At 62.9% G+C, this 115,343-nt stretch carries 95 protein-coding genes (2 of these 95 running past the window's edge); 54 read left to right on the top strand and 41 right to left on the bottom strand.

Annotation, left to right across the window (positions count from 1 at the left end; all coding sequences use genetic code 11):
- From AC6IZO_RS08655 to AC6IZO_RS08640, 4 genes are all read right to left on the bottom strand, one after another.
- Positions 1 to 463, bottom strand: the 5' portion of a protein-coding gene (locus AC6IZO_RS08655) for an anti-sigma factor (protein WP_497804384.1). Its footprint begins 53 nt before the window's first position; only the first 463 of its 516 coding nucleotides appear in the window; the start codon lies at positions 461 to 463; the stop codon falls past the left edge of the window.
- Between the two features lie 11 nt (positions 464 to 474).
- Positions 475 to 1,131, bottom strand: a complete 657-nt coding sequence (locus AC6IZO_RS08650) for an RNA polymerase sigma factor (RefSeq protein ID WP_497804383.1) — start codon at positions 1,129 to 1,131, stop codon at positions 475 to 477.
- Between the two features lie 410 nt (positions 1,132 to 1,541).
- Positions 1,542 to 2,348 (bottom strand): tetratricopeptide repeat protein, encoded by an 807-nt coding sequence (locus tag AC6IZO_RS08645; RefSeq protein ID WP_497804382.1) that lies wholly within the window; start codon positions 2,346 to 2,348, stop codon positions 1,542 to 1,544.
- Between the two features lie 153 nt (positions 2,349 to 2,501).
- Complete coding sequence (locus AC6IZO_RS08640) at positions 2,502 to 3,368, bottom strand: hypothetical protein (protein ID WP_497804381.1); 867 nt, start codon at positions 3,366 to 3,368, stop codon at positions 2,502 to 2,504.
- Between the two features lie 435 nt (positions 3,369 to 3,803).
- On the opposite strand from AC6IZO_RS08640, the gene AC6IZO_RS08635 reads away from it, so the two are divergent.
- Both AC6IZO_RS08635 and AC6IZO_RS08630 read left to right on the top strand, forming a co-directional pair.
- Positions 3,804 to 5,969 carry a hypothetical protein gene (locus AC6IZO_RS08635; RefSeq protein ID WP_497804380.1) on the top strand — a complete coding sequence of 722 codons (2,166 nt, stop codon included), beginning with the start codon at positions 3,804 to 3,806 and terminating at the stop codon, positions 5,967 to 5,969.
- 182 nt (positions 5,970 to 6,151) lie between these two features.
- Positions 6,152 to 7,564 (top strand): trypsin-like peptidase domain-containing protein, encoded by a 1,413-nt coding sequence (locus AC6IZO_RS08630; protein WP_497804379.1) that lies wholly within the window; start codon positions 6,152 to 6,154, stop codon positions 7,562 to 7,564.
- 69 nt (positions 7,565 to 7,633) lie between these two features.
- Here AC6IZO_RS08630 and rpsT read toward each other — a convergent pair whose 3' ends face one another.
- Positions 7,634 to 7,903 (bottom strand): 30S ribosomal protein S20, encoded by a 270-nt coding sequence (rpsT, locus tag AC6IZO_RS08625; RefSeq protein ID WP_497804378.1) that lies wholly within the window; start codon positions 7,901 to 7,903, stop codon positions 7,634 to 7,636.
- A gap of 301 nt (positions 7,904 to 8,204) precedes the next feature.
- Between rpsT and AC6IZO_RS08620 the strand changes: the two genes are divergently transcribed.
- The 5 genes from AC6IZO_RS08620 to AC6IZO_RS08600 all read left to right on the top strand — a co-directional run bounded on the left by AC6IZO_RS08620 (position 8,205) and on the right by AC6IZO_RS08600 (position 13,314).
- Complete coding sequence (locus tag AC6IZO_RS08620; RefSeq protein WP_497804377.1) at positions 8,205 to 9,239, top strand: PhoH family protein; 1,035 nt, start codon at positions 8,205 to 8,207, stop codon at positions 9,237 to 9,239.
- A gap of 88 nt (positions 9,240 to 9,327) precedes the next feature.
- Positions 9,328 to 9,876, top strand: a complete 549-nt coding sequence (ybeY, locus tag AC6IZO_RS08615) for an rRNA maturation RNase YbeY (RefSeq protein WP_497804376.1) — start codon at positions 9,328 to 9,330, stop codon at positions 9,874 to 9,876.
- A complete protein-coding gene (locus AC6IZO_RS08610) occupies positions 9,873 to 11,168 on the top strand; it encodes a hemolysin family protein (protein WP_497804375.1) in 1,296 nt (431 codons plus the stop codon). Before ybeY ends, AC6IZO_RS08610 begins: the two co-directional genes overlap by 4 nt.
- A 52-nt stretch (positions 11,169 to 11,220) precedes the next feature.
- Positions 11,221 to 12,174 (top strand): GTPase Era, encoded by a 954-nt coding sequence (gene era, locus AC6IZO_RS08605; protein WP_497804374.1) that lies wholly within the window; start codon positions 11,221 to 11,223, stop codon positions 12,172 to 12,174.
- 18 nt (positions 12,175 to 12,192) lie between these two features.
- A complete protein-coding gene (locus AC6IZO_RS08600) occupies positions 12,193 to 13,314 on the top strand; it encodes an acyltransferase family protein (protein ID WP_497804373.1) in 1,122 nt (373 codons plus the stop codon).
- 77 nt (positions 13,315 to 13,391) lie between these two features.
- Here the strand turns inward: AC6IZO_RS08600 and AC6IZO_RS08595 are convergent, their stop codons facing one another.
- The 6 genes from AC6IZO_RS08595 to AC6IZO_RS08570 all read right to left on the bottom strand — a co-directional run bounded on the left by AC6IZO_RS08595 (position 13,392) and on the right by AC6IZO_RS08570 (position 22,959).
- Entirely contained in the window at positions 13,392 to 15,248 is a 1,857-nt protein-coding gene (locus tag AC6IZO_RS08595) for a TonB-dependent receptor plug domain-containing protein (protein WP_497804372.1), read from the bottom strand.
- A gap of 39 nt (positions 15,249 to 15,287) precedes the next feature.
- Positions 15,288 to 16,640 (bottom strand): sigma-54-dependent transcriptional regulator, encoded by a 1,353-nt coding sequence (locus tag AC6IZO_RS08590; protein WP_497804371.1) that lies wholly within the window; start codon positions 16,638 to 16,640, stop codon positions 15,288 to 15,290.
- 126 nt (positions 16,641 to 16,766) lie between these two features.
- Positions 16,767 to 18,989, bottom strand: coding sequence for a sensor histidine kinase (locus AC6IZO_RS08585; protein ID WP_497804370.1), 2,223 nt, complete (start codon positions 18,987 to 18,989; stop codon positions 16,767 to 16,769).
- A gap of 48 nt (positions 18,990 to 19,037) precedes the next feature.
- Entirely contained in the window at positions 19,038 to 20,447 is a 1,410-nt protein-coding gene (locus AC6IZO_RS08580; RefSeq protein ID WP_497804369.1) for a CCA tRNA nucleotidyltransferase, read from the bottom strand.
- Positions 20,448 to 20,505: 58 nt separating this feature from the next.
- A complete protein-coding gene (locus AC6IZO_RS08575) occupies positions 20,506 to 22,380 on the bottom strand; it encodes an ABC transporter ATP-binding protein (RefSeq protein ID WP_497804368.1) in 1,875 nt (624 codons plus the stop codon).
- A 135-nt stretch (positions 22,381 to 22,515) separates the two neighbouring features.
- Positions 22,516 to 22,959, bottom strand: coding sequence for a DUF2141 domain-containing protein (locus AC6IZO_RS08570; protein WP_497804367.1), 444 nt, complete (start codon positions 22,957 to 22,959; stop codon positions 22,516 to 22,518).
- A 171-nt stretch (positions 22,960 to 23,130) separates the two neighbouring features.
- Between AC6IZO_RS08570 and AC6IZO_RS08565 the strand changes: the two genes are divergently transcribed.
- Positions 23,131 to 23,466: a c-type cytochrome gene (locus tag AC6IZO_RS08565; protein WP_497804366.1), complete on the top strand. Its 336-nt coding sequence runs from the start codon at positions 23,131 to 23,133 to the stop codon at positions 23,464 to 23,466.
- 125 nt (positions 23,467 to 23,591) lie between these two features.
- On the opposite strand, the gene AC6IZO_RS08560 is transcribed toward AC6IZO_RS08565, so the two are convergent.
- Positions 23,592 to 24,143, bottom strand: coding sequence for a DUF2141 domain-containing protein (locus AC6IZO_RS08560; protein ID WP_497804365.1), 552 nt, complete (start codon positions 24,141 to 24,143; stop codon positions 23,592 to 23,594).
- A 317-nt stretch (positions 24,144 to 24,460) separates the two neighbouring features.
- Here AC6IZO_RS08560 and AC6IZO_RS08555 point away from each other — a divergent pair, with 317 nt between their 5' ends.
- Complete coding sequence (locus AC6IZO_RS08555; RefSeq protein WP_497804364.1) at positions 24,461 to 25,228, top strand: hypothetical protein; 768 nt, start codon at positions 24,461 to 24,463, stop codon at positions 25,226 to 25,228.
- Positions 25,229 to 25,336: 108 nt separating this feature from the next.
- Positions 25,337 to 25,897, top strand: a complete 561-nt coding sequence (locus AC6IZO_RS08550) for a thioredoxin fold domain-containing protein (RefSeq protein ID WP_497804363.1) — start codon at positions 25,337 to 25,339, stop codon at positions 25,895 to 25,897.
- Between the two features lie 85 nt (positions 25,898 to 25,982).
- On the opposite strand, the gene AC6IZO_RS08545 is transcribed toward AC6IZO_RS08550, so the two are convergent.
- Entirely contained in the window at positions 25,983 to 27,623 is a 1,641-nt protein-coding gene (locus AC6IZO_RS08545) for an adenosine deaminase family protein (protein ID WP_497804362.1), read from the bottom strand.
- 271 nt (positions 27,624 to 27,894) lie between these two features.
- On the opposite strand from AC6IZO_RS08545, the gene hpt reads away from it, so the two are divergent.
- From hpt to map, 9 genes are all read left to right on the top strand, one after another.
- Positions 27,895 to 28,410 (top strand): hypoxanthine phosphoribosyltransferase, encoded by a 516-nt coding sequence (hpt, locus tag AC6IZO_RS08540; protein WP_497804360.1) that lies wholly within the window; start codon positions 27,895 to 27,897, stop codon positions 28,408 to 28,410.
- Between the two features lie 91 nt (positions 28,411 to 28,501).
- Positions 28,502 to 29,221, top strand: a complete 720-nt coding sequence (deoC, locus tag AC6IZO_RS08535; protein ID WP_497804359.1) for a deoxyribose-phosphate aldolase — start codon at positions 28,502 to 28,504, stop codon at positions 29,219 to 29,221.
- A gap of 6 nt (positions 29,222 to 29,227) precedes the next feature.
- A complete protein-coding gene (locus tag AC6IZO_RS08530) occupies positions 29,228 to 29,857 on the top strand; it encodes a class I SAM-dependent methyltransferase (protein ID WP_497804358.1) in 630 nt (209 codons plus the stop codon).
- 143 nt (positions 29,858 to 30,000) lie between these two features.
- Positions 30,001 to 31,344 carry a thymidine phosphorylase gene (locus tag AC6IZO_RS08525; RefSeq protein WP_497804357.1) on the top strand — a complete coding sequence of 448 codons (1,344 nt, stop codon included), beginning with the start codon at positions 30,001 to 30,003 and terminating at the stop codon, positions 31,342 to 31,344.
- Between the two features lie 9 nt (positions 31,345 to 31,353).
- Positions 31,354 to 32,559: a NupC/NupG family nucleoside CNT transporter gene (locus AC6IZO_RS08520; RefSeq protein WP_497804356.1), complete on the top strand. Its 1,206-nt coding sequence runs from the start codon at positions 31,354 to 31,356 to the stop codon at positions 32,557 to 32,559.
- On the top strand, positions 32,556 to 33,437 hold the full coding sequence (locus AC6IZO_RS08515) for a purine-nucleoside phosphorylase (protein ID WP_497804355.1): 882 nt from the start codon (positions 32,556 to 32,558) through the stop codon (positions 33,435 to 33,437). The genes AC6IZO_RS08520 and AC6IZO_RS08515 overlap by 4 nt, the downstream gene beginning before the upstream one ends.
- Positions 33,438 to 33,453: 16 nt before the next feature.
- Positions 33,454 to 34,068 carry a uridine kinase gene (gene udk / locus AC6IZO_RS08510; protein WP_497804354.1) on the top strand — a complete coding sequence of 205 codons (615 nt, stop codon included), beginning with the start codon at positions 33,454 to 33,456 and terminating at the stop codon, positions 34,066 to 34,068.
- Between the two features lie 139 nt (positions 34,069 to 34,207).
- Positions 34,208 to 36,985 carry a bifunctional YncE family protein/alkaline phosphatase family protein gene (locus AC6IZO_RS08505; RefSeq protein WP_497804353.1) on the top strand — a complete coding sequence of 926 codons (2,778 nt, stop codon included), beginning with the start codon at positions 34,208 to 34,210 and terminating at the stop codon, positions 36,983 to 36,985.
- Entirely contained in the window at positions 36,985 to 37,725 is a 741-nt protein-coding gene (gene map / locus AC6IZO_RS08500) for a type I methionyl aminopeptidase (RefSeq protein WP_497804352.1), read from the top strand. Before AC6IZO_RS08505 ends, map begins: the two co-directional genes overlap by 1 nt.
- Positions 37,726 to 37,857: 132 nt before the next feature.
- Here the strand turns inward: map and AC6IZO_RS08495 are convergent, their stop codons facing one another.
- A complete protein-coding gene (locus AC6IZO_RS08495) occupies positions 37,858 to 41,100 on the bottom strand; it encodes a TonB-dependent receptor (RefSeq protein ID WP_497804351.1) in 3,243 nt (1,080 codons plus the stop codon).
- 248 nt (positions 41,101 to 41,348) lie between these two features.
- Between AC6IZO_RS08495 and mutL the strand changes: the two genes are divergently transcribed.
- The 3 genes from mutL (at position 41,349) to cmk (ending at position 45,189) form a co-directional block, all read left to right on the top strand.
- Positions 41,349 to 43,331 carry a DNA mismatch repair endonuclease MutL gene (mutL, locus tag AC6IZO_RS08490; protein ID WP_497804350.1) on the top strand — a complete coding sequence of 661 codons (1,983 nt, stop codon included), beginning with the start codon at positions 41,349 to 41,351 and terminating at the stop codon, positions 43,329 to 43,331.
- 182 nt (positions 43,332 to 43,513) lie between these two features.
- Positions 43,514 to 44,500, top strand: coding sequence for a DNA glycosylase AlkZ-like family protein (locus AC6IZO_RS08485; RefSeq protein WP_497804349.1), 987 nt, complete (start codon positions 43,514 to 43,516; stop codon positions 44,498 to 44,500).
- Positions 44,497 to 45,189 carry a (d)CMP kinase gene (gene cmk / locus AC6IZO_RS08480; RefSeq protein WP_497804348.1) on the top strand — a complete coding sequence of 231 codons (693 nt, stop codon included), beginning with the start codon at positions 44,497 to 44,499 and terminating at the stop codon, positions 45,187 to 45,189. Before AC6IZO_RS08485 ends, cmk begins: the two co-directional genes overlap by 4 nt.
- Before the next feature lie 126 nt (positions 45,190 to 45,315).
- On the opposite strand, the gene AC6IZO_RS08475 is transcribed toward cmk, so the two are convergent.
- Positions 45,316 to 45,855 (bottom strand): hypothetical protein, encoded by a 540-nt coding sequence (locus tag AC6IZO_RS08475; protein ID WP_497804347.1) that lies wholly within the window; start codon positions 45,853 to 45,855, stop codon positions 45,316 to 45,318.
- A 109-nt stretch (positions 45,856 to 45,964) separates the two neighbouring features.
- Between AC6IZO_RS08475 and AC6IZO_RS08470 the strand changes: the two genes are divergently transcribed.
- The 6 genes from AC6IZO_RS08470 (at position 45,965) to AC6IZO_RS08445 (ending at position 51,965) form a co-directional block, all read left to right on the top strand.
- Complete coding sequence (locus AC6IZO_RS08470; RefSeq protein WP_497804346.1) at positions 45,965 to 47,407, top strand: hypothetical protein; 1,443 nt, start codon at positions 45,965 to 45,967, stop codon at positions 47,405 to 47,407.
- 319 nt (positions 47,408 to 47,726) lie between these two features.
- On the top strand, positions 47,727 to 48,326 hold the full coding sequence (locus tag AC6IZO_RS08465; protein WP_497804345.1) for a sigma-70 family RNA polymerase sigma factor: 600 nt from the start codon (positions 47,727 to 47,729) through the stop codon (positions 48,324 to 48,326).
- The gene (locus AC6IZO_RS08460; RefSeq protein ID WP_497804344.1) at positions 48,326 to 49,069 is read left to right on the top strand and encodes a zf-HC2 domain-containing protein; all 744 of its coding nucleotides are present in this window, start codon (positions 48,326 to 48,328) and stop codon (positions 49,067 to 49,069) included. The genes AC6IZO_RS08465 and AC6IZO_RS08460 overlap by 1 nt, the downstream gene beginning before the upstream one ends.
- Positions 49,066 to 50,061, top strand: coding sequence for a LiaI-LiaF-like domain-containing protein (locus AC6IZO_RS08455; RefSeq protein WP_497804343.1), 996 nt, complete (start codon positions 49,066 to 49,068; stop codon positions 50,059 to 50,061). The genes AC6IZO_RS08460 and AC6IZO_RS08455 overlap by 4 nt, the downstream gene beginning before the upstream one ends.
- A 70-nt stretch (positions 50,062 to 50,131) precedes the next feature.
- Entirely contained in the window at positions 50,132 to 50,434 is a 303-nt protein-coding gene (locus AC6IZO_RS08450; protein WP_497804342.1) for a LiaI-LiaF-like domain-containing protein, read from the top strand.
- Positions 50,427 to 51,965 (top strand): DUF4097 family beta strand repeat-containing protein, encoded by a 1,539-nt coding sequence (locus AC6IZO_RS08445; protein WP_497804341.1) that lies wholly within the window; start codon positions 50,427 to 50,429, stop codon positions 51,963 to 51,965. Before AC6IZO_RS08450 ends, AC6IZO_RS08445 begins: the two co-directional genes overlap by 8 nt.
- A 197-nt stretch (positions 51,966 to 52,162) precedes the next feature.
- On the opposite strand, the gene glgC is transcribed toward AC6IZO_RS08445, so the two are convergent.
- Complete coding sequence (gene glgC / locus AC6IZO_RS08440; protein WP_497804340.1) at positions 52,163 to 53,413, bottom strand: glucose-1-phosphate adenylyltransferase; 1,251 nt, start codon at positions 53,411 to 53,413, stop codon at positions 52,163 to 52,165.
- A 275-nt stretch (positions 53,414 to 53,688) separates the two neighbouring features.
- Between glgC and AC6IZO_RS08435 the strand changes: the two genes are divergently transcribed.
- The 3 genes from AC6IZO_RS08435 to AC6IZO_RS08425 all read left to right on the top strand — a co-directional run bounded on the left by AC6IZO_RS08435 (position 53,689) and on the right by AC6IZO_RS08425 (position 56,453).
- Positions 53,689 to 54,147, top strand: a complete 459-nt coding sequence (locus tag AC6IZO_RS08435; RefSeq protein WP_497804339.1) for a hypothetical protein — start codon at positions 53,689 to 53,691, stop codon at positions 54,145 to 54,147.
- A gap of 72 nt (positions 54,148 to 54,219) precedes the next feature.
- On the top strand, positions 54,220 to 55,833 hold the full coding sequence (locus tag AC6IZO_RS08430; RefSeq protein WP_497804338.1) for an acyl-CoA mutase large subunit family protein: 1,614 nt from the start codon (positions 54,220 to 54,222) through the stop codon (positions 55,831 to 55,833).
- Between the two features lie 323 nt (positions 55,834 to 56,156).
- Complete coding sequence (locus AC6IZO_RS08425; protein ID WP_497804337.1) at positions 56,157 to 56,453, top strand: hypothetical protein; 297 nt, start codon at positions 56,157 to 56,159, stop codon at positions 56,451 to 56,453.
- Positions 56,454 to 56,478: 25 nt separating this feature from the next.
- Here AC6IZO_RS08425 and AC6IZO_RS08420 read toward each other — a convergent pair whose 3' ends face one another.
- A complete protein-coding gene (locus tag AC6IZO_RS08420) occupies positions 56,479 to 56,985 on the bottom strand; it encodes a hypothetical protein (protein WP_497804336.1) in 507 nt (168 codons plus the stop codon).
- Positions 56,986 to 57,630: 645 nt separating this feature from the next.
- Between AC6IZO_RS08420 and AC6IZO_RS08415 the strand changes: the two genes are divergently transcribed.
- On the top strand, positions 57,631 to 60,990 hold the full coding sequence (locus AC6IZO_RS08415) for a TonB-dependent receptor (RefSeq protein ID WP_497804335.1): 3,360 nt from the start codon (positions 57,631 to 57,633) through the stop codon (positions 60,988 to 60,990).
- 262 nt (positions 60,991 to 61,252) lie between these two features.
- Here the strand turns inward: AC6IZO_RS08415 and aroF are convergent, their stop codons facing one another.
- The gene (gene aroF / locus AC6IZO_RS08410; protein WP_497804334.1) at positions 61,253 to 62,257 is read right to left on the bottom strand and encodes a 3-deoxy-7-phosphoheptulonate synthase; all 1,005 of its coding nucleotides are present in this window, start codon (positions 62,255 to 62,257) and stop codon (positions 61,253 to 61,255) included.
- A gap of 360 nt (positions 62,258 to 62,617) precedes the next feature.
- Here aroF and AC6IZO_RS08405 point away from each other — a divergent pair, with 360 nt between their 5' ends.
- Positions 62,618 to 63,748, top strand: a complete 1,131-nt coding sequence (locus AC6IZO_RS08405; protein ID WP_497809904.1) for an aldose epimerase family protein — start codon at positions 62,618 to 62,620, stop codon at positions 63,746 to 63,748.
- Positions 63,749 to 63,874: 126 nt separating this feature from the next.
- On the opposite strand, the gene mtnA is transcribed toward AC6IZO_RS08405, so the two are convergent.
- Positions 63,875 to 64,921 carry an S-methyl-5-thioribose-1-phosphate isomerase gene (gene mtnA, locus AC6IZO_RS08400; protein ID WP_497809902.1) on the bottom strand — a complete coding sequence of 349 codons (1,047 nt, stop codon included), beginning with the start codon at positions 64,919 to 64,921 and terminating at the stop codon, positions 63,875 to 63,877.
- Between the two features lie 190 nt (positions 64,922 to 65,111).
- Here mtnA and AC6IZO_RS08395 point away from each other — a divergent pair, with 190 nt between their 5' ends.
- The gene (locus AC6IZO_RS08395) at positions 65,112 to 65,249 is read left to right on the top strand and encodes a hypothetical protein (protein ID WP_497809900.1); all 138 of its coding nucleotides are present in this window, start codon (positions 65,112 to 65,114) and stop codon (positions 65,247 to 65,249) included.
- 71 nt (positions 65,250 to 65,320) lie between these two features.
- Here the strand turns inward: AC6IZO_RS08395 and AC6IZO_RS08390 are convergent, their stop codons facing one another.
- The gene (locus tag AC6IZO_RS08390) at positions 65,321 to 65,704 is read right to left on the bottom strand and encodes a VOC family protein (RefSeq protein WP_497809898.1); all 384 of its coding nucleotides are present in this window, start codon (positions 65,702 to 65,704) and stop codon (positions 65,321 to 65,323) included.
- Between the two features lie 36 nt (positions 65,705 to 65,740).
- Positions 65,741 to 66,319 (bottom strand): orotate phosphoribosyltransferase, encoded by a 579-nt coding sequence (gene pyrE / locus AC6IZO_RS08385; RefSeq protein WP_497809896.1) that lies wholly within the window; start codon positions 66,317 to 66,319, stop codon positions 65,741 to 65,743.
- Positions 66,320 to 66,491: 172 nt separating this feature from the next.
- Between pyrE and AC6IZO_RS08380 the strand changes: the two genes are divergently transcribed.
- Complete coding sequence (locus tag AC6IZO_RS08380; protein WP_497809895.1) at positions 66,492 to 67,928, top strand: S8 family peptidase; 1,437 nt, start codon at positions 66,492 to 66,494, stop codon at positions 67,926 to 67,928.
- A gap of 76 nt (positions 67,929 to 68,004) precedes the next feature.
- On the opposite strand, the gene AC6IZO_RS08375 is transcribed toward AC6IZO_RS08380, so the two are convergent.
- Entirely contained in the window at positions 68,005 to 68,799 is a 795-nt protein-coding gene (locus AC6IZO_RS08375) for a CPBP family intramembrane glutamic endopeptidase (RefSeq protein WP_497809893.1), read from the bottom strand.
- A gap of 74 nt (positions 68,800 to 68,873) precedes the next feature.
- Positions 68,874 to 69,380 carry a hypothetical protein gene (locus tag AC6IZO_RS08370; protein WP_497809891.1) on the bottom strand — a complete coding sequence of 169 codons (507 nt, stop codon included), beginning with the start codon at positions 69,378 to 69,380 and terminating at the stop codon, positions 68,874 to 68,876.
- Between the two features lie 157 nt (positions 69,381 to 69,537).
- Between AC6IZO_RS08370 and AC6IZO_RS08365 the strand changes: the two genes are divergently transcribed.
- Positions 69,538 to 69,849: a hypothetical protein gene (locus AC6IZO_RS08365; RefSeq protein WP_497809889.1), complete on the top strand. Its 312-nt coding sequence runs from the start codon at positions 69,538 to 69,540 to the stop codon at positions 69,847 to 69,849.
- A 145-nt stretch (positions 69,850 to 69,994) separates the two neighbouring features.
- Here AC6IZO_RS08365 and AC6IZO_RS08360 read toward each other — a convergent pair whose 3' ends face one another.
- A complete protein-coding gene (locus tag AC6IZO_RS08360; protein WP_497809887.1) occupies positions 69,995 to 70,363 on the bottom strand; it encodes a NifB/NifX family molybdenum-iron cluster-binding protein in 369 nt (122 codons plus the stop codon).
- A gap of 99 nt (positions 70,364 to 70,462) precedes the next feature.
- Between AC6IZO_RS08360 and AC6IZO_RS08355 the strand changes: the two genes are divergently transcribed.
- A complete protein-coding gene (locus AC6IZO_RS08355) occupies positions 70,463 to 70,867 on the top strand; it encodes a PadR family transcriptional regulator (protein WP_497809885.1) in 405 nt (134 codons plus the stop codon).
- 6 nt (positions 70,868 to 70,873) lie between these two features.
- Here AC6IZO_RS08355 and AC6IZO_RS08350 read toward each other — a convergent pair whose 3' ends face one another.
- Positions 70,874 to 71,815, bottom strand: coding sequence for a LysR family transcriptional regulator (locus AC6IZO_RS08350; protein WP_497809883.1), 942 nt, complete (start codon positions 71,813 to 71,815; stop codon positions 70,874 to 70,876).
- Positions 71,816 to 71,929: 114 nt separating this feature from the next.
- Here AC6IZO_RS08350 and AC6IZO_RS08345 point away from each other — a divergent pair, with 114 nt between their 5' ends.
- From AC6IZO_RS08345 to AC6IZO_RS08305, 9 genes are all read left to right on the top strand, one after another.
- Entirely contained in the window at positions 71,930 to 73,147 is a 1,218-nt protein-coding gene (locus tag AC6IZO_RS08345) for a 2-isopropylmalate synthase (protein ID WP_497809881.1), read from the top strand.
- A gap of 3 nt (positions 73,148 to 73,150) precedes the next feature.
- Positions 73,151 to 74,251, top strand: a complete 1,101-nt coding sequence (gene leuB / locus AC6IZO_RS08340; RefSeq protein WP_497809879.1) for a 3-isopropylmalate dehydrogenase — start codon at positions 73,151 to 73,153, stop codon at positions 74,249 to 74,251.
- A gap of 75 nt (positions 74,252 to 74,326) precedes the next feature.
- Positions 74,327 to 75,739: a 3-isopropylmalate dehydratase large subunit gene (gene leuC, locus AC6IZO_RS08335; protein ID WP_497809877.1), complete on the top strand. Its 1,413-nt coding sequence runs from the start codon at positions 74,327 to 74,329 to the stop codon at positions 75,737 to 75,739.
- A gap of 2 nt (positions 75,740 to 75,741) precedes the next feature.
- Positions 75,742 to 76,329, top strand: coding sequence for a 3-isopropylmalate dehydratase small subunit (gene leuD, locus AC6IZO_RS08330; protein ID WP_497809875.1), 588 nt, complete (start codon positions 75,742 to 75,744; stop codon positions 76,327 to 76,329).
- Positions 76,330 to 76,628: 299 nt separating this feature from the next.
- The gene (locus AC6IZO_RS08325) at positions 76,629 to 78,386 is read left to right on the top strand and encodes a homoserine dehydrogenase (RefSeq protein WP_497809873.1); all 1,758 of its coding nucleotides are present in this window, start codon (positions 76,629 to 76,631) and stop codon (positions 78,384 to 78,386) included.
- A 292-nt stretch (positions 78,387 to 78,678) separates the two neighbouring features.
- A complete protein-coding gene (locus AC6IZO_RS08320; RefSeq protein WP_497809871.1) occupies positions 78,679 to 78,885 on the top strand; it encodes a hypothetical protein in 207 nt (68 codons plus the stop codon).
- A 37-nt stretch (positions 78,886 to 78,922) separates the two neighbouring features.
- Positions 78,923 to 79,765, top strand: coding sequence for a hypothetical protein (locus tag AC6IZO_RS08315; protein ID WP_497809869.1), 843 nt, complete (start codon positions 78,923 to 78,925; stop codon positions 79,763 to 79,765).
- 51 nt (positions 79,766 to 79,816) lie between these two features.
- Positions 79,817 to 81,679 (top strand): cobalt transporter CbiM, encoded by a 1,863-nt coding sequence (gene cbiM, locus AC6IZO_RS08310; RefSeq protein ID WP_497809867.1) that lies wholly within the window; start codon positions 79,817 to 79,819, stop codon positions 81,677 to 81,679.
- Positions 81,676 to 82,497 (top strand): energy-coupling factor ABC transporter ATP-binding protein, encoded by an 822-nt coding sequence (locus AC6IZO_RS08305; protein WP_497809865.1) that lies wholly within the window; start codon positions 81,676 to 81,678, stop codon positions 82,495 to 82,497. The genes cbiM and AC6IZO_RS08305 overlap by 4 nt, the downstream gene beginning before the upstream one ends.
- A gap of 87 nt (positions 82,498 to 82,584) precedes the next feature.
- Here AC6IZO_RS08305 and AC6IZO_RS08300 read toward each other — a convergent pair whose 3' ends face one another.
- The 15 genes from AC6IZO_RS08300 to AC6IZO_RS08230 all read right to left on the bottom strand — a co-directional run bounded on the left by AC6IZO_RS08300 (position 82,585) and on the right by AC6IZO_RS08230 (position 101,732).
- Positions 82,585 to 84,135: a DUF8740 domain-containing protein gene (locus AC6IZO_RS08300; protein ID WP_497809863.1), complete on the bottom strand. Its 1,551-nt coding sequence runs from the start codon at positions 84,133 to 84,135 to the stop codon at positions 82,585 to 82,587.
- Positions 84,136 to 84,262: 127 nt separating this feature from the next.
- Positions 84,263 to 85,618 (bottom strand): exopolysaccharide biosynthesis polyprenyl glycosylphosphotransferase, encoded by a 1,356-nt coding sequence (locus AC6IZO_RS08295; RefSeq protein ID WP_497809861.1) that lies wholly within the window; start codon positions 85,616 to 85,618, stop codon positions 84,263 to 84,265.
- 12 nt (positions 85,619 to 85,630) lie between these two features.
- Positions 85,631 to 87,247, bottom strand: a complete 1,617-nt coding sequence (murJ, locus tag AC6IZO_RS08290; RefSeq protein WP_497809859.1) for a murein biosynthesis integral membrane protein MurJ — start codon at positions 87,245 to 87,247, stop codon at positions 85,631 to 85,633.
- A complete protein-coding gene (locus tag AC6IZO_RS08285) occupies positions 87,240 to 88,130 on the bottom strand; it encodes a glycosyltransferase family 2 protein (RefSeq protein WP_497809857.1) in 891 nt (296 codons plus the stop codon). Before AC6IZO_RS08285 ends, murJ begins: the two co-directional genes overlap by 8 nt.
- Positions 88,105 to 89,340: a glycosyltransferase gene (locus AC6IZO_RS08280; protein WP_497809855.1), complete on the bottom strand. Its 1,236-nt coding sequence runs from the start codon at positions 89,338 to 89,340 to the stop codon at positions 88,105 to 88,107. The genes AC6IZO_RS08285 and AC6IZO_RS08280 overlap by 26 nt, the downstream gene beginning before the upstream one ends.
- Positions 89,328 to 91,115 (bottom strand): hypothetical protein, encoded by a 1,788-nt coding sequence (locus tag AC6IZO_RS08275; RefSeq protein WP_497809853.1) that lies wholly within the window; start codon positions 91,113 to 91,115, stop codon positions 89,328 to 89,330. The genes AC6IZO_RS08280 and AC6IZO_RS08275 overlap by 13 nt, the downstream gene beginning before the upstream one ends.
- On the bottom strand, positions 91,112 to 92,491 hold the full coding sequence (locus AC6IZO_RS08270; protein WP_497809851.1) for an O-antigen ligase family protein: 1,380 nt from the start codon (positions 92,489 to 92,491) through the stop codon (positions 91,112 to 91,114). Before AC6IZO_RS08270 ends, AC6IZO_RS08275 begins: the two co-directional genes overlap by 4 nt.
- Positions 92,492 to 92,494: 3 nt before the next feature.
- Positions 92,495 to 93,730 (bottom strand): DegT/DnrJ/EryC1/StrS family aminotransferase, encoded by a 1,236-nt coding sequence (locus tag AC6IZO_RS08265; RefSeq protein WP_497809849.1) that lies wholly within the window; start codon positions 93,728 to 93,730, stop codon positions 92,495 to 92,497.
- Entirely contained in the window at positions 93,727 to 94,527 is an 801-nt protein-coding gene (locus tag AC6IZO_RS08260; RefSeq protein ID WP_497809847.1) for a cytidylyltransferase domain-containing protein, read from the bottom strand. Before AC6IZO_RS08260 ends, AC6IZO_RS08265 begins: the two co-directional genes overlap by 4 nt.
- Positions 94,521 to 95,342: an SDR family oxidoreductase gene (locus AC6IZO_RS08255; RefSeq protein WP_497809845.1), complete on the bottom strand. Its 822-nt coding sequence runs from the start codon at positions 95,340 to 95,342 to the stop codon at positions 94,521 to 94,523. The genes AC6IZO_RS08260 and AC6IZO_RS08255 overlap by 7 nt, the downstream gene beginning before the upstream one ends.
- Positions 95,339 to 96,064, bottom strand: coding sequence for an N-acetylneuraminate synthase family protein (locus tag AC6IZO_RS08250; RefSeq protein ID WP_497809843.1), 726 nt, complete (start codon positions 96,062 to 96,064; stop codon positions 95,339 to 95,341). Before AC6IZO_RS08250 ends, AC6IZO_RS08255 begins: the two co-directional genes overlap by 4 nt.
- 79 nt (positions 96,065 to 96,143) lie before the next feature.
- On the bottom strand, positions 96,144 to 96,833 hold the full coding sequence (locus tag AC6IZO_RS08245; RefSeq protein ID WP_497809841.1) for a glycosyltransferase family 2 protein: 690 nt from the start codon (positions 96,831 to 96,833) through the stop codon (positions 96,144 to 96,146).
- A 59-nt stretch (positions 96,834 to 96,892) separates the two neighbouring features.
- On the bottom strand, positions 96,893 to 98,161 hold the full coding sequence (locus tag AC6IZO_RS08240) for a GumC family protein (RefSeq protein ID WP_497809839.1): 1,269 nt from the start codon (positions 98,159 to 98,161) through the stop codon (positions 96,893 to 96,895).
- A 9-nt stretch (positions 98,162 to 98,170) separates the two neighbouring features.
- Entirely contained in the window at positions 98,171 to 101,038 is a 2,868-nt protein-coding gene (locus AC6IZO_RS08235; protein ID WP_497809837.1) for an SLBB domain-containing protein, read from the bottom strand.
- Between the two features lie 61 nt (positions 101,039 to 101,099).
- Positions 101,100 to 101,732, bottom strand: coding sequence for a TetR/AcrR family transcriptional regulator (locus AC6IZO_RS08230; protein ID WP_497809835.1), 633 nt, complete (start codon positions 101,730 to 101,732; stop codon positions 101,100 to 101,102).
- Between the two features lie 518 nt (positions 101,733 to 102,250).
- Between AC6IZO_RS08230 and AC6IZO_RS08225 the strand changes: the two genes are divergently transcribed.
- The 7 genes from AC6IZO_RS08225 (at position 102,251) to AC6IZO_RS08195 (ending at position 112,302) form a co-directional block, all read left to right on the top strand.
- Positions 102,251 to 104,047, top strand: coding sequence for an ABC-F family ATP-binding cassette domain-containing protein (locus tag AC6IZO_RS08225; RefSeq protein ID WP_497809833.1), 1,797 nt, complete (start codon positions 102,251 to 102,253; stop codon positions 104,045 to 104,047).
- A 325-nt stretch (positions 104,048 to 104,372) separates the two neighbouring features.
- Positions 104,373 to 104,876: a nitroreductase family protein gene (locus AC6IZO_RS08220; RefSeq protein ID WP_497809831.1), complete on the top strand. Its 504-nt coding sequence runs from the start codon at positions 104,373 to 104,375 to the stop codon at positions 104,874 to 104,876.
- Between the two features lie 172 nt (positions 104,877 to 105,048).
- Positions 105,049 to 106,830 carry a type IV-A pilus assembly ATPase PilB gene (gene pilB, locus AC6IZO_RS08215; RefSeq protein ID WP_497809829.1) on the top strand — a complete coding sequence of 594 codons (1,782 nt, stop codon included), beginning with the start codon at positions 105,049 to 105,051 and terminating at the stop codon, positions 106,828 to 106,830.
- A 31-nt stretch (positions 106,831 to 106,861) separates the two neighbouring features.
- Positions 106,862 to 107,959 carry a type IV pilus twitching motility protein PilT gene (locus AC6IZO_RS08210; protein WP_497809827.1) on the top strand — a complete coding sequence of 366 codons (1,098 nt, stop codon included), beginning with the start codon at positions 106,862 to 106,864 and terminating at the stop codon, positions 107,957 to 107,959.
- Positions 107,960 to 107,986: 27 nt separating this feature from the next.
- Positions 107,987 to 109,198, top strand: a complete 1,212-nt coding sequence (locus tag AC6IZO_RS08205) for a type II secretion system F family protein (protein ID WP_497809825.1) — start codon at positions 107,987 to 107,989, stop codon at positions 109,196 to 109,198.
- A gap of 4 nt (positions 109,199 to 109,202) precedes the next feature.
- The gene (locus AC6IZO_RS08200; RefSeq protein ID WP_497809823.1) at positions 109,203 to 110,888 is read left to right on the top strand and encodes a two-component system sensor histidine kinase NtrB; all 1,686 of its coding nucleotides are present in this window, start codon (positions 109,203 to 109,205) and stop codon (positions 110,886 to 110,888) included.
- 31 nt (positions 110,889 to 110,919) lie between these two features.
- Positions 110,920 to 112,302 (top strand): sigma-54-dependent transcriptional regulator, encoded by a 1,383-nt coding sequence (locus AC6IZO_RS08195; protein ID WP_497809821.1) that lies wholly within the window; start codon positions 110,920 to 110,922, stop codon positions 112,300 to 112,302.
- 371 nt (positions 112,303 to 112,673) lie between these two features.
- Here AC6IZO_RS08195 and pyrG read toward each other — a convergent pair whose 3' ends face one another.
- A complete protein-coding gene (gene pyrG / locus AC6IZO_RS08190; protein ID WP_497809819.1) occupies positions 112,674 to 114,341 on the bottom strand; it encodes a CTP synthase in 1,668 nt (555 codons plus the stop codon).
- A gap of 325 nt (positions 114,342 to 114,666) precedes the next feature.
- Between pyrG and AC6IZO_RS08185 the strand changes: the two genes are divergently transcribed.
- Positions 114,667 to 115,343, top strand: partial view of a hypothetical protein gene (locus tag AC6IZO_RS08185; RefSeq protein WP_497809817.1) — the 5' portion only. The gene runs 184 nt beyond the window's last position; only the first 677 of its 861 coding nucleotides appear in the window; it begins with the start codon at positions 114,667 to 114,669; the stop codon falls past the right edge of the window.

Raw genomic sequence — 115,343 nt, 5'->3', positions numbered from 1 at the left:
GATCGAATGCCTGCAGCACTTCCTGGTGCCTGTCGAGGAACTGGAGGTCGCCCACGGGGGTGCCGTGCGGGGCCTTCACGGTGTCCTGCGCAACGGGCTGTACCGACTTGTTGTGCGCCGGGTAGTACTGCACGCCCACGCCAATGCCAATGCCTGCCACCAGCAGCACCGTGGCGGTTGCTCCCACCATCGGGCGCTTCAGCCAGTGCAGCCAGCCCCAGCGTGCGGCCTTGGCTTCCGCCAGTGCGCGCTCCTCGCGCAGCCGCGCCTGCAGGCGGGTATCAAAGTAGGGCGAAGGCTCGGGAGCCTTCCACTCGTCGAGCAGGGCCATGGTTTCCTGCAGGCCGGCAAAGGTGTCGGCGCAGGCGTCGCAGTGGGCCAGGTGCTCGTTCAGCTCGGGCGTCAGCGCAGTCACGCCGCTGGCAACGTCCGGCAGTGTCTCGCGAATCTCCGTGCAATTCATGGTTGTTACCCCTACACAAATGCTTTCAGTTTTTCGCGCAATGTTTCATAGGCGCGGAAAAGCAGCGACTTGGTGGCCGACTCGCTCAGGTGCAGCACTTCAGAAATCTGCTTGTAATCCAGGTTCTGATATTTGTGCATCAACACCGCCATGCGTTGTCTCTCGGGCAGGCTCTCCACCTGCCGGCGAATGGCGGCCAGCCGTTCGCGGCGCAGCAGTTGCTGCTCCACGTTGGGCGTGTCATCGGCCACATCCATGGTCAGCCCTGTTTCTTCGTCCGTCTCGTCCAGGCTGGCCTTCACTTCGGGACGGTCGTACTTGGAATCTCGTGCGTGGTTGACCGCAAGGTTGGTGGCAATGCGGTACATCCACGTAGTGAACTTGGCGTCAGCCGAGTAGCTCTCCCGCGAGCGGTAGATGCGCAGGAAGACTTCCTGCGCCAGCTCCTCGGCAATCGCCGAGTTGTGCGTCATGCGGTACATGAAGCTGATCAGCGGGCGGCGGAACTTCTCAATCAGGAAGTTGAAGGCGTTCTCGTCACCGGTCTTGACCTGCAGCATGACCTCGGCATCGCTCAACCCGGCCAGTACCGCCGGATCGCTCAACCGCATGCTTGCAGCCCGGTGCTTCGCCGCTCCCAGCCCGCCGCTGATGGCAACCGTACTCATATCGGAAGAAACCCCTTCCGACTCGGAAAGTTGCGACTCCTCGGCGCCAGTCTCAGCAAACTCTTCGGGAGAGTCCGGATCGGGGCGGCGCGACGGCTCAGGAGAGGGAAGTGGCACGAAATCACTCGCTTATGAGAACAGGAACATTATGCCCTATGCGCCTCGCTTGTGCCGAGAGAACTCAGCTTTGAATGGTCTAATTTGCTAATAATAAATAACTTATGCCGCCTGATTGACCGATAGCCATCCTGTCCGGCAGGCGGCGGATATCAGGGAAGCGGAGGAGCCGGGCAGAATTCGTCCGAAGGAGGAGCTTGTCCTTGGGGCAAAGCGATATCAGAGGTTCCGGCAGCGGCGCCACTCACCCGGAACACGCAGGGCGATGGGCCGCTGCGTGTGCGTGCTCTGCGCTACTTCCGGCTGGCTTTGAACTTCCATAAATCCATCTGGTCCCGTGCGGCCGCGGCGTCCGGTGAGTCGGGCATCAGTTCCAGGTAGTTCTGCATGTGCTCGGCGGCATCGGCAAAGTAGCCGAGTTGCCCGGCGATGACGGCTGCGTTGTACCAGCCGAGCGCCCAGTCCGGCTCCTGCTCCACCGCCATTTCGTAGTAATTCAGCGCGTCGGCTGGCTTGTTGTTCCGAATAGCGTCTTCGGCGGCCAGGCGATGCAGGCGCACAAGCTCCGGCAGTGGCGGCTTCGGATTTGCCGCCCGCCATGCAGCCGCCTTCTGATGGAAGTCGATTTCACTGTCGCTGACGGCGGATTCGCGAAGGTTGTTCAAAGCCTCGACGATCGTGCGAATCACGGGAACCACGGTCGCCTCATTCTCTCTCGAGACGAAGCCAAAGACGATGGGGTACTTTGTGCCACTGGGAAAATGCACGGTGTGTCCGGAAGGATCCTTGACTGTGCACCACATCGTGCGCGCGTCACATCGTTCCAAGGTGAGTGCAGGCATGGACCGAAAAATGAGACTGGAATGTTTCTCGTGCCCCTTCTTGCCAGTCTCGATCTCGACTGATTCGCGTGTAACCTTGAACCCTTCCGCGTTGGTTTGGTCGCCATAGACCGACCAAAGGTTGCGGGCGGCAAGAATGGTGCGCCGTGCGTGCCAGAAGCTCATGGTGCGGGGAGCGGCGGGCTGCGCACTCAGGAATGGCGCCAAGGCGACGAACAGAAAGGCAAAAATAGGAAATCTGCGGTTCCAGCGGTGCATTATTAGGCTCCTTGGGAGCATGTTCTTCCGCAGTCTCAATATGTTTCTGCGGCCTTGATCTTTCACGGCTCAAACTGGCTGCGTGCGGTCCGCCGGCATCTCAACGGGGCGTACGTTTAGCGCCCATTTTCTCGGCCTCTACCGTTACTTTCGCTACTTCCGCGGCGCTTTGTACTTCCATACCGACATCTGCTCACGGGCTGACTCGGCATCCGGCGCATCGGGTATAAGCGCCAGATAGTTCTGCATGTGCTCGGCGGCGTCGGCGTAGTAGCCGAGCTGCCCGGCGATGACGGCTGCGTTGAACCACCCCTGCGCCCAGGTCGGGTCGATCTCGAGTCCAAGCTCAAAATAATTAAGCGCATCTTCCGGCTTGCCGATGCGGATGGCGTCCTCGGCCAGCGTACGACGCAGCTTCACCTCGGGGGAAATGGCGGGCTTGGGATTGAGCGCCCGCCAAGCCGCAGCCTGCTGCAGAAAACTGGCTGGATCGTAAAGCACATGCTTGCCGTGCAGGCCGTTGAGTGCGGCGGCAAACTGGCCTGCGGCCTTCATGCATGCGTCCTTGTTGTCCGCAGCCGAGCAGGGCGGACGCTTCCACATGGTGGGCGTATCGCCGAAGTAGAGCAGGTATTTTTTGTCTTTGTCGTCGCGTAGCAGGAAGGGGAGTTCACGCGGGCTGGCCACGCGGCAGGCGAAATCGAAGCAGAAACCGGTGTTGGCGGTTGAAACGTCTTTGAGTGCGATATGGAAACTGGTTGGCTCGCCCTTGTGTACACCTGTCAGGCGCAGCTCGGTGTCCGTGATGACGATGCTTTCGGTATCCACCATGTAGAGGCGATGGGTGTTGGCCCAGACCACGGCTGCATACTTGGCGGCGGCCTGCATCAGGGAGTGAGCGCGCCACCGGCTGAGTTCCTGCGGTTGCCCGGAGGCCTGCGCGAAGGCGCTGACGGTGCTGATGAACAGACATACGGCAAGGCAAACGGCGCGGGAAAAGAGAACAGAGCGCTTCATCATAGCTTCGGAGTGTCGATTCTTTCGCCGCACGGCGTGGCCACGCGCGTTGAGAGCGTTTGGGTGCGGGGCAAAGCAGGAATGCAGAACAGCCACAGCCAGGAGGTGCTTAAAGCCTTTCATAAGGCCCCCATTGTTCGTTCGTACGGCTGAATTCTCGGATGACGGTGTCGGCTTGCACACAGAGGAATCACCCCGAGCAGAACATCTCAAGACGTCTGTCCGGGTTGGGAGGCATGGCCGAAGGGCTTCATGCTCCCGCCGCCTTGCCCCAGCGGGGTGGCGCTACGATGGACTGCTGCAAGCAGGCGACATTTTGTGCCACCGAGGTGGCAGTGTCAAGGTTACCAACGGTGTCCATGCATGGGGTTCCTGCATAGCAAACAGAGGCTTGCCTGCTACACTTTCCGGGTCGTTGCCTTACGGGAGGAGATCCCCATGAGTCAGCACGCAAGCCCTCGCTCGTGCTTCTGCCGCGCCTTCCGCGCAGATCTTTTTCGTGCCATAGCTCTCTTTGGATTCATTGCGAGCCTGCTGCTGAACACGGCCGTTGCGCAGTTGCCGCAGGTGCCTGACGTCGGTAAGCCGCTCATCGACTGCTACGCCACTATCAAGATGTATCCGCAGTATCACTGCACCTGCGCCAGTGAACACTCCGACCCAGTGTGCTCGGATGGCAGCGCTGCGAAAAAGGCCAGTTCCAGCTTTCCTGTGATGACCACCAAGCAGATGGTACAGATGCAGGTGGCCAGCACGGTGATGAATGCGTTCGTCAACATGCTGTTCAGCAATGATTCGCAGGCCAACGCGCAGAAGCAGAAGATGATGGCCGAGTTGCAGCAGCGCCAGGCGGAGGCCGCACAGCAGAAGAAGATTGAGGAAGCGATCAAGCTGGCGCAGATCTGCCAACGTCTGCAGGGCACGCTGAAGCTTAGTGGAACTCCACAATTGAAGTTGAAGATGGATAGCGGCGGGCTGGGCGCTCCCGGCAGTGGCGGGCTGCAACTCAAGATGGGCGAGGACCACGTTCAGGCGCAGGCGCAAACGCAGCCGCAGAACTGCGATGGCAAGTACCTGAATGGCATTTCGTTTTACGCTCTGACGCCCGAAGCCCTGGCCAAGATTGGGCAGCCGCCATGCGCCCACGCAGGCGGCGGACAGGGGAGCAACGATTACGCACTCGCTTCGCCGAGTGCCGCAACGCCCTCCGGCGGCAGCGCTCCACCGTCATCCGTGGGCGGGCTGAAATTGAAGCTGGGCGACCAGGCCACAGCAGCGCCGTCGGCGCCCACGCAGAGCGCCGACGCGGCGGCGATGGATCCTCTCAAGATGACTCCGCAGCAGTTGGCGGACCTGGCGCAGAACCTTTCGCCGGAGCAGCAGCAACAGTTGGCGAATGCTCTGCAGGCGCACCCGACCGGCGGCGCTCACATTTCACCGACCACGACGATTTCAGCGGCACCGCCCTCCACCACCACCGAGGCGCTGGCCGCACAACAGCAGGCGGCGCAAAAAGCGGCTGCCGCAGGTACCTCGGCTCAGCCCACGCAGGCTCCCGGCAACAGCTCCGCAATGGGGCAATTGCAGCAGGTGGCCGCATCCTCGAAGGCCGCAGCCAAGGCTGATACGCCGGAGGGCATGGCGGCGGGTGCGCGCGAGGGCTTTGACACCGCTGCGGGTGGTGCCGTGTCCGGCGCCAGCATCGGCTCCGGCACCAAGCCTGCGACCTCGGCGGGCGTCAACAGTGCGGCCGCCAAACCTGCGGCGGGCAGCAACTCGCCCAGTTCGTCGGGAACGTATTCTTCATTCTTTGGCAGCGGCAACGGCAATCCGAAGGTGGATATGTCGGTGCTGGCGCCTCCGCCGCCAATGCCAGCCGCAAAGCCCTCTCCCGCGACTTCGGCCAGCGCGCAACCGGCGGCCCAACAGTGCATTCAGCCCACGCAGCACAAGCTGCCCACGCGAGACCAGTTGCTGACCGAGTTGTCCGAGCGCCGCACCGAGCTGGAGAACCTGCGACGCTCCATCACGCGGCTGAACCGCAGCATCCAGATGGATCAGAGGCAGTTTGCAGACTGGCAGGCGGAAGCCGAGGCCGGGTACGACCGCGTGGTGAATCGAGTTCTCAGCCTGCCCACCAAGCTCGCCATGGATACCTTCATGGAGATCAACGAAGATCGCTTCAAGCGCGCCGAGAAGATGAAGGTATTGACGGAGAAAGGGCTGAAGCAGAAGCGGATGCTCCAGCGCGCCACTGAACTGCGGAGCTTTGATGATTTCCAGAAATGGATTCTGGAAGACAAGAGCAACCCGGAAATGTATGACGAGGCCGTCCGGCAACTGATCTCAGACGTGCCGTTCCTCTCGACGGAAGCAAAGTCCTACGCCAACTGCGCCGAGGACGTGATCGACAATGCCTACGACTACGTGGACCTGATGAGCACCTGGCAGAACCTGAATCAACTGGATCGCAACTCCGACCGCTTCCTGGTTGCAGTGAAGGCCAACGGCGAGCGCATGCGCCAGGTCGTCACCCGCATCCAGCAGATTGAAACGCAGTTGAAGGGCGTGCCGCAGAACGTCTCTCTGCCTTATTGCCAATAGGTCTGCGACAATGAAATACATGGCCCCGGTGAGCCTGCCGGGGCCTTTCCGTTTTCGCCTTCGGGTGACAAAGCCGGACGCGGCTTGTCTATACAAGTAAGAAGATTTGAACCGAAGCGGCTGCGCTGGGCAGTCCAACAAAGCATACGGGCACGGCATTCCACGGCCCGCAGGAGATTCCATTGGCAAGTTCGATATGGCAGGCACCCCGGGCACTGGCCCTGAGCCTCATTCTGGCGGCGTTCACCGCTACCTCCGTGGGCGCGCAAACGCCACAGACTGACAAGAACAGCGGCGAGTTGAAGGCCCTCAGCGGCTCCCTGCAGGAACTGGTTCACAAGGTTGGCAACTCCGTGGTGCAGATCAATTGCACCAGTTTTGCCGTCACCAGCAGCAACAATGGCGCGGCCGGCACCATCTCGCGCGAGCGGTCGATGGGCAGTGGCGTGCTGCTTTCGCCCGACGGCTACATCATGACCAACGCGCACGTGGTCTCCAATGCACGCCGCATCCGCGTGCGTTTGAGCGGAGCGCAGGACGCCAGCGTGCCGCGCCGTCAGCTGGAGGCCCGCGTGGTCGGCGTGGATTCGATGACAGATCTGGCGCTGATCAAGGTGGAAGGCCAGAACCTGCCGTACGCCGCGCTGGCTGATTCCGGCAGCCTGCAGCAGGGGCAGGTTGTGCTTGCCATCGGCAACCCGCTGGGTCTGGAAAATTCGGTGAGCTTGGGCGTGGTCAGCGCCACGGCCCGGCAGATCACCCCGGACGATCCGCGCGTGTTTGTGCAGACCGATGCGGCCATCAATCCCGGCAACTCGGGCGGCCCGCTCATTGACGTCAACGGTCGCGTTGTCGGCATCAATACGTTCATCATGTCGCAGTCGGGCGGCAGCGAGGGCATTGGTTTCGCTATTCCCTCGGGCGCGGTGGCCAACGTTTACCGGCAATTGAAGGCCGAAGGGCACGTTCATCGCGGACAGGTCGGCGTCTACCTGCGCACGATTACGCCGGAGTTGCGCGAGGGATTGAGCCTGCCGCAGCAGAATGGCGTTCTGCTGGAGGATGTGGTCCCAGGCGGTCCGGCCGAAGCGGGAGGCCTGAAGGTGGGTGACGTGCTGCTCAACATGGGCGGACGCACGGTGAATTCCGTGCAGCAGTTTGCCGTGGCGCTCTATGACTTCCAGATCGGCCAGAAGATCCCGGTGGAGGTGCTGCGCGCCGGCAAGAAGCTGAACCTGCAGATTGTGCTGGGCGAAGCCGAGAGTGATCCGCAGCGCTTTGCCGACATGGTTACCGACCAGAACCTGGTTCCCCGGCTCGGAATTCTGGGGTTGACGCTGACGCCTCAGTTGGCGCAGGAACTGGCGCCGCTGCGCGCCACGACCGGAGTGGTGGTGGCAGGCCGCACGGCTTTTGCGCCTTACTCGGGCGACGGCCCGCAACCCGGCGACGTCATACACGCCGTGGGCACGCAGTGGATCACCACGCTGGATGAGCTGCGCGCGGCGCTCGACAAGGTGAAAGAGGATGATTCGCTGGTGCTGCAGGTGGAGCGCAAGGGGATTCTTCAGTACCTTGTGCTGGAGCAGGACTGAGGCACGTTCTGCGAACGCAGAAAAGGCAGGCTGCGCGCCTGCCTTCTTCTTTGGAAATGGGTTTCTGGCTTACTTCGCCGAGACGGCCTTGACGCGGGCCGACAGGCGGCTCTTGTAGCGCGAAGCCGTGTTCTTGTGGATAACGCCCTTCTTGGCGCTCTTGTCGAGCACCGAGACGCATTCCTTGTAGCTGGTCTCAGCCGCGGCGGCATCACCGGTTTCGATGGCCGTCTTGAGGCCGCGCAGCGCGGTGCGCATGCGGGACTTGTTGGCGCGGTTCACCGCGGTCTTGGTTTCCGTCTGACGGGTGCGCTTGAGCGCCGAAAAATGATTCGCCATAAATCTCTTGTTGTCCTCTGGAGTTTCCTTCAGCTTGCCGCCGAAACTCCTATTCTACGGGAACTTGCCGGGATGTGCAACGGGCGGAAGCAAAACCGCGGATTGGGCCGTTCGGTTATTGACTCCGGGCGCGCGTCGGGCTACTCTCAGCCGCAATGGGTCTACTCCCAAGCCGGTGTACTGCTGGAGCCTTCCAGGCCCGTTCTGCTGTGCTCAAAACCACAACTGGCTCGCATCGCACCCGCCCCGCAGAGGGCGGCCATCAGGGCGCATGGGCGTCCGGGAGAAGAAGCGGACTTCGATGAAGAAGAACATCGAAATTGCTCCGAACATTGAAACCCTGTTTGGCACGCGGGATGAGAACCTCTACGTGCTGGAAAGCGGCCTGAACGTCACTATTGACCTGCGCGCCGACGCCGTCTGCATTGAGGGCACCCCGGCCGATGTGGCGCGTGCCGAGCAGATCTTCACCGATTACACCTATCTGCAGAAGACGGGGCACACCTTCCAGAGCGGCGAGTTGAACTCCATGCTGCGCGTGGTGATCAATGACCCGGAGTCGACGCTGCGCAAGCTGGCCGACGCCGGACGCCAGCGCACCATGGGCAACAAGCGCCACGTGCAGCCCAAGAGCCCGAACCAGCGGCTCTATCTCGACGCCATTGAGCAGAACGACATGATCTTCGGCATCGGGCCGGCGGGCACGGGCAAGACCTACCTGGCGGTCGCCATGGCCGTCTCCTTTCTGGTGGCCAAGAAGGTCAGCCGCATCATTCTTGCGCGCCCGGCGGTGGAAGCCGGCGAGCGGCTTGGCTTCCTGCCCGGCACGTTGCAGGAGAAAGTCGATCCCTACCTGCGTCCGCTCTATGACGCGCTCTATGACATGCTCGACCCGGAAAAGGTCGACCGCTACCTTGAGAAGAACGTGATCGAAATTGCGCCCATCGCCTTCATGCGCGGACGCACGCTGAATGATTCGTTCGTGATTCTGGACGAGGCGCAGAACACCACCAGCGAGCAGATGAAGATGTTCGTTACCCGCCTGGGCTTCAACTCCAAGGCGGTCATTACCGGCGACATCACGCAGATCGACCTGCCCAATGCCAGCCGTAGCGGCCTCATCGAGGCCATGTCCGTGCTGCGCAACGTGGAGGGCATCGCCTTCCAGCAATTCGATGAGCGCGACGTGGTGCGCCATCAACTGGTGCAGCGCATTGTGCGCGCCTATGAGGATTACCGCGTCAAGCAGGACCAGCAGCTGTCATTGCAGCTTGAAGTGGGCAGGCAGCCCAGGGATGGAGCGCCGGAAGCGGCGTCTGAAACTTCCGCGCAATAAACGCGAACTATAATATGCGGGAGGGCGCAGGCCTTCCCGCATTTGTATTTTGCGGGGAACCGCGCCAAAACAGGGTGGGACGGACACATTGATACTGGCACGCACGCAACTGGATTCGGGAACAAAGCGCACGCTGGGCGGTTTTGCCGCTCGCGCGCAAAAGGCCGCGCAACTCAAGGGCGAAGTCTCCGTGCTGCTCACGGACAACCGTGAGATTCAGCAGCTCAACCGCGACTTCCGCCACAAGAACAAGCCGACCGACGTGCTCTCGTTTCCCTCCGACGCGCCGGGCATGGCGGGTGACATCGCGATTTCGCTCGATATCGCCAATGAAAACGGCGAGCGGCTGGGCCACGGACTGCTGGTTGAATTGAAGGTGCTGGTGCTGCACGGCATGCTGCATCTGGCTGGGTACGACCACGAATCCGACAAGGGCGAGATGGCCGCGCTGGAGCAGACGCTGCGCGCAAAGCTTGGGTTGGAGCATGGACTGATTGAGCGTGCCAATGGGAAGAGCGCGGCACGCGCTACGGCCCGCAAGAGCGCGAAGAAGGCCGTCAAGCCGAGTGTGAAGAAGGTGTCCCAAAAGTCTGCGGCACGCTCGCGCAAAGCTCCCGCACGGGAGAGGCGCCGATGAGCAGCATCCTGATCGGCATTGTGCTGCTGGCGCTGACGGCGCTGCTGGCGCTGGTTTCCTACACCGCCCGGCTCTACAACGAGTCCGGCAAGTTTCTCTCGCGCGAATTTCAGGAAAACATCGAGATTTTTGAGCAGCAGATTGAGCCGCGCATCGGCGTCGGACGCGGACGCGCCGTGATTGCCATGGCGGTGCTGGAGCAGTTGACGATCTCAGCCATCACGTTTTTGCTGGCCTATTCGGTCTTTTCCGACCCGGCCTGGGGCTGGGAGCAACTGCTGGAGTCGGTGCTGCTGGTTGTCATCGTGGTGCTGGTCTTCCACCGGCTGATTCCGTTCCTGCTGTTTTCGCGCACCCGTGGCTTCTGGTTCGTGCCGTTCGCGTTGCCGTTGCGCGTGCTCATCTACCTGATGCTGCCGCTGACGCTGGTGCTCGGCTTCGTGCAGTCAATCGTCTCGCTGACGCGCGAAAAGAACGCAGGCGAAACGCCGGAGCATCCTTCGGAGGCCGTGGATGCGCTCATCGAGGCCGGGCAGGACGAGGGTATTCTGGAAGAGAGCGACCGCGATCTGATTCAGTCGGTGGTGGAGTTCGGCGATAAAACCGTGCGCGAGGTGATGACGCCGCGTCCGCGCGTCTTCGCCGTCGAGGCCTCAACCACCGTGGAACAAGTCACGCGCCAGCTCGCGGAGCACCAGTATTCGCGGCTGCCCGTCTACCAGGGGCAGTTCGATAACGTTGTGGGCATGCTGCACGTGCGCGACCTGCTGCAGGTGGCGGACACCGATGCCGCGCAGCGCAAGGTGAGCGAGCTGATGAAGCCGAAGGTTCTGTTTGTGCCCGAAACCAAGCGGGCCAATGAGCTATTGGCCGAGATGCAGCGGGCGAATCTGCGCCTGGCCATGGTCAGCGACGAGTACGGCGGCGTGGCCGGTCTGGTGACCGTCGAGGACCTTGTGGAAGAGATTGTGGGCGAACTTCGCGACGAGCGCGAAGCCTCCACGGAGATTGTCCGCGAAGGCGACCATTGCTGCGTGGTGCCGGGCGCGCTCGATGTCGACCATCTGCGCGAGTTGTTTGACGTGCACTTGAGCGATGAGTGGGAGGCCACCACGATCGGCGGCCTGGTCACGGAAATCGCCGGGCACATTCCCGAGGCGGGTGACGTGGTGGAGCAGGACGGCCTGCGCTTTGAGGTGCTGCAGGCCAGCACACGCCGCGTCGAGCGGGTTCGCATCAGCCAGCCGCCCAAGCCGGAAGAGGCTTCGCCCGAGACGGGCGAGGCAGGTTAGAATCAACATTGCACCCGGCACGCCGGGTCGTCGCTTGCGACGCAAGGATTTCATGCGCTCAGGATTTGTCTCCATCATCGGCCGGCCCAACGCCGGCAAGTCAACGCTGCTGAACGCCCTGGTGGGCGAAAAGCTCGCCATTGTCACGCACAAGCCGCAGACCACGCGCAACCGCATCACCGGCATCGTCAACATAAAGCGCACCAGCAAGCGCCCGGCGGCGCAGATTGTCTTCATCGACACGCCTGGCGTGCACAAGCCCGAGGATTCGCTGCACAAGCGCATGATGCAGGAAGTGCAGGACGCGCTCGCGGGCTGCGACCTGCTGCTGCTCATCGCCGACATCACGCAGAAGTTCGGCGCCGCCGACGAGATGGTGCTGGAATTGGTGAAGAAGCAGAGCAAGACGCGCGCCATGCTGCTGCTGAACAAAGTTGATTTGGTGGACAAGGCGCAGTTGCTGCCGCTCATCGAGCAGTGGGCCAAGCTCTACAGCTTTGCCGAAATCATCCCGATTTCCGCTGCGAAAGAGATAAATCTGGAAGACTTGCTGACGGCCGTGGCCAACGCGCTGCCTGAAGGCCCGCGCTATTTCCCCGAAGACCAGATCACCGACCAGCCCGAGCGCTTCATCGTCGCGGAACTGATCCGCGAGCAGGTCCTTGAACTGACCAGCCAGGAAGTTCCGTACGCGTCGAGCGTGATTGTCGAGCGCTTTGAGGAAGGCAAGAAGCTGACGAAGATCGCGGCGGCCATCTACGTGGAGCGCGACGGACAGAAGGCGATCATCATCGGCAAGGGCGGCACCGTGCTGAAGAAGGTTGGCACGCGCGCGCGTCTGGAGATGGAGCGCATCCTCGGCACCAAGGTCTTCCTCGAGTTGTTCGTGAAGGTGAAGGCCAACTGGCGCGACTCCTCGGCCTTTGTGGATGAGACGCTCGACTGGCGCAAGCAGCTTGAGTCGCTCTCCGCGCGCGCTCCGCACAAGAACCAAGAGGAAGAGTAGGGCAGGCGGACGCCGCGCATGAGCCAGACACCGGCGCGTCCGCCCATTCCCGCGTTGACTTCGCTGCGCTTTGCCGCCGCCCTCTGGGTGGGGCTGCTGCACATGGTTTCCATGCGCGTGTTTGTGGGGCCACAGTGGTTTCAGCGGCTGGCCGTCGAGGGCTACCTCGGCGTCAACTTCTTCTTTGTGCTTTCCGGCTTCGTCATGGTCTACGCGCACATGGGGAAGCCCATGAGCGTGCGCAGCTTCTGGCAGGCAAGGTTCGCCCGCATCTACCCGGCCTATGCGTTTACGCTGCTGCTGACCGCGCCGTGGTTTTTCTACCGCTGCCTGTTCGCGCCTTCCAAGCTGCCGCTGGAATGGGTGTGGCCCGCCAAACACCTGGTGATTTCTTCGCTGAGCGCGCCGCTCCTGTTGCAGACGTGGGTGCCGCAGAACTCGCTGACGTGGCACATGCCGGCCTGGACGCTTTCGGTCGAAGCCTTTTTCTACTTCCTCTTTCCATTTCTGCTGCCTTGGTTTGCCACGCTGAGTTCGCGGCGGGCGCTGGCGGTGCTGTTTGCATTCTGCGCGGTGGGTGCCGGAATTTCCTCGTTGTTCTACTTCGGACAGCTCGGAGCGGTGGATGCCACGGGTGGCTCGAATGTGTGGAGCGCCGTCTTTGCCTGCCATCCGCTCTCGCGCATCTGGGAATTCCTGATCGGCATGGCTGCTGCCGTGGCCTTCCTGCATACGGAAGGGAAGCGCTGGCTGGCGTGGCCGCTGGTGGCGACTGGCGTCGCAGGCGGGGCGGCCTACGTCGTACACGGCTCGCGCGCGTTCGCCATCCCGGTGCACGCGGCCATGATTGCGCCGCTGTTTGCGGCCATAATTGTAGGAATGGCCATGCGGCCTGCGGGGCTGGCGTGGCTCGACCGTCCAATGTTTGTGCTTTGGGGAGACGCCAGCTACAGCTTCTACCTGCTGCACACGCTGGTGATTGCCGCGGCGGCCTTGCTGTATCAGCGCGCCGATGGCGGCCTGCGCTTTCAGAATCCGCTGGGCTTTATCGCGCTCGTGGCGGCCGCACTCGCGGTTTCCATCGCGACCTTCCGCTGGATTGAAACCCCGCTGCGGCGTCGTCTGCGGCCCAGCCGCTAACGCACTGTTCGCCAAAAGGAAAGCCCCGCGTAAGCTCAATCGGCTTGCGCGGGGCTTTTGTCTATTCAGGATATCCGCTACTTCTTCCTCGTCAGCACAATCTCCACGCCGGCGATCACAGCTCTGCCCGGCATGGGCACCGCCGGAGGTCCAGCGATCTCTACGTAGCGAGTGTTTGTGAGGTTCGTGAGCTGCACGTAGGGGTGCACGCCGCGGAATTCGCGGGTGAGCGAGAGGTCGAGCAGCGGGTAAGCGTCGCGCTGGTAGCGCTGAATTGTTTGCAGGCGCGCCCGCGTGGTCAGTCTTCCCGGCAGTTCGCCCAGCCAGCTTACAGACGCGGCGTGTACCGGATAGTTGAAGACGTACTGCGATTGCAGGCCGTCGAGCGCCTCCTGCGCGCCGGTGAGCACGCTGTAGGCAACGTCGAAGCGATGGCGGCGCGTGGCCGCAATGCGCGTGGCGGCCTCAAAGCCGGTGAAGTTCACGCGCGTCAGGTTCGCCGCCTGCCACACGGTGCCGCCCGTAGGCAGCATGTAGTCGATGCCGTCGCGCACGCGGCGATGAAAGACCGTGAGTTCGGCGCTCACGTGCTGGCTGAGGGTGAGCTGCACGCCGCCCTCATAGCTCCACGCGCGCTCGGGCTTCAGGTTGGCATCACCCAGCGTGGTGGGCGAGTGGTAGTAGAGGTCGGTGTACGTGGGCAGGCGGAAGGCGTGGCTGACGGAGCCTTTGAACTTCACGCGGCTGGAGAGCCAGTAGCCGCCGGAGATGGTGGGGCTGAAGTCGCGCTGGCCGCCGGTAAAGAACTCTTCGCGAGCGCCCACGGCAAACGAGAAGCGGTGCAGCGCGCGCACGTCAAGGTTGGCGTAGAAGGCGCCGCGGTCGCGCTGGTGGTTGCCGAGGTTCGTGCTGTTGATGGAGTCGTGAAAGCCCTCGGTGCCGTAGAAGACGCGCACGTTCTTCGCCACGGAATCCTGGCGGCGCAGCGCGGCCTCAAAGCTCTCGGTCAGATGCTTGTTCTCGTAGACCGCAGGGTTCGTGCGCAGGAGGATGAAGTCGTCCGTGTGGCGGCGGTAGGCGAACAGGGCGCTGGTCTTCGCGCCGAGCGCCTGCTGCACCGAGGCCAGCCAGCTCCGCGTGCGCTCCCACGAGTTGTAATTGCCATAGAAGAGCGCCGCGCCGAACGGGCGGTCGCTGGTGGCCAGCAGAATGTCTGTCAATCCCAGAGCGCTCTTCACCGTGCTCTGGCTGCTGAAGGCGAGGCTGCGGTAATCGCGGTCGGCGATGAAGCCGGTTGAAAGCTCGCGCGCGAAGGATGCCTGCTCGGTGAAGCGGCGCGAGGCAATGGCCAGCGATGCGTCCTGCGCGTTGGTGCCAAAGCTGCCGCCGGAAGCGCCGAAGCGAAGTTCACTACGCGTGGGCGCCTTGGTGATGAAGTTGACGGCGCCGCCAACGGCGTCCGAGCCATAAAGTGTGGAGCCGGAGCCGTGGAGCACCTCCACGCGCTCCACATTTTCCAGCGACACCGGCAGGTCGAGATTGTGGTGACCGGTCTGCACGTCATTCACGCGCACGCCGTTCACCAGCACCAGCGTCTGGCCGAAGGTGGAGCCGCGCAGCGAGAGGTCTCCCTGAATGCCGGGCGCGCGCTGTCGCAGATCGACCGAAGGATCGGATTTCAGCACGTCGTCAAGATTGCGGTAGAGCACCGGTGACTGGTTCACCTCGATCGACTGCACGTTGCGGTCAACTTCTTCGAGCGGCAGAGGATCATAGGTGCCGGTGACGACAATCTTCTCTTCGACGCGCGGCTTCTCGTCAGCGGCTTTTTGAGCCGGCTGTGATGATTGCGTTTCAGGCGCAGCCGACGGCGTGTTCTGCTGCGCCAGCGCAAGGGTAGAGAGCAGTAGGACAGGTATGAGTACGAATCGCATAAATCGGATACGGCAACGGCGCGTGAGCCCTTGCGGCGGTTACTCCTTTACGACAATTCCAAGGGCCTTCATCTTGCGGTAGAGGTGGCTGCGCTCCAGGCCGAGCACTTCGGCGGTGCGGCTCACGTTGCCGTGGTTCTCGTCGAGCTTCTTCAGAATGTAGTCGCGCTCATAAGCGGCGCGCGCCTGGCTCAGCGTGGAAAACTCGCCGAGAGCGCGGCGCGTGCCTTCGCGGTAGAGCAGCGGCGGCAGGTGCTTGCGCTCCAGCTTGTGAACCGTGGGGTTCATGATGACGATGCGCTCAATGACGTTGCGCAACTCGCGCACGTTGCCCGGCCAGGAGTAGCGCATGAGCACGTCCATGGCCTCGTCGGCCATCTCGCGCGTGCGGCGGCTGTACTGCGCGCTGAACTCGGCGAGGAAGTGGTTGGCCAGCAGTGGAATGTCCTCGCGGCGCTCGCGCAGCGGCGGCACAAAGAACGGCACCACGTTCAGGCGGTAGAAGAGGTCCTCGCGGAAGTTGCCGTGCGTGATCTCGTCTTCCAGGTCCTTGTTGGTGGCGGCGATGACGCGCGCGTCCACCGTGATCGGCTCATCCAGCCCGACGGGCGAGAAGCGGCCTTCATCGAGTGTGCGTAGCACCTTCGACTGCGTCTTCAGGCTCATGTCGCCCACTTCGTCAAGGAACAGCGTGCCGCCGTCAGCCTTCTGGAACTTGCCTTCCTTCTCTGTGGTTGCGCCGGGGAACGCTCCGCGCGTGTGTCCGAACAGTTCGCTCTCGATGAGGTCTTCGGGGATGGCCGCGCAGTTGACTTCGACGAACATGGCGTCCTTGCGGAGGCTCTGCGCGTGGATGGCGTGTGCCACCAGTTCCTTGCCGGTGCCGCTTTCGCCGTAGATGAGCACGCGGCCGTTGGTCGGCGCCATCAGGCCGATCTGCTGACGAAGCGCCTTCATCGGCACGCTGTCGCCCACGATTTCGGCGCGCGGCGCGCTCTGGCGCTTCAGTTCAAGGTTCTCCGAGCGGAGGCGGCGAGCTTCAGCCGCATTCTTCAAAACAATGAGCGTCTTGTCGGCCGAAAGCGGCTTTTCGAGGAAGTCATAGGCGCCGAGCTTGGTGGCGCGCACGGCGCTCTCAATGTTGCCGTGGCCGCTGATCATGACCACTTCCGGGCGGTCTTCGAGCGAGCGAATGCGCTCCAGCGCGTCGAGTCCGTCCATGCCCGGCAGCCAGATATCGAGCAGCACCACGTCAAAGTGCTCGTGCGCGAGCGCCTCCAGACAGGCTTCGGCGCTGTCGCTCACGGAGACCTTATAGCCTTCGTCTTCGAGGATTCCGCTCAGCGTCTGGCGGATGTTCAGTTCGTCATCAACCACGAGTACGTGGGTCATCTTCGGCTGCTCCCGGTCAACCACTGATTGTACCTTGCGCGGTGGCGCGTGGAGCGTGCAGCCGCCGCGCCAAGTGAACGGTCCGTTTCATACATGGGAGGACTGCTGCGTAAACAGTGCGTCTTCTCAGCCGTCACGCCGCGTGGCGCCATCCATTACCACAGGCAGTTCGAAGATGAAGCGCGTGCCGACCGGGCGGTTTTCCTCCACGCGGATGGTGCCGCCGTGCTCTTCGATAATGCGGTTGACGATTGCCAGCCCGAGTCCGGTGCCACGGCTCTTGGTAGTGAAGTACGGCGTGAAGAGCAGTTCCTTCATCTCCGGCGTCACGCCATGTCCGGTATCGGCAATCACCACTTCCACGGCATCGCGCGTCTCCAGCAATGTGCTGGAGATGCTGATCTCGCGCATGATCGAGTCGCGCGTGGCCTCGGCGGCGTTGTCCACCAGATTGGCCACTACGCGTTTGATGGCTTCCGGATCGGCCATCACAGGCGGCAGATCGGAGGCCAAATCACGCGTCACCTTGATATCGGAGAGCCGGCCTTCGAACATGGCCAGCGCGTTGTCGATGATGGCGTTCAGGTCGCTGGGCTGGGGCGAAGACTGGGGAAAGCGCGCGAGGGCGGAGAATTCATCCACCAGCGCGCGCACGGTCTCGGCCGATCCTGCAATGGTCTCCGCGCATTGCTCAATCACCCCGCGTGAAGTTTCGTCGGGAATGCCGCGCTGGATGTGGCGCTTGATGCGTTCAGCGCCGAGCGTGATCGGCGTCAGTGGGTTCTTGATTTCGTGAGCGACGCGGCGCGCCACCTCGCGCCAGGCCATCTGCGTCTGCGCCCGCAGCAGGTCGGAGAGGTCTTCAAAGACGACGACGTAGCCCATGCGGTCGGCGGTGCGCGTGCCGGGCGCGTCCATGCTGGCCACGGTTACGCCCACGTTCAGCTTGGTGTTGCCAATGGCCAGCTCCATCTGGTTGCTGACGGTGCCCATGCGGTCAGCCCGGCGGGTCATACGCGTGAGGTCCGAAGTGATCTCGGGCGGCACCAGGTCGGAAAGCTGTTGTAGGCTGGCGGTTCCGGGCAGCGTGGGCAGGTGGAACATCCGCACCAGCGCGGGGTTCACCGTGCGCACGCCGAGCGCGGCGTCGAGCGAGAGCACGCCGGTTGGAATGCTCTCCAGAATCGTTTCCATCGTGCGGCGGCGCTGTTCGAGCTGTGCGTTGGCGTCTTCCAACTGGCGCTGGCTCTGTTCGAGGTCGCCGCGGCTGTTTTGCAACTCGGCGGCCATCTTGTTGAAGGAGACAACCAGTTCGCCAAGCTCGTCATTGGCGGTCACATCCACCCGGTAGTTGAGGCGGCCCTGCGTGATTTCGTGCGTGCCCTGCGCCAGCGCCGAGACCGGCCGCGTCACCAGCTTGGAGAGCGCCAGCGCCGACCAAGTGGAGCCAAACAGCACGGCCAGCGTCACCAGCAGCAGCATCTGCATGTAAGTCTGGCGAATGAGCTTCCGCTCGCGTCGTAATTGAGCGTACTTCTGCTCGCTGCTGTCGAGCAGCCGCAGGGTGTCCGAGTACTTTACCGGCAGCGGCAGCGCCACAAGTACTGCGCCCTGTTCTCCCGCCTTGGCCGAGCCCATGATGTACTCGCGCCCGTTGAGGTTGAAGCTGTGCGTCTTGGCGTGGTTCAGCGAAGAGAGCGGCAGCTTTCCGCGCAGCGTGGCCCAGTCTTCCGGCAGACGGTAGCTGGCCTCCATCTGTCCGCCGAAAAGCGCGACGACGAATCCATCCTGCAAGGTCTGCTGGCGGCGGCGTATCTCAGCCATAAGCGGCGTGAAGTCGCCAGAGTTGAATGCCTTCTGCCCTTCCGTGGAGCTGGCGATGGCGGCAGCCTCCGCCGATGCATTTTGCCCGGCGTAGTCCTCCAGCAGGTGTGTGACTTCCGTCGTGTGCTCGCGTACCTCCTCCAGCGGACGCGAGAACCATTTCTCAATGGAGCGGTTCATCAGCCCGTAGGAAAGCACGAACAGCGCCAGCACCGGTGCGAAAGACAGCAGAAGAGCGCCCAGCACCATCTTGGTGCGGAACTTGGAGCCGAGGATGCCGGACTGCCGCTCCAGGTAGAGCTTGAGCAGCGTGCGGAGCAGGACGAATGTCAGTACGACAAGCCCGAGGAAGATGAGCGCGGAGAGCGCGGCAAAAATCAGCGTCTCGCTGGCGGTGTCCGGCCGGAGGAATTTGAGGTTGAAGGCGGCCTGCGAAAAGATGATGGCGACCAGCACCAGCACGCCGGTTCCGGCGAGGATGCTGCGGTTCCTGCGTGAGCGTTGAATGCGGTCGTTGTCTGCCATCGCTTCAGTCTTTTCGTCGGCGGCACGGAGGCTGTGCGCGCCGCGTGCCTATTGTATCCGCTGCGGGGCGGCTTCGGCGGAATCGGGCGGCGGACCGAACTGCGCGGCCACCAGCGCCAGCGCCTGCTCGAGCGAAGCCACGCGGCCCTCAAGCTGCGCGTCCTCCACGGCTTCCAGCATCTGCTTGAATTGCGGGCCGGGCGCATAGCCTGCCGCGATGAGGTCGTGTCCGTTGATGAGCGGCGCGGGCCGCACCTGCTCCGGCGGCATCTCCGCCAGGCGTTGGCGCGTGTAGTCGTAGTAATCGAGGCAGCCGTTGCTGCTCAGGGCGTCAATGCGGTGCAGTTCCAGGTGCTCGTCAAACGCGGGCTGGCGCACAAAGCGTTTGAATGTCGATTCGCGCATCTCGCGCACGGCGGGAAACTTCATGTGGTTCGCCACCAGCGCTGCAATCAGCTCGGTCTCGGCGTTGCTGAAGCGAAGCCGCATGCAAAGTTCTTCGGCCATGCGCACGCCGACCTCCACGTGCCCGTCAAAGCGTATGCGGTCGGGTGCGCGGCGGAAGGTGGCGGGCTTGCCTACGTCATGCAGCAGCACGCCCCAGGCGAGCGTGCGGCTCACCCCGGCGGGCAGCTTCTCCAGCATCAGCAGCGTGTGTGTAAAGACGTCACCCTCCGGGTGAAACTGCGGCGGCTGTTCCACGTCCTTCATGCGCGCAATTTCCGGCAGCACGTGTTCGAGCAGGTGGCTTGCGTCGAGCAGTTCGAAGGCGGTGCGCGCGTGGCCTTCGGTGAGCATGCGGGTCAGCTCGTCGCGCACGCGCTCGCAGCTCACCTGCGTGATCTTCGGAGCCAGTTGCTGCATGGCCGCCATCGTCGCGTCGTCAATGTGGAAGCCGAAGCGTGCGGCAAAGCGCACGGCGCGCAGCAGGCGCAGCTTGTCTTCGGTAAAGCGGCGTTCCGGCTCGCCAATGGTGCGGATGATCCCAGCGGCCAGGTCCTCGCGCCCGCCCACAAAATCGAGCACGCGATCCTCGGCGAGCGGGTCCATCATCATGCCGTTGATGGTGAAATCGCGCCGCTTCACATCCTCTTCGGGCGAGTCCGAGTAGCGGACCGCGTCGGGATGGCGTCCGTCGCTGTAGGCGCCGTCGTTGCGGAAGGTGGCGACCTCGACGTAATTCGGGTGTGAGCCGGGCGCAGGAGGCTCCGGCGCGGGCTCTCCCTCAGCGCCCAGCGCACGGAAGGGAACCAGCACCACGCCGAACTGCGCGCCCACGGCCCAGGTCTCGGCAAACAGGCGCATCACCTGTGGCGGGCGCGCGCTGGTGGCCACGTCGTAGTCGGAGGCCTTGCGCCCCAGCAGTGTGTCGCGGACGCAGCCGCCCACCAGGTAAGCCTGGTGGCCCTGCGCGCGCAGGGCACGAATCACGCGAATGGCTGCCTCACGGGACGTCATGCGGATACTTTACTCCGGGGGCATGTTCAAAGCGTCAATCTGTGAAGTTGGGCGTTGGCTACAAGTCCTGGCCATTCTTCGGAGTTGCGGGCGCGGCCTCGTTGCTTTCGTCCTCGGGAACGCTGTCGCCTTCTCCGGGTGCGAGGAACAGGTTTTGCTCCAGCCCATGCTGCCGCGTGTACAGGTCGTAGTAGCGTCCCTGCGCGGCGTAGAGCTGCTCGTGCGTGCCGCGCTCCAGGATGCGGCCGTCTTCGACGACCAAGATCTGGTCGGCGCGGCGGATGGTGGAGAGCCGGTGGGCGATGACAAACGTAGTGCGGTCCTTCATCAGGAAGCTGAGGCCGTGCTGAATCATCGCCTCGGATTCGGAGTCGAGGCTCGAGGTTGCTTCGTCGAGGATGAGAATACGCGGTTCGGCTAGGATGGCGCGTGCAATGGAAACGCGCTGGCGCTGTCCGCCGCTCAGTCGCACGCCACGCTCGCCGATGATGGTGTCGTACTTCTCGGGGAAGCGTTCGGCAAACTCGTCGACGCGTGCCAGCGCGCAGGCGTGCAGGAACTGCTCCTCGGTAGCGCCAGGGCGGGAGAACATCACGTTCTCGCGGATGGAGCCGTCGAAGAGGAATGAATCCTGCAACACCACACCAAGCTGCGTGCGGAAGCTGTCAAGCCGCACGTGCGCCAGGTCGTGTCCATCCACGAGCACGCGGCCCGTGGTCGGTTTGTGGAAGGCCGAGAGCAGCCCGATGATGGTGCTCTTGCCCGAGCCGGAAGGCCCGACCAGCGCGGTCACCGTGCCTGGAGGAGCCGTGAAGCTGACGTCGTGCAGCACCGGCTTCTCCTGCTCGTAGGCAAAGTTCACATGCTCGAACTCGACCTCTCCGTGAATGGTGGGCAGCGTCTCCGAACGCTCCGGGTCCTGATCCTCCCGCTTTTCGCGCAGCACTTCGGCGGTGCGCTCCAGTCCGGCAACGGCTTCGGTGATCTGCGTGCCCACGCCGACAACCTGCACCAGCGGCGCCACAAGGTAAACCATCAGGAAGGTGTAGCTGAGGTAGCCGCCGAGCGTGAGCTGTCCGGCAAGAATCTGACGCGAACCCACCAGCATGACGAACGCGCCGATGACGCCGATGATCATGGCCGACGACAGGCTCATCAGCGAGGTCGCCGTCAGCGAGCGGTAGACGTTATCCAGCAGCCGTCCCACGCCCTTGCTGAAGACCTCGTGCTCGCGGTCCTCCGCGTGGTAGCCCTTCACCACGCGCACGCCGCCGAGCGATTCGGTCAGCCGGCCGGTGACCTCCGCGTTGATCTTCGAGCGTTCGCGGAAGATGGGCCGGATGGTGCGGAAGGCCTTCTGCAGCACAAAGCCGCAGACCAGCACAAAGGCGAAGGCAACGCCGGTCATCTGTGGGCTGATCTGCAGCATGCGTCCGAGAGCGAGCACGGCGGTGAAGATGCCGCCGACAAAATCGATGAGGCCGGTGCCGACCAGATTGCGAACGCCTTCCACGTCGGTCATGATGCGCGAAACCAGCATGCCGGTTTTGTTCGTGTCGTAGTAATTGACGGGCAGGCGGCCCACGTGTTCCTGCACCCGCATGCGCAGCTCGGCAATCAGCTTCTGCGCGGCCTTGCTGAGCGTCTGCGTCAGCGCGAACGAGGTGAGGCCCTGTATGACGGTGGCCAGCAGCACCACGCCCACCAGCGGATAGAGCAGCTGCATCTGGCGCGGCGTGATGACGTTGTCGATGAGGAACTTGGTGGAGAGGGGCAGCACCAGACCGCTGACGCGGTTGATGACCATCAGCCCGAAGCCCAGGGCGAGCAGCCCCCGGCGCGGACTCAGCAGTTGCCAGATCTCAGGAAGCGCGCGGAAGTATTCGGGCTTGCGTCCGTCGGCGTAGGGTGCCGGCGAGTGCCTTACATGCATTCCTGCGGGACTATGGCGCAAGCTGTGTGTCTCCGGTGGTGCAGTGGTTATCAACCCGTGCGCCGCGGAAAGCGGCAAACGGCGGAAGCCCCACTCCCGCCGTCCCACATGGGTTCGCGCAATAGTGTACCGCGCTTACTGCATCTGGACGTGAATCTCCATGTCATGGCTGAGCTGGAACTGTGCCTTGCCGAAGCCGGGAGCCTTCACGGTGGCGTGCGGGTTGTTCGACATGCCCCACTGTTCGGTCGGCTTGCCAATCCAGTTCTTGTCGACCTTGTGGTTCAGGTTCACGTCGTGGCCCACAGAGAGGGCATAGTTGCCAGCGGCCAGTCCGGGGATGACGATCTTGACGGTGCCCGGATGCGCCGGGGTCACAACGTCTTTGAGCGCGGCAAAGCGGTCTTCCGGCCAGCCTTTGTCATTGTTGAAGACCAGCACGCCGACGTTACCGCCGTCCTTGTTCACGCCTTCCACAACTACGGTCAGGGTGATGCCCTCCGTGGCCTTGGGGCCTTCCGCCACGGCCGCCATGCAGCATGCGGCCAGCAAAGTGATACACGCGATCCAGTTGCGCAACGTGCGCCTCCTTCAATCTTGAGCAGTTGATGGTGTTGTGCGCCGCGTTGCCAGCCATGCAGACACGAAGGGAACTGGCAGACGAGGCTCTTCGCCGGACACCCCACTGGCGCACCGGGCAAATGTCGTACATACTCATAGTATTCGTGACCAAATGCAAGGGGTGATTTCATGAAACCTGGGGTGAAGTGGGCGGTAGGTGTAGTGTGCGCCGTGCTGAGCGTCTTCGCAGGGGTGCATGGATGGCAGGTAAGCAGCGGCGAGAAGGCGTTCTATCGCCTGGGCTGCTCCAATTGCCACCTGGCCGGAGGCGGGCCGAACCTGAGCCACGCCGCCAGCAAGTACAGCCGCGCGGAGATGGTCGAGTTCATACACGATCCGGAGCTGGTCTACAAAAAGCGCGGCAAAAAGCCGCTCAACTACGGCTACGTTGGCATGCACAAGGTGCAGGCCACGGACATGGAGATCAGCAATATCTCCACCTATATTCGTTCCATGTCGTACTAGCCCGGCACAAAGACAGTTTGCAAAGTGCAACGCCCCGGAGATTTCCGGGGCGTTCGTGTCTTAGCGCGCTGTCTGCAGAAGTTCGTTGAAACCTTTCGCAACCTCGCGGAACCTTCAGCAACTCTTCACTTCAGAATGATGTGAATCTCGCGATCCGACCCCAGATGAAACTTCGCCTGCTGGAAGGTCGGAGCCGAGAGCAGCACGCGCGGATTGTTCGACATCCCCCACTGCTCTTTCGGGATGCCCTTCCAGTCGCGGTCGAGCTTCTGATTGTTGTTCTCATCGTGGATGATGAGCACGCCATAGTCGGCCTCGGGCAGGTTGGGGATCTGTATGACGGTGCGTCCGGCGATGGCCTGCGTGGTGCCGCCGCGCAGTGCGAGTTTCAATGTGTCCGGCCAGCCGTTGGGTGAGTTGAACACCAGGTAGCCGATGTTGCCGACGTTGTTGCGCACTCCCTCCACCACGATGGTCAGGTGGTAGGTGCGGGCGGCCGTCAGGTTGCTGTCCTGGGCAGGGCCGTCAGCGGCACGCAGGCGCGGCGTGGTCAGCCCGCTGAACAGCAGCAGGAAGAGAGCGATCAGGCAACGGCGAAGATTCGGAACGCAAAGATCCGATTTGCGGCGGCCTCTGGAACAGGCGGGGCTTGCCGCCAGCAGGGAATAAGAAATCATGGCTTTCACACTATTGTTACACAAGCAGGAGAGGTGTCGCGAAAGGCGCATTTTTACTGAATGAACATTCATTCATAAATGAATCTTCATTCAGTCTGAACGATGCTTCAGAAATTTTAAAAAATGTGAAACTTGTTTGCCTGCAACGCATCCACATGCACTATCCTTAGGCGACCTCCCGGCGATGGCGGGCAAAAATGTGGGGCCGGTGCTTGCACGTTCCAGTCCTTGGGGAGATGGGAAAAACCTGTCTCGCCGCCAGTATGTCGCGCTTGAGTCGCCCGGATACAACACAACTTTTTTGAACGGAGCCCCTGATGCAGATGCGCCGCATCTCGATTTGTATCGTGCTGCTGTGCCTTTCGCTTGCTGCTGTTGCGCAGAGCAAGACTCAACCCTCGAACGACAAAGACTACGTTGGCCGCTACGACTTCTACAGCGGTTTCAGTTACCTGGCCACGCCCAAGATGAACCTTGTTCAGCGCGGCTGGGATGGCGAATTCGGTTACAACGTGAACCGCTGGCTGGTGATGGGCGTCGACTACAGCATCCAGACCGGCCACACGGCGCTGACTACTGCGGAGTTGACTCCGTCATTGCAGAGCGCGCTCAACGCCGATCTGGTGACTGCCATTACGGACCACATCGTGCCTGCTCCGCCCACGGGCTATGAGCTGCGCGTGCCGCTGAATGCCACCACGCAGACCTTCAGTCTTGGCCCGCAGGTGAACATTCGCGCCAAGAAGCTTGGCCGCGTCAGCCTGTTCGTGCGCCCGGCGCTGGGTGCCATCCACGAGACGGCCAAGGCCAAGCCGGTGCCGGCAACCACCGACCCCTACCAGACGCTGGTGGTGAGGGACCTCGAGGGGCGCGGCCTGCTGACCTCCGACGGCAGCAAGCATGACACCACCTACTTCTACGGCTTCGGTGGCGGCTTCAACGTGAAGGCCACCAAGCACACTGCCATCCGCTTCTCCTTCGACTTCGTGCATGTGTTCCTGTACGACGGCTTCCTGAAGGATTCGCGCAACAGCATGCGCTTCACCATCGGCCCGGCGTTCAGCTTCGGCAAGAACGTGAAGTAAGCGTTTCACACAGTCGTCAAGAGGGAGGCCGCCCGCAAAGAGCGGCCTTTTTCTTTTGTTCCAAGTCTTCATGCTTCGTGAGGAAGCTTGGAGTGAACGAACCGCTGCATGAAAGCTGCGGTTACAATGGCCGCCATGCGAATCCGCGCGTTTCTTGCACTCACAGTGTTGTTGCTTTCCTGTTCGGGCTTGTTCGGGCAATCGGGCGAAACAGCCGAAGTCATTGTTCGCCGTGCAGAGAACACCGCTGCCACACAGCACAAACAGGTGCTGCTCGTCTTTCACGCCACGTGGTGTTCCAAGTGCAAAATGCTGGATCGCTACCTGGCCCTGCCGGCAGTGCAGCCGATCATCGCGCGCTATTTTGTGGTCGAGCACTTGAACGCGATGGAAGAGGCCGGGCGATACCCGGAGCGCAACACGCCGGGTGCCAACGAGATGCTGGCAAAACTCGGCGGTACTGAGGGCGTGCCGTTCTTCCTGTTTCTCTCGGGCGATGGCAAGGTGATCGCGAACTCCATCGCACCCGGTTACGGCAGCACAGGCTTTCCGGAAGCTCCGCAGGAGATTGACTGGTTTATGAAGATGGTGGCCAAGGCCGCGCCTGCAATGCCAGCCACGGAAGCCCGCACTCTGGAACAGAAGCTCCGCCACTTCTACGATCGATAGGACAAACGGCCCACAAATAACTTGAGGCTGCCCCGAGTGAGGCAGCCTCTGTTGCTTTCGCGCTGATTTTCGTGTGCGGCGTTGGCTAGTCGCGCTTCGGTTCCTCGCGCAGGTGGCCTTCAAACTCCACGAAGGCCTTCTCCAGCTTCCACTGCTCGTGCGCCTTTTCGCTGGTGGCGAGGAAGGCCTTGCAGTTGGCGCTGGGTGTGCCTGCCGGGTTGCAGTCGTGTCCTAACGTGTATTTGTGCGCGTCACTGAACAGGCTGCCGCCGGGCAGGAAGGAATATTCGAGCGAATTGCGTGCCATGCGCTTCAGCGCCGGATAGTCGAGTTGCTGGTCGCGCACGGCGCGCATGTATTCCCGCGTCATCTCCGAACGCGAAACGCCCTCGTCGTCTGTGGCCAGCGCCACCGGCACGCCTGCCTTCAGGTAGGCGGCCAGCGGGTGCTGCTTGCCGTGCACGCCGAGGATGCCCTCGTTCGAGGTCAGGCAGACTTCCACAAGAATGCCCCGGCGGGCCATCATCGCCAGCAGCTCCTGCGGATCGTTTTCATACATTACGTCCACGCCGTGCCCGATGCGCTCGGCGTGACCGCGCTCAATCGATTCGCGTATGTGGAAGCGCAGGCCCTCCGGCGGAACGATGCCCGGAGCCAGTTCGCCGGCATGCAGCGTGACGTGCACCTGCGGATAAAGCTGCTTGAAGCTGTCGACCATCGCCATGTGGCGGTGGAAGTCGCGCATCGGCACCTGCCAATCCTCAGCCTGCACCATGTTGATGGCGACCACGCGGTGATCCTGCTTTGACAGTTCAAAGGCCAGCGCCATTTGCGCAAAGACCTGCTCGCGCGGGAAGGCCCGCAGCACCGGGTAGATGTAGCGGAACTTGACGCCGCAGCCTGCGTGACGTTTGGCCGGGCTGGCGGCCTGGCAGCCGAGCACCGTATCGCGCTCCGCCTCCCAGGCGTCAAGGTTCTTGCGGGCGTCGGCCACGGCCTTGTCGAGCCCGTTCTGCTCGAGCGCCGCGCGCATCATGGCAAAGTTGTCGGCCTCGGTCTTGCTGTCGTCCCATTTCAGGTGGGTGCCAAGCCCGATGGCTGCGCCATTGTCGGGCGAACTCATCAGTTCCACGTACTGCACGTGGCTGTCAGCGGCGTGCGTGGCCACCTCGGCGTAGACCCTGCCCATGTTGCCTTCGGCGGCGGCAAAGAACTTAAAGAACGTGTCAAAGAAGTGATCATGCCCGGCAAAACTGGCGCCCGGCATGCCGTTGCGTGGGGCGCCCCGCATGCTGAATTCATCAAGCATTTCGCGGTAGAGCACCGGATCCTTGAGCGCGTTGCTGGCCTCGGTCTGGCCCAAGAGGCACATCGGCTTGCTCAGTGCGAACGTGTGCTTGTCCACGCAGAGGCCGGCCTGGGCCGCCCACTGAATCCAGCTCTCGGCATACACCGAACCCACATCGTGGTTGTGCAGGTCGGCGCCCTTGGGCATCTCACGGAGGAAGGCATAGAGCGCTCCGTCGTGGTAGCGAGCCTGGTCAAAAACGTGGTCCGCGCGGGTCTCGGGTGGTTCCGGCGCCGGTTGCGGATGTGCAGCTACCTGCCCGGCAGCCGTTGCCGGGCGGGCGGGCGTCTCGCGGAAGGCGTGAACCTGCGCCATCGCGGAGGTGGCCGCAATGGCGGATAGCAACAACAAACTCTGGGCTGCAGTCCTGCAGCGCATGGGGCGTTCTCCTTATGCCGCATCAGGCGGCCATCGTTAAGGGAAGATAATCCAGATACTTTGATGATACGGCAGATGGAGGGCGGGCTGAAACGCTTTCTTGCCGATTGCGCCAAGGTGGGGGCGAGGTGCACCGGAAGCGGTGCGATGTTCTCACCCCGGCTCGGCCCCGCCGCAAGCACGGAGCCGCCTTCGGGCGCAACTTGAATCTTCCCGCAAATCCATCTACCATCCCTCTTTTGCTGCAAACATGAAGAGGAATCCCTCAGATATGTCCGATTTGAAGGTAATGTTCACCCGTGAAGAGATTGCCGCGCGCGTAGCCGAGCTGGGCGCGCAGATCAGCCGGGATTTTGCCGGGCAACCCGTCACGCTGATTGGCGTGCTCAAAGGCGCCGCCATTTTCCTGAGCGACCTTTCCCGCTCCATCACACTGGACGCCACGTTCGACTTCATCGCCGTCTCCAGTTACGGCAGTGAGAAGCAGAACAGCGGCGAAGTGAAGATGATGAAGGACGTGGATCACTCCATGGAGGGCAAGAACGTCATCCTGGTCGAGGACATTCTCGACACCGGCCTGACGCTGACCTACCTGACGCGCGTGCTCAACGCGCACCACCCCAAGTCGCTGAAGATCGCCGCGCTGCTCGACAAGGTTTCCCGCCGCGCCATGCCGATCAAGGCCGACTACGTGGGCTTCCAAATTCCCGACGAGTTTGTGGTCGGCTACGGCATGGATTACGCCGAGCGCTACCGCAACCTGCCGGATATCTGCATTGTTCCGTAAGTGATTGCCGGTGGAGCGGGCGCGCGGCGTCCGCTCCGGCCGAGCCTGCCTCCGCGGCGCGGTTGCGCGCGGAGCGCCATGCCAGGTGTTCATGACCAAGACCACTGTCATCCCCTCCTCCGCTGACCTGAAGAAGGACTGGCGCGAAGCCGCACGCCTGATTGACCACACGCTGTTGAAGCCGGAAGCCACCCGTGAGCAGGTCTCCAAGCTCTGCCACGAGGCGAAAACCTACGGCCTGTTCTCCGTGATGGTGAACCCCTCGAACATTGCGCAGTGCGCGGTGGAACTGCGCGGCACCAAGGTCGTCATCGGGACCGTCATCGGCTTCCCCCTGGGCGCCACCACCTCCACGGCCAAGCTCTCCGAGGCTGCCGACGCCATCAAACTGGGCGCGCGCGAACTCGACATGGTGCTGAACGTTGGAGCCCTGCGCAGCGGCAACCGCGACCTGGTGCAGACCGAGATGCGCTCGCTGGCCGTGCTCTGCCATCGCCACCACGCCAAGCTCAAGGTGATTCTTGAGACCTGCCTGCTCTCAACCGAGCAGAAGATTCTGGCCTGCCAGCTGGCGGCGGCCGCCAAGGTCGATTTTGTGAAGACCTCGACCGGCTTCTCCACGGCGGGCGCCACCGTCGCCGACATCTCGCTGATGCGCGGCGTGGTGGGCACCGAGATTGGTGTGAAGGCCGCCGGAGGCATCCGCACCGCAGCCGACCTGCTGGCCATGGTCGATGCCGGAGCCAATCGCATCGGCGCCAGCGCCAGCGTGGCCATCCTCCGCGAACTGGGCGCGCCGGAGCTTTCCTAGCCGCCTATGCGAGAACCCTGGCTCGACGTTCCACTGTCCGATTACGAGGCGCACATGAGCGACAACCGTCAGCTCGGTGCGCTCTCGCTGCTGTTTGCGCGGGCGTTGGAGCTGGCGCAGCCACCGTCCGTGGCCGTGCTGGGAGTGGCTGGCGGCAATGGGCTGGAGCATGTCGATCCGGGCGTGACGCAGCGCGTCTGCGGCGTCGACTTCAATCCCGAATATCTGCAGGCGGTTCGCACGCGCTTTGCCGCGTTACCGAACCTGGAGCTGATTGCCGCGAACCTGGCGGAACAGAAGCTCGCGGTTGAGCCATTCGCGCTGGTACACGCCGCGCTGATCTTCGAGCATGCGGGCACCGAACTGGCGCTGGAAAATGCGCTCTCGCTGGTCCTGCCGGGCGGCTGGTTCTCCGTGGTGCTGCAATGCCCGAGCACGACCACCTCGGCGGTGGCGGCAACCGCCCGTGCCTCCCTGCAGACTCTGGCGCAGGGCTTCCATTTTGTGGATCAGGGTGCGTTGTGCGTCCGGCTCAAGCAAGAAGGCTTTGCTCTGGTGGAGCACTCACTGACCTCGCTGCCCGAGGGTAAGTCTTTCTGGCAGGGTATTTTCCGCCACGATCCGGGGCGGGCGTAGGGCTCCAGACCCGCGTATTCTGCGGCTCCGGCGACGGAAGGACATTCCACTTCCCATCGTCACGGCCGTGGGTTAATCTCGAAGATGGTTGTTTGCGCAACCGCAACCATGGGGCCCATTTGTGCGGGCCCACCCAGGCACCCATGCTTTTCGTCGAACTCATCCGCAAAAAGCGCGACGGCCATGAACTGACGCGCAAGGAAATCGAGTACATCGTCTCCGCCTACACCGCCAACGAGGTGCCGGACTACCAGGTTTCGGCCTTCCTGATGGCTGCGCTCATTCGCGGCCTGTCGCGCGCGGAGACCGCCGCGCTGACCAACGCCATGCTCGAATCCGGGCAGGTGCTGGACTTCAGCGAGCTGCCCGCTCCGAAGGTCGACAAGCATTCGACCGGCGGCGTCGGCGATAAGACTTCGCTCATTCTTTCGCCGCTGGTGGCTGCCGCAGGCATTTATGTGCCCATGGTGAGCGGCCGCGGCCTGGGACACACCGGCGGCACGCTCGACAAGCTCGAGTCCATCCCCGGCTTCAGCGTCAACCGCTCGCTCGTGCAGTTCCGCCAGACCTTGTCTGCGATCGGCTGCGCCATGATCGGCCAGACCGCCGAACTGGCACCGGCCGATAAGAAGCTCTACGCCCTGCGCGACGTCACCGGCACGGTTGAAAGTCCGTACCTGATCTGCGCCAGCATCATGAGCAAGAAGCTCGCCGAAGGCATCGACGCCCTCGTGCTTGATGTCAAGACCGGCTCGGGCGCCTTCATGAAGGAGCAGAAGGCCGCGGAATTCCTGGCCAGCCTGATGGTGGAAACCGGCGAGCGCATGGGCAAGAAGGTTGTCGCGCTCATCACCAACATGGACCAGCCGCTGGGCAGCGCCGTGGGCAACGCGCTGGAGGTGGCCGAGTGCATCGCCATGATGAAGGGCGAGCGCAAAGGCTCGGAAGACCTCTGGGAGCTGACCATGGAATTGGCGGCCTGGATGATCAAGCTGGGTGGCAAGGCGGAGAACGTGAAGCAGGGACGCCTGCTGGCCGAGGAGTTGATGGCCAACGGCGCGGCCTTGGCGAAGTTCCGCGAGTTGATTGCGGCGCAGGGCGGCGATCCGGCGGTTTGCGACGATCCCGCGCGGCTGCCGCAGGCAAAGCACACGGTGGAGTTCACCGCCGAAGCCGACGGCTTTGTGCAGTCGATGGATTGCGAGCGCGTGGGCGTGGCGGGCGTGGTGCTGGGCGGCGGACGCTTCACCAAGGAAGATCCGGTGGATCCGGCGGTCGGCTTCGTGCTCCACAAGAAGGTGGGCGACCGCGTGGCGCGTGGCGAAAGCCTCTGCACCATCCACTACAACGAGGAAGACCGCATGAAGGAGGCGCGCCGCATGCTTGGCGAGGCCTACCGCATTGGCTCCGAGCCGGGCAAGCTGGCGCCGATGGTGCAGACGATTTTGCAGAGCAAGCCCGCGCAGCCGGGCAAACATTCCCTCTAAGGGGTTCTCATGGGGCGTTTCACAGGCGTTCTTGGATTGGTGATTCTGCTGGCGGGATGTTGGGCATTTTCCAACAATCGCAAGGCCATCCGTTGGCGCACCGTCGGTATCGGCGTGGCGTTGCAGATTCTGTTTGCCATCTTTGTTAACAAGGTTTGGTGGGGACAGGTCGGCATCCAGAAGGCGGGTGACGGCGCCAAGTGGCTGTTAAGCTGCTCGTTCGCCGGTTCGGAGTTCCTGTTCGGCGCGGCCGGTGCGCAGCACTCCTCGCTCGGCTTCATGTTCGCTTTTCAGGTGCTGCCGGCCATCATCTTCATCGCCGCCTTCTTCTCCATCCTGTACTACTTCGGCGTGATGCAACTTTTGATTCGCGGCGCGGCCTGGATCATGGAGAAAGCCATGGGCGCCAGCGGCGCGGAGTCGCTCAACGTGGCGGCCAGCATCGTGATGGGCCAGACCGAAGCACCGCTCACCATCCGTCCGTTCCTGGCGCGCATGACGCAGTCGGAACTGATGGTGGTGATGACCGCCGGCATGGCGCACGTCTCCGGCAGCATCATGGCCGCATACATTGCCACCGGCGTCGAGGCCAAGCATATTCTCGCGGCCGTCATCATGACCGCGCCTGGCACGCTGACGGTGGCCAAGATGCTTGTGCCTGAGACCGAAGTGCCCGAGACGGCCAACGGCGCCAAGATCCCCGAGGACCCCGACAAGGCGTCCAACGTGCTGGAAGCCGCGGCCAAGGGGACCAGCGACGGCCTGCACCTGGCGCTGAACGTGGGCGCCATGCTCATCTCGTTCCTTGCCATCATCTATCTCATCAACGCCATTTTTGGAGCCGTGCATCCGGGCCTGAGCCTGCAGAAGATCTTCGGCTATGCCTTTGCGCCGGTGGCATTCATCATCGGCGTGCCGTGGCATGACTGCATCAATGTCGGCGGCCTGCTGGGCACGCGCATGGTGATGAACGAATTGGTGGCGTTCAGCAACCTTGGCGCGATGAAGGCCTTGCTCGACCCGCGCTCGTACACCATTGCGACCTTTGCGCTGTGCGGCTTTGCCAACTTCAGCTCCATCGGCATTCAGATCGGCGGACTGGGCGCGCTGGCGCCGTCGCGCCGTGGCGACCTTGCCCGCATCGGCTTCAAGGCCATGCTGGCCGGAACCGTGGCCAACCTGATGTCCGCCTGCATTGTGGGAGTGCTGTTATGAGCAATGCGCAGGATGTTGTGAAAGACGTGACGCTCGATGAATTCACGCGCGCCGAGGCCGCTGCCGCCCATGTGCGCGCGCGCCTGAAGGGAACCGCCGTTGAGAACCCGCAGATTGCGGTGGTGCTCGGCTCAGGGCTGGGTGATTTTGCCGACAGCCTCGCCGACGCGGTGAAGATTCCCTACGGCGAGATTCCGCACTTTCCGCAGTCGACCGCCGTCGGCCATGCCGGACGCATGGTGATTGGCAAGCTTGGTGGCGTGACGGTGCTGGCCATGCAGGGCCGCGTGCATCAGTACGAAGGCTACACGGCCAAGCAGGCGGCCTTCCCGGCGCGCGTCTTCGCCCGCCTCGGGCTGAAGTCGATCATCCTGACCAACGCCGCCGGTGGCATTAACGCAGCCTATGGACAGGGCGCGCTCGTGCTGCTGAGCGACCACATCAACCTGCAGGGCGCCAATCCGCTGACGGGGCCGAACGACGAACGCTTCGGGCCGCGTTTCCCGGATATGACCGAGGCCTACAGCCGCGAGCTGCGCGAGATGGCCAGGACTGCGGCGCGCGAGCAGGGCTTTGAACTTTACGAAGGCGTCTATGCCGCCCTCTCCGGGCCGAGCTATGAGACGCCTGCCGAAATCCGCTACCTGCGCACCATCGGCGCCGACCTGGTCGGCATGTCGACGGTGCCGGAGGTGATTGCGGCGCGGCATTCGGGCATTGAGGTCATGGCGATCTCATGCGTGACCAACATGGCCGCTGGACTCAGCGACACGGTGATCAACCACGAGGAAGTGCTTGAAACCGGTCTGCGAGTGCGCGGAAAATTCCTGGCGTTGCTGGGCGCGGTGATTCCGCGCATGGCGGCGCGTAGACCGTAGGAGAACGGAAAGCGACATGAAGCCGTATTTCATCGGAATCGCGGGACCGTCCTGCGCGGGCAAGAGCTTCCTCTCACAGCATGTGGCACGGGAGCTCGGCGCGGCAACGTTCCATCTCGATTCGTACTACCGCGAGCTGGGCCACCTGAGCCTGCCGCAGCGGGCGCACTTCAATTTTGACGCGCCTGAGGCGCTGGAGAGCGACTTGCTCCTGCGTCACGCGCAGAACCTGGCCGAAGGAAACTCGATCAACAAGCCAATTTACGACTTCACCACGCACACCCGCACGGGCGTGACCGAGCTGCTGGAGCCGACCGAGTTCATCATCGTCGAAGGACTGTTTGCGCTCTACTGGGAAGACCTGCGCAAGCTGCAGGGCACGCGCGTCTACGTGGATCTGGGAGAGGAACTCTGCCTGGAGCGCCGCATCGAGCGTGACATCCGCGAGCGCGGCCGCAGCCGTGAGAGCGTGCTGGAGCAGTACCGCACCACCGTGCAGCCCATGGCGCGCCAGTTCGTCTACCCCACGCGCACCCATGCGGACATTGTGGTGACGGGCGACGACAACATCATGAATGAAGTGGCCAGCGTGCTGGACCACGTGCGTGCCGGCGCCGCCGGGCGCAATTGATTACGAGGTCTTCTTAACCGGATTGCAATCGGGCTGCGCGAGACTGAAGTCGCGGGAGGTGCAGGGCGGACAACCGCCGCAAAGCGCCAATCTCTGCGCAAAGGTCTTGGCGCAGCCCGTTTCTCATTCAAGGGGAATCATGAAGCGTCTGCTGCTCGCCTCCGTGTTGTTTGCCATGCCTCTGCTTTCGTTTGCGCAGCCTGCGCCGGTTCCGCTGCCCACCAGCAAAATGCTTTCGCCGGTGCCGGGCGCGCCGCAGCGCACCAACTCCTTTCCGGTGGCGATGGCGACTTCGCCCGACGGCCGCTACGTGGCCGTGCTCAACGCGGGCTATGGCACCAAGGAGAGCCGCTACGCGCAGTCGATCGCCATTCTGGAGGTCGCGACTGGCAAGCTGACGGATTTTCCGGAGATGCGCACGGTAAAGACGAAGAACGATTTCTTCGTCAGCTTGGCCTTCAGCGCCAAGGGCACGGAGCTTTACGTTCCAATCCTCTCCACCACCAATCCGGTGCCTGACGAAAAGAGCGTGGCGAAGGGCGACCTGGGCAACGGCATCGCCGTCTATACGTTCAGCGAAGGCAAGCTGGCGTGGTCGCGCTTCCTGCGGATTCCGTTGCAGTCGCTGACGGCAGGGAAGAAGTATCCGCACTCGGCGAAGAAGGTTGCCGGTGACAAGGCGCTGGCCGCTCCGGCGGGCATCGCCGTGGTTCCCGGCGCGGAGGGCGAGCGCCTGCTGGTGGCCAACAACCTGGCTGATAACGCCATCCTTATGGACGCTGCTACCGGCGCCATCGTGCACACTTTCGATCTTTCCATCAGCGAGCACGTGCCCGCCGCGTATCCCTATGCGGTCGTGGCCTCCAAGGACGGACGCCGCGCGTGGGTGAGCCTGTGGAACACCGCCAAGGTCGCCGAACTCGATCTGGCAGAGGGCAAGGTTCGCCACATACTTCAGCTTGAGTCGGAGCAGAGCGGCGCGGGAAGGCCCTCGGCGCACGCGACCGCCATGGTTCTGAGCAGCGACGAAAAGTGGCTCTATGTTGCGCTCGCCAATCGCGATGAAGTTGTTGGCGTCTCGCTCGACAACCCGAAGCACCTGCGCCGCTTCAATGCCGAGCTGCCCGGCCAAAAGGCCTTCGGTGCCTACCCGCAGGGACTGGCCTTGGATGAGGGCGCGCAGAGGCTTTACGTGGCCAACGGCAGCACGAACTCCGTCGGCGTCTACTCGCTTGCGGCTGGCAAGCACGACGCGCTCGGCTTCATCCCAACTCAGTGGTATCCGACGTCGGTCGCGGTCACGGGTGGCAAACTCCTCATCGCCAGCGGCAAGGGGGTGGGCACAGGCCCGAACAACGCCAAGTCCGAGCCAGGTTCGCGCAAGCCGTTCACCTACATTGCCACGCTCATTCACGGTTCGGTGGCCTCGATTCCAACCAGCGAAATTGCGTCGCAGTTGAAGCAGTGGACCGGACAGACTCTCGAGAGCAACTTGCTCACAGGCTCGCCGCGCAAGCTCGACTTCACCGCCAGCGGCCATCCGGACAGCCCCATCCACCACGTCATCTACGTCATCAAGGAGAACCGCACCTACGACCAGATTCTTGGCGATCTCGGCGTGGGCAACGGCGATGCGTCGCTGACCATGTATGGCGAGGCCGTCACGCCGAACCATCACGCGCTGGCCCGCCAGTTTGGCGTGCTCGACAATTTCTACGATTCCGGTGAAATCAGCGGCAACGGGCACGTCTGGTCCACGGCGGCCATCACCAGCGACCACACCGAACGCACTTGGGAACTGAACTACCGCAACGACCAGATGTACTACGACTACGAAGGCGGCACCTCGGGCGGCTTCCCGCTGCTGCAGGGAATCGCGAACGTCGATTCTCCCGCCTCCGGTTATCTCTGGACGAACGCCGCCCGCGCGGGCATCCGCTACCGCCACTACGGAGAGTTCGTCAACAGCATCTGGTGCACGGACGCCGTGGAGCCGAACTCTCCGGCCTCCACCGGGCGCTCCGCCACCGCCTGCCAGCGCAGCGTGGTCAAGCCGGGCGAGCCGCTGCCCGCGGGCGTTGGAGCCAAGCTGGGCAAGCCGAGTCCGTGGCCGTGGGACGTGCCGCTGCTTTCGCACAACGTGGCGCTGATGCCCGAATTGCGCGACCACTTCGACCCGAATTACGCCGATTTCCGCCTGGAGTATCCCGACCAATACCGCATCGACGAATTTCTTCGCGAGTTCTCCGGCTTTGTGGCGGCGCGTGAGGCAAAGCACGAGGCGAAGGAGCTGCCGAACCTTGTTGTACTGCGCCTGCCCAATGACCACACATACGGCGCCAAGGCCGGCAAACCCACGCCGAACGCCTCGATGGCCGACAACGACCTCGCACTTGGCCGCCTTGTTGAGGCGGTCTCGCACAGCCCCTACTGGGACGACACCGCGATCCTCGTGCTCGAAGACGATGCGCAGGATGGTCCCGATCACGTGGACGCGCATCGCTCGCTGGCGCTCGTCATCAGCAAGTACTCGCCGCGCGAGGCCGCGCCGATGGTCGAGCACCGTTTCTACACCACGGTGAACATGATCCGCACGCTCGAAGACCTGCTAGGACTGGCGCCGATGAATCACAATGACGCGCAGGCCGCGCCCATCGAAGGACTATTCCGGGGCAAGGGCGACCAGCCGCCGTACACGGCTGACCGCCGCCACGAGAGCGACGGCATGCTGTTTCTGGTGAACCCCGAAAAGGGACCGGGCGCGAAGGCCAGCGCGAAGATGGACTTCAGCATGGAGGACCGCGCCCCGGCTGAAAAGTTGAACCGCGTGCTGTGGCGGCTGGCCAAGGGAAACAACAGCATGCCCAAACCGGTTTATGCTGTATTTCCGAAGTCTCGCGAGAAGGACAACGACTGATGACAGTGCGAAGTGAAGAAGAGTTGGAAGGGTTGAAGCGGATTGGCAAGCTGGTGGCGCAGGCGCGCGAGTTGATGGCCGAGGCCGTCAAGCCCGGCGTGACAACAAAGCAGATTGACGATGTGGGCGCAAATTTCCTGCGCGAACATGGCGCCGTCAGCTCACCGCAGAAGGTCTACAACTTTCCCGGCTTCAGTTGCATCAGCGTCAACGATGAAATCGTGCACGGTATTCCCGGTGACCGCGTCATCAAAGCCGGGGACGCGGTGAAGCTTGACGTAACCGCCGAGCTGAACGGCTATGTGGCGGACTCAGCCACTACCGTGCTGGTTCCGCCGGTGAAGGTTCGTGCGCGCAAGCTGGTGGCCTGCGCCCGGGCAGCCTTCCAGAAGGCGATGGAGCAGGCCCGGCCCGGTCGGCTGGTTTCCGAAATCGGCCGCGCCGTGGAGCACGAGACCAACGCACGCGGCTTCGCTGTTGTGCGCGAGCTGTGCGGACATGGCGTGGGGCGCAACATTCATGAGGCTCCCGAAGTGCTCAACTACTACGAGCCGCGCGAAAAGTTTGTGCTGCACGAGGGGCTGGTCATCGCCGTTGAGCCGATCCTGTCGGCCTCGCAGACCTACGCCGCCGAGAGCGGTGACGGCTGGACCTACCTGACCGGCAACCACTCGCTCGCCGTGCACTACGAGCACACCATCATGATCACCAAAGGTGAGCCGCTGGTGATCACCGCCTGAGCGGTGGACTTTAGAGAAGCCGCGCGGAAGCGCTTAAATCGGGCGCAGGAAGATTGGCGAGGACTCTGCCCGGAGTCCTCGCCTTTGTTTTTGCGCCCGAGCGCTGTAAGGGCGGTTTGCCGTGCAGTCAACTTAGAAGTCGTACTTGAGCGCCAGTTGCACCTGCCGTTCGCGATAGAAGCTGCTGCCTGTCTCATATACGCGTCCGAAGCTCGGCGAGTAATACATCGTGGTTCCACTCACTGAGTAGAGCTGGTCGCTGACACCGGTGGCGTTGCGGTGGTTGAGCAGGTTGTAGGCCTCGGCGATGATCTGCAGCGAACGCTGCCCGCCCAGCGCCAGCCGCCGTGTGGTGCGCAGGTCGAGGTTCCACGTCGCCGGGTAGCGGAAGCTGTTGCGCCCAAGGAATGGCAGGCGGTTGGAGCCGCCGGTTCCCATGTAGCCCGTGCAGCCATCACAACCCATGCCCGGCGCATAGCCGCTGATGTACTCCGAATACGGCTTGCCGGTGGAGTAGCGGAAGATGGGCGCAATCGTCCAGCCTTGAGACGCGTGGCGGCGCAGGCCGTTGCCATGATGCTGCCGCCCGAATGGCTCCCACACCAGGCTGGCGCGCACGCGGTGCCGTATGTCGTAGTTCGAGGTGCCGCGGTTCGGACTGGCAATTGTGTACTGGTTGCCGTTCAGCGTATAGGTCAGCGGCCCGGTCCACAGCGTGTTGTTGCCGGTGCTGAAGACCGTTGAGTTCTGTCCGTCGTCGATGGCGTGCGACCAGGTGTAGCCGGCCTCGAAGCCCAAGCCGTTGCGGAAGCGCCGCCGCGCACCGAACGAGAGACCCGCAAAGTTTGAGGACACGCCGCTGCTGATCTCGGTGATCTGCTGGAAGCGTGCATCGAGCCGGCCGGTGTACACGGGCACGGTGAGCGTGCCAGTGTACGGGCCGACGGTGCCGTCACGCGCGGGGGAGAACGTGTACGTCACCTGCTTGAGGGAGGCAGGATCAAGGTTGCTGTCGAGAAAGTTGGTGAGGTGCCGCCCGAGGCTCAGCAGCCCTGTGGCGCTGAAGACCGTCTGCCCCACCTGCTGCTCCAGCGCCAGCGACATCTGCTGCATCTGCGGCATCTGCATCTTCGGCGCAAACACCACCACATCGCCCTCGCTGCCCTCGGTGAACGGATCGATCGCAATGTAGCCGGGGAAGGCCATTTTGCCCAGTTGCGCGGGCGTGAAAGTGTAAAGGCGCTGCGCTGTCTGCGTGCCGGTCTGCGCCAGCGCGGCAAAGACCGTTGAGTTCGTCAGCCTGCCGTAGTAGATACCGTAGCCGCCGCGCAGTGAGGTGCTCCGGTTGCCAAAGACGTCCCAGGCAAAGCCCAAGCGCGGCCCCCAGTTGTTGCCATCGGATGGGAACGCGCCGGTGGCGGCCAGGTCGGCGTTCACCGCCTGCGGCACGGGCAGCGTCATGTGGTCATAGCGCAGCCCGAGCGAGAGCGTCAGCCGCGGCAGTGCGCGCCACTCGTCCTGCACAAAGAAGGCGGCCTCGCGGGTGTGGAAGCCCCACTTGCTCCGCCCAAAGCCCTGCGTGTAGCTGCTGTAGCTGTAGAAGGAAGGAATGGGATAGCCGTAGGGTGTGATATAGCCCGGCCAGCCCGCTTCTCCGTAGTGCATCCATTGCAGCAGGTCGATCACGAAATTGTCGCGGTAGTTGTAGTTGTAGCTGCCGCCGCCAGCGTAGAGGTTGTCGATGGTCTCCCATGCCTGGTTGAAGTCTGCGCCCGCCTTCAGCAGGTGGTGGCCCACGGCAAGGCTGACGGTGTCAGCCGCATGCAGGCGGCGCTCATCGGGCAGCGCCGTGCGCGGTTGCGTCACCGGCATGCCGAAGGTGAAGCCATCGGAGCGCGCCTCCACCGCCACGGAGGGCACGTTGCCGAACGGGCCGCCCGCAGGCTCGTTTGCACCGGGCGCATTGGGCAGCTCGTAGTTCAGTTCGCGGCTCAGCAGCACGCGCAGGTCATTGGCCAGGTGAGGCCCCAGCGCGGAACTCAGCCTCACCAGTCCGGTATCGACCTTCACGCCGTCATTGCCGAAGGCATCGCGTCCTCGTGTGACCACCGGCGCGCTCTGCACGCCGTTCTTCGCATACCAGCGCACGCGGTTCTCGCTGAGGGAGAGCGTGTGATTCGCGCCGATTCGGTAATCCACCTTGCCGAACAGAGTGTTGTGGGTGGAGGAACGCGGCACCTCGCCGAGCATCCCCGCAAGGTAATCCATCGCGCTCTGCCAGTAGGCAAGCTCCTGCGCGCTGGTGGTGCCGTAGGGCATGATGGCCTTGACGCGCGCCAACTCGCCCGTGCCCGGTGCTTCAAACAGGTAGCCGGTGTTGCGCGGCGCTGCCGCCGCCGGATAGTCGCGGGTCTGCCTATCCCAGGTGAAGAAATAGTAGGAGCGTCCGCGCGCGATCGGCCCTCCCACGCGGAGTCCGTACTGCTGGCGACGGTCTTCCGGCTTCACCGCTACGCCCTTGTAGGTGCCGTCCGGCTGCAGGCGCGGCTGTGTGCTGTAGGCGTTGGTGGCGCCCAGCGCGTTGTCGCGGATGTAGTAGAACGCCTGCCCGTGGAGCTGGTTGGTGCCGCTGCGCGTGACGCTGTTGATGGCCGCGCCCGCCGCGCGTCCGAATTCGGCGGAATAGCTGGAGGTGTTCACGCGGAACTCGCGCACCGCCGCCAGGCTCAGCACGTAACTCATGCGCGTGCGCCCGCGCTCCTCGCCAAAGAACGACTGGTTGTTGTCGCCGCCATCCACCATGCTGTTGTTCTGCAGCCCGCTTACGCCGCGGAAGCTCAGCAGCCCGAAGTCGCCGTCGGGCGTGGCCAGAGGAGAGAGCAGCGCAAAATCCGACCAGCGGCTGCCATTGACGGGAAGCTGCCCAATGGCGGGATCGCCCGTGTTGCTGGCCACTTCCGGTTGCGTGGTGTTCACCGTCGAGGCCTCGTCGACGACCTCGATGCTCTCTCGTGCCGTCTCGATTTCCAGCCGCAGTTCCAACTGCGTGGTGCGGCCCAGTTCCACGCGCACTTCGCGCTGCTGCAGGGCAAAGCCCTTCGCCTCCAGCCGCACCAAGTACATGCCCGGCGGCAGGCCAATCAGACGGAACCCTCCATCGGCCGTGCTGGTGGCGTGCAGAAACTCGCTGCCTTCCACTTCGCGAACAGTGATGGCAACGCCGCCGACCCGCGCGCCATGCGGGTCCGCAACGTGGCCGGCGAGCGCGCCCGTGGTGAGCGATTGTGCCGCCAGCAGGTGAAAGCTGATGAGTAGCATTGCCGCCAGCAATGAATGGCATGGCAGTTTGTGGCCGGAGTCCTGATGCTTGCCCATGCACCGCCTCCCGGAGACTGGAGGTAGAACGGGGCGTGCAAACACAGCGTCGTAGCCCGCTCTCCCCCGAGCCGCATTTGAACAGAATTACTTCGGGAAATTCGCGGGCGAAGTATACGGCGGTTCCGGAACGGCGCCGATGAAATCACATTTCCAAAGAATTCATTTGCAAAGCCAGAAATTTCGAGGGACTCCGCCGCCAAAGCGTACTGCTCCGGCGGCCGTCGGCTCTGTTAAGCTGAAAGGTCATGGGCCGCATCCACGTCCTTTCCGAGCACGTTGCCAACAAGATTGCCGCCGGCGAAGTCGTCGAGCGCCCGGCGTCGGTGGTAAAGGAGCTGCTTGAAAATTCGCTCGACGCCGGGGCCACGCGTATCCGCGTCAATGTCGAAGCCGGTGGCCGCAAGCTCATCCAGGTGATCGATAACGGCAGCGGCATGCTCAAGGACGACGCGTTGCTGGCCTTTGAACGCCACGCCACCAGCAAGCTGAAGAACCCCGAGGACCTGCTGTCGATCTCCACGCTCGGCTTCCGCGGAGAGGCGCTGCCGTCGATTGCCTCCGTGAGCCGTCTGCGGCTGGAGACGCGCGCGCCCGAGGAGCCGAGCGGCACCATCATTGAAATCGCCGGCGGCAAGATTCTTTCGGTCGAGGAGGCGGGCCTGCCCGCCGGAACCTCGATGACCATCCGCGACCTGTTCTTCAATATTCCGGCGCGGAAGAAGTTCCTGAAGTCGGAGTCGACCGAGCTTTCGCACATTGCGCAGCTTGTGACGCACTACGCGCTGGCGCATCCGGACAAGCACTGGGAGCTGCATACCACCACCGGCGCCATGCTGGTGGCCGCGCCCGTGGCGACGCAGGCCGAGCGCATCTACCAGGTCTTCGGGCGCGAGACGCTCGACCAGCTTGTGGATTTTGCGGCCACCATTCCGCTCCAGCATGTCGGGTTGCCGGAGCCTCCACCGTGGCGGCGCGCGGAGAACTATGAACCGCCCACGCCGGGCGAGGTGCGCGTCAGCGGCTTCATCAGCAAGCCCGAGGTGCAGCGGCTCAATCGCAATTCCATTTTCATCTTTGTCAACGGGCGCCTTATCCGCGATCGCCTCATCATGCACGCCATCACCGAGGCCTACCGCAACATCATTCCGCCGACGGTATTCCCTGTGGTGCTGCTGTTCCTCGAAATGCCGTACGAGGAAGTCGACGTGAACGTGCATCCCTCGAAGACCGAGGTGCGCTTCCGCCAGTCGAGCTTCCTGCATGATTTTGTACGCGACACCATCCGCGCCGCGCTGATGAAGGCCCGCCCCGCGCCGGCCTTCACCACGGAGATTTCCGCCGCGCCCAAGGCGGTTACGGCCTTCACTCCCACGCTCACGCCTGAAGGCGGCGTGCCGGTGGAGGGCGAAGCCGGTGAGGCGCAGGCGGCGGATTTCGCGCTCACCGGGCGTCCGCTGCCGCCGCAGAACCAGCCACTGGATTTCGGCGGGCAGCCATTCTTTGTCGAGGGCAACGGCGCCGTGGGCGCCGCGCGGCTCCAGCCGCAGACCTTTGGCGGTCCGGTCGCGCCGCAGGAGTTCGTTCCCGAGCGTGGCGATAGCTGCTCGCTGCCGATTGAGGCGGGCGAGGATACCATGGACCTCTCCGCGCTGGCCACGTTGCGACCGCTCGGCCAGATCCGCGATTCGTTCATCCTTGCCGTCAACCCACAGGGGCTGTGGATTATCGACCAGCACGTGGCGCACGAGCGCGTGCTGTTTGAGAAGATTCGCCGCCAGCGCGAGCAGAAGCAGATGGAGGTTCAGCGCCTGCTGATGCCGCTGCTGGTGGAGTTGGCTCCGGCGCAGATGGCGATTTTTTCTGAAATCTGCGAGGAACTGGAGCGCAACGGTTTTGAGGCCGAGCCGTTCGGTTCGCGCACCATCGCCGTCAAAACCGCGCCCTCCAACCTGGATCCGCCCGAGGCCGAGCGCATGCTGGCCGAGTTGCTGAGCCAGTTGGAGCGTGAGGAGCAGAAGCTCAACATGGAGCAGGTGCGCACGCGCATTGCGGCCTCCATCGCCTGCCACGCTGCCATCAAGGTCAATATGCCGCTGGACCAGCCTAAAATGGAGTGGCTGCTGGCGGAGCTGGCAAAGACCGAGCATCCCATGAGCTGTCCCCATGGCCGCCCGGTCGTCCTGCGGTATTCTGTAAAAGACATTCAACGCGCGTTCAAGCGAATTTAGACCGGATTCGCGAAAGGTATGTCCGTGAAGGAGCCGGGCATTGTTGCCCGGCGAGGAGAAGGATGGACATACTCACCGCGGAGCTGATCCATGCCCCGGACGCGGAAGGTATACTTCTAAAGAGTGCCCGGTGCTCAGCGCGCCGGTGCCCAAAGAATTTGTCGTAGCAGTAAAAGGAACCAATGACAGACCAGGAATTGCAGGAGCTGCGCAGCGCCAAGTGGCGCCTTGATGGCAAGGCGATCGTCACCATTGACGACGCCCGTGAGTTCATCGAATCTGTTGGCTTCTGCCTGATGTATCCCCTGCGCCCCCCCGTGCTGGTGCCCACGTTTATTGGCGCCTGCGCCGGCACCGAGCAGAACCTGCCCACTTGGCAGCATGCCTTTGCCGACCCCCGCAACAAGGACGCCAAAGAGCTGATGGTGCGTACCCTGCGCCAGCGCTTCGCCTTTGAGGCCAATCTTTTCGGCGAGAGCAACTTCCTGATCGCCGCTTCGGTCTTCCCGTTCTTCTACGGGCTGGTGGGCGACCGCAATCCGCGACAGGCACCCAAGACGGGCGGCCGCAGCGACTATTCGCCGCTCGCCGGACACGCCTTCCAGGTCATCCAGAAGGAAGGCCCCATCACCAAGAAACGCCTGGCCGAGCTGCTGGGCGGCGCGCTGTCTGATGCCGCGCTCGACCGTGCTCTGAACGAGCTGTGGAGCAAGCTGCGCATCACTCGCGTGGACTACAACCCCGAGGAAGGCGCTTTCTGGGACATCCTCTTCCGCTGGGCTCCTGACCCGGTGCGCGAGGGCATGAACATGTCGCTCGCCGAGGCCCTGACCGCGCTGGTTTCGAAATACATTGATTGCGTGGTGGCCGCCGAGCAGAGCGAGGTTGAGGATTTCTTCAGCAACTTCATTGGCCGCGCACGTGTGCGTGAAGCCATCAATGCGCTGCTGGCCGCGCGCGAGTTGCAGTTCACGCACGTCGGCTCCCGCTCCATGCTGCAGATTACGCCGCCGAAGCTGCCTCCCCCGCCGCGCGTGCCGCGTGCTCCGCGTGAGGTAATTCCAGTCGCGCCGCGCGCAGGGCAGCCCATTGCGCGCCGTCCGCGCATGATGGCTCCCCGGGCTCCGCAGAAGGCACCGGCCCCCGTGCCGCCCAAGAGCGAGGAATGAGCACACAAAAGAAGCTGGTGATTGCCATTGATGGCCCTGCCGGCGCGGGCAAGAGCACGGTCGCACAGCGTCTGGCCCGCAAGCTCGGCTATGTGAACCTGGAGACCGGCGCCATGTATCGCGCGCTGGGCCTCAAGGCCATTGAGACCGGCACCTCCATCGAGGATGCCGCCGCGCTGCGCAAGCTGGCCGAGGCTTCCACACTTGACCTGGAGCCGACCGGCGAAGGCAACCGCGTGCTGCTTGATGGCCGCGACGTGACCGCCCGCATCCGCGAGCGCGACGTGACCGACGCAGCCTCGCGCGTCAGCACTCACGCTCCTGTGCGTGAGTGGATGGTGAACCGCCAGCGCCAGATGGGCGCCAGCGGCGGCGTCATCATGGAAGGCCGCGACATCGGCACGGTCGTTTTTCCGCACGCCGAGGTGAAAATCTTCCTCGATGCCGACCAGTCCGTGCGCGCCAATCGCCGCATCCTGCAGAACAAGGCGACGGATAATCCGGCGGCGGCTGCCAAGCTCAAGGCCGACTTGGCCGAGCGCGACCGCCGCGACACTACCCGAGCCGTGGCTCCGCTGGTGGCCGCCCCCGACGCCATCCGCATCGACTCCAGCAGCATGACCTTGGAAGCGGTCATCGCCACCGCCGAGCGCATTGTGGAGCAGCGGCTGGAAGAGGCAGGGAAGTAGCGTCTGAGAGGTTTCAGAAGGTTTCGTAAAGTTTCGAGAGGTTGAAAAACAAGAGCGCGCTCGTAGTTCGAGCGCGCTTTACCGTTTGAAACCTTGAAACCTCTCGAAACCTGCCGAAACTTTTCGCTATTCCACCCAGCTCGCCTTCATGGCCACGGCGCCCACGCACCACATCAGGGCGTCTTCCAGGCGGCCGCGGTCAACCTTCTTGCTCCGGATGAAGGCATCGAGATCGGTGGATTCCATCAGGTGCTCGCTCACCGAAGCCAGCAGCGTGGCGTACTCGTTCGGCACGTTGATCTTCGTAGCGCGCACCAGGTCGTCGAGGCAGGCAATTGCGTCCAGCAGCGCGCCGTCCTCGTCTTCCTTGGCGGCGTTGGCCACGTAAAGCCCTTGCGCCACGTCGCAGGAGAGGTCCATCTCCGCGGGGACTGGGGTAAGCACCTTCATCGCCTCGTCGTCGCTGGCGGCCAGGGCTGCGGCGGCCTGCTTCGGGTCGCGGAAGAACAGGATGCGGCCATTGCGGCTCAGCGGGCGGTCATTGCCGCCTTCCATGGCAAAAAGGCTGTAGAACTGCGGGCCATCGTGTTCAGGGTCAAGCCGGAAGCCGACCATCGCCAGGGACTCCGGCGAGGGCGCTGGCGGAAATTGCACAAAGTCGTTCATTTCTTCACCGTCCGCAACGAAACTTTACAAAGGCTGATGCGTTCAATTCATCGGAGGGGTCGTGTGCCCGGAGCGGTCTGTCCGCCCGGCGCCTCCGGCCAGGAAACCTATGAAGAGAATTGTACTGTTGTTTGCGATCTTTGCCCTCGCATCGCTGACCGCGTGCGGTGGCGGCAGCTTCGGGAACCTGCCTCCGGTCAACGGCGGCAGTGGCAGTTACACAACTTCCAGCCTGGCCGGAACCTGGATCTACACTCTGCGCGGTTCCAGCTTTTACAGCGGCGACTACTTTGTCGCCAACGGCACCTTCACCACGGATTCCAACGGCAAGATCACCACTGGCACGCAGACTGTCAACTCGCTGATCTACGGGCCGTCCACCGGCATCACTTTTACCGGCGGCTACACCGTCAATAGCGACGGCCGCGGGCAGATGCAGTTCAACTACGGCGGCAACAACGGCAACTCGCAGTTCCGCTTCGTCTTTACCTCGGCGGGCAACGGACGCCTGATTGAGCTTTCCGGCAGCGAGGACGCCAGCGGAACCCTCGTCAAGCTGCCCGACGCTACCACGCAGGTGGTCGCCCCCAAGACGTTCGTGGTGCGGCTCGATGGCTACAGCATCAGCGGCAGCCGCTTGGCCGATGTCGGCGTGTTGAACTTTGCCGCCAACGGCACGGCCAGCCTCACCTACGACGAGAACTTCAACGGCAGCTTCAGCACGGGCAACCAGTTGACCGGCACCTTTACGGGCAACACGCTCACGCTCGGCAGCCGCAGCTTCCTCTATATTGCCTCCGGCAATACCCATATCGAGCTGGTGGAGACCTCGACCAACCTGGTGACGGCCGGCTCGGGCGAAGCGCAAGGCTCAGGCTTCGCAGCCTCGCCGATGACGGGCAACTACATCTACTCGATTTCCGGAGTCGGCTCCGGAACCAACGGCTACGTGCCGGTCAATGAGGTTGGGCGCGCGGCGCTGGATGGCGCTGGCAGCGTCACCGGCGGTACCCGCGACCAGAATGCAAATGGCATTCTGAGCACCGCCAGTCCCGTGGGCAGCTACGCGGTCGACAGCGCCACTGGCCACTTCACGCTCACGCTGACCAACGGCAGCGGCACCACTTACGACGCGCTGAGCGGCTACCTGATCTCCAATGGCTGGGCGCTGGTCATCAGCTCCAGCGGGCCGATTGAAAGTGGCGTCGTTCGCCAGCAGACCGTTACGCCGGCCACCAGCACGCTCAACGGCAGCTATGGCCTGCAGTGGACGGGGGTGAACTGGAACACCGGCCTGAACATTGAAACCCTGGCCGCCACCAAGTTCGACGGCGTAGGCGGCGTCACCGGCACCATGGACTACACCACCGGCGGCGCCCTGGCGGCCAACCAGAGCGTCAGTGGCACCTATAGCCTCGACAGCAACGGGCGCGGCACCGTGACGCTGAACGGCATCCCATTCACGGTCTATGACGTAGACGCCACTCAGGCGTACTTCCTCACTGCCGACGCCACGCGCGAGTACCAGGGCAACTTCGTACTCCAGCAGTAGAGCGTTATCGCAAATTGCGATAACGCGACGCGGCATCTTTCAGCGGGACGGGCGAAACGGGCCGTCCCGCTCTTTTTGTTCGGCACCTTTCTTCGGCTGGTTGCCCCCGTGGTGTCGCACCCGCTTCTGACGTGGCAATGTGACGGGGGAACCCGGCGAGTCTCTGCCTTTCACCGCCTCCTCCTGCTACAATCCCCCTCTGCAAGTTCTACGTTCTGCGAACTTTTTGCGGCGTGGGTCCGTATCAACCGGTATGGCATTGGGAGCGTCGTTTTCGATCCCTGTCTCGGCTGACCGCACGGACCCAAGGGAGTCCAGGTTGGAAGAAGCCCAGGCAGTTGCGTTGCTGGTGCGCCGGTGTGTAGCCGGTGAGGCCGCCGCATGGGAAGAAATCGTCCAACGCTTCAACCGCCGCATCTATAACCTATGCTACCGCTTTGCAGGCAGTGACGGAGACGCCGAAGACCTGACGCAGGAAGTGTTCCTGAAGGTCTACCGCACGCTGGGCAGCTTTGACCCGGAGCGTGCCGCCTTTGGCACCTGGCTGACGACCGTCACCCGTAACCTGCTGGTGGATCATTTCCGCCGTAGCCGCCTGGAGCGGGCCAGCGACTCGATTGACGCCCTGCCGGGCGACGACGAGGACGGCCAGCCCATGAGCGAGCGCCTGGCCGATGATGGCCCCGGTCCCGACGCCCACCTGGCCGACCGCGAGCGCCGCGAGATGGTGCATCAAGCTTTGCAGAAGCTTTCCCCTGAATTACGCGAGGCGGTTATCCTGCGCGACCTGCAGGATCTGGATTACCGCGAAATCGCCCATGTACTGAAGGTGCCCGAGGGCACCGTAAAAAGCAGGATTAACCGCGGCCGTGCGGAACTTGCGCGGCTGTTGCAGCGTAACTATCGACAGGTGATGTGATGAACGACGAACTCAAACCGGGAATGGAGTGCACGGAGTTCGACGCCCTGCTGAGTGAAGCCATCGACGGCACGCTCGGGGGCGAGCAGTTGGCGCTCTTTGAACAGCACCGCAAGGCCTGCCCGGCCTGCGAGGCACTGTTCGCGGAAGTCCGCGCCGGTGCCGACTGGATGGGCGAGCTGGACGAGGTGGAGCCACCGCGCCATCTGGTGCATAACATTCTGGCCGCCACCAGTGGCGTGATGCAGGAAACGACCCAGGCGGCACTGGCGCCGCGCCGCTCCTTGTGGGAGCGGTTGACGACGGGCCTGCGCCCGATGCTGGCCTCGACGGCCTCCGCGCGCTTTGCCATGTCGGCTGCCACGGCATTCTTCTCCATCACCCTGGTGATGAACATGACCGGCACGCAGTTCAGCGACCTGACGCCCCACAAGCTGGAGCGCAAGTACTACTCCACGCAGGCCAAGGTGGTGAAGTACTACGAAAACATGCGGGTGGTCTACCAGTTGGAATCCCGCGTTCGGGACCTGCGGCGCGCCACCACGGGCACCAATGGGCAGAACGAGAACAAGGACGCGCAGCCGGACCCTCGGTCCGACCGCGACAAGCGCAATAGCAATGAACCCGAGCAGCGGAAGGACCGGGAGCAGTACTCGAAGGAAGATGCCGGCCTGATATTGGCAGCGCTGCCGGAGAGGCAAGCACCAGACGTTTTGGTTGCGAGGCAGAGGAGGATTGTATGAACTGCGCAAAGCACACGGACCAGGCGGCCACCGCCTACTGCCGTACGTGTGGCAAAGCGATGTGCCCCGAATGCAAACGTGAGGTGCAGGGCACGATTTACTGCGAAGACTGCCTGGCAGCACGCATGGCCACCCCCGCGGCCCCGAACGGTGGAGCGTATCCGCCGCCTCCGCCGCCCATGGGCGAGCCGGCCAGCCCCGGTCTGGCGGCCATGCTGGGCTTCATCCCCGGCGTGGGCGCCATGTACAACGGGCAGTTTGCCAAGGGCTTTGTCCACGTGATCATCTTCGCCATGCTGATCTGGCTGAGCGACAACACCAACGGCCTGTTCGGACTGGGCATTGCGGCCTGGCTGTTCTACATGGTGTTTGACGCCTACACCACGGCCAAGGCCCGTAAGTACGGCCTGCCGATTCCCGACCCGCTCGGCATCAACCGCATGGTCTCGCAGCATGAGCCGCAGATGATGCGCGAGATGTCCAACGCCGGGGAGAAGGTAGGCTCGGGCGTGGAGCAGGCGGCGCAGGAGATGCGCGCGCGCTGGAACCAGTGGCAGGCGCAGGGTTCGACCGGTGCTCAGCCTCCGGCAGGCGGCGCAGCCGCCACGGAGCAGGAGGCGCCGGGCGGAACGCAGGGCAATCCAGCTTCGTCAGTGCCCCCATCCGGCAACTTCGGACAGGCGGCTAACCAGTTTGCTCAGGCTTCCATGAACTTTGCGCAGCAGACGATCAACTACGCGCAGCAGCGCACGGCCAATGCGCAGCAGCAGGCCGCGTATGCCCAGCAACAGGCTGCCTACTACGCGCAGCAGCGGGAACGTCATGACCGCGGACCCATCGGGGCCATCGTGCTCATCGCTCTCGGGTGCCTGTTCCTGCTGGACAACATGAACGTGTTGCAGTTCCGCTGGGCGCATCATCTGTGGCCGGTCATCCTGATCGCGATCGGCGTGGCGTTGTTCATCCGCCGCGGCCGGCCGGACGCGCAGTGAGGGGGAAGTCATGAATTATTACAACTCAAATCCGCGTTGCCACTGCATGCGTTGCCGAACCAGCGGCGCGATGGGCCCGGCAGTTCTGATTACTCTCGGCGTGTTGTTTCTGTTGCAGGAGTCGAGCAGCTACAGTTTTGGACGTACCTGGCCGGCGCTGCTGGTTGTCATCGGCCTGATTTCGCTCTTTCGCCGTACGGCTCCGACCGATGGTCATGTGGAGCGCGGCTATGAATACCTGAACATGCCGCCGGTTCCACCGTCCGCGCAGCCTTCCGCCGAGACGGAGAAGTCCGTGGTGGTGACGCCGCCTCCGGCCCCGGTGGCCGGAACGCTGCCTGCCGCCACGAGCGAGGAGGAACACCATGGCTAGCCCGGTTCCGTATTACTATCCTCCGCGCCGCCGCTCGATCTTTGGGCCGATTGTGCTGATCGTCATCGGCGCGCTGCTGTTGATGCGCAACTTCGGCTACCGCTTGGCGATGCTGAATGTGCTGGGGCGCTGGTGGCCGGTGCTGCTGCTCATCTGGGGCGGCGTGCGGCTGTGGGAATACTATGACGCGCGCCGTCACGGCGAACTGCCGCCGCGTTTCGGCTTCTGGGGCGTGGTGCTGCTGCTCATCGTTGTTTCCATCGGTGCGGGCGTGCAGAAGGCGCACAACTGGGCCGGAGACGTTGACTGGGACAATCTGCGCAACGGAATGGACCTCAACGATGATGACTTTGGCGGCCTGTTCGGAAGCAGCTTTACCTACGACGGCAGCACCGAAGCCGGCTTCCCTGCGGGTTCGGCACTGAAGGTCATCAACGACCGCGGCAACGTGACCGTGAACGCCTCCGAGGATGGCAAGGTACACGTCAACTACCACAAGCGCGTCTTTGCGGGCAGCCAGAATGAGGCCGACAAGGCCAACGGCTCCACCAACCCGCAGATTTCGCAGCAGGGCAACGTGCTGCTGGTGAACGCCAACACGGAGGGCGCGGGTGGGCGCAACGTGGCCACCGATCTTGAGATCACGCTGCCGCGCAATAGCTGGGCGGAACTCTCCAGCCGCCGCGGAGACATCATCGTCACCGGCCGCAGCGGAGACGTGAAGGCCAACGTCAGCAAAGGTGACGTCACGCTGACCGACATTACCGGCAACGTGACGGTCACCATGCAGAGCGACAGCAGTCACGGCTCGCTGCACTGCGACAAGGTGACCGGCACGGTGGTTGCCAACGGCCGCTATCAGGACGCCATGCTGGCCAATGTCGGCGGCGCAGTCACGCTGAACGGCGAGTTCTTTGGCGACATACGGCTCAACACATTGGCCAAGGGCGTCACCTTCCACTCTTCGCGCACCGATCTTGAAATCGCGCGCGTGGATGGCGAGCTGACCATGGGCAGCGGAGACCTGCGCGCCAGCAACGTGCTTGGCCCCTTCACGCTCAAGACCAAGGGCAAGAACATTGAGCTGGAGAATGTGCAGGGCGACACGCGCATCACCAACACCAACGGCGACATCACGGTGCAGCCTTCGGGCAAACTGCCGATGGGCAACATCGAGGTGAACAACGAGCACGGCGACGTGCGGCTGGAGCTGCCGTCGAAGGCTGGCTTCCGCTGGACGGCCAACACGCGCCACGGTTCCATTGACGCGGGCGACTTTGGCACCACGCACAGCGGCGACAGTGAAAACGCCGCCGCTAACGGTGTGGTCGGAAACGGCGGCTCCACGGTCAACGTGAAGCTGGATTCCGGCGACATCCAACTGCGCCGCAACAATGGTATGCCGCAGGCGCTTCCGGCCATCCCGCCGGTTCCGGCTCCGCCCGCCGTACCTGCACCGGGCGAGAAGGGTAAGAGCCAGAAGCACCAGTTGCATGCGCCAAGCACGGTGCCCAAGGTGAGCGAGCAGTAAAAGTCTTTCCCAAACGCGCATCACGCGCATGAGCCACAAAGGGGAGCCGAGAGGCTCCCCTTTCTATTGCACCGAAGTATTGCGCCGAACAAGACGGCGCGGCATTACGTGGCGGCTCCGGCCCACGCGAAAACGTGGAACAAACTAAGCGCGCCCGGCCTGCGAGCGCGCTTAGTTTGGAAACTCGAAACTCTTTCTTATTCACTCGTGAAGTAATCCACCTCCACCGGTTCCTCAAAGAGCGAGAAGTCACGGGTGACGACCGTGATGCCAGAGTCGGTGACGGTGTATTTCTGCCGGTCGGCTTCCAGGTCGTAGCCGATGACGGTGCCTTCCGGCAGGTGCACGTTGCGGTCGATGATGGCGCGCCGGATGCGGCAGTGGCGCCCAATATCAACGTGGCTGAAGATGATGGAACCATCGACCTCGGAGTAGCTGTTCACGCGCACGTCGGGCGAGAGCACGCTGTTGCGCACCTGGCCGCCGGAGATGACGCATCCGGCGGAGACGACCGAATCGAGCGCCATGCCGCTGCGTCCGGTTTCCGCAAAGACAAACTTTGCCGGCGGATACTGCCGCTGGTGCGTGCGGATAGGCCACTCCTCGTCATACAGGTTGAAGATTGGCGAGACGGCGGCCACATCCATGTTGGCCTCGTAGTAGGCGTCGAGCGTGCCCACGTCGCGCCAGTAGAGCGCTTCCTTCTTGTTCTCGTCGATGAAGTTGAACGAGTAAACCTTGTACTCATCCACCATCCTGGGCAGGATGTTGTAGCCAAAGTCGTGCTTGGAGTCGGGGTCTTCAGCGTCCTTGAGCAGAGCCGGAATCAGCACCTCGGTGTTGAACAGGTAGATGCCCATCGAGGCCGAGCACATCTTCGGGTTGTAGGGCGAGCGCAACTTGGTCTGCTTGGGTTTCTCTTCAAAGCCGCTGATACGGCCGTCGCGGTCGATATCGACGACGCCGAAGCTCTTCGTCTCACTGGGGTCGATGAGGATGGTGGCCAGCGTCACGTCGGCGCCCGAGTCCTGGTGCTGCCGCAGCATCTTCTCGTAATTCATCTTGTAGATGTGGTCGCCGGAGAGGATGAGGACGTGCTTGGGCTGCTCGCTGCCGATGGAGTAGATGTTCTGGTAAACGGCGTCGGCCGTGCCCTGGTACCACTCGTTGCTGACGCGCTTCATCGGCGGCAGAACCTCGATGAATTCGCCCAGTTCCGTGCCCACGATATTCCAGCCTTCGCGGATGTGGCGGTTGAGCGACAGCGCCTTGTACTGCGTCATGATGTAAACCTTGCGCAGGTTGGAATTAATGCAGTTGGATAGCGTGACGTCGATGATGCGGTAGATTCCGCCGAAGGTGACGGCCGGCTTGGCGCGGTCCCGCGTGAGCGGATACAGCCGCTCTCCGGCGCCGCCGGCGAGCAAGACTCCCAGTGTGTCCTTCATGTCGCTCCCTGCCTTACAGACGCTTGCAACCCGCCAGAGCCGGAGAGGTTCGTCCCAGGGGCCCATTACGGCAGGTAGCGCTCCAGCCCCCGGCGCGGACCCTCTTGCCTCCCACATGCCAGCCGTGGCCGATGGTGGAACGCTCCGAGGTCCAGCAGCGCATACTAACACAGCAAAATCGCCATGTCTGTTACGGTTCCGGGAACGCGGAGAAATCGAGATTTAATGACCTCAACCGTGGCCTTGCGGCAATCCGTGTTCTAAAATAAAGCCGCATGAGTGATACGGAAAAAGCCATGCCCGTCATCTCCACCGCCGGAGCGGTGGGTACGGGATTAGGTCGGCTGACGCGCGCCGCCGTGCGCTCGGTTCGCAGCGTGACGCGCCAGGACGTGGAGCGCGTGGCTGGAGCCGCAGGAGCCAGCGCCGGACAGGCCGTGCACAACGTGGCCAATGAGCGCAACCGCCGCGCAGCCAAGGGCTTTTTCTCCTCCTGCGGAATTCTCTGGGGCAACCTGAAACATGTCACCAGCCTGCTGTTCCTTGAGGTCACGGGAATGCTCTTCCTGTTCTTCGCCCTCGGAATCGGCGCCAAGGCCTGGAGTGAGTACGATGAGTTCAAGCACGGCGTGCGCAACGCGCAACGCGCCGAGCTGGCCGCCGCTCTGGCGGTGATGTTCCTGTACTTCGGTTTGAGTTCATTCTGGCGTTCGCGCCGAAAGGCGCGGCGTTAGAGGCGGAATCGCGGCGTACGTTTCGCGGTTTCGCGTGCTGTACGTTCATACTTCCTTCAAAGGGGTGTAGCGATGGCCGACAAAGCCGCTGCCAAGAAGCCCGAGCAATTCTTCGAAACTACTTCTCATATTCCCGTCAAAGCCTATTGCACGCCGGAAGACCTTTCCGGCTTTGATTACGCCGACGAACTCGCCGCGCCCGGCGCGTTCCCATTTACCCGCGGCGTGCAGTCCACCATGTACCGCGGACGCCTCTGGACCATGCGCCAGTACGCAGGCATGGGCGACGCCGAGGAGAGCAACAAGCGCTATCGCTACCTGCTGAGCCAGGGCACCATGGGCCTTTCGGTTGCCTTCGATCTGCCAACGCAGATCGGCTATGACAGCGACCATGCGTTCGCTCTCGGCGAGGTCGGAAAGGTCGGCGTCGCCATCGACAGCATTGAGGACATGCAGCGGCTGTTCAATGAGATCGACCTCGAGAAGGTTTCGACCTCGATGACAATCAACGCTCCGGCCTCCATCCTGCTCTCGCTCTACATTGCCGTGGCCAAGCGCAATGGTGCCGATCCGAAGAACCTGAAGGGCACCATTCAGAATGACGTGCTCAAGGAGTTCATCGCGCGCGGAACGTATATTTATCCGCCGCAGGCCTCCATGCGCATCATTACCGACATCTTCGGCTACTGCCACGAGAACGTGCCCTCGTGGAACACCATCTCCATCTCCGGCTACCACATGCGCGAGGCCGGCTCCACCGCCGTACAGGAAGTGGCCTTCACCCTGGCCGACGGCATGACCTACGTCAAGGCCGCCATGGAGAAGGGCCTGCCGGTGGATGAGTTTGCGCCGCGCCTTTCGTTCTTCTTCGCCTGCCACAACAACTTTCTGGAGGAAGTGGCAAAGTTCCGCGCCGCCCGCCGCATGTGGGCCAAAATCATGCGCGACCAGTTCGGAGCCAAGAATCCGAAGTCGCAGATGCTGCGCTTCCACACGCAGACAGGCGGCTCCACGCTGACTGCACAGCAGCCGCAGGTGAACATTGTGCGCACCGCGCTGCAGGCGCTCTCGGCTGTGATGGGCGGCACGCAATCTCTGCACACCAACTCGTTCGACGAGGCGCTGGCGCTGCCCACCGAGGACTCGGCCCGCATCGCCCTGCGCACGCAGCAGGTCATCGCCTACGAGAGCGGTGTGCCGCAGGCCATCGACCCGTTCGCCGGATCGTATTGGGTGGAGTCGCTGACCAACGAAATTGAAAAGCGCGCCACCGAGTACATCCAGAAGATCAAGGATCTCGGCGGCATGCTGAAGGCCATCGAGCAGGGCTACGTGCAGCAGGAAATCCAGAACGCCAGCTACGAGTACCAGCAGGCGGTTGACAGCAAGAAGCAGATCGTTGTCGGCATGAACCAGTTCCAGCTTGAGCACGAAAAGCCCGTGCCGCTGCAGCACATCGATGAATCTCTGGAGCGCAAGCAGGTGGAGCGGCTGAAGGCTTTCCGCGCCAAGCGTGATCAGGCCAAGGCCGCTGCGGCCGTCAAGAAGGTGGAAGACACCGCACGCGGTGGCGACAACCTCATGCCGGTCATCATCGAGGCCGTGGAAGCCGATTGCACCGTCGGAGAAATCGCCGACGCCATGCGCAAGGTCTTCGGCGAATACAAGGAAGTCATGGTCATCTGAGGATGGCTCAACACCCGGAACGTGGAAGGGCGTGATCGTACTGGTCGCGCCCTTTTTATGCGTCAAGTGTTATGGGGAACAATTGTGTTCTGGGTGCCCCAGGTTCGCGGAGCGCAGCGAAGCTAACCTGGGCTGAGATGACGTGTATCCCGAAGTTTGCCCCGAACTGACAGTGATCCGTCGCGCCTGCTGTTGGGGTAGCTCCCCCGAATCAAGTCCGGTTCTGAGCGCGTCACACGCTGCTGCGTCACCGGTCACGTTCCCCGCCCGCCGCCCGGCCTACAATGTCCGGTTTTCATCCGGGCAACCGAGGGAGCCGTGCCATGATTCACGTTTTCTATTCCTGCAAGGTTCGGGACGCGGCCGCATGGAAGGCCGCTCTGGACCGCCTGTTCCAGGAGCGCAAGTCGGCCGGGGAACTGGACTGTCGCATCTTTCATTCTCACGAGGACGAAGGAAAACTGCTCGCGTGGTTCGAGTGGGATTCGGCGCGCGACGCCGATCTGTTCTTCCACTCCGTGCCGTGGCAGCAGGCGCAACAGCAAGCCGGGGCGTCGGACGCCTCCGGTCCAATGCTGATGGACGAAGTGCGCGCCTTGCACCTGACCGCCGCCGATTGAGGGGCGGTTTCGTTCGCGCAATAAATCACTGTGGGCAGGGAACAGCGTCTCCGTTGATGGCGAGACAGGTGCGAGCGGCTGACTGTTTGCCTTGCGCCTTCGCTTCCGCGGAGTTGGCTGAAGCCGGTGTTGATGTGGCGGTTGGGGCTGGCGTCGGACGGAGTACCGGACGAGGTTCAGCGGGAGTCGTTCGTTCCAGCAGGGTCATCTCCAGCACCACCGTCCGCACATCCTTGGGGGCATCCGCCACGCGCACGTCGAGCTCTTTGTTCGTCAGCCGGATCAGGACCTCTTCGCCGACCGGCAACATGACGCCGTGCGTGGTCAGGATGCGGAAGAGAACTTTGCCGGTGTGCAGCTCGTAGGCGGTACAGCCTTCGTCTGGGGGCATCATCGGAGGCAGCATGGTCATGCCTGGCAAAGCGACCTGAGCCTGCGGGCGAAGGCTTTGCAGCCGGTCGCAGGGTGAGGCCTTCATCCCCGTGATGAGAGCCTTCTGGTAGCGGTCGGCGGCAATGAGTTGGAGCGACACGAAGAGAAGGCAAGAGAGCAGGAAGATTCGGTGCATGGCGTTCCTCTGGAGCCTTATCGGCAGTTGCGGGGAATCGATGAGGAGCACCTGTTCAACTTCGTAGCGAGGGTGATTGCCGGCCATAGTTTGAAGTGCCATCTGTTTCGGAACGGAACATTTCTTCTCCGATTGATTAAAGCTATTTAATGCAGAGTGTTATGGGCACAGTGGTCGGTTGGAAGAGAGCCACCTTGCAGCAGACGGCGGGAGTGGAACACGAACGATTACCGAGATATCTATGAATTTTGGAAGTTTGGGATTCCATCACATTGGTGGCTGGTAATTTGAGCAATCTGATACGGATCGTTCTCTAACACGTTGAAAAACATGGCAATAAATGATTGAAAAGTGCCGCATTCCCATTGCTGACAAGAGACTGACAAACAAGTCGGCACTATCGGGCTACAGATTTTTGGATTTTGTTAAACAGAGTGTTATCTAACGCTTGTGTTTTCAATCATATGCATGTCGTTCCATTTGGACAGTGACGTGCATGTACTCATGTAACCCGGTGTCTGCGCTTTGCAGTGTACATGGATCCGAGAAAGTTGAATGAAGGACCCCCGGGTGCAATACCAACAGCAGCAGAGACTCAGGAGAGAGAGCATGAAAACAAGAGTTCTGTGTGGCCTGATGGTTGTACTGCTTGCCTTCGGCGGATTGCTGATGGCGCAGGTGACCAAGGGCTCAATCGCAGGCGAGGTCGCGGATCAGTCCGGCGCAGCCGTGATTGGGGCGGACGTGAAAGCGACCGAAACCAAGACCGGCGCGGTGCTTACGGACGTGACCGATAAGACCGGCAACTTCCGCTTCAACCTGGTTCCTCCGGGCACCTACAAGGTTGAGGTCGTCAAGCAGGGCTTCAAGAAGATCGTCACGACAGTTGATGTCAACTCGGGCTCGGTTGCCTCGGTTGGCCAATTGAAGCTGACTGTCGGCGGCAGCGAAACCCAGGTGGACGTGGTTGCCGAAGCAGCCTTGATCAACCCGGATCAGGCGCAGGTTGCAAGCACCTTCGAATCGAAGACGCTGGAGACATTCTCCAGCCTTGGCGACAATCAGGGGTTAGATCGCCTGGCGCAGTTCGTCCCGGGTGTTACCTCCACCCGCCAGAACAACTTCTCCAACACCAACGGCGGCGGCTTCTCGGTGAATGGTCTCCGCGGCCGCAACAATGACCAGCAGATCGACGGCCAGAACAACAACGACAACAGCGTGGGTGGCCCGTCCACCTTCCTGTCCAGCACCGAGTGGGTGGCCGAGTACAACATCGTCACCAACAACTTTGGCCCGGAATATGGTCGTAACGCTGGCTCAGTGGTGAATATTGTCACCAAGAGCGGCACCAACAACTTCCATGGCAGCGGGTACTGGTCCTACAATGCGGATTCGTTGAATGCGTTGACGAATATTCAGAAGAATTTTGACGGGCTTACTTCGCCGCCGTCTCTGAGCGATCTGTACGCAGGATATTCGCTCGGCGGTCCAGTGCTCAAGAACCGTCTGTTCTTCTTTAGCGGTTTTGACACGGAGCAGGTAACTCAGACGTATGTTGGAACTTCGAGTTACTACACGCCGACACTCAATGGGTTGGCGACTCTGCAGACTTGCTTCCCGAACAGCGCTTCTGTCGCTGCGTTGGCAAAGTACAGCCCATTCAAAGTCAACTACGGCAAGGTAAGCGAGTCCAATGTCGCAACAAACTCGATCGCGGGATGCGCGACAGAGACGGCTTACATTACCCGTAGCGTTCCTGGCGACATCAAGAATTACAATTTGATCGAGAAGGTAGACTGGAAGGGCAACCAAGACAGCTTCAATGGTCGCTACTTGTATCAGAACTATAACTACAAGAATGCGATCGGTAGCGTGGCTCTCGGCTATGCCGGCGATGAGCCGTCCTATTCGCACAACGTTCGTCTGGGTTGGACGCGCACCATCAACAACCGTATGACCAACGATCTGGCGGTGACCTTCAGCCGGATGCACGTTGACTTTGGCGGTGGCGATATGGGAACCATCCCCTCTCCCACCGACATGACGAATGCCATCTCGTATGTGGCCGTCTACAATAGCCGTCAGGCTTTTGGTCCGAGCACCAGCTATCCGCAGGCTCGCACGGTCAGCACCTGGCAGGTTCAGGACAACTGGAACTACTCGGTCGGTCAGCATAATCTGAAGGCCGGCGTGAACTGGACCTATCAGCGCTCCCCGAATCGCTTCTTGCCGAGCATCAATGGTTCGTACAGTTATTCCAACTGGACAAACTTCGTCAACAACGTTCCAACTTCGGTGTCAATTGTAAAGGGCGATCCCGGATTGGACTTCCGCGAGTATGATACGTTCGCCTACATTGGCGATGACTGGAAGATCAAGTCGAATCTGACCGTGAATATGGGCCTGACCTGGACCTTCTACGGCCAGCCGGCTAACCTGTTCTACAACAAGGACCTTGCCCGTGAGCAGGGGGCGAACCACATCTGGACCCAGTCGATCTCTTTGGCTGATCGCATCTCGCCGAAGATGGATTCGAACTACGCCTACTTTGGACCGAGCATCGGCTTCGCCTACACGCCGCGCTTCGGCTTCTTCCACGATGGAAAAACGGTACTCCGCGGCGGCTACCGGCTGTCGTTCGATCCGCCGTTCTACAACATCTACCTCAACATGGCAACGGCCTCGCCGCAGGTGATGGCAACGACGTTGCGTACGTCCAGCACCTTTACGGCTCCCGGATTGGTGTCTGATCCGACCGGCACCAACACTCAGGCTGCGCTGGCAAGCTACCTTCCCACCGGTACGGCGGATCCTCGCAATTACAATCAAACTCGGATTGCGAAGGACTTCGGCGCGGATAATGTCAACAGCTGGTCGTTCGGTATCCAGCGTGAGTTGGCGAAGAATATCGTGGCGGAAGCTCGTTATGTGGGCAACCACGGCGGACGGTTGTTCCAGTCTGTCAATGGCAACCCCTACATAGCGGATCTTGCGGCAGATTATCCGAGCTATACCACGAATCTGACCCCTTGCGCGTCCAGCACAATTACAAATGCTGTGGGCCGTGTGAACTGCAACTTGGGCATCGTTCGTGTGCGTCAGAATAGCGGCTATTCTGATTACAACGGATTGCAGACGGAAATACGTACGCAGCAGCTGTTCCATCAGCTGACGATGCGTGCTGCCTACACATGGTCGAAGACTACCGATAACGTTTCAGAGATCTTTGCGACACTGGACGCCGGCAACACCACGGCCTTCTCGCAGAATCCTCTGGACTACAAGAACGGCGAGCATGCGGTGAGCGGCCTCGATGTTACCCATAAATTTGCTTTCACCTTCCTGGAAGAACTGCCGTTCCTGCGCAAGCAGGCGGACCTGAAGGGGAAGCTCCTTGGTGGATGGGGCGCATCGCTGGATTACGTGCTGGCCTCTGGTCAGCCGTACTCTCCGCTGCAGTACTACAGTGCCTATTTGTCGGGCGCTGGCAGCTACTCTGACTACTCGTTTAACTCTGCTTTCGCGAGCACCTATGACAACCTGCGTCCTTTCTTGAGCAATCCGAAGGCGCCGGTGACCTCCGTTGGCTACTACTCCAGCGGACAGCTGTATGACTGGATGACGGGCGCTGCAGTTAGTAAGTCAGATGTCCGCTTCATCATAAACGACGCTGAGTCCCAGGCTGTGTTCGGCACGCCCTTTGGCACTGCCGGCCGTAACAGCCTTCGTGACGACAAGCAGAACATCACCAACATCAAGATTTTCAAGAACACTAAATTCACCGAGAAGATCGGCATGGAGTTCCATGTCACGATGTTGAATGCGTTCAACCATCGGAATTTCGAAGGCGTTGACCCGATCATGGAAGATCTGGGGGACACGCCTGCATATTACGATGGCTTCGGCCAGCCAAATTTGACCAGCGGCGGTTCGCGCTCGATCGTCTTCGGCGGCAAGGTCACGTTCTAACTTCAACCTCCGCGTATGCGGAAAGCCCCTGCTTCGGCAGGGGCTTTTTTCATGCTCAAAAGGCGGCGCTCCGGAAGCGCGTATAGATGGGGTAGCGTCTATCGCAGCGCGCCTTTTTGTGGAAGGGGGATGTGTGCGGTTGGCGCGGGGCAGGAGAGTTTTCGTGCGTGAGGTCGCTCTTGCAGGATCTCTCCGGCTGCTCCGCCCCGGCGCTGGCGCGCCGAGGGGAGCAACGGAGGAGGAATGAGGTTGCGGGTACGAGCTAGTTGGCGGTGCCGCCGGGCAGGCTCGCCATCAGCTCGTCGAAGGCCTTGAAGGTCAGCGACTGCGGGCCGTCGGAGAGTGCGCGCTCGGGCTGCGGGTGCACCTCGACGATGATTCCGTCGGCGCCAGCCGCCACCGCTGCGCGCGACATGACGGCCACCAGGTCGCGGCGGCCGGTGCCGTGCGACGGGTCCGCAATGACGGGCAGGTGCGAGACCTGCTTGGCCAGCGCCACGGCGGCGAGGTCGAGCGTGTTGCGCGTGGCCTCGTTGTCAAAGGTGCGGATGCCGCGCTCGCAGAGCATGACCTGATCGTTGCCGCCGGCGAGCAGATACTCGGCGGCCAGCAGCCATTCCTTTACCGTGGCCGAAGGGCCACGCTTGAGCAGCACCGGCTTCTTGCATTCGGAGAGCACGCGCAGCAGTGCGAAGTTCTGCATGTTGCGCGCGCCCACCTGCAGAATGTCGGCGTGTTTGCAGATGACGTCGATATCCTCGGAGGCCATGATCTCGGTAATGACCGGCAGGCCGGTAGCGGCCTTGGCTTCGCTCAGCAGTTCGAGCGCTTCTTCGCCCAATCCCTGGAAGTCGTAAGGAGAGGTGCGGGGTTTGTAGGCGCCGCCGCGGAGAATTGTAGCGCCAGCCTTCTTGACCGCCTGCGCCGTCGCGACAACCTGCTCACGCGATTCCACCGAGCATGGTCCGGCCATGACCACCAGTGAGCCGCCGCCGATTTCAACGTCGCCCACCTTGATGACCGTGTTCTCCGGGTGCACCTTGCGGCTCACCAGCTTGTAAGGCGTGGAGATGGCGACCACGTCCTCGACGCCGGGCGCGGCGCGCAGGGCCTCCACTTCGTTACGGCGTCCGCTGCTGCCAACGGCGGCCACCACGGTCTTCTCGGTGCCGCAGGTAAGGTGGGCTTGGTATCCGGCGTTGCGAACGCGCTCCACCACGTAGTCGATCTCCTCTTGGCTCGCGCCTTCGCGCATGTTTACCAGCACTGTCGTTCCTCCTTGGAAATTTGCCTGAAATAGAAAACCGCGACTCGTGAGAGTCGCGGTTTGGGTTGAACTTGAATTGCGCTTACAACTGAACTTTTGGTTAGTCTTCTGCGCGCATGCTCGTCACCCTCGCCGCTCTCTCAAAGAAGAAGCGGTAAGCAAAGATGGCGTAGCTAAATCGACGAGAAGACATAATTCCTGCATTCATAGTAGGGGCATTCGGTGGAATTGTCCAGCCGGGACGGAAAACTTAACGGTACTTTCAAAAAACGGCGCGCTCGACTATGTTGGTGTGTTCCCCGCGCGAGCACGCAATGCGTCTGCGTGCGGGGCGGCAATCATCCAGCAAGGAGAACCCTGATGAAGCTGGGCAAGACAGCATTCCTGGCGCTCACCGCGCTGCTGCTGACGGCAGCAATGTGCGTGGCGGCACCCAAGAAGACCGTGAAGGTCGAGGATTTTGGTACCACCGCTGAAGGCAAGCCCGCGCACTTGTACACGCTGGCCAACAAGAGCGGCGTGGAAGTGAAGCTGACTGACTACGGTGCCACAGTGGTCGCCATCCGCACGCCCGACCGCGGCGGCAAGGTGGACGACATCGCGCTCGGTTATGACAGCGTGACCGGCTACGAGACCAACAGCCCGTACATCGGCGTGACCGTGGGCCGCTACGCCAATCGCATCGGCAACGCGCGCTTCGCCATCGACGGGAAGACCTACACGCTGTTTGCCAACGACGCGCCGAACACGCTGCACGGCGGCAAGCGCGGCTTCAACAAGTACCTGTGGGAAGCGCGTGAAGTCGGCGCGAATTCCGTGGAGTTCAAGCGCGTCAGCCCCGACGGCGAAGAAGGCTTCCCGGGCAACCTGACCGTTTCAGTCATCTTCACGCTCACGCCGAACAATGAACTGAAGATGGAGTACACGGCCACCACCGACAAGTCGACGGTGGTGAACCTGACCAACCACAGCTACTTCAACTTGGCCGGTCCGCCGCAGAAGGAGATTCTCGACGAGGTGCTGACGCTCAACGCTGACCGCTTTACGCCTGTCGATAAGAACCTGATCCCGACCGGCGAACTGCGTCCGGTGAAGGGAACGCCGCTGGACTTCACGGCACCCACGGCGATCGGCGCGCGCATCGGCGCCGAGGATGAGCAGCTTAAGCTAGGCCGCGGCTACGACCATTGCTGGGTGGTGAACGGCGAGCCGGGCAACCTGCGGCTGGCTGCGCGTGTCAGCGACCCTACCAGTGGACGCATGCTTGAGGTCTTCACCACCGAGCCTGGCGTGCAGTTCTACACCGGCAACTTCCTCGACGGAACGGTGAGCGGCCATCAGGGAAAAGCTTACAAGTATCGCTACGCGTTTGCTCTGGAGACGCAGCACTTTCCGGATTCACCGAATCATCCGGCGTTCCCGACCACGCTGCTCAAGCCCGGCGAGGTCTATCACACCTTCACGGTCTACAAATTCTCGGTTGTGAAGTAAGAAGAGCTTGCGAGATTTTCGAGCGGAGCGCCCGGCTCAGGCCGGGCGTTTCTGTTCGCGTGAAATGTGGGCGTGCAAAAGCCCCGCACTCGGCGGGGCTTTGTGAACACTCAGCCTGAACAACGGTTACTTTGTCGAACCTTCCGCCAGCTTCTTCAGGCTTTCGGTAAACGGCGCGCGGGCCACGCCGCGCTCGGTGATGATGGCGGCGATGTTCTCATGCGGCGTTACGTCGAAGGCCGGGTTCTCAACCTTCACGCCGTCCGGAGCGGTCTGCCGTCCGGCCCAGTGCGTCACTTCCAGCGAACTGCGCTCTTCAATCGGGATGCCCGAGCCGTCGGCGGTCTCAAGGTCCACGGTGGAGAACGGCGCGGCCACGTAGAACGGAATGTTGTGTGCCTTGGCCAGAATGGAAACCGAGTAGGTGCCGATCTTGTTCGCCGTGTCGCCGTTGGAGGCGATGCGGTCGGCGCCAACGATAACCGCCTGAATCTTGCCCTGATGCATCATCCATCCGGCCATGTTGTCGCTGATGAGCGTGGTGTCAATGCCGTCCTTCATCAGCTCCCATGCGGTCAGGCGGGCACCCTGCAGGAACGGCCGCGTTTCATCGGCGTAGACCTTCAGCTTCTTCCCCTGCTCCAGCGCGGCGCGGATAACGCCGAGCGCGGTGCCGTAGCCAGCCGTCGCCAGCGCTCCAGCGTTGCAGTGCGTCAGGATGGTGCCTTCCGCGGGCAGCAGCGCGGCGCCATTGGCACCCATGGCGCGGTTGATGCGGATGTCCTCGGCGTGAATCTCCATTGCTTCGTCGATGAGCGCCTTGCGGATCAGCTCGAACGGGCGGCCGGAGGCGTCTTCAAAGCAGCGCTGCATGCGGCGGATGGCCCAGAACAGGTTGACGGCCGTGGGGCGCGTCTTTCCCATCACGCGGCAGATCTGGCCGAAGCCGTTGCGGAATTCGCTGATGTCCTTGGCCTTCAGGTCGCGCGCGCCGAGCGCGATGCCCATGGCGGCGGCCACGCCAATGGCCGGTGCGCCGCGCACGATCATCGTCTTGATGGCATCGGCCACTTCTTCATAGGTCTTGCAGGTCACGTACACTTCTTCGGTCGGCAGCTTTGTCTGGTCGATAAAGCGCACGCCTGCTTCTGTCCACTCGAGAGTCTGTACCAAGCTTGGTGTCCTCTTTCTTGTCTTGTTCCCACTAGTTTACCGGGAGCGGGCGGCGGCGCAAAGCCGCGGAATTCACAGCCCGTAGCCGAAAGGTCAACGGAAGTCCACTTCGGTGGCATGCCGCAAAGACGGGAAAAGGTGTATCCAAATAGAAGAGCAAGTTCCTACTTGTTGAAGTTGGAGGGTTGAAATGAAGAAGAAGCTGCTGGCCGTGGCGCTCTGCTGCGGCGTGCTGCTGGCCATGGCCAGCCCGGCGTTTGCCGCGCGTCACCACAAGAAGCACCACACCCATCATCATCACCATCATGTTGCAGCGCAGGCGCAGTAGCCTTCCGCTGTAAAACCGAAAACCCTCCGCCGTTGCGGAGGGTTTCGCATTTCTACCGTATTCTCTCTGTACTACTCGAGCTTGTGCAGCGCGCGGTAGCCGCGTCCCATCTCAATCAACTGGATGCCGTAGCCGTCGGGGTCGCGCAGCAGTGCCCAGCGACCGAAAGGCTCGGTGCGCGGCTCAATGGCCAATCTTCCGCCACGCCGCTTTACTTCGGCTGCGGCGATGGTGACATCCTCAACGTAGATGCCCAGTGACATGCCGCTCGACGGGCTGACCTTTACCTCTTCGCCCTCCGGGTGCAGGCCAATCAGCACGTTGCCAGCATCGAACTGCGACCAGTTGTTCTTGCTGAACAGCAGCGGCAGGCCGAGCACGTCGCGGTAGAAGGCGACGCTGCGCTCCATGTTGCTGACCACGATCATGACGAGACCGACTTTTCCGAGAATCATGGGACCGCTCTCCTCCAAACTCAGGTGAACTGCGGACTACATGGCCATGCCGGCGATGTGCTCCGTGCGCACGTCACGCGCGGTAAACACGCTGACGAACGGCGCAGGTGCGGCGGCAGCTTCCACCGCAGCGCGGCCCTTGGCCTCTTCGCGCTCCACCAGGCACATCACGCCTATCACGTTGAAGCCGAACTGCCGCGCGGCCTCGATGGCCTGAATGGTCGATGCGCCCGTGGTGCAGACGTCATCGACGATGACGACATTGGCGCCCGTCTCGCGGAAGCCTTCGATGCGCTGGCCCATGCCGTGCTGTTTCTCCGCCTTGCGGACCAGGAAGCCCTCGACCGGGCGCCCTTTTTGCGCGGAAATCACGGAGGTGGCAATCACAATCGGGTCGGCTCCCATGGTCAGTCCGCCGATAGCCTGTGCCTTCCAGCCATGCTTTTCAATCTCTCCAAGGAAAACTTCGCCGGTCAGCCGTGCGCCTTCGGCGCTCAGCGTGGTGACGCGGCAATCGATGTAGTAGTCGCTGGTGCCGCCGCTGGAAAGCTTGAATTCTCCCAGCCGAAACGACTTGGTAGCCAGCAGCGCAAGCAGTTGCTGTCGTGCATTCATGATGCATTCAAAGTACCACGGCCAGCCCCGGGGATTCGACTTTCTGCCGGAGGAAAAATGGCCGAAAAGTGTTGACGCGCCGCCAGCCCGCGTGAATAATCCGCCTACCGCACGAAAAGGCGCGCACCCCCTGCGCGCAAAGCCAGACGCGGCCTAAACGGTACGAGCTTCAATGCAGGACAAGCGTACCGCTCCTCACAGGCGCAAGCTGGTTGCCGAACGCGGCAATCTCTCATGGGAGAACCTCATCGACATGCGGAAAATCCTCGTCACGCTTTCTGTGCTTTTCGTCCTTGCGGTCGCGGCCTTTGGACAGCAGCAGATTGTCACCTTCAAGTCAGGCGTTCCTGACGGCTTCGCCAACGCGGTCACCGCTGTCGGGGGAAAGGTCCTGGCGCAGCATCCGGTGCTTGCGGTGGTTGACGGCCTGACGCCCGCCTCGCTTGATTCGCTGCGTTCGCAATTCAGCGGGATCTGCGACATTCAGGCCGATGCAACCTTTGTTCTGGATGATACGGTGGATACCAATAATGTTCTGAACGCCGGGGAGACGCCGGACAGCGTCAGCAATCCGGCGGGTGCCTACTTCTTCGCGCGGCAGTGGAACATGCGAGCCATCAGCGCTCCGGCCGCATGGGCCGCCGGGAAACTCGGCTCGGCGACCACCACCGTCGCGGTCATTGACACGGGCATTGATTACAGCTATCCGGACCTCGCCGGGCACGTCGACCTGTCGCGTTCGGTTTCATTCGCACCCACCGATGACGCCCTTGTCGCGGCCAATTTCCCGACCAAGAATCTGGTTACCGACATAAACTTCCACGGCACGCACGTTGCGGCCACCATCGTCAGCAATGCCAACATCATCGCCGGCGTCACCTCCAAGGTCACGCTGATTGGCGTGAAGGTGCTGGCCACCAACCTGACGACAGGCAACGCCAGCGGCTCGCTCGGCATGGTGCTCAGCGGTGTGCTCTACGCGGCGGACCAGGGAGCCGATGTGGCCAATATGAGCCTTGGCGGCGGCTTTGCCAAAACCGCCGGTGGCCAGTACATCGCGCTCATCAACAAGGTCTTCAACTACGCGCAGAAGAAGGGCATGCTGATTGTGGTTTCGGCGGGCAACAGCGCGCTCGATCTCGATCACGACGGCAACTACCTCTCCACGTACTGCAACCAGCAGCATGTGGTCTGCGTGGCGGCCACCGGCCCCACGTCGCAGGCGGCCACCAATGGCCCGTGGACGAACATCGACGCTCCGGCCTACTACACCAACTATGGACGCTCGGCGATTGACGTTGCCGCGCCGGGCGGCAATAACAGCACGTCTGTCTATTCGGCGTGCTCCAAAACCACGCTCATCAGCGGACTCGCCGTCTGCCGCCTCAACCCGGGCAGCAACTACGTGGTGGGTGCGCAGGGTACCTCAATGGCGGCCCCGCATGTCTCGGGGCTGGCCGCACTGTTGATTGACGAAGTCGGCAAGGGGCGTCCGGCGCTGCTAAAGCAGAGAATCAAGCAGTCGGCAGACGACCTTGGACAGCCGGGCGTCGATCCCTACTATGGCTCAGGCCGCATCAACGCGGCGACGGCTGTGGGCGTCAACTAAAGCGGTTTCCATCACAGACACCAAGAGGACGGCTGCGGCCGTCCTCTTTCGTTTTGTGGATACTCTGTGGCGCGCTCTATTGTGTGAGCCGCTCCATGTGGCGGTAGCCGCCGGTCTGCACCATGGCGATCACGAACAGAAAGCCGTTGTAGCCCATGTGCGTGAATACGCTTGCGGCCAGCGATTCTGTGCGGTGGCGCACCAGCGTGAACACCACGCCGACGACAAAGATGGCCATTACCGGAATCCAACTCTTGCCCAGTTGATCGGCGTGGATGGCGGCAAAGCCCGCCGAGGTGATGAGCACGGCGAGCACGGTGCTGATGTGCCGACGCAGAGCGGGGAACAGCAACCCGCGGAAGATCAGCTCTTCAAAGAACGGCGCAATGAACACGCCAAAGATGGTCATCATCCATGCATCGGTGGCGGTCTTGAAGAAGTCGTCGACCGGAAGATGCTTGGGCACGGGTAACACGCTGAGGCTGGCCTGAACGGCCACGGAGAGCGCCGCGCCCAGCATCAGGAAACGAGCCCAGCGTCGCGGACAACGCCATGCGACGGCCTCGCCGAATGGCTGGTTGAAGTGCTTCACGGCCATGCGGTAGACGAAGGCAATGGTGATTACGTAGGCCGTGCCCTGCATCGCCAGCAGGTACTTCAGGTCCTTGACGGCGCTGCCAAACTTCATGTGCAGCGAGAGGAAGACAATCACCATCACCAGGCCGACGCCGAGCGTGGAAAAGACAGCCACCACAAAGACGAGAAAGACTTCCGGCAGCCCGAATGCAGTCGCGCCGGGCGGCTGCGGAGCAGACTCCTGCGGGGTGATGATATCCGGGATTTGGGAAAAAGGCGGCTCAGGGGTGGACACGCGTCGTCTCCACCTCCATTCTATAGCGAATCTGAGAGCGCGCGGCTCGGCCTTCGCAGGCGCCGCTGGCGAGCCTAGTGGTTGTACTGGTTCAACCAGTCGTCATATTCGCGCTTCAGCTTCTGGTCCATCCAGCCAACGTAATTGCGGTCATCGTGGTCCTTGCCCGCCCACACGCGCGTGTTCGGCTCCAGGCGCCGGTCGCCGGTGCGGTCATCCACGGAGGCGGCGCGCAGCGCCTCGTAATTGCCCGCATAGAACAGCGTGGTCATCAACCGGTCGTTGAAGAACGTGAGTTGCAGTTCGCCGGACTGGCCTTCGCAACTAGCGTTTTGGTGCGAGAGTGTGAGGATGTAGAACGGCGGGCGCGTGTCGGAAACCAGTGGGTGAAAGTCCTCGACGACCGTGAAATCCGAGGACGCCAGGTGCAGCTTCTTCATCACCTTTTCCTGCGGCATGCCGCTCTCAAGCTGGCAGGCAAGCGGGCTGGGCTTGAAGTCGTCCTTCTTTTTGCTGCGGCAGGCGGGAGCCGCCAGAAGCACAACCAGCAGCAGGAGCGTGAGTTTTGCGCCGATCTTCATCGTGCCCTGATTATAAGAGGCATGATCCCACCGGCTGTTTGCTTTCTATATGCCTGCCGCTGCTGCCTGATGCCGTGCTGCTTATCCGGTTGCGCGAAGCGCGCGTGCCGTGGATGATGACTGCATGAATGGGCAGGAGCAACCACCCCCCGGCCAATTGGAGAAAAGCAGGCCGCGCAAACTCGATCCGGTTTCAAAGTTTCTGTTCGCGCTGCTGGGCCTAACCGTCGCTGGCATCGGCGTCATGGACATCGTTACCGAACAGGCTCCGGCGCGCTCCACAAGGTTTGGCACGTCTGGGCCTCTGTATGGCAGCGCCGCCGTGCATGTGGGCATCACGCTGGTCTTTGTGGGACTGGCGGTGCTGGGCGTTCTCTGGGGCAGCAAGCGGCGTGCGGGCATTTGGACGGGCGTATGCCTTGCCTTGGCGATGGTGGCGCTGGTTCTTGGATTCCTTGTGCGGCCATGAGTCTTGATTGCCAAACGGACGGGAGGGGCTCGTGACTCCAAACAAATCGCCCGCGCGGCCGTCCTGAGAAAGCAGCCGCGCGGGCAGTGAAGACGGTGCGACAGTAACGGTTGCTACCGTCGCACCTCACCGTGGAGCCATTCGTTTAGTGATGGCAGTTGCAAAGTGGGCCTGTGGAATTGGCGGTGCCCCCGAGCACAGCCTCCACTGCCTGGTCGGCAGACGGCACGCCGGGCAGCACAATCGGATCAATGCCGTGCGCCTGCAGGTTCTGTGCCGCGCCCGCGCCCATGCCACCGCAGATCAGGCGGTCGCAGCCTTCCAGAAGATCGAACAGGTTCACGCGCGGCTGGGAGGGCTCGCCCTCGTTGTGCCCGCAAATGGATTCGTGCGGCGTCTGCGAGGCCGTGGCCAATTTCTTGCCCACAATCTGGTTGCCGCTGATGTCGTAGATGATGAAACCGGTGCTCTGCCCGAAGTGCTGCGAGACCGAACTTCCGTCCATGGTTGCCACTGCGATTTTCACGTTTCCTTACCTCTCGGTTGAGCTAGTTGTATTTTGCACCTAGATGTAAAATGCGTAAAGCAATAATTTTCCGGAGGCGGAAAGATTTTGAGAGCTTCGAGCAAGTGCCGTACCGGCGACCGTGAGCACCCCTGTGCCTGCGCCATGGGCAATGTTTCGCGTTTTGTGGAGCCGCTGGTGCTGCTCATGCTCCACGAGCGCGGCCATTCCTACGGCTACGAGTTGTCGGAAAGCCTGCCCGCCTATATGTTGACCGATGCGCCGATTGAGCGCGCGGCGCTCTACCGCACACTGCGCACATTGGAGTGCAACGGACACGTTACTTCGTCCTGGGAGCCGCAGAGTACCGGCCCTGCGCGCCGCATTTACGCACTCACCACGCAGGGTGAGCGCCATTTGCAGGAATGGCGGGTGCTGATGGATGGATTGGGCGACGCGCTGAAAAAGTTCGCGCGCCGCGCCGAAATATCGCAGTCAAAGCCGCGTTCCTGAGCGTTCTTAGTCTTTGGGCGCGCGCTGCTTCTTCTTTGCCTGCTCGAACAGGTAGCGGCCCTTTTCCTGCTCCGCCATGGACTGGCAGACCTTCATGAAGGCCAGACCAGCGTGGGAGAGCGGCGCTCCGGTGCGGGTGATGATGCGCATCTTGCGCTCAAAGCGCAGCTCGCTGACGGTCAAGTCCACCAGGTCGCCGCGGTGCAGGTCATCTTCCACAAGAATGCGCGGCACCAGCGCCACGGCCTTGCCCATGCGTACAAATTTCTTGATGGCGTCCAGCGTGGGCAGCTCCACGTTCATGTGCAGCGGCGTGCGATGATTCTTGAAGGCCTGGATGACTTTGACGCGGTAGGGCGAGAGCACGTTGTGCGCGACGAACGATTCGGCGCCCAGGTCGCGGATGCTGACCTTGCGCGTGACGGCCAGCGGATGCTGCGGGTAAACGATGAGCACCAGGTCGTCTTTATAAAAGACGACCGAGCTGAGCTGTTCGTCTTCGGGATCGAACGAGAGGATGCCGAACTCGACATTGTGGCGCAGCACCTGGTGCGGAATTTGGCTGGCCAGTTCGCGCCGCACCTCGATCTTGATGGTCGGGTACATGCGGTGGTAGCGGTCCAGAATCGGCAGCAGGTAGGTGACGGTGAACTCGTTGGCGGCGATGGAGAGCTTGCCCTGATGCAACTGGCGGAGTTCCTTCAGCGCCAAGTTGGCCTTGTCGCGCAGGTTGTGCAGCTCCTCGGCGTAGCTCACCAGCAACTGGCCGGCATCGGTCAGCGAACCATCTCGGGAAGAGCGGTCGAACAGCTTTTCGCCCAGTTCTTCCTCCAGCTTGTTGATGGTCTGCGAAACCGCCGACTGCGTGCGATGCAGACGGTTGGCGGCGCGCGAAAAGCTCTTTTCTTCCACGACGGCGAGAAACGTCTCCAGCTGGTAGAGTTCCATGAAATCACCTATTGCGCTCGAAATGATTACGTCCGCTTATTAAATCACAGATGTTAATTCTTGAGAAACTTATATTAGATTGACTAATCTGGCGACGGAGCCGATCCTAGAACCATGGATTCCGTAAGCGGGGTAGACCGCGTACTGTTTTTCGACACGTCGTTGAGGGATGGCGAACAATCGCCCGGCTGCAGCATGCACACGCCGGAGAAGCTGCGCCTGGCGCGCAAGCTCGAAGCCCTCGGAGTCGATTTCATCGAGGCCGGCTTCCCGGTGGCCTCCACCGGCGATTTCGAGGCTGTCAAGCTCATCGCCGAGACCGTTCGCAAGGCGGGCGTGGCCGCGCTGGCGCGCTGCGTCAAGAACGATATTCAGGTGGCGTGGGACGCCATCAAGGGTGCGGTGCGTCCGCGTATTCACACCTTCCTTGCCACCAGCGATATTCATCTTGAATACAAGCTCAAGATCAGCCGCGCTGACGCGGTGAAGCAGGCTCGCGAGTGCGTGGCCTTTGCCCGCTCGTTGTGCAATGACATTGAGTTTTCGCCCGAAGACGCCACGCGTTCGGACGTCGACTTCCTGTGCGAAGTGCTGCAGGCGGTGGTTGACGCCGGCGCGCGCACGCTCAATATTCCGGACACCGTCGGCTACACCACGCCGGACGAATACGGCAAGCTGATCCGTACCATTCGCGAACGCGTGAAGGCCCCCGAGGGCGACGATTACGTCATCAGCGTTCACTGCCACAATGACCTGGGTCTTGGCGTTGCGAATTCGCTGGCCGGTGTTGCGGCCGGTGCGCGCCAGATCGAGTGCACCATCAACGGCATTGGCGAGCGCGCGGGCAACGCCGCGCTGGAAGAAGTAGTCATGGCGCTGCACGTCCGCTGCGACCAGTACCAGGTCACCAACAACATCAAGCACAAGGAGCTTTACAGCACGAGCGCGCTACTCTCGGAGATCGTCGGCTTCCACGTACAGCCGAACAAGGCCATCGTGGGCCGCAACGCCTTCGCGCATGAAGCGGGCATCCACCAGCACGGCGTGCTGAGCAACCCGCTGACCTACGAAATCATGACGCCGCAGAGCGTTGGCGTGCCTCCGGCGCGGCTGGTACTGGGCAAGCACTCGGGCCGCCACGCGCTGGCGCATCACTTCCGCTCGCTGGGCTACGACCTTTCGGGCGAGGAGTTGAACGCGGTCTATGCGCGCTTTGTCGAGCTGGCCGACCGCAAGAAGCGCATCTACGATCAGGACCTGATCTCGCTGGTGGAAGCCAAGCACAACGTGGAGGACGGCGAGCCCATCATGCGTCCCGCCGTGAATGGGTAGCCGATGAAGATTGCGGTATTGCCGGGTGACGGCATTGGTCCGGAAGTTACATCGCAGGCGGCAAAAGCACTGCAAGTTGTCTCAGACGTGTGCGGACACACGCTGCAGTTTGAAACCTATCCCATCGGCGGCAACGCGTCGGTCGAGCTCGGCGATCCTTTGCCGCAGAAGACGCTCGAAGGCTGCCTGGCATCGAAGGCGGTGCTGCTCGGCGCGGTTGGCGGCCCGGCGTTTGACAAGCTGGAGCCCAAGCGCCGTCCGGAAGCCGGCCTGCTGCGCATTCGCAAGGAGCTTGGCTGCTTTGCCAACCTGCGTCCGGCGATTGCCTATTCGTCGCTGGCGGCATGTTCTCCGCTGAAGGCCGAGGTCATCAAGGGCGCGGACATTCTGGTGGTGCGCGAGCTGCTTGGCGGTCTCTACTTCGGTGAGCCTCGCGCGTTCGAGCAGACGGCTTCTCCACGCCACGCCTTCAACACCATGCGCTACTCGGAAGAAGAGGTCGCGCGCATTGCGCATGTGGCCTTCAAGGCAGCGCAGAAGCGGAAGAAGAAAGTGACGTCGGTCGACAAGGCCAACGTGCTGGAGGCCTCCCGCCTGTGGCGGCAGGTGGTGACCGAGGTGGCGAAGGAATATCCCGACGTCACGCTCGAACACAATCTGGTCGATTCCTTTGCCATGCAGATGATCATCTCGCCCACGCGTTTTGACGTGGTGGTGACCGAGAACCTGTTCGGAGACATTCTCTCGGACGAGTCGGCGGTCATCAGCGGCTCGCTCGGCCTGCTGGCTTCGGCCAGCGTTGGCGGCAAGGTCGATCTCTATGAGCCGATTCATGGCTCCGCACCGGACATTGCGGGCAAGGGCATTGCGAACCCGATCGGCGCCATTGCTTCGGCGGCCATGCTGCTGCGCTACTCGTTGCAGCTTCCGCAGGAAGCCACGGCGATTGAAGACGCCATCCGCAAGACGCTCGACGCGGGGCTGCGCACCAAGGATCTGGCGCGCAATGGCGAAAAGACCGTGACCACCGAAGAGATGGGTGCGCGCATTCGCGAGACGCTGGCCGACCTGCTGGCGCAGCGCATGTCCTACCACGCGGTGTAGCCCGAACGCTCACTGCAAAGCTTGGTTGTGCGCGGTGTTCAAGCGCCGCGCACAACACGCAAGACCCAATACATCATGCCGAAAACACTGTTTGAAAAAGTCTGGGATGCGCACGTGGTGCGCAGCGCGCCGGGTGAGCCGACGCTCATCTATATCGACCTGCACCTGGTGCACGAAGTGACCTCGCCGCAGGCGTTTGAGGGCCTGCGACTGAGCGGACGCAAGCTGCGCCGCCCCGATCACACCTTCGCCACCATCGACCACAACATTCCGACCACGGACGCGCAGCGCGCCAAGCTCGATGATCCGATTGCCGCGCAGCAGATGGAAACCCTGCGCGCGAACGTGAAGGAAGCGGGCGTGCCGCTGTTTGGCGTGGGTTCCATGCGGCAGGGCATTGTGCACGTCATCGGGCCGGAGCTGGCGCTCACGCGGCCGGGCATGACCATCGTCTGCGGAGACAGCCACACCAGCACGCACGGAGCGTTCGGTGCGCTTGCCTTTGGCATTGGCACCAGCGAAGTGGAGCACGTGATGGCCACACAGTGCATGGTGCAACAGAAGCCGAAATCTCTACTGGTGAAGGTGACGGGTGAAATGCCCGCGGGCACTACGTCGAAGGACTTGGCGCTGGCCATCATTAGCAAGTGGGGCACGGACGCCGGCACCGGTTATGTGATGGAGTTCGCTGGCGACGCCATTCGCAAGCTCTCGATGGAAGCGCGCATGACGCTCTGCAACATGAGCATCGAGTTCGGCGCGCGCGCCGGCATGATCGCCCCCGACGAGACGACGTTTGCCTACCTTGATGGCCGCGAATACGCGCCCAAGGGCGAGGCCTGGACCAAGACCGTTGCCGAGTGGCGCGCGCTCGCCACCGACCCCGGCGCGACCTACGACCGCGTGCTCGAGTTCGACGCCTCCACTCTGGAGCCGTTCGTGACCTGGGGAACCTCTCCGGGCATGGCTGCCGCCATCAGCGCAAAGGTTCCGACCACGCAGGCCGCAAAGAATGATGAGGAGCGCGATTCGATTTCGCGCGCGCTCGACTACATGGGCCTCAGGGGCGGCGAGCCGGTCGAGCAGATCACGATTCAGCGCGCCTTCGTCGGCTCCTGCACCAACGGACGCCTGGAAGACATACGCGCCGCCGCGCGCGTGCTGCGCGGACACAAGGTCGCCGCGGGCGTGCAGTTGATGGTGGTGCCAGGCTCCGAACAAGTGAAGGCCGCCGCCGAAAAGGAAGGCCTCGACCGCATCATCCGCGAGGCCGGTGCCGAGTGGCGTCTGCCGGGCTGCTCCATGTGTCTGGGCATGAACCCCGACATTCTGAAGCCGGGCGAGCGCTGCGCTGCCACCAGCAACCGAAACTTTGAAGGCCGCCAGGGACGCGGTGGCCGCACGCACCTGATGAGCCCCGCGATGGCTGCCGCAGCGGCCGTCACCGGACACCTGACCGATATTCGCGGCTGGGAGTACAAGGACTAGCTATGCAGGCACTCCGAATTCACACTGGCAAAGTGGCGCCGATTGACCGCGCCAACGTCGATACCGACCAGATCATTCCGAAGCAGTTCTTGAAGCGCATTGAGCGCACCGGCTACGGGCAGTTTCTGTTTAACGACTGGCGCCGCAACGCCGACGCTACGCTGAACCCGGAGTTTGTGCTGAACCAGCCGAAGTACGCGGGCGCAAGCATTCTGCTGGCGCGGCGCAACTTTGGCTGCGGCAGCTCGCGCGAGCACGCCGCGTGGGCGCTGACGGATTACGGCTTCCGCGTGGTGATTGCACCGTCGTTCGCCGACATCTTCAACAACAACTCCAGCAAGAACGGCCTGCTGACCGTAGTGCTGGATGAGGCGACGGTGAGCGAGCTGTTCGCCAGCGAAGCCAAGACGCCCGGTTACGAGCTAACGGTGGACGTTGAGAAGCTGACAGTGAGCGATAACCAGGGCCTCTCAGTGAAGTTCGCACTCGACGACTTCCGCCGCCGCTGCTTCCTTGAGGGGCTCGACGACATTGCGCTCACCCTGCAGCACGAGGGCGACATCGCGCGTTACGAGGCCACGCACCAGTAATCCCTTACGCGGAGAACGGCCCAACGCGTTGACACCGTCTGCCGTTTCTCCGTACACTGGCTTCACTCGCATTGCGAGGAGACATTGATGCTTCATCTGCTGATCAAGTCGTGCATCACCATGGCCATGTGCGCCCCAGGCGGAAGTGTGCCATGGAGCGGACGTTGATCGCAGTCAGAACATCCCTTCCTTAGCCGCCGCCTGGGGCATCACCTCGGCGGCGGTTGTGTTTTTGCCCGCATGTTTTGCGGTCCGCAAAGGCACTCAATCACTCACCTACCATGGAAGGGAGACTCTCAGTGACCTGGGAAGATTTGCAGAAGACGAAGTCGGAAGTGACCAACGGCGAAATCATTGTTCTGAAGTTTGGCAGCTCGGTGGTACGCAGTGAGCTGGACCTGCCCAAGGCTGTGCACGAAATTTATCGCTGGGTGCGGCAGGGGCATCGCGTGGTGGCCGTCATCTCGGCCATCGGTTCCTCCACCAACCAGCTCATCGCACAGGCGGAGAGCTACGGCGAGCGGCTGAATGACCGCGCGGTGGCCGCGCTTGTCTCTACCGGTGAAGCCACGGCGGCCGCCCTGCTGGGCCTTGCGCTGGACCGCTCCGGCATTCCGGCCGCCATTCTTGACGACGCACGGCTTGGCATTCGCGCGCGTGGCGCGGTGCTCGACGCCGAGCCTGCGGCGCTCGATACCGCCAAGCTCCATGAGTGCCTCAAGAACTTCCCTGTGGTTGTCGCACCGGGCTTCGTCGGACGCCATGAATCAACGGGCGGCATCTGCCTGCTTGGACGTGGCGGCTCTGACCTGACCGCCGTGCTCATCGCACATCACCTCGGCGGACGCTGCCGCCTCATCAAGGACGTGGATGGCGTCTTTGAGGCCGATCCTCTGCGTCGTGGTTCCGTGCGCCGCTATCGCGAGCTGAATTACAACGAGGCGCTCAAAGTCGCTGGCCGCGTGGTGCAGCGCAAAGCCATTCAATATGCCGCCGAGCATGCTACCGAGATCGAAGTCGCCAGCCTCGACTCGCACAGCCCAACCGTCATCGGCAACAAGCCAAGCCGCTTCTTTCAGGACGACCAGTCCGGACGCATTCTGCGCGTGGGCCTGCTCGGCGCGGGTACCGTCGGGCTTGGCGTTTACCATCGCCTGGCCGCGCGCGAGGACCTGTTTGAGGTCACCGGCGTGGCCGTGCGCCGCTTGGACCGTGATGACGATATTGCGCGACCGCTTCTGTCGCAGGACCCGTGGGAGGTCGTGCGCGGTGACTGCGAAGTGGTGGTTGAGCTGATCGGCGGCCTGCACCCCGCGCTGGAGCTGATTGAGGGCGCACTGAAGCTCGGCAAGCACGTTATCACCGCCAACAAGCTGGTCATCTCCACGCACGGTCCCCACTTGCAGAAGCTGGCGCAGGAGAATGGCGTAATCCTGCAATACTCAGCAGCCGTGGGCGGCGCGGTCCCCATGCTGGAGAGCGTGGCGCGGCTGGCGCACAACACCGACGTTGCTTCCATCAAAGGCGTGGTCAACGGAACCACGAACTTCGTGCTTGACCGCATCGCTGCCGGCTCCGAACCGGAAGAGGCGTTGAAGGAGGCGCAGCGGCTTGGTTTTGCCGAACAGGACCCAAGCAGCGACCTCGACGGCCGCGATGCCGCGCACAAGCTGGTGCTGCTGGCGCGGGCGGCCTTTGGCGAGTGGATCACCCTCGACGATGTGAAGCGCGAGGGAATCACTGGGCTGGAGCCAGCCTTTATCCGCGAATCTGCACGCAAAGGCCGTCAAGTGCGCCTGGTGGGGCGGCTGGAGAAGTCTGCCGACGGCGTGCGGGCCATCGTGGCCCCGGAGGCCGTTGAGGCGGCATCTCCTCTGGGTGGAACCCGGAATGAGGAGAACTGCCTCCTGATTTCCGCCGTGGATGGTGCGACGGAGCAGGTAAGGGGCAAGGGGGCCGGGCGCTGGCCTACCGCAGAGTCGGTCGTCGCGGATATCTTTGATCTCTGCCGTGCCGGAAGGGAACGTTCTGAGTTGCAGGAGGTCACTCTGGCCTAGGTCCGGTCGTCCAATAGCACGACTTTTCTTGGGGCAGCATAACTTTTGGTAATAGTAGCCAAGTTACCAAAGAGCATCTGCTAATAATGAACGTTTGAGATTGACGATCGCTTTATTTGTTACACTTAAGCGGCGTTTCGAGTGTAGATAGTAATTGCAATGTCACTCATTCGTACATGGATAAGTGCCATGTACTGTAGGACATGCGGGAAATTACTCATGGCAAAGCCAGTCACAATCGCCGTAGGCTCTCTCTGTAGTCACCCAGACTTTGACTTTCAGAGGAGTGTTTATGAAGATCCGTGTCGCTTTGTTCGTCGCCGTTACGCTTGCCATGGCTCTGTCCCAGACCGTCACCACCAAGAACGCCAACCCGCTGACCACGCACGTGCAGACCAACTCGACGCCGGGTTCGATCATGCCACCGCCGCTGTGCCCGAATGGCGATTGCGGAGATCGTGGAACGACTCAGGGCGTGAGAGCGATTGCGCAGCGCTAACCTTCTACGCCGAACGTAGTGTCCGGAGGCCCCGCTGATGAGTGGAGGAGCATTGCAAACCCTGTTGTTCCTCGCGGGCATCCTCCTTCAGGGTGTGCTGGTGGGCGTGCTTATGTGGCGGCGCGCCTTCCGCACCCATCCCGCCTTTTTTGGCTATATTGCAGTCTCCTGTATCACTGATGCGCTCTTGTTCGCGCTCCGCAGCAATGCTGTCATTTATCTCTGGCTGTATTACTTCGCGGATGTTCTGAAGTTTGGACTGATGGTGGCGGTTGGTGTGGAGGTTTTCTTTGGGTCCTTCGCCTCGCTACGAGTATTGTCGCGTCGTAACATTGCGGCGCTGGCTGCTGCAGTCAGTTGGGCGGTAGTCACCATTGCAGTGGTGACTTTCAATGTGGAGGTCTCCTATGTGGATCGCCTCGCGCGTGTCACCACCAGCATGGATCGGGCGATTACGCTGGTTCTCTTTGCGGTCTTTCTTTTCTTGATGCTATTTGCCTCCAACATCAATGCACCGTGGAGCCGGCGTACGAACGGAATTGGACTCGGCTTTCTTTTTTCGCTGCCGATTGACACCGTTGTTACCTGGTTGTACTCGTTCAACAACTCTACCGTGAATGCCCAGATGTGGGTGGTTTGGACCGGGCGCTTTTTCATCACCGAGTTCATCTGGCTGATTGTTTTTCTGCTGCCCGAGCAGGTGCGTTACCGCGGCACCATCGAGGACGTCCTGGCCCTCCAGCGAGAGATTCGCGACGGCAAGATCATTGCCGAGGTAGTGCAATCCGGCTTCGCCCAGGATGACGACGACCCGCACCGTTACTGGCTGGCGCGCAAGCCAGAAGGCACACACAGCAAGCCCGCTTCCGAAGAGAAATAAAACTCACACGCCTCGTCTGCCTGCCGTGGGATATGCTGGAAGCAGGCTGCCATGCATATACCGGACGGATATCTGAGCCCCTCGACCTGCGCCGTGCTTTACGCCGGGGCCGCCCCGTTCTGGTACGTTTCCTTGCGCAAAGTGCGCCGCGCGCTCAGCACGCGTCTGGTCCCATACCTCTCCGTATTTTCTGCGTTCTCCTTCGTGGTCATGATGTTCAATCTGCCCCTGCCCGGCGGTACCACGGGGCACGCCGTAGGCGTGGGACTGGCGGCGATTGCGCTCGGTCCCTGGGCCTCGATCCTCGCGATTTCCGTGGCGCTGTTCATCCAGGCGGTGTTCTTCAGCGACGGCGGCATAACGGCGCTCGGAGCCAACTGCTTCAACATGGCCGTGGTCGGCTCGCTGGTCGCGTGGGTGGTCTTCAAACTGATCTCCGGCGGCGCGCATAGCTCGCAGCGGCGCAAAGTGTTTGCGGCGGCTATTGCGGGCTACGCAGCCATTAATGCCTCGGCACTCTGCGCGGCCATCGAGTTCGGCATCCAGCCCACGTTTTTTCATGACGCCAGCGGCGCTCCACTCTACGCGCCGTATCCGCTCTCGGTTGCCGTGCCGGCCATGATGCTCGGCCACCTGACGATTGCCGGCGCCGCCGAGGCCATCCTGAGCGGCGGCGTGCTGGCCTACCTGCTCCGCAGCGAGTCTCCGTTGGTGGCCAGTCTGCTCAATTCCTCCGCGCCACTTGGGCCGGTCAATACCAAGAAGCTGTGGGTGCTGATCTGTGTTCTCATGCTGGCGACGCCCTTGGGAATTCTCGCTGCGGGCACTGCCTGGGGTGAGTGGAGCAGCGAGCAGATGCAGGATGCCGCCGAGCGCGCCCGGATTGCCGCGCAATCCATGGGGCAGCAACTTCCGCAGCAGGTGCCGCACGGCATGCAGCGGCTGGGTACGTTGTGGACCGCGCCCATGCCAGACTACGCGCCCGCATTTGTGCGCAGTGCGAATTTTGGCTACATGCTGTCGGCAATGTTCGGCGTCGGCCTGATCCTTGGCGCTGTTCTGCTGCTCGACCGGCTTTCTATGCGGCGCCCGGCACGCGCTGGCACCGGGTTCCTTGAGCGCAGCATCGTCGGCATTCGCGCCGCGCTGGAGCACGCGCTGTATTCGGAGGAGACGGCCAAACTCCGGGGCCTGTTGCAATCGATTGAAGCCCGCGCCAAGACCGTGGGAATTCTTGCGCTGGTGGTTACGACTGCGCTGGCGCACAACCTGCGGGCCATTGCCGTCTGCGGCGCGCTGGCACTGGCGCTGGCCCTCGCGTCGCGGATTTCACTCGCACAACTGCTGAGGCGCGTGTGGGTGCCTGTGCTGGCTTTTACGGCAGTTATTGCGCTGCCGGCTGTGTTCCTCACGCCGGGAACTCCGGCGTGGCATATGCCTGTGACCGGCTGGCAGGCCACGGAGCAGGGTATTCACTCGGCGTTGCTGTTGCTCTCCCGCGTGGAGACCGCCAGCACCCTGACCGTGCTGCTGGTAATGACGACGCCGTGGGTGCGCGTGCTGCGTGCGTTGCGCGCGCTGCATGTTCCTCTGGAAGTGGTGGTGGTGCTTGGCATGACCTACCGCTACATCTTTCTGCTGCTGGAAGCGGCGAATGAGATGCTGGAGGCGCGGCGCACGCGCACGGTCGGCGTGTTGCCTGCGGCGGAGCGCCGGCGCATGGCGGCGAGCGCCGCCGGAGTGCTACTGCAACGTACCTCCGAGCTGAGTAACGAGGTGCACATGGCCATGCTCGCGCGCGGATACCGCGGAGAGGTTCATGTGCTCGACGAGCAGGCGCTGCGCCTGCGGGATGGTATCTTCTTGCTGGCGGCGCTGCTGCTGGCGGCGGCCATTGCATGGATGGGAAGGTGAGCGTGCAGGAAGCGTTGTTTACAGTTCGCGAGGCGGGCTTCCGCTACGGCAGGATTGAGGCGCTGCGTGGCGTTTCACTGGAGGTCCGCGCCGGGGAGCACGTAAGCCTGCTGGGCGCCAACGGCAGCGGTAAAAGCACGCTGCTCAAGTTGCTTGCCGGGCTTTACTTTGCCAGCTCCGGAGAAGTCCTGTTCGGCGCGCAGAAGCTGACGCCGGAACTGTTTGAGCAGGAAGCCAGTGCGCTGGAGTTCCGCCGCCGCGTGGGCATGGTCTTTCAGAATCCCGACGTGCAACTGTTCAATCCCACGGTTTTTGAAGAGGTCGCGTTCGGCCCGCTGCAGATGGGGTGGGAGCCGGAGCGGGTGCGCCAGCAGGTGGAGCACGCCATGCAGTTCATGCAGGTGGAGCACCTGCGCGACCGCTCGCCGCACCGGCTCAGCGGCGGTGAAAGAAAGCGCGTGGCTATTGCCAGCGTCATGGCTGTGGAGCCCGAGGTGCTGCTGCTCGACGAGCCGACCGCTGCGCTCGATCCCCGTTCGCAATCGCGCATTATCGACCTGCTCTCCGAGTGGAAGAACGGTTCACGCACAGTGATTACCGCCACCCATCAGCTCGAACTGGTGGAGGAGATCTCGACGGTCTCGTTTGTCATGGAGGCCGGGCGCGTGGTCGCCAGCGGCCTGCCGCATGACATTCTGCACAATCAGGAACTGCTTGAGCGCTGCAACCTTGTGCACGCGCATCGCCACCACCACGGCAACATCGAGCACTCGCACCCTCACCTGCACGCACACGGCGCGCACGAGCACGAACACTAGCGCAGCCGCACTGTCCAGTTCCAAAGCATGAGAACGGGGCCCTCGCTTGGCGGAGACTCCCGCCTGTCTTTCCGTGCACAGAGACGCCTACCGCGCACCCAGCACGATCACATTGAAGTCCGCGTCGGCGGCGCCCGTGAGGTTGAAGCACGCGACCGTGAAGTGCTGATACGTCGCATCACGCACGCTGCACCAGTTGCTGGCGCTGCTGCCGCTGGCAATGGCCGAGACCGTTACGGCGGGCACGTCGGAAGATGCGAAGGCCGTGGCCATCGTCAGCGTGTAAAGGCCGGTCGATGTCCGGCTGCCGGTGAACGATGAGCCGGAGCAGGTGAGCGTGCTGCTGCTGCCGGTACAGCGCGTGCGGAGCATGCGCAGCGCTTCGTCGCCGATCTCCACGTTGCCCGTCGTGGTGATCTGCGCGAGCGGAATGCCGCCGGTAATCTTCGCGGCGGAGACGCTGGCAATCTGCGAATCGCTCAACGTGCCGGTGATCTTGGTGGCCGCAACATCATGCACCTTGGCGTCCGTGATGCCGCTGTTGGCGACCGCGATGGTTTGCGCGCCGGTGCTGCCGCCCACGGTCACCGAGCTGTCCGCGGCGCTGAGCGTGGTGGTCACGGCGGCGGAAGACTGCGCTGTACCGTCGCCAAACTTAAGCAGGCCGCCGTTTGAGAACTTCAGATTGCCGTTCACGGTGAGCCGCTCGCTCGGCGCCGTGGTTCCCAGGCCGAGCCTGCCTGTGGAATCCAGGTAGAACGACTGAGCCGCGTCGCCGTTCGGGCGCATTTGCAGCGAGAGTGCGTCAAACTTCAGCGGCTCGTACTTGGCCGCCGTGGAGTCCGTGACGTAAAAGATGCTGCCCGCGCCGGTGGAATCGTTGTCGAGATAATTCTGGAAGGTAAAACGCGCGCCGTTGATGCGCTGGAAGGTGGCGATGCCGGGCAGGTTGGTGGTCACGTGCAGGCCCGAGGTCGGCGACATTGTGTTGATGCCCAGCGCGCCGTTTGGCGCCTGGTAGAGAACGCTGCTGGTCATGTCTCCGGCCGTGCTCGTGAACAGTGGAATGAAGTTCACCCAGGCATTGGTGACACTCTGCGGCAGCGCGATCTGCGAGGTGGTAATGCCGGTAACGGGGCTGCTGGGGGCAACGGCTGAGGTTGCGGTTGCGGCACCGGGCGCAGCCAGTTGGAAGGCCGAGGGCGGCAGGCCTCCGAGCGTGGCGGCGTCGGCGGCCTTCAGCGCGTAGGGCACGCTTAGAAGCAGGATGCGTGGCTGCTCGGGTCCGTCGTTGTAACGGACGCCGAGCCAGCGCGCCTCGCCCGTGGAGAACATCTCCAGTGGAATGCCCTCGTCGTGGCGTTCCCCGAGCCGCACGTGGAAGTCTCCGCGCTCGCTGGCGGCAACCATGTGGACCTCGCTCCAAAGGGCGGCACCCCCTTCCTGCTGGCTGTAGAAGGTGAATGTGACCTGTGCGCCGGTTGTGCGCAGCTCGGCCGGCAGCGTGCCGCTGTAGCGGATCAGGAATGGAACGGGGGAAGGTGCGGCGGTTTGTGCAATAAGAATGGCGGGCAGAACCACGACAAGAGCCAGCGCCAGTCCGCACAGGAGATTGCCCTGACGAGTGCCCACTCGCATATCGTCTCCAGGAACAGTGCGTTTCAGTTGTGGCCGAAAACTCGCTGCATGATCCTGCAGGTGACTGCTTCAACGCGAATGAAACGAAGCGCGATTTATGGGGCCTGTTTCATTCTGAAACAGGCAGTTACCGGCTGCCACGGAGGAAGATGGTTACCTGAATCGTTTTGAGCACCACGAGGAGGTCCAGCAACGGAGAGGCATGTAGAACGTAATACAAATCGTACTCAAGCTTGCGGCGGGAGTCTGCCACCGAAGAGCCGTAACGGAAGTTGACCTGTGCCCATCCGGTAATGCCCGGCACCATGCTGTGGCGGAGATCGTAGAAGGGGAGTTCCTTGCGTAACTGATCCACAAAAGCAGGCTGCTCAGGCCGCGGCCCCACAAAACTCATCTCGCCAACCAGCACGTTAAAAATCTGGGGTAACTCATCCAGATGCGTGCGCCGCAGCCAGCGGCCCAGTCGTGTGATGCGCGGATCGTTCTCCTGCGCCCAGCGCGCCGCCGCGTCTCCGCCCGTTTGCATGGTGCGGAACTTGAGAATCGTGAAGGGAATGTTTCTCCATCCGATGCGGCGCTGGCGGAAAATCACCGGCCCGGGCGACTCAACACGTATGGCGAGCGCGACAGCGGCCATCACAGGTGCGGCCATCATCAACAGCAGTGCGGCCAGCAGCACGTCAAAGAGGCGCTTGAGCTTGCGCAGGAAGTGGCGGCGCAGCAGAGAGGAGTTCTCCGCCAGGCGCAGCCAGGAGTGACTGAGAAGTTCAAGCGGCACGCCCTGGGTCAGCTCCATCGCCACCTCCGGCCCCTGATGGAAGCCGATGCCGCTGAATTTGAGCTGTGTCAGCTCCGGTTCGGCTGCCGGTGGAATGGTGTCGGTGGCCAGCACCACCTCGCGTATGCCATGCCGTACCACAAGCTGCCTGAGCTCGGCGACCGAGCCAAGCACGGGCCCCTCGGCGCAGGCATCCTCCCCGGTGGAGACGAACCCGGTGAAGCGGTAGGGCGAGTCCGCGCGCTGCATCAGTTGGCGCAGCCGGTCGGCGCTTGGCCCCACGCCCACCACCACGGCGCTGTCGCGCGCTTGCAGCCGCGGATAGAGCGCGGCAAAACTCCGGCGCCACACTGCCAGTGCCACAAAGGCCAGCACCACGGCCTGCGGAGCCGCCAGCCGCTCCCACATTGCCCGCTGGAACCAGCTCAGCAGCGCGGCTGCCGAAAGCAGCAGCGAGCACACCAGCAGCAACCGCCCCAGCATCCGAGCCGGTTCGGTGAAGATCTCCAGGTCGTAGAGGTCGAGAACGTAAAGCATGGAGAGCAGCAGGAAAGCCAGCGGTCCGATTGCTCCCCAGGCGAGCCCGGTTGCTTGCCGGGAGGTCAGCGCGTGCGCCGCGGCAAAGCTGGCAAAGGCGATCAGCCAGTCTCCGAACCAGACGACGAGCTTGGCCTGAAACGATTGCCCGAGCGTGCGCGTGGTCATGGCCATGCCTCCTCAGTCCGCTTCCAGAGCGGGGTGAGCCGGAAGTTCGCCGGAGGGAGATTCCGGCGGTTGTTGAGCAGAGTTTCCCCGCTGCCGCAGGTGGTCGCGCGCGAAGTCGATGGAAGCTTTCAGCTCCGGCGAGCGCAGCATCCAGCAGGCGGCCAGGTAAAGCGCCGTGGCGGCCGCGGCCAGCAGGCTGAGCCGTAGCGCCTGTGCCGCCAGCGAGAGGCCGAAGGTTCCGCTCCCGAGCGCGTGCCCGGCCAGCAGGTGCAGCGAGACGGCGGTCAGCGCCGCAGCGGCGCTCATGCGCGCCAGCGAGGCCAGCAGCGGACGGATGCTGTGTCCGTGGTGCCGCCGATAGAGCCGCGCCAGCAGACCGCAGGCTCCAAAGGCCGCAGCCGCCGAGTTGCCCAGCGCGAGGCCTCCGTGGCTGAGCGGACCCACGAGCGCGAGGTTTAACGCCACATTGAGTGCCACAATCCAGAGGCCGTTGCGCAGCGGAGTCACCGCGTCATGCAGCGAGTAGAAGGCGCGGCCAAGGAAGTCCCGCCACACGAGGAACGGAATGCCGAGTGCATAGAAGTAGAGTGCGTAAGCCGTCAGATGCGTGTCGGAAGCGGTGAAGCGGCCGCGCTCGAAGAGCATGCGCGTGATGTCCGGCGCCAGCACCGCCACGTAGGCCATCATGGGCAGCGTGCAGAAGCCGATCAGCAGCAGCCCGCGCTCCAGGTACTTCCAGAACTCCTCCATGTCCTTGCGTGCGGCGTGCGTTGCCAGCTCGCTGTAAAGCACGTTGATGAGCGGTAGCCCGATGATGCCCTGCGAGAGACCCAGCGAACGCTCGGCGTAGTTCAAGGCGGAGATGCGTCCAGTGGCCAGACCCGAGGCGAGCACGCGGTTGACGATGAAGTTAAACTGCTCCGCCCCGACGCCGACCAGCACCGGCGGCACCATGCGCGCCGCTTGCCGCAGCCCCTTCAGCTTGAAGTCCGCCACCAGGCTGTAGCGGAAGCCCTCGCGCCAGAGCGCAGGCACCTGTACAAGGAATTGCCCGGCCATGGCCGCCACCGTGCCAATGGCGAGCCAGTTCACGCCGTATCGCGCAGCCACAAAGATGAACAGCATGGAGAGCAGGTTGAACGGAATGCCCACGGAGGCCGGAGCCAGAAACTTCTGCCGCGATTGCAGCAGACCCTTGGCCCATGCGGCAAAGCCCTGGAAAAAGAGCATGGGCAGCAGCAGCCGTGAGAGCGTGACGGCCATCCCCATCCGCTCGTGCGGAAAGCCCGGCACAATGCGCGGCACCCAGGCCGGTGCAAAGAGTACGCCGATGACGACCAGCACGAGGCTGGCAAGAAAGATGACGTGGAACAGCGTCCACACCAGCCGGTGGTAGTCCTCCTCCGACTGCTGGCGCGCGGCGGCAAAGACGGGAATCACCGCTGTCTCAATCGACATGTTGACCATGCCGAAGAGCAGGTAGGGCACGGTCATCGCTGCCAGGTAGGCATCCGTAGTGCCGCTGGCGCCAAAGCACGCGGCAAGGCTGGCTTCGCGTCCGAAGCCGAGCAGCTTGCTCACCACGCCGAGCAGTGCAATGATGCCGACCCACCGCAGAATCCTAAGCATGGCGCTCCTCCGTGGCGGAAGCGGAGGTGCGCGGCACATGTACAGTCAGAGGTTCCGGCATAGCGGAGCAAGGCTCGCCAGCAGATGCTGCATACTCAGGTGCGCGGAACAGGTAGCCATGCTTGCGGAAGTAGTACGCCAGCCCCTTGAAGTGCTCGCGCGTCGGGCGGCTCAGCAGGTGGCTCCAGCGACGCGTAATGCGTTGCTCGTGATGGATGATTTCGGAGCGCCCCTCGTAGAGCACGCGCCAGCCCGCGCGCCACATGCGCAGACACAGGTCCACGTCCTCGGGCGCGTAGAAGATGTTGGGGTCGTAGCCGCCAACCGCGCTTAGCGCTGCGCGGCGAATCATGTGGCAGGCGCTGATCAATGTGTCGACGTAGAGCGGGCCGCGGTGGTCCCATGCGCGCAGTTCATGCTGTTGCAGCGCGCGGTCGCGCAACCTGCCGGGCAACTGCCGCGCCAGCTTGCTCCAGAGCGTGGGGAAGCGCCCGCAGGTGAATTGCAGTGTGCCATCCGGTGCATGCAGCCGTGCGCCGCACAGGCCCACCTCGGGGTGCGCGTCCATGGTCTCGACCATCCGTTCGACCGCGCCCGGCAGAACCTCCGTGTCGGAATCGAGACACAGCAGGTAGTCGCCCGTGGCCATGGCGATGCCCTGGTTGCGTGCCGCGCCGGGGCCGAGGTTCGCGCGGTTGAAGATTGTCCGGATCGTGCCGTGGGCTTCCCATTCGCGCAGCATCTCCACCGAGCCGTCGCGTGTGGAGCCGTTGTCGATGACGATCACCTCGCGCGGCGCAACCGTGCATGGCTCCAGCGAACGCAGGCAGCGCGCCAGCAACTCCGCCGAATTCCAGTTAGGAATGACGATCGACAGTTTCATGCCGTGTGCCTGCGGGGCGCGCCACGCGCCGGTAGATGGCCTCCACGCGGTCAAGCTGCATGCGGCGTGAGAAGGTTGTTTCCGCCAGCGTCCATGCACTCAGCGCCAGCCTCTGGCGAAGCGCGGAGTCGGAGAGCAGGCGGAGCAGCGCCTCGGCCAGCGGATGCGGCTCGGGCTCCGAGAGGAGCGCGGCCGTGCCGAGCAGGTCGGCGATCTGGCACTGGCGGCTCACGACCAGGGGCTTGCCCGCCAGGCATGCTTCCAGCGCAACCAGCCCGAACATCTCAAAGCGGCTTGGCATGACGAATACATCGCTGTCGAGATAGGCCGACCACAATGGTGCGCCGTTCAGCGCGCCGGTGAACAGCGTTTCGCGCGCCACTGACAGCGTGGCGGCCAGGGAGCGCAGTTCGCTCTCCATGCCATCGTCCGGGCCGCAAATTACAAGCAGTGGACGCGGCTCCGGCAGCAGGGCCATCGCGCGCAGCAGAATGTCTACGCCCTTGCGGCGCTCCAGCCGCCCCACGAACAGCAGCACGCTGCGTTCGGGCGCAATGCCGTAACGTGAGCGGAACGCGCCGGGCGCGGGGAACTGCGCGCGCAACGCAAGGTTCACGCTGTTGGGCACCACGTGCAGACGGTCACTGGCCACCCCCATTTCAGAGAGCTTCATCGCCTCATCGCCCTGCAGGGCAATGGCCGCCGTCGCATCGCGCACAATCCTTCTGCCCCACAGCCGGTCGTAAATGCGCTTCCATGTGCAGGAGTTGTAGAAGGAGAGCACGTCGGTGGAACCGTGCGGCTGCACTACATAAGGAATGCCCCGTTGGCGTGCGGCATGCGCCAGCCTCAGCGCCATGTAGCTGCGGAACTCGTGCAGGTGCACCACGTCGAACGTGTCTAGTTCGCGACGGATCATCCCGCCCAGCTCGGACGTGTAGCTGGGGCCGAAGGTTCCGGGCCAGAAGGGAATGCAATGCGTGTCAAGCCAGCGCACACGCACACCGTTGTGCACCAGCTCCAGCGTGCCGGGTGCGATCTTGCCGCGCTGGTCGAGCCGGTTCGTGCACCAGACTTCCACCGCATGCCCGCGTGCAGCCATGCCCTCGGCAATCGTCTGCATCACGCGGGAGACACCGCCCAGCGTGACCGGGCCGCACGGGTAGCCTTCCGGTAGCGGGTAGCCGATGGCAGAGATCAGGATGCGCATGCGGACTCCTCTCCCAGCAGGTGACGCGCCAGCACGCGCATGGCGTCTGGCGGTGGTGTGCCGTAATAGCGTTCCCGCAGCGTGCGCACACTCATGCGCAATAACTCCGGTTCGGCCAGCCGTGCCGCCAGCTCTTCCGCAGTGATGAACCGCAGCGAGGCGGGCACCTCGCGATAGAAGGTGTGGCGCGGCCACTCGATGGAGTCGAACAGCAGCAGCGGCGTCTCGCTGGCGGCCAGTTCGCGCAGCACCGTGGAGAGCAGGCACACGGCCAGCTTCGCCCGCGCCAGCTCCGCCTCCAGCCCGGTGCGCGTGATGCGTATGCGGGCCAGCGCCGCGGGAAATTCCGCAAAGTAGCCGCGCAGGGCCGCCGGGTCCTCGTAGGGATGCAGCTTCAGCACGATTTCGTCGTAGGCGCCCTCCGGCACAGAGCGCGCAATGTATTCGGCCACCGTGCGGACGAACTCACGGCGGTTTTCCTGGTCGCGGCAGGAGCTGGAGACGAGCAGCAGGTTCCGCCGAGCAATACCGTCGCTGGAGGTTTCCGCCGGCACACACCCGTAGGCGACAACCTCACTGCACGGCAGCAGCGGAGCCAGCAGATCGCGGTCCCAGGCCCCGGCGGTGAGCACGGTCTCCGTGGCGCAGCGGAAGGGGATCATGTCCTGCACCATGCCGTTGACAAAGCCCGTGGTCGGAATGCCTGCGCGGCGGCAGTGCTCCACCAGCACCGAGAAGGCCCAGGCGTTGGCGTTATCGAAGAAGACGCGCGAAGGCCCGGCGCTCACCAGCGGTTTTGCCATCTCGTGCGCGGCGAAGGCGCCCGAAGCGTGTGCGGCCACAAAGCGCGCAAACTCCGGGGCGAACAATTCAAGGCAGTCATGGCCCTGCCAGAGGAAGAGTCCGTCAAAGGCTTTCTGCTGGGCGGCACGGCGGAACCATGCGGCGGCGCGCAGGGTGCGCCACGCCGCGCGCACAGAGGCCCTCGGCTTCAGCAGCCGCTCCATGTACGTCACACGCCAGGGCAGGGATGAATCGGCCAGTCCGCGGTTGCGGCGCAGTTGCGCCACCGGCCGCAGCACAGAAATTTCCCGCGAGGGGTTCTGGGACATCCGCCGGAAGAACGGCTCCAGGTTCTTCAGTCCGTGCTCGGAGCCGACAAACAGAGGCGCGTTCTTCGCCAGCGGGCGGCCCTTGCGCCATTGCATCCAGCGCGCCGCCAGCGGCGCAAACACCAGCTTGTAGCCAATGCCTTCGAGCGCCTCGCGCAGCAGCCTCACTCCTGCGGTGCCTGACGTACGCTGCTCGCCATGCACGTGGAGCGGCCCTGCGTAGAGCGCGCGCAGGTAGGGCGCCAGCGTTGCATCGCAGCAAACCTCCGTGGGTTGCAGCGCCTCAAGCGCGCCGGAGATTGCAGCCAGCGTGCGTCCCTTTTCCAGCACCACACGCGTCAGGAAGCTGAACTCTCCGAGTGCCGCCAGGTCCAGGCCGTCAACGGTGAAAACATCCTCGCCACCGGCCCGCTGATGCCAGGTGCGCGAGGCGGTGGCGAAGGCCTCAATGAGCCGGTGCTCAAAATCCTCTGCAAGATAGTGGTCGAGCGGCGTGCAGCCGGGAACGCTCTGCGCGCCCAGCACCACGCGGTGCACATCGTGCTGGCGCGGCGGAGCCATGCGCAGCGCGGCCTCGGCCGTAGCCGCAAACACGCCGACGACGCGCAGGCCCGAGGTCTCCGCGTGTGGCGCGGTGCGGGCGTTGGTGGCGGAGGCGCTCATGCGGCCTCCTCCCCGCGTGCGGTTGACACAATGCCCTCACCCAGCAGCGCCGCGCCCATCACGTAAATGTAGATCTGGAATTCCGTGTAAATCGTCAGGCTCATCAGCAGGAAGACCGTGAAGCTGAGCTTGAGCGCCGCGCTGAAGCCCGGCTCCAGGCTGCGTCCATAGACACGCCTGCGCGCCACCCACACGTACAGCGCCGCGAACGGAACCATGCTGGCGATGCCGCCGTTGGCCAGCAATTGCAGATAGAGGTTCTCCGCCGTCTGCGCCACCTCCAGCCCGCTGTAACGCACCGCCTCGTCCGGGAGGTTGCCCATGCCGACGCCGAAGACCGGGTTGTAGGTGAACAGTTCCCACGCGGCCCGCTGAATCGCCACCCGCATCTGGCCGGAGTCATCCTTGCTCCAGTTCTGGGTGAACAGGTTGCCCAGCTCCTCCACGCGCGTGGTCAGCGCCGGCAGTGCGTTCAGTGCCTGCAAAGCGGGCAGCGCCAGCAGCAGCAGCGCCACAAACACCACGGCCAGCTTGTGCCAGTTGGCGCGGTAGCGGTGCAGCACCAGGCCGGTTACCAGCATGGCCAGCACCCATGCGGTGCGTGAGTAGCTCATCACGATGGTCAGGTAGTTGAGCGTGAGCGCCAAGCCACCCATCATCAGCCGCAGGGTGTCCTTTGTCTGGTGGCTGCGGCGGAGAAACTCAAAGTTGATGGGTAACAGGCAGAGCAGGAACAGCGAATAGCTGGTGGGGTCGCCGACGGCTCCCAGCTTCAGGTCGAGCGTGCGGTCAATGTCGTTCTCGCGGTCCTTGAATAGGCGGCCTGTGTCGGAGCTGGCGCCGGCCGCCACGCCCAGCTCGCGCACCGGCTGGTCATCGCTCAAGCCGCGCTCCTGCAGAAACTCCGATGCCAGCTTGTACTGCGCCAGAAAGACCACGCAGCTTACCGCGCCGGATATCACCAGTGCCGCCAGCACGCGGCGCATCTCGCGCGGTGTCTCCACCAGCATGCTGCCCGCCATCAGCACCAGCAGAAACTGCGTCCAGCTCACCAGCATCGGCGCGTTGAACTCGTGCCCGCCAAAGGCGTAGGCCGCCGCCGAGCAGAACAGCCGCACCGCCAGCAGGCCCGCGCACAGCCACCACACTTCGCGCGGCACGCGCGCGCGCCCGGCAACCAGCAGCAGCGCACAGCCCGCCAGCAGCAGCGCTCCCACAATCTTCTGCACATTCCAGAAGTCGGTGATCCACAGGGCCATGCGGTAAGGCAGCAGCAGAATAAAGGCGTAGAAGACCCAACTCACCAGCGGCCTCAGGCGCGGACGTGGCACGGCGCCGCCAAGCGCCACGGAGCTCGAAATTGCGCCTGCGGCCATCCGCTACATCGCCTCCGTAACGCTGGTGCGCGGCCCGGGCGCTGGCAGGCGGAAGCTGCGTCCTTCAAAGTGCGCGATGGTGGCCGCCAGAATCTCGGCCTGTCGGGCCAGCCGGGCGCGGTCCGTGTAGTTGGTTTTGAACTGCAGAATGCGCGGCTGCACGCTCTCGGCCACCGGGCAAATGCCGCGCCGGTATGGCTGACGCACCGCAGTCTCCGGCGGGTAGAAGTCCTGTCCCTCGAAGGCCGGTTCCAGATACGTCAGCATCCAGGCGGCGTAGATGCCGTCACCGCCAAGCCCGCGGAAGGTCGTGCGAAAGTCCTGCCAGGTGAAGTCGATTTCCGGCGCCAGCATCACCGGGAAGGTCCAATAGCTGTGCACGTAGCCGTCGGGGACCTTCTGCGGCTGCAGCCAGGAGCAGCCATCCAGCGCCTGCTGCAGCACGCGCGCGCAGTGCTGCCGCTCGGCCACCAGTTCGTCCATGCGCTCCAGTTGGCCCAGCGCCACGGCGCAGCACAGCTCCGGCATGCGGTAGTTGAAGCCCATGGCCGCGTGCCGGCAGTAGTTGGGGGCCTGAATGGTGTCGCGCGTTATCTTGCCCTTGGAGGCGCCCACGGCGGCATAGCCAAGGCTGTTGAAGCGGCGCACCCGCTCGGCCAGTTCCTCGTCATTGGTCACCACCATGCCGCCTTCGCCGCTGGTGATGTGCTTGGAACTCTGGAAGCTGAAGCTGGACAGATCAGCCACGGTGCCCACGGTGCGTCCGTGGTTCAACCCAAGCAGACACTCGGCGTCATCCTCCACCACTTTCAATCCGTGGCGGCGCGCGATGTCCATGATGCGGTCAATGTCGGGCGAAAGCCCATAGAGCGCCACGGGCTCAATGGCCCGCGTGCGTGGTGTGATCAGCCGCTCGATGCAGTCAGGGTCCAAGGTGAGCGTCTCCGGGTCGATATCAGCAAAGACCGGCACGGCCCCGGCATGAAGCACGGCAAAGCTGGTGGAGGCCATGGTCAGCGGCGGCACAATCACCTCGTCGCCCGGGCCCACTCCGGCGGCCACCAGCGCCGCGTGCAGCGTGGCCGTCCCGTTGATGTGGCTGATGGCGTAGCGCACCCCGAGCTTTTCGGCAAAGCGCTGCTCCAGCCGCTGCATCATGCTGCTGGAGGCCGAATTGCGAAATCCGCCGTCCAGCACCTCGTTCACCAGTTGACGTTCCAACTCGCTGATGCGGTTCACGCTTTCCTCTCTCCTGCCGACTGGTCTTCGGCCGCTACGGCCGACCAGAAGGCCTCGTTCTTGCGGAATCCTTGATTGATTCGGGCCAGCTCGGGCCGTCGCCCGAGCAGAGCAAGTACCGCTTCCATGGCAAACGGTGCTCCCTGGTAAAGCTCGTCGTAAACGGCGCGCACGAATTCGAGGTCCTGCGGTGTGTCCACCGTCCAGCGCAGATGCGACAGGTCCTGCTCGCAGGCATAGTTCTTCAGGCGGAAGCGGTGCGGCTGCATCCAGAGAAAGGGCGTCACGTGCTCCCGGTGGCTGGGCTTGGTGGCCTCGCTCCAGGCCTGCTCCAACGCGCTGAACTTGAAGACCTCCACGTCGAGCCCGTCGGGATAGCTGGGCCGCAGGTGGTTGCTCACGTAGTCGTACGCACCGTGCGCCAGCGCAAACGTCCGTATGCCGCGCCGGATGATCGCCGGGTCCTTCAGCGGGTCGTCGGCGGTGATGCGCACAATGGCTTCCAGCTTGAAGTGGCGCGCCGCCTGGTAGTAGCGGTCGAGCACGTCGCAGGCGCTGCCGCGGAAGACCCTGGCGCCCCAGTCGATGGCGTAGCGCTCAACGGCGTCGTCTTCCGCCGCGGTGGTGGTGGCCACAATGATTTCGCCGCTCAGGTCGCAGGCGGCCACGCGCTCCAGCACATGGCCGAGCAGCGGCTTGCCCGCCAGCGGCATCAGGGTCTTGCCCGGCAGGCGGGTGGAGCCCATGCGGGCTTGTATGATGGTGCCCGTCCGAGGGGGGAGTCTGCGGTTCACCATGCCGTCCAGCCTCCGTCGATTGCGAGATTGGTGCCGGTGACGTAACTCGAGGCGTCCGATGCCAGATAGAGCAGAGCGCCCACGCACTCGCTGGCGTCACTCATGCGCCCCAGGGGAGAGAGGCGTGCAAAGTTTTCCGCAAAGCGCGGCTCGTGGTTCTGCCACACGCCGTGCGGTTGAATCGAATTGACTCGTATATTCTTCCCGGCCCAGTACGCGGCCAGGTAGCGCGTCAGGCTCCAGACGGCGCCCTTGCTGGCGGCGTAGACCGCCGGGCAGCCCATCCGGGTGCCACGGTAAAGCTCCTGGTTCGGCGCCACCATGGCGTAGGTCGAATTCAGGTTGATGATGCTGCCGCCGCGTCCGCTGGAGATCATCTGGTTGCCCGCCGCCTGGCAGCACAGATAAAGCGCGGTGACGTTGACGTTCATCACCGCCTCCCAGTCCTCCTGCGGAAACTGCTCAAAGCCTGCGAAGAAGTGCTTTGACTTGTACTGCGCGTTGTTCACCAGCACGTCAAGCTGGCCAAAGCGCCGCACCGTGCTTTCAACCACGGTGCGCACCTGCGCGGCGTCGGTGATATCGGCATGCAACGGCAACGACTCCCGCCCGCTTTCGCGGCAGACCTGCTGGCTGAGCAGACCGACAGCCTGCTCCTCGATATCCACCAGCACGGTGCGTGCTCCGGCCTTTGCGGCGGCCATGGCGAAGGCGCGGCCCAGCAGCCCGGCGGCGCCGGTAATGACCACCACGCGCCCGCTCAGGTCGAACAGACGGCTGGCCTCCAGCGGCACCGCGTGCGTTGGCTGGCTCATGCCGTGACCTCCGCCGTCTTTCCGGCGGCCAGCAATTCGGCAAAGCTGCGCGCGTAACGGACCAACTCGGCCAGTTCGTGCGGTTCCATGCTGCAGGCGTGGTCAGGGCCGTGCATGGACTTGTCCAGCGTGAAGTGTTTTTCCAGGATGCGCGCGCCGCGTGCGGCGGCCACCAGTGCGGCCTCCACACCCAGCGTGTGATCGCTGAACCCGGCATAGCGCGTAAAGTCGACGCGGTCGAACTCGAGTTCGCTCCACTTCGTCGGATACCGGGCCACGCAGTAGAGGAAGTCCACCGGGCCGCGCGAGTCGATGCGCGGGAAGGCCTCCTCGCCCCACATGCCGAGCGAGACAATCATCGGCTTGCCGGTTGCGGCGATGGCCTCGATCAGCTCGCGGTCGCGCACGCTGCGGCTGGCCACCTTGTAGCGCCGCATGCCCAGTTCCTCGCACCAGCCAAAACGCTCCAGGTCGAAGACGGAGGCGCAGAATTCGATGCCGGTCTTGCGGCATTCCTCGGCCAGCCGCCCCACCTGCTCGCGCGTCAGTTGCGCCTGCTTACCCTCGGCGTACCACTCAAACGTCTTCGGAAAAATCCGGTCCACGTCGTAGAGCTGGAACTTTGCGATATCGGCACCGTTCTGCCGGGCGGCGTGGATCATCTCCAGCGCCAGCCCCAGGTCTCCGTTGTGGTTCTGCCCAATCTCGGCAATGATCAGCATGTCGCCTCCCTGCATCTCTTCAGAATCTGTCTTCCGCGTTGCCCTGTATGCCTGCCCGGCGTCTGGCTGCGGAAGCCGCCTACCCGATGCCCATGGCCGGAGGCCGCGCTGCGGGCGGTATCTTCAGCCCGTTGCGCTGCTCCAGCATCCGCAGATATTGCTCGCCCCGCTCCAGATGGTTGGTCATGTTGCCGGCGTGGCGGCGGTAGCGGTAGAGCGGTAGCTCCACCCGCGCCGCCTGTGAGAAGCGCTGCTCGAAGCGCAGGCGCAGCTCGCGGTCTTCGTGCAGCAGAAACTTCTCGTCGTACAGCCCCAGCTCGATCAGGTTGTCCTTCTTGAACATCACGCCGCAGGCGATCGGGTCGTTGGCGGCGCTCTTGCGGGAGACCACTTCCTCGGCCTCGTTCACCACGTAGTAGTCGCAGGCCACCGCGTCGTAATGCGGGTTCAGCGACATGTAGAGATAGAGCGTCCGCACAAAGTCCTCGTGCACGTAGTCGTCGGCGTCCACCCGTACCACGTAGCGGCTCATGGCCGCGCGGATGCCCGCGTTGCACGCCGCCGGAAGCCCCTGCTGCTGTTCCAGTTGCACCACGCGGATCCACTCACCAAAGGTCTCCAGCACGCGCTCCGTGTTGTCCGTGCTGCCGTCGTCGACCACGACGATCTCCATGTCCGAGCGGGGAAACGTCTGGTCCAGCAGGCTGCGCAGACAGCGCCCGATGTAACGCTCGCAGTTGTGAACGGCGACCACCACTGTGACCTTCATTCTTCTTCCTCCCTCGCGCTGCGGCCGCCTGTCGCGTGCCGCTTGTGCATTTGCCTCGGTTACGCTTCGGCCGGTTCCTTGCCCGCCCGCCCGGTCTTCATCTCCGCCGCCACACGGCGCAGAGGGTGCGCTGCGGGCAGTCCATTCCACTGCTCGCGTGCAAAGATCGCGGCCACTGCCGCGGCCATCGTCGCCAGCCACACCAGCACCAGCACCAGCAGCCGGTGCGGTGTCGACTTCTTCTCTGGCGTCTCGCTCGGGTCCAGCACCTGCACGCCCGGCATCTCGCCCGCTTCCTGGATCTTGGCCATCTCGTACTGCTTGATGAGCGCCTCGTTGACGGCCTCCAGCACCTTGGCGCGGCGGTACAGCTCGGTATAGGTCACGGCCAGTTGCGGCAGTTTGCGGATGCTGGGGAACTGAGCATCGTCGGTTGCCGCGTCAGGTTTGGCATAGGGGTCCTCGCCGCCCATCTCGCGGATTTTGGCGCGCAACTCCGCCACCCGAGCCTGTGCCGCGCGCACCCGCACGTTGTCTGCGGTGTAGACCTGCTCCAGCCCGCGCAATTCGCTTTCGGCGGCAATGAGCTGCCCGCTCAGAATGGCCGCCGATTCCAGCATGGCCCGCGACTGCTGCGGAATGTCGATGGTGCCGTGTTTGGCGGAGAAGCGGCTCAGTTCTTCCGCCGCCGCAGCCAGTTGTTTCTGCACCTCCGCCAGCCGTCCTTCGATGAACATGCGCTGGCGGTGCGCGGTGCCCGTGTTCAGCGAGCGCGCCACATCGTTGACGGCCGCCACGTACTCGGCCGCCATCTGCCCGGCCCGCTGCGGGTCGCGGTCGGTGACGGTCAGGGTGATGACGCCGCTTTTGCGCTCCTCGTTGATGGCCGTGTTCTTGCGTAATGCCTGGCGCGCGTCCTCCATGTAGCGCTCGCCGTAGACGTGCCGCAGATCAAAGCGGCTGATCATGCGGTCCTGCACGCTGCGGCTCTGCAAAATGGCGACGTAGAGCGCGCCGGGGGTCTTCATGTTCAGGCTGTCAGCCAGGCTCATGCTGCGCGCCGCCATCTGCAGGGCGCTTGCCGCCGAAGTCACCGTTGGGTCCGGCGGCAGGATGCGCGTGGTGGCGTTGTAATGCTTGGGCAGCAGGAAGGCCAGCGCCAATCCCAGCGCCACGCCCAGCAGCGCGGCGCGTGCCAGCCAGCGTCGCTCGCGCCACAACTGCAGCAGCCTCCTGTAGCCCACGGGCGCAGTCTCACTCTCCTGCGCCAGCCGCTCCAGAGCTTCAGTCTCGGGGCTTTCCGGTTCATGCAGCCAGGGTTCGCTCACCGCTCTCTCCTAAAAGCTCAATGCCACGCGCGCCGCAATTGCCAGCGCGCTCATCACCTGTGCGGAATCCATCAGGTTTCGCCAGGCCGGGGTGCCGCCGACGACCTTGGCCGGCACCACAATGGAGTCGCCCGGCAGCACGCGCGCGTTCATCACGCCGCCGCTGAACAGTCCCGCTCCACGGCCCACCACCATGCCGTTGGCCCGCACCACAAAGATCGCCTTGCGGTTGGCCATCTCCATGGCGCCGCCCGCCCGCCTCAGGTACCAGCTCACATCGCGGCCCGGCACATAGCTGATGGCGGTCGGATTGAAGACCTGTCCACCCACCAGCACGTAAGCCGGTTGTTCGGGGATGCGTATGATGTCGCCGTTCTTCAGCTCCACGTCGGCCGCCGTGTTCTGCCAGCGCGGCAGCTCGTTGCTGATCTGCACCACCATGCGTCCGCTGACCGGCTGCTGCCGTAGTGTCTCCAGCAGGTGCTGTTGCTGCTGCCGCATGGCGGCCAGCGCCTGGCTGTCGGCCTTCGGGTCCATCCGTACGGTTGCCGAAGCCGTCTCCAATTGGGTCAGCAGTTCGGTGCGTGTTTTCTCGGCCAGCCGCTTCACTTCCACGCGCTCCAGCTGCGCGCCCTGCGCATAGGCCGTCGGACGCAGGCCTCCGGCGCGGGCGATCACCGAACTCAGCCGCTCGCCCTTCTGTATGCCGTAGGTTCCGGGGTAGAGCACTTCGCCGTTCAGCGTCACCGAGGCGCCAATGTCGTTCCATCCCGTCAGGGTGTGGATGGTCACCACGTCGCCCGGCTTCAATGTAGCGTTGGAGGCTGCCTCCCCGCGCATGGCCGCCACAAGGTCGAGGGCGCGCGGCTGAAGCTGCACTCGGCGTCCGTCTTCAATCGTGTAGCTGGTCAGGTCGGCGGTGCTGCGCAGCGCGCCGCGGCGGAAGCCTCCGGCCAGCCGCACCAGTTCGCTGACCGTCATCGTCTCGCTCATCGGGTATTCGCCCGGGCGCAACACTTCGCCATAGATGGCTACGCGCGGCACGTCGGCTTCGTAGCGCCCGAACAGGCGCAAGGTGTCGAATGGCTTCAGCTCAATTCGCCGGGCGCCCAGCACCTCGTCCAGCGTGAACTCCTCCACCACCGGGCGATAATCCGGCGGCGGCAGGTGCACCAGTTCGACGTGCTCGGCAGGCTCCGGCAGCAGGTCCTTGCGCGCAATCAGCTCACCCACCGTCATGCCCTCGTGATACGGATAGCGGCCCTCGCGGAAGACGTGTCCGCTGAGCCAGACCCCGGCCTCGTTGTAGGGCGCAATCGGTGCGACCGTCACGCGGTCGCCATCAGCCACTGCCAGCCGCGCCAGCGCCGAGTGCAGCGTCTCCGGCGTGCTGCCTGCTTCCACGCCCACGCTCAGCATCGAGTGCCGCTGGTGGGCCTCGGTGCGCTCTACGGAAATCTTCTGGATGTTGGCGATGTTGCGCAGCCCTCCGGCCAGCTCCACCACCTGCGCCAGTTGCGTCTCCTCGCGGAGCTCATAGATGGCCGGGCGCTTGACCATGCCTGCAACCGTTACCTGCGGCCCGGCCAGTGGAACCTGCAGGGTGTCTCCCGCCTCCAGCCGCGCCGAGTCACCGCGCACACCGGTCAGCAGCAGTTCGTAGAGGTCGATCTCCGCCACCAGTTGGTGTCCGCGCAGGTGGCGCACCCGCCGCAGCGAGCCGCGATTGGTCGGGCCTCCGGCGGCCACCAGCGCAGTCAACGCCGTTGAGGCCGAACTGACGTCGTAGGCGCCGGGCCGCAACACTTCGCCCACCACGTAGACGCGCACGCTGCGCAGCCGCGCCAGCGAAAGCTCCGCGTGCAGGCTGCGGAACTGGCGGGCCAGCGCCGCCTCCACCAGCTTCTGCGCATCGCTCAGCGTCTTTCCGGCCACCACCACGGTTCCAATCTCGGGCAGCGCAATGCGTCCCTGGTGGTCCACCGTGCGCGTCAGCCGCTGGGAGACGCCGCCCCACAGGTCCACGGTCAGCGTGTCGCCCGGCCCCAGAACGTAGCCACCGTCAATGGGCAGGTCGGAACTCGGCTCCGGCGCCAGCGACCGCAGCGCGTTGGGCGCAGCGTCAGGTGCGGGGAGCGGCTGTGTCGCGGCCGTCGGTTGCGAGGCTTGCGCCCCCAGCGATGAGCCTCTGCCGGAAGTTGCCGTTGCCGAATTGCCTCTGCGTGTGGCTCGCCCGCTCAGACCTTCCGAATACGGGTTCTGTTGCGGGGGCTGCGCGCCGGAGGGCGTTTGGTCTTCGATTGCCTGCGGCCGGAACAGTTCCAGACCGAAGCGTGTGGGCTCTTCCTGCGGCGTCTGCAACTGCATGTAAAGCTCGCGCAGGGCGGGCAGGTTCGCGTAAGGGTTGGGGCGCTCCACGGTGCGCGGCTCATCGCCGGCCGGCCGCTTCTGGGTTTGTGGCAAACGCGTTCGCTGGGTGCCGCGCGTCTGCGGAGCGTTGCGCCGGTCTCCTGATTGGGTGCGCGGGTCGCGCTGGCGCAGACGTTGTTGCAAGCTTCGCTCGTCGTCGATGCCGGTTTGCGGCTTCAGGCTGTTGGGAGAAACCAGCCGTCCGTCGTCTGCCGACTGGGGCGGAAGAAACTGGTTGCCCGCATCTTCTTCGTCGCTGAACTCATCGAGCGTTTCCTGCGAGATGACGATTTTGGGTGCCTGCGTGGAAGGCGCCAGCGCCGGAGTCTGCGGCACGTCCAGCGTGTTGCTTTCCTCGTTGTCGCGGGGCTTGTCCGTGCTCTCCTGCGCGCTTGCCGCACAACTCCACAGACACAGCGTGATGAGCGCCGTCAGTGCCAATGTGTAATGGATGCGATGTGCCGCCATGTTCGACCGTGCTCTCCTGCCAGAGAATCAGCCTTGCCTTGCCCAACTGCGATTGCCCGACTTAACAGAGTGTTTCGGTTTCCGGGGGAGGGGAGAATTCCTCGGCGGGGCCCAGGGCGCGCAGCCATAGCTCACTCTGGCTCGTGCGAAGCTGCTCGGCCATGCCGTCCCAATTGCGCCCGAAGAGGCTGCCAAGGGTGAGCTGTGCCGCGACGGTGCCCACCATGCCGAGCGTGGCGCTGCTGGCATCGACGGGGCAGATCCGCCCCTGCTGCGCGCAGCGGTCAAAGTAGGCGCTCACCTGGTCGAAGATGCTGCCGAAGTGCTCGCGATAGAGCGGCTCCACCCGCGGCAGCTCCAGCGCGCCCACCGAGAGCAGCCGCAGTAACTCCGGGTCCTGGGTAAAGGTCTCCACGAGGAAATCCACCAGCATCGGCACCACCCGCGCCGGAGATTGGTCGCTGGCCAGACATCGCTGTAATTCACGGTTCAGCTTCACCCCGCGCAGGCGCGACTCTACCGCCGCCTCGAACAGATCTGTCTTGGTTGGGAAGTAGCGAAACAGAGTGGCTTCATTGACTTGCGCAATGTGCGCGATCTCGCGGGTGGCGGTGTTGTGGTAGCCCTGGCGCGCGAACAGGCGCACCGCCGCCTCCACAATCCGCACTTCCGTGATGCTGTTGCCGAGCGTCATCGAGCATTCCCTCGCGTCGTACACGGACCCGGGCACCTTGCTGTTTTTCCGAAATATCTCCCCTGGGGGTGGAAGAACCTGCCGCGCTGCCCGGTGGTAGGGGGACTTGCTGCCGGGGAGCAGGCGCGGTCAATCTAACATCGTTTAAGGGCTGGTCAATTGCCCTTGCCCGCTGCATGGCCATCCATGCATGCACTTGCACGCCACGCGCATGGCCCAGTTCCAGCATGGAAATCCGTTTTCCTGTTTCGGATACGGCATGTGCATGCACGCAAGTCCACTGGGATGCAGGTCTTTGTCGTTCTCATGTGGCGGCGCACCGTCGTTTGTGACGCCGCTTATGCCGGAGGCCGTCTCCAATTCATCCGCCATTCCCGGAACGAAATCATCACAAATGAATTTTTAAAAATCGCTTGAGAAAGCTGCCCCATCGGCCGAGCGTCTCCATTGCTTCCGATTCTCGCCAAGGCTGCTATCCTCAGGAGAGAGACCTTATCCGCAAAGGACCGTAGAACGCATTGCCTCCCATTCTTGTCGCCCGTGATTTAACCAAGAGCTTTGGCGCCGAGCCGCTGTTCCGGCAAGTCAGCTTCACCGTCGACGACGGCGACCGCATCGGCCTGATCGGCCCCAATGGCGCGGGCAAGTCGACGCTGCTCAAAATCCTTGCGGGCGAGCTGGAGCCGGACGCCGGCGAGGTGGCGCGCCGCAAATATTCGCGCATGAGCTACGTTCCGCAGGAATCGGTCTTTGATGCCGGACTCACCGTGCGTCAGGTCATCGAGCAAGCAATGGAGCGTACCGCCGTGCCGGTGGCCGAACGCGAGGCGCGTCTGGCGGAGACCCTTGGCCGCTCCGGTTTCACGGACTTCACGCAGGAGGCCGCCTCACTGAGCGGCGGTTGGCGCAAACGGCTGGCCATCGCCGAGGCGCTTGTCTCACAGCCTGAACTGCTGCTGCTCGACGAGCCAACCAACCATCTCGACATTGCGGGCATTGAGTGGCTGGAAGGGCTGCTCGGTTCGGCGCGCTTTGCCGTCGTCATGATCAGCCACGACCGCTATTTTCTGGAGAACGCCGCGGCCAGCATGGCCGAACTCAGCCGCGCCTATCCGGACGGCATTCTGCGCATTGAGGGCAACTACAGCCGCTTCCTCGAAAAGAAAGAGGAGTTCCTGACCACGCAGGCAAAGGCGCAGGAGGCCCTGGAGAACCGCGTCAAGATCGAGATTGAGTGGCTCCGCCGCGGCCCCAAGGCGCGCACCGGAAAGTCGAAGGCGCGCATTGACCGCGCCCACGAGTTGATGGGCGAGCTGGCCGAGGTAAGTTCGCGCAACCGCACCGGCAGCGCGCAGGTGGAACTGACCGAGAGCGGCCGCCAGACCAAGCGGCTGATGGAACTGGAGGGCGTCGGCTGCGAACTCGACGGCTACCCGCTCTTCCACGACCTGAATTTCATCTTCATGAACGGCACGCGCGTGGGTCTTGTGGGGCCGAACGGCTCAGGCAAGTCCACGCTGCTGCGCATTCTGCGCGGGGAGCTGGCGCCCTCGGCGGGAACCATCCGCCAGGCTGAGCAACTCAAGGTCGTCTGCTTTGAGCAGGAGCGTAAGCTCGATCCCAGCCTCACGTTGCGCCGCGCCCTCGCGCCGGACAGCGACAGCATCATCTATCAGGACCGCGTGGTGCACGTGGCCTCCTGGGCCGCGCGCTTTCTGTTCACCAGCGAGCAGCTTGAGCAACCGGTAAGCCGGCTGAGCGGTGGCGAGCGCGCCCGCGTGCTGCTGGCCCAGCTGATGCTGCAACCGGCCGACCTGCTGCTGCTCGACGAGCCGACCAACGACCTCGACATTCCGACCCTAGAGATATTGGAGGAGACGCTGCTGGAATACCGCGGCGCGCTTGTGCTCGTCACCCATGACCGCTACATGCTCGACCGCATCAGCAACGTGGTCATCGGCCTCAACGGCCAGGGAGAGATCTCTTCCTTTGCCGACTACCAGCAGTGGGAGGTGTGGCAGCAGGAGACCACTGCGCCCAAGCCGAAGCGTGCCACGGAACCCGCGCGCACAGAATCCGCAGCCCCGGCGAAGAAAAAGCTCTCCTACATGGAAGCCCGCGAATATGCGGCGCTCGAAGAGAAGATTCCCGAGGCCGAGCGCCTGCTGGAAGGGAAGAAGGCCGCATTTGACGATCCGGCCATCGTCAGCGATGCCACGCGGCTGGTGACGGCGCAGCAGGAGATGGACGCCGCGCAGGCCGCGCTCGACACCCTGATGGAGCGCTGGCTGGAGCTGGAAGAGAAGCTCAGCTAGCATCCGCCCCGCGAACGCGTTTTTCGGTCATCGCACATGCCTCACCTCTGCCCGTTGTTGGCAGAAGTGGGTGTCCGTCTTCTTCACTGTCAGCCGGAATGCGTACGCTGCCGCCAGGTCGTGCGGCGCAGTGCAGGCCGTTCCCGCCGGGTTCACCTTCCTCCGTAACTTGCGCGATGGCGCAGGCGGGCTTTCAATTTCGTGAAGGCCGAATTGCGGAAAATCAACTTCCTCTAGAAGTCTGAGTCTCCGGCACTGTGCAAATCGCAGCGAGTACGATACTCGTGAGCGATTTTGAGCCCCCCGAACAATAGAAAGGCAAACCATGGAGTTCCTTGAGCTGATTGAGAAGCGGCAGTCCGTGCGTGCCTATGAGCGCGGCGCGGTCGACTTGGGTAAGCTGGCGGTGATCCTGGATTCGGTCAACCGCGCGCCCTCGGCCGGAAACTTCCAGGCCTACGAGATTTTTGTGGTGCCACAGGCTCGGCTGGAAGCGCTCGCCGCCTGCACCTTCCATCAGGACTTCGTGGCCAACGCCGATCTTGCTCTGGTGGTCTGCACCCACGCCGAGCTGTGCAAGTATGACAATCCCGAGCACTGGGCCGTGCAGGACGCCTCGATTGCGGCCACCTACGCGCATTTGGCGATAACCGACTGTGGACTAAGCACTTGCTGGGTCGGAGCCTTCGATGCGGCCAGGGTTGCGGAGCTGATTCAAGCTCCCGCCGGGGTAGTGCCGATGGCGATTCTGCCGGTGGCCGCCGCTGCCGAAGAGCCTGAGCGCACGCCGCGCCGGCCGCTTTCGAGCCTTGTCCACCGCGTGCAGTAACTTTCGGCACTTCCCGTTGCATGGGAAGTACCGCTCCCTTCGTTATGGGGGTGCCCCGATGGTTACGTTGACATTATTTGTCATCGCCCCTAACTTGGGCTAATACAGTAAGAAGGCAACTGTTTCACTGGCTTGACTGTTCCCCCCGAGAAGGAAGATTGAGGAGTAGAGAATGTCGCAAAAGTTGGCGGACCTGCTCGTAAAAGAGCGGGTCGTGACTCCAGAGCAGATGGCGCAGGCGCTGAAGACCCAGATCAAAACCCCGGGCTCAAACCTCGGCACGATTTTGGTCGAACAGGGGCTTGCCAGTGATGAGAACCTGCAGCCCTATCTGTCAAAGGCTTATGGCGTTCCTGCGTTGGAGCAGGAATTCACCGTCAGCCCGGAAGTCACGCATCTTCTGTCCTATGAAAGTGCCCGCCGCCATCAGGTGCTGCCGCTCTCGCGCAACGGCACCTGGCTGAGAGTGGCCATGGTCGATCCTTCCAACGTCTTTGCCATGGACGAGTTGAAATTCATGACTGGCCTGAACGTGGACCCTGTGGTCTCCACCGAAAAGGTCATCATGGATGGCATCGAGAAGGCCTACACCGGAGGGGGAGACGGCAACGGCAACGGATTGCTGGGCGACTCCGCCGTGGTGGAGGATGGCGAGGCACCGGTCGACGAACTCGAACAGGTCATGGCCTCGTTCGAGGAGGAAGAGGCCCAGGACGTTGAGCTTGAGGAAGAAGAGGACGAGCAGAACGTCGTAGGCCTGGAGCAGGCCGCCGAGCAGGCTCCGGTGGTGCGTCTGGTCAACGTCATCCTCACCGAGGCCGTCAAGCGCAAGGCTTCCGATATTCACATGGAGCCTTACGAGACCGAGTATCGCGTGCGCTTCCGCGTGGACGGTGTGCTTCAGACCATCATGAAGCCGCCGAAGAAGATGAAGGACGCCATCATCTCGCGCATCAAGATCATGGCGAAGCTGGACATCAGCGAAAAGCGCCTGCCGCAGGACGGCCGCATCATGCTGAAGATGATGATCGAGGGCAAGAAGAAGCAGCTCGATTACCGCGTCAGCTCGCTGCCCACCCTGTGGGGCGAAAAGATCGTGCTCCGCCTGCTCGATAAGGAAAACCTGCGGCTTGATATGACGCAGCTCGGCTTCGAGCCTGAGTCGCTCGAAAAGTTTACGCGCGGCATTTACAAGCCGTACGGCATGGTGCTGGTCACAGGCCCGACCGGATCGGGCAAAACCAACACGCTTTACTCGGCCATTTCGCAGTTGAACAAGCCGGACACCAACATCATGACCGCCGAAGACCCGGTCGAGTTCCAGCTCGGCGGCGTCAACCAGGTGCAGATGAAGGAGCAGATCGGCCTGAACTTTGCGGCCGCCCTGCGCAGCTTTCTCCGTCAGGATCCGAACATCATCCTCGTCGGCGAAATCCGTGACTTTGAAACCGCTGAAATCGCCATCAAGGCCGCTCTTACCGGACACCTTGTGCTCTCCACGCTGCACACCAACGGCGCTCCGGAAACCATCAGCCGACTGATGAACATGGGCATTGAACCGTTCCTGGTGGCGACCTCCGTGCACCTCATCATGGCCCAGCGACTGGTGCGCCGCATCTGCAGCGGCTGCGCCGAAAAGCAGGACCTGCCAGCCAAGGCGCTGTTGGACGCCGGCTACACTCCGGCCGAGGTCAAGGCCGGCATCACGGTCAAGAAAGGGCGCGGCTGCGCCAAGTGCAATGGCAAGGGCTACAAGGGCCGTACCGGTCTTTACGAAGTCATGGAAATCGACGACGAACTGCGCGAGCTGATTCTGGTGGGTGCCTCCGCCGTCGAGTTGAAGAAGAAGGCCGTGGAAAACGGCATGATCACCCTGCGCCGCAGCGGACTCATCAAGGCCGCCGCCGGGGTAACGACTTTGGAAGAAGTCGCGCGCGAAACCATTCACGGCTAGCTGCGCGGCAACCTGAAATTGAAGGGGAAGTATGCCTGTTACTTTGAGCGATCTGCTCCGGAAAATGCTGGACCTGGGCGGGAGTGATTTACACATCACCACCAACTCGCCGCCACAGGTGCGCGTGCACGGCCATCTGCAACCGCTGGACATGCCGCCGCTGACGCCGGCCGATACCAAGCAACTGGCGTACAGTGTCATGACCGATTCGCAGAAGCACCGCTTCGAGGAAGACCTTGAAATGGACTTCTCCTTCGGCCTGAAGGGACTGGCGCGCTTCCGAGCCAATGTCTTCAACCAGCGCGGAGCCTGTGCCGCGGTCTTCCGCGTCATTCCGTTCGAGATCAAGTCATTCCAGCAATTGAGCCTGCCGCCCATTGTCAGCAAGCTGTGCGACAAGCCACGCGGACTGATTCTGGTGACCGGCCCGACCGGCTCAGGCAAATCGACCACGCTGGCCGCCATGCTCGACAAGATCAACAGCGAGCGGCATGAGCACATCATCACCATCGAGGACCCGATCGAGTTCGTGCATCCGCACAAGAACTGCCTGGTGAACCAGCGCGAAGTGCACCAGGACACCAAGAGCTTTTCGAGCGCGTTGCGTTCGGCTCTGCGTGAAGATCCCGACGTGGTGCTGATCGGCGAAATGCGCGATCTGGAGACCATTGAGAGCGCGCTGCGTATTGCCGAAACCGGCCACTTGACCTTCGGCACCCTGCACACGAACTCGGCGGCCTCCACCATCAACCGCATCATTGACGTCTTTCCGTCACATCAGCAGCCGCAGATTCGCGCGCAGCTTTCGCTGGTGATGGAAGGCGTGCTCTGCCAGTCGTTGCTGCCGCGAGTCGGCGGGCAGGGCCGCGTCATGGCCATGGAAATTCTGGTCCCGACGCCGGCCGTGCGCAACCTGGTTCGCGAGGACAAGATCCACCAGATCTATTCCTCCATGCAGTCCGGGCAGGACAAATACGGCATGCAGACTTTCAATCAGAGCCTGATGACGCTCTACATGCAGAAGCAGATTTCACTGGAAACGGCCATCCAGCGCTCCTCCCTGCCGGAGGAGTTGCAGGATATGATTCACCGCGCCACGAATGGCAAAATGGCCACCGGGCGCCGTTAAGCTTCGGGCACGGAAGCGAGGAACACGATGCCAGTTTTTACCTACACGGGCACCAACTCGACGGGCGAGAAGGTTCAGGGCGAACGGGCGGCCGAAAACCGCCAGGTGCTGCTGAGCACGCTCCAGCGCGAACGCATCACCGTGGCCACCGTCAAGGCCAAGAGCGAGGGATTGAAACTCAATCTCTCCTTTGGCTCCGGCAAGGTTCCGGCCAAGGAAGTCGCCATCTTCTTCCGGCAGTTCAGCGTCATGATCGACGCCGGACTGCCCCTGGTGCAGTGTCTGGAAATCCTGGCATCCAACCAGGAGAACCCGTCGTTCAAGAGCACGCTGACCGGCGTGCGCACCTCGGTGGAAGGCGGTTCCACGCTGGCCAACGCCATGCGCGCCTATCCCAAGGTGTTTGACGACCTGACCACCAACATGATCGAGGCCGGTGAAACCGGCGGTATTCTCGACACCATTCTGCAGCGCATTGCCAGCTACGTGGAAAAGAACGTGAAGATGAAGGCCGCGGTGAAGTCGGCACTGGTCTACCCGGTGTCGGTCATCTCCATTGCCGTCATCGTGGTTGGCTGCCTGCTGAAGTTTGTGGTCCCAGTCTTTGCCAACATGTTCGCCAGCCTGGATGTGGCGCTGCCCGCGCCGACCAGATTTGTCATGGGCCTGTCCAACTTCATCAGCGATTTCTGGTGGGTGATGCTGCTGGGGCTGGCTGCCATCTGGGTCGGAGTGGGGCAGGTGAGAAAGACGGAAGCCGGCCGCCTGGCGGTCGACAGAGCCATGCTCGGTCTGCCCGCCTTCGGGCCGGTGCTCCGGAAGATCGCGGTTGCGCGCTTCACCCGCACCATGGGCACGCTGATTACCTCCGGCGTTCCGATTCTCGAAGGCTTGGCGATTACCGCCCGCACCTCGGGCAACGCCGTCATCGAGCAGTCGCTGATGAAGGTGCGCAAGGCCATTGAAGAAGGCCGCACCATCGTCGATCCGTTGCGCGAATCCGGCGTGTTCCCCAACATGGTGGTGCAGATGATCGGCGTTGGCGAAGCCACCGGCGCCATGGATTCCATGTTGCAGAAGATTGCCGATTTCTACGAGGACGAAGTCGACGCTGCCACCAGGGACATGTTGACCCTGTTGGAGCCTTTGATGATCGGCTTCCTCGGCACGGCCGTCGGCGGCATCGTCATCTCGCTGTACATGCCGTTGTTCTCGATGATTGCCAAGCTGAGCGGGTGATCCCATGCGTCGTACCCTGGTCGAGCGGAACTGGATCGACTGGCTGGTCAAGGTGCGCATTCTGGTCATCACCTTCCTGCTGGTCATCGAACTGGCCATCACGGAGCTGACGACCACCAACGTCAATCAGCGGTTGTTCGTCGGCGTCATGCTGTGCTGGTATGCCGTGTCGCTGCTGTTTCTCTGGGCAGCTTCAGGGAGAAGCCTGCTTACGCCGCGGCTGGCCGAGGCGCAGGTGGTCAGCGATCTGGTGTTTGCCACCGTCGTCATCTACGTTACCGGCGGCATCGACACTTCGTTCAACTTCCTTTATCCGCTCATCATCATTCTGGCCAGCGCGCTGCTCACGGAGACCGGCGCGTACCTGACGGCGGGCTTCAGCTTCATGATGTTCGGCTCCATTCTGGAGCTGACTTACTTTGAGCTGATCCCGTCGTACGGCGTTTCGCACACGGACCCGAAGTCGCTGCAGGCGATCATTCTGATCAACCTGTTTGCCTACGGAACCATCGCCTACCTGAGCAACCGGCTGACCTCGCGCCTGCGCCAGGTCAACGTGGAACTGGCTGACCAGCGCGGCGCACTTGAAGACCTGCAGGCGCTGCATGAGATTGTGGTGGACGCCATTCTCGGCGGGCTGATCACCACCGACGCAGAAGGCTCCATCAAGCTGGCCAATCCTGCGGCAATGCGCCTGCTGGGACGCGAGGGCGAATCCTTGGAGGGCGTCAACGTCGACAGCCTCTTCGATGGTCCGCTGCTGCGTCCGGCAAACGGCGAGCCGGCGGCTCGGCAGGAGATTGGCGCGCATACTCCGGGCGGCGAGAAAAAGATCTTCGGCTTCTCGGTAAGCCCGCTGCAACTGCCGGGCAACGGAGACCTGCCCCGAAGCACCCAGCCCATCGGCTACGTTTACACCTTTTCCGATCTGACCGAAGTGCGCCGGCTGGAGCACGAACTGCAATTGCGTGACCGGCTGGCCGCCGTTGGACGGATGGCCGCCGGAATCGCCCACGAGATCCGCAACCCGCTGTCTTCCATCGCCGGTTCGGTCAAGGTGCTGTCGGGCATTGCCACGCTCACCGAAGACCAGCGCGCGCTGGTGGAGATTGTTACCAGCGAGAGCGAGCGGCTGAACCGCATCATCACCGACTTCCTCACCTACTCGCGCGACCGCAGCTATGAGATGGGGCCGGTGGAGTTGCGCTCGAAACTCGAGGACACGCTGACCCTGCTCAGCAACAGCGCGGGCGGCGTGGAGATTGTTCGCCAATTCGAGGCCGATGAGGCCTGGATGCTGGGCGACGCCGGGAAGCTGCAACAGGTCTTCTGGAACCTGTGCGAGAACGCGCTGCGCGCCGTCTCCAAGAGCAGCCAGCGCACCGGACGCTCGTTGACCGTGCGCCTGACCGGCGAGGGCAATGAGTGGCGTGTCAGCTTCCTGGACACCGGTCCGGGCATTCCACCGCATTTGAACGAGAAGATTTTTGAGCCGTTCCAGAGCGCCTTCGAGGGTGGCACCGGGCTTGGGCTGGCCATCGTCTACCAGATTGTGCAGGCGCACAAGGCGCGCATTTACGTGCGCAGCGAGCAGGGAATTGGCACCGAGTTCACGCTGTTCTTCCGCAAGCTGCCGGCTGAAGCCGTGGCGCAGCGCCGCGAGCACGCGGGCGCGGGAACGGTCAGCTAGACGGCGGCGGAGTCCGCAGTGAAAGGGGATTATGGGCTACATACTGGTTTGCGATGACGAACGCTCCATCTGCCAGATGCTGCAGATCGCGTTTCAAAACCAGGGACACCGCGTGGAGACCGTCACGCACGGCGACCAGGCGCGGCACAAGATCGACAGCAATCTATATGACGTTGTGGTGACCGACGTGCGCATGCCGGAAGTGACCGGCATGGACGTGCTGGAGTATGCGCGCCGCGTTTCTCCCGACACGCTGGTCATCATGATCACCGCCGTCGACGACATGCAGACGCCCATCGAGGCGCTCAACGCCGGTGCGTTCTACTACATTCGCAAGGGGCCAAAGCTGCTGGAAGATGTGATGACCGCCGTCTCGCTGGCCATGGACAAGCAGCTTCTCCGCCAGCAGAACGCGGCGCTCAAGCGCGACGCGGCTACCCGCAACTCGCTCGACAACCTGGTGGGCGAGAGCGAGGCGATGCAGAAGCTGAAGGACACCATCCGCACCATCGCCGGAACCACCTCGACCGTCATCATCACCGGCGAGAGCGGCACCGGCAAGGAACTGGTGGCCCGCGCCGTGCACACCTGCTCGCCCCGCGCCAATGAGGCCTTTGTCAGCATCAACTGCGGCGCCTTTCCGGAGACGCTGCTGGAAAGCGAGTTGTTCGGCTACGTCAAAGGGGCCTTCACCGGAGCCAATGCCAACAAGCGCGGCCTGTTTGAAATGGCCAATGGCGGCACCATCTTCCTCGACGAGATCAGCGAGACCACGCTGCCCATGCAGGTAAAGCTGCTGCGCGTGCTGCAGGAGCGCACCATCCGGCCGCTCGGCGGCGGGCAGGAGACGCCCATCGACGTGCGCGTGATCGCCGCTACCAACAAGGACCTCTACAAGCAGGTGGCCGAAGGGCAGTTCCGCGAGGACCTTTACTACCGTCTCAGCGTCATCCCCATCGTGGTTCCGCCGCTGCGCGACCGCGGCGACGACGTGGTGCTGCTGGGCAACCACTTCCTCAAGAAGTTTGCCGTGCAGATGGGCAAGCAGATTCAGCGGCTCTCGCCCGAGGCGCTGCAGATGATCAAGAGTTACGACTGGCCGGGCAACGTGCGCGTGCTAGAGAACACGATTGAGCGCGCGGTGGCGATGGAGAGCGGCGAGGATCTGCGTATCGACCTGCCACAGGCGTCGCAGGCGGCGCGTACCGCCGCGGCCAGCAACGGCTTTGCCGGAGCGCCCGGCGTGGTGCTGCCCCAGCAGGGGCTCGACATGGAGAAGTACATCGCCGACATCGAGAAGAGCCTGCTGCAGTCCGCGCTGCGCCGTTGCAACGGCGTGCAGACCAAGGCCGCCGAATTGCTGCACCTCTCCTATCGCAGCTTCCGCCACCTGATGAAGAAGTACGATCTGTAAGGTTTCGGCAGGTTTCGAAAGGTGTCGTAAGGTTTCCAGTTGCGAGTTGTGAGTTTCAAGTTTCAAGCGAAGAGGTGCGGAAACAGCAGATTCTTCGTCGCTGCGCTCCTCAGGATGACCCATCGCAAAGGGGGCGGCGCGCGGCCCTGTCTTCAGCCGTTCGGCGCGCAAGCGAAGTTCGGCGCAAATGAAGCTCGGAGCGTAAAGAAAGTCCGGCGCACAACAGAAAAGGCCAGCGCTTTGCGCTGGCCTTTTCAACCTACCGAAACCTACCGAAACCTTACGACACTTTTCGACACTTTTCGAAACCTCTCGAAACCTTACCGGCTTCCCTCTCGAAACCGGAAACTTGAAACTCGAAACCAGAGTTTCTACTTTCCCCTGCGCAGGAAGTGGTCCTTGTGTTCTTCCTTCGTGGTGGCCAGCCGCTTCTTGCGGTTCTCGTAGCTGGCGTGGATGAACGACTTGAACAGCGGGTGCGGCTCCAGCGGCTTTGACTTGAACTCGGGGTGGAACTGGCAGCCGAGGAAGTACGGGTGATCGGGCAACTCCACAATCTCCACGTAGGTTCCGTCCGGAGAGCTTCCTGTGATCCTCAACCCTGCGTCGGTCAACTGCTTTTCGTATTCGCGGTTGAACTCGTAGCGATGGCGGTGGCGCTCGCTGATGACCTCCGAGCCGTAGGCCTCATAGGCTTTCGAGCCCGGCACCAGATGGCACTCCCACGCGCCCAGGCGCATGGTTCCGCCCAGCTCCTCCACACCGCGCAACTCGCGCAGCTTGTAGATGACGCGGTGCGGCGTCGCCGGATCGAACTCCGTGGAGTTTGCGTCTCCCAGCTTGCACACGTTGCGCGCAAACTCAATGCAGGCGGTCTGCATGCCCAGGCAGATGCCGAAGTACGGCACCTTTTCCTCGCGGGCGTAGCGGATGCCGTTCAGCATGCCCAGAATGCCGCGCTTGCCGAAGCCGCCCGGCACCAGGATGCCGTCGTAGCCTTCCATCTGCTGGCGGTAGCTGTCGTCGGCGGTCTCCAGGCCCTCGGCCTCAATCCACTGCACGCGGAGCTTCAGGTTGTAGTTCAGCGCGGCGTGCACCAGCGCTTCCTTCAGGCTCTTGTAGCTGTCCTCGTACTCCACATACTTGCCCACAATGCCGATGAGCACTTCATCGGCCGGGTTGTAGGCGCGGTGCACAAGGTCTTCCCACAGCTTCAGGTCCGGCTCCGGAGCATTCAGCCGCAGGTACTTCACCACCAGTCCGTCCACTCCTTCCGAGTGGAAGCTGAGCGGGCACTCGTAGATTGATTCCACGTCGCGGCCGGTGATGACAGCCGCCTGCTCCACGTTGCAGAACAGCGCGATCTTTCCCTTGATGTCCGGCGAGAGGAAGCGGTCGGTGCGGCAGATAAGGATGTCCGGCTGAATGCCGACCGAGAGCAGTTCCTTCACGGAGTGTTGCGTCGGCTTGGTCTTCAGCTCGCCGGCGGCGGCAATCCACGGCACCAGCGTCACGTGGACGAACAGGGTGTTGTCGCGGCCCAGTTCCTGGCGCATCTGGCGGATGGCCTCGATGAACGGCAGCGACTCGATGTCGCCAACCGTGCCGCCAATCTCGCAGATGACCACGTCGGTATCCGGCGCGTCGCCCAGCTTGTGCATGGCGGCTTTTATCTCGTTGGTGACGTGCGGAATGACCTGCACGGTCTTGCCGAGATAGTCGCCGCGGCGCTCCTTGGCGATGATTTGCTCGTAGATGCGGCCGGTGGTCAGGTTGTTGTCGCGCGAGAGCCGTGCGTGGGTAAAACGCTCGTAGTGGCCGAGGTCAAGATCGGTCTCCGCGCCGTCGTCGGTGACAAAAACCTCGCCATGCTGGAATGGCGACATGGTGCCCGGATCGACGTTCAGATACGGGTCAAACTTCTGCATATTGATCTTCAGGCCACGCGCTTCCAGCAGAGCGCCAATGGAGGCCGCCGCCAAGCCTTTGCCCAGCGACGATACAACTCCGCCCGTCACAAAGATGAACTTTGCCGACATTGCTTCCTCGTCTTCAAATTGTGTATGGACTTGTGACGTCTAGAGGGGTGCACAACCAATTATCGCGGAATGTGGCCTGGCTGACAAGCTGACCCCGGCGTAAACATTTCTCGTGGAAAATGTTTACACCGCGAACCCCGTCCGGGTGGCCAATGCCCCAGGGAAAACAGCGTGGAAAATGGCGGCTTCCCGCCGTTACCGGCGCGCGGTCTGCCCGCCGAATGTTCTCCCTGAGGCACTCAGTTTTCCGTGAGGTGGCTCCTGCCTTTTCCGCAGAATTCGGCGCGCATTCCCGGAGCCGCCACTTCCGGGCTAGAATGCCTGCATGATTCGAGCGGGCAAATCGTGGCGAACCAGATTCGGGCGCTGGCTGCTGCTGACGGGCGTGCTGCTGTTGTGCGCGGCGGCCATGGCGCAGGTCGGCAAGCGGCTCATCCTCAAGGACGGCAACTACCAGGCGGTGCGCGAATACAAGATGGAAGGCGACCGTGTGCGCTACCTCAGCGCCGAACGTGGCGAGTGGGAGGAACTGCCGTCCTCACTGGTGGATTGGAAGGCCACTGAGGAGTGGAACAAGCCGAAGACCAGCCCCGCGCTGCGCAAATTCAGCGAGGAAGAGGAGGCCGAGCGCCGCGAGATGCTGGCGCAGACTCCCTCGGTCGCGCCCGGCGTGCGGCTGCCCGTCGAAGGCGGCGTCTGGGTGCTGGACGAGGTGGACGGCCGCCCGAAGGCCGTGGAACTGGTGCAGGCCGGCAGCGAGCTGAACAAGAACACCGCCGGAAACATTCTGCGCGCGGCCATCAACCCGCTGGCAGGCAGCAAGCAGACCTTTGAACTCAAGGGCGCGCACGCCAGTTTGCGCGTGCATACGCCCGCTCCGGAGATTTACATCAACATCGACGGCGAGGGCTTTACCTCCAAGCTCGATCCGGGCGACCGCTTCCACATTGTGCGGCTGGAGAGCACACGCCGCGACACCCGCGTGCTGGCCGCCAGCAAGAC

This window comes from Oryzophilus luti (genome assembly GCF_059726245.1).
The sequence above is the reverse complement of the archived record's forward strand: the minus strand, read 5'-3'. Positions and strand labels throughout refer to the sequence as shown.

Bases quoted from the DNA above. Each gene is read 5' to 3' on its own strand.
- AC6IZO_RS08650 (WP_497804383.1), bottom strand. From the start codon at position 1,131: ATGAGTACGGTTGCCATCAGCGGCGGGCTGGGAGCGGCGAAGCACCGG.
- AC6IZO_RS08645 (WP_497804382.1), bottom strand. From the start codon at position 2,348: ATGCACCGCTGGAACCGCAGATTTCCTATTTTTGCCTTTCTGTTCGTC.
- AC6IZO_RS08640 (WP_497804381.1), bottom strand. From the start codon at position 3,368: ATGATGAAGCGCTCTGTTCTCTTTTCCCGCGCCGTTTGCCTTGCCGTA.
- AC6IZO_RS08635 (WP_497804380.1), top strand. From the start codon at position 3,804: ATGAGTCAGCACGCAAGCCCTCGCTCGTGCTTCTGCCGCGCCTTCCGC.
- rpsT (WP_497804378.1), bottom strand. From the start codon at position 7,903: ATGGCGAATCATTTTTCGGCGCTCAAGCGCACCCGTCAGACGGAAACC.
- AC6IZO_RS08620 (WP_497804377.1), top strand. From the start codon at position 8,205: ATGAAGAAGAACATCGAAATTGCTCCGAACATTGAAACCCTGTTTGGC.
- AC6IZO_RS08610 (WP_497804375.1), top strand. From the start codon at position 9,873: ATGAGCAGCATCCTGATCGGCATTGTGCTGCTGGCGCTGACGGCGCTG.
- era (WP_497804374.1), top strand. From the start codon at position 11,221: ATGCGCTCAGGATTTGTCTCCATCATCGGCCGGCCCAACGCCGGCAAG.
- AC6IZO_RS08600 (WP_497804373.1), top strand. From the start codon at position 12,193: ATGAGCCAGACACCGGCGCGTCCGCCCATTCCCGCGTTGACTTCGCTG.
- AC6IZO_RS08595 (WP_497804372.1), bottom strand. From the start codon at position 15,248: ATGCGATTCGTACTCATACCTGTCCTACTGCTCTCTACCCTTGCGCTG.
- AC6IZO_RS08590 (WP_497804371.1), bottom strand. From the start codon at position 16,640: ATGACCCACGTACTCGTGGTTGATGACGAACTGAACATCCGCCAGACG.
- AC6IZO_RS08585 (WP_497804370.1), bottom strand. From the start codon at position 18,989: ATGGCAGACAACGACCGCATTCAACGCTCACGCAGGAACCGCAGCATC.
- AC6IZO_RS08580 (WP_497804369.1), bottom strand. From the start codon at position 20,447: ATGACGTCCCGTGAGGCAGCCATTCGCGTGATTCGTGCCCTGCGCGCG.
- AC6IZO_RS08575 (WP_497804368.1), bottom strand. From the start codon at position 22,380: ATGCATGTAAGGCACTCGCCGGCACCCTACGCCGACGGACGCAAGCCC.
- AC6IZO_RS08565 (WP_497804366.1), top strand. From the start codon at position 23,131: ATGAAACCTGGGGTGAAGTGGGCGGTAGGTGTAGTGTGCGCCGTGCTG.
- AC6IZO_RS08560 (WP_497804365.1), bottom strand. From the start codon at position 24,143: ATGATTTCTTATTCCCTGCTGGCGGCAAGCCCCGCCTGTTCCAGAGGC.
- AC6IZO_RS08555 (WP_497804364.1), top strand. From the start codon at position 24,461: ATGCAGATGCGCCGCATCTCGATTTGTATCGTGCTGCTGTGCCTTTCG.
- AC6IZO_RS08550 (WP_497804363.1), top strand. From the start codon at position 25,337: ATGAAAGCTGCGGTTACAATGGCCGCCATGCGAATCCGCGCGTTTCTT.
- AC6IZO_RS08545 (WP_497804362.1), bottom strand. From the start codon at position 27,623: ATGCGCTGCAGGACTGCAGCCCAGAGTTTGTTGTTGCTATCCGCCATT.
- hpt (WP_497804360.1), top strand. From the start codon at position 27,895: ATGTCCGATTTGAAGGTAATGTTCACCCGTGAAGAGATTGCCGCGCGC.
- deoC (WP_497804359.1), top strand. From the start codon at position 28,502: ATGACCAAGACCACTGTCATCCCCTCCTCCGCTGACCTGAAGAAGGAC.
- AC6IZO_RS08530 (WP_497804358.1), top strand. From the start codon at position 29,228: ATGCGAGAACCCTGGCTCGACGTTCCACTGTCCGATTACGAGGCGCAC.
- AC6IZO_RS08525 (WP_497804357.1), top strand. From the start codon at position 30,001: ATGCTTTTCGTCGAACTCATCCGCAAAAAGCGCGACGGCCATGAACTG.
- AC6IZO_RS08520 (WP_497804356.1), top strand. From the start codon at position 31,354: ATGGGGCGTTTCACAGGCGTTCTTGGATTGGTGATTCTGCTGGCGGGA.
- AC6IZO_RS08515 (WP_497804355.1), top strand. From the start codon at position 32,556: ATGAGCAATGCGCAGGATGTTGTGAAAGACGTGACGCTCGATGAATTC.
- udk (WP_497804354.1), top strand. From the start codon at position 33,454: ATGAAGCCGTATTTCATCGGAATCGCGGGACCGTCCTGCGCGGGCAAG.
- AC6IZO_RS08505 (WP_497804353.1), top strand. From the start codon at position 34,208: ATGAAGCGTCTGCTGCTCGCCTCCGTGTTGTTTGCCATGCCTCTGCTT.
- map (WP_497804352.1), top strand. From the start codon at position 36,985: ATGACAGTGCGAAGTGAAGAAGAGTTGGAAGGGTTGAAGCGGATTGGC.
- AC6IZO_RS08495 (WP_497804351.1), bottom strand. From the start codon at position 41,100: ATGGGCAAGCATCAGGACTCCGGCCACAAACTGCCATGCCATTCATTG.
- mutL (WP_497804350.1), top strand. From the start codon at position 41,349: ATGGGCCGCATCCACGTCCTTTCCGAGCACGTTGCCAACAAGATTGCC.
- AC6IZO_RS08485 (WP_497804349.1), top strand. From the start codon at position 43,514: ATGACAGACCAGGAATTGCAGGAGCTGCGCAGCGCCAAGTGGCGCCTT.
- cmk (WP_497804348.1), top strand. From the start codon at position 44,497: ATGAGCACACAAAAGAAGCTGGTGATTGCCATTGATGGCCCTGCCGGC.
- AC6IZO_RS08475 (WP_497804347.1), bottom strand. From the start codon at position 45,855: ATGAACGACTTTGTGCAATTTCCGCCAGCGCCCTCGCCGGAGTCCCTG.
- AC6IZO_RS08470 (WP_497804346.1), top strand. From the start codon at position 45,965: ATGAAGAGAATTGTACTGTTGTTTGCGATCTTTGCCCTCGCATCGCTG.
- AC6IZO_RS08460 (WP_497804344.1), top strand. From the start codon at position 48,326: ATGAACGACGAACTCAAACCGGGAATGGAGTGCACGGAGTTCGACGCC.
- AC6IZO_RS08455 (WP_497804343.1), top strand. From the start codon at position 49,066: ATGAACTGCGCAAAGCACACGGACCAGGCGGCCACCGCCTACTGCCGT.
- AC6IZO_RS08450 (WP_497804342.1), top strand. From the start codon at position 50,132: ATGGGCCCGGCAGTTCTGATTACTCTCGGCGTGTTGTTTCTGTTGCAG.
- AC6IZO_RS08445 (WP_497804341.1), top strand. From the start codon at position 50,427: ATGGCTAGCCCGGTTCCGTATTACTATCCTCCGCGCCGCCGCTCGATC.
- glgC (WP_497804340.1), bottom strand. From the start codon at position 53,413: ATGAAGGACACACTGGGAGTCTTGCTCGCCGGCGGCGCCGGAGAGCGG.
- AC6IZO_RS08435 (WP_497804339.1), top strand. From the start codon at position 53,689: ATGAGTGATACGGAAAAAGCCATGCCCGTCATCTCCACCGCCGGAGCG.
- AC6IZO_RS08430 (WP_497804338.1), top strand. From the start codon at position 54,220: ATGGCCGACAAAGCCGCTGCCAAGAAGCCCGAGCAATTCTTCGAAACT.
- AC6IZO_RS08425 (WP_497804337.1), top strand. From the start codon at position 56,157: ATGATTCACGTTTTCTATTCCTGCAAGGTTCGGGACGCGGCCGCATGG.
- AC6IZO_RS08415 (WP_497804335.1), top strand. From the start codon at position 57,631: ATGAAAACAAGAGTTCTGTGTGGCCTGATGGTTGTACTGCTTGCCTTC.
- AC6IZO_RS08405 (WP_497809904.1), top strand. From the start codon at position 62,618: ATGAAGCTGGGCAAGACAGCATTCCTGGCGCTCACCGCGCTGCTGCTG.
- AC6IZO_RS08395 (WP_497809900.1), top strand. From the start codon at position 65,112: ATGAAGAAGAAGCTGCTGGCCGTGGCGCTCTGCTGCGGCGTGCTGCTG.
- AC6IZO_RS08390 (WP_497809898.1), bottom strand. From the start codon at position 65,704: ATGATTCTCGGAAAAGTCGGTCTCGTCATGATCGTGGTCAGCAACATG.
- pyrE (WP_497809896.1), bottom strand. From the start codon at position 66,319: ATGAATGCACGACAGCAACTGCTTGCGCTGCTGGCTACCAAGTCGTTT.
- AC6IZO_RS08380 (WP_497809895.1), top strand. From the start codon at position 66,492: ATGCAGGACAAGCGTACCGCTCCTCACAGGCGCAAGCTGGTTGCCGAA.
- AC6IZO_RS08370 (WP_497809891.1), bottom strand. From the start codon at position 69,380: ATGAAGATCGGCGCAAAACTCACGCTCCTGCTGCTGGTTGTGCTTCTG.
- AC6IZO_RS08350 (WP_497809883.1), bottom strand. From the start codon at position 71,815: ATGGAACTCTACCAGCTGGAGACGTTTCTCGCCGTCGTGGAAGAAAAG.
- AC6IZO_RS08345 (WP_497809881.1), top strand. From the start codon at position 71,930: ATGGATTCCGTAAGCGGGGTAGACCGCGTACTGTTTTTCGACACGTCG.
- leuB (WP_497809879.1), top strand. From the start codon at position 73,151: ATGAAGATTGCGGTATTGCCGGGTGACGGCATTGGTCCGGAAGTTACA.
- leuC (WP_497809877.1), top strand. From the start codon at position 74,327: ATGCCGAAAACACTGTTTGAAAAAGTCTGGGATGCGCACGTGGTGCGC.
- leuD (WP_497809875.1), top strand. From the start codon at position 75,742: ATGCAGGCACTCCGAATTCACACTGGCAAAGTGGCGCCGATTGACCGC.
- AC6IZO_RS08320 (WP_497809871.1), top strand. From the start codon at position 78,679: ATGAAGATCCGTGTCGCTTTGTTCGTCGCCGTTACGCTTGCCATGGCT.
- AC6IZO_RS08315 (WP_497809869.1), top strand. From the start codon at position 78,923: ATGAGTGGAGGAGCATTGCAAACCCTGTTGTTCCTCGCGGGCATCCTC.
- cbiM (WP_497809867.1), top strand. From the start codon at position 79,817: ATGCATATACCGGACGGATATCTGAGCCCCTCGACCTGCGCCGTGCTT.
- AC6IZO_RS08300 (WP_497809863.1), bottom strand. From the start codon at position 84,135: ATGCGAGTGGGCACTCGTCAGGGCAATCTCCTGTGCGGACTGGCGCTG.
- AC6IZO_RS08295 (WP_497809861.1), bottom strand. From the start codon at position 85,618: ATGACCACGCGCACGCTCGGGCAATCGTTTCAGGCCAAGCTCGTCGTC.
- murJ (WP_497809859.1), bottom strand. From the start codon at position 87,247: ATGCTTAGGATTCTGCGGTGGGTCGGCATCATTGCACTGCTCGGCGTG.
- AC6IZO_RS08285 (WP_497809857.1), bottom strand. From the start codon at position 88,130: ATGAAACTGTCGATCGTCATTCCTAACTGGAATTCGGCGGAGTTGCTG.
- AC6IZO_RS08280 (WP_497809855.1), bottom strand. From the start codon at position 89,340: ATGCGCATCCTGATCTCTGCCATCGGCTACCCGCTACCGGAAGGCTAC.
- AC6IZO_RS08275 (WP_497809853.1), bottom strand. From the start codon at position 91,115: ATGAGCGCCTCCGCCACCAACGCCCGCACCGCGCCACACGCGGAGACC.
- AC6IZO_RS08270 (WP_497809851.1), bottom strand. From the start codon at position 92,491: ATGGCCGCAGGCGCAATTTCGAGCTCCGTGGCGCTTGGCGGCGCCGTG.
- AC6IZO_RS08260 (WP_497809847.1), bottom strand. From the start codon at position 94,527: ATGGTGAACCGCAGACTCCCCCCTCGGACGGGCACCATCATACAAGCC.
- AC6IZO_RS08255 (WP_497809845.1), bottom strand. From the start codon at position 95,342: ATGAGCCAGCCAACGCACGCGGTGCCGCTGGAGGCCAGCCGTCTGTTC.
- AC6IZO_RS08250 (WP_497809843.1), bottom strand. From the start codon at position 96,064: ATGCTGATCATTGCCGAGATTGGGCAGAACCACAACGGAGACCTGGGG.
- AC6IZO_RS08245 (WP_497809841.1), bottom strand. From the start codon at position 96,833: ATGAAGGTCACAGTGGTGGTCGCCGTTCACAACTGCGAGCGTTACATC.
- AC6IZO_RS08235 (WP_497809837.1), bottom strand. From the start codon at position 101,038: ATGGCGGCACATCGCATCCATTACACATTGGCACTGACGGCGCTCATC.
- AC6IZO_RS08230 (WP_497809835.1), bottom strand. From the start codon at position 101,732: ATGACGCTCGGCAACAGCATCACGGAAGTGCGGATTGTGGAGGCGGCG.
- AC6IZO_RS08220 (WP_497809831.1), top strand. From the start codon at position 104,373: ATGGAGTTCCTTGAGCTGATTGAGAAGCGGCAGTCCGTGCGTGCCTAT.
- pilB (WP_497809829.1), top strand. From the start codon at position 105,049: ATGTCGCAAAAGTTGGCGGACCTGCTCGTAAAAGAGCGGGTCGTGACT.
- AC6IZO_RS08210 (WP_497809827.1), top strand. From the start codon at position 106,862: ATGCCTGTTACTTTGAGCGATCTGCTCCGGAAAATGCTGGACCTGGGC.
- AC6IZO_RS08205 (WP_497809825.1), top strand. From the start codon at position 107,987: ATGCCAGTTTTTACCTACACGGGCACCAACTCGACGGGCGAGAAGGTT.
- AC6IZO_RS08200 (WP_497809823.1), top strand. From the start codon at position 109,203: ATGCGTCGTACCCTGGTCGAGCGGAACTGGATCGACTGGCTGGTCAAG.
- AC6IZO_RS08195 (WP_497809821.1), top strand. From the start codon at position 110,920: ATGGGCTACATACTGGTTTGCGATGACGAACGCTCCATCTGCCAGATG.
- pyrG (WP_497809819.1), bottom strand. From the start codon at position 114,341: ATGTCGGCAAAGTTCATCTTTGTGACGGGCGGAGTTGTATCGTCGCTG.